Raw genomic sequence first — 114,088 nt, 5'->3', positions numbered from 1 at the left:
CCAGCCCGAAGCCGGCGATCTGCATCGCCCCGACGCTCGTGTTCATGGTGGACCTGCCCAGCACGTAGGCGTCGGTCGGCAGGATGTCGGTGAGCAGCGCCCACCGGGCCCCGCCCGTGATCGAGCCGACGTACGCGCCCGTGAAGATGATCGCGAACCGGGCCCACAGCGGCAGGCCGGGCACCGCCTGGAGTGCCGCTCCGGCGGCGACCAGCACGGCGGCGAAGGTCAGCGCCCGGCGGGGCGGCAGGCTGTCCGCGGCCGACAGCAACGTCAGGCTGCCGAGCACGCCGGCGAGCGGTGCGCCGAACATGCTCAGCGCGGTGAGCAGCGCCGAGCCGGTCGACGCGTAGGTCAGCGAGCCCAGCGCCAGCGCCGACGTCGTGTGCGCCGCGATTCCCGCGCAGTTCGCCAGGAACAGGTTGCGGAACTCCCGGACCGCGAACAGATCTGCGTACGTTCTCACGGGCACGAGCGTGTGGGGTGCCGGGTGGATCTCCTAGAGTTACGTCTGGAGGCGAAACATGGCCGTCTGGCAGGTGCCGTCGGATCTCCTCGCGCGCAGCCGTTTCACGGTCTCGCCGATGGTCGACACGGTCGCCGCGCTGCGCGCGCTGTACCACCCGCGTAACCCGTGGCAGCGGGCCTGGCGGGAGCCGCACGTCGCGGCGTTCCGACGGATGCTGGCCGGTCGGCCGGTGGTCCGGGCGCTGCTGCCCGCCTCGTTCCACCCCCGGTGGACGGCGGACTTCCTCACCGTCGCGCCCGCCTCGCCGGAACCGACGTTCGCGGCGGAGCTGGCGGCCGTCGGGCGGCTCTCCGACGAGCGGATCCGGGCCGACCTGCGCGTCACCCGCCCGGAGCCGCTCGCCGCCGAACTGCTGGCGGACGGCCTCGCCGGGCACGTGGTGGAACTCCTCGACTGGGTCTGGACGCACACCGTCGAGCCGGAGTGGCCGGAGCGGGAACGCCGGCTCCGGGCGGACATCGTGGCCCGCACCGCCGCGTTGAGCGCGGGCGGCTGGGCCGGGGTGTTCGCCGACCTCAACCGCAACATGCGCTGGCTGGGCGACGGCCGGCTCCAGGTCAACGAATACCCGGAGCCGCCGCAGTCGCTGGACGAGGCCGAGCAGTTGGTCTTCCTCCCGGCGCACTGCCGTCGCGGCTGGGTGGTCTGGGACAGGCCGACCCGGTTCGGGATGGTGTACCCGGTGCGCGGCATCCTGGTCGATCCCACCTCACCGGCACCCGACGGGCTCGCCCGGCTGATCGGCGCGAACCGGGCCCACATCCTGGCCAGGCTGGACACGCCGCTGAGCACCTCGCAACTCGTGGCGGTGACCGGGCTCTCCCTCGGGACGGTGAGCGACCACCTGCGGGTGCTGCTGGACGCGGGCGCCGTCGGCAAGCGGCGGTCCGGGCGCGAGGTGCTCTACTGGCGTACGCCGCTCGGCGTCGCGCTCACGACGTCCACGCGTTAGCCGGGGCCCCTTCCGCACACCTCAGCCGTCGCGCTTGGTCGTCCAGCGGAACGTGGTCAGGCAGAGCACCAGGCCGATCACGCACCACGCGACGAGGACCAGGGCGACCCGGTCCAGCTCGAACGAGCCGCCCGGCTCGCGGGCGCCGAAGCCGTCCGGCAGGAAGACCGAGCGCAGGCCCTGGCACATCCACTTCAGCGGGAAGAGCGCCGCCACCTGCTGCATCCAGGTCGGCAGCTCGGTGAAGACGAAGAACACCCCGGAGATGAACTGGAGCACCAGCGCGACCGGGGTGACCACCGCCGAGCCGCTGCGGGCGGTGCGGGCGAGCGACGAGATGGCGATGCCGCACAAGGTGCAGGCGGTGACGCCGAGCACCGACACCCAGCCGAAGGTCAGCCACTTCGCGGCGGTCCCGGGCAGCTCCAGGTCGAACAGCGCCACCGAGACCGCGAGCAGCAGCACGGTCTCGGCGATGCCGATCGCCACGACCATGATCACTTTGCCGGCGAACCAGACCCACTTCGGCATCGGCGTGCCCCGGTAGCGCTTGAGCACCCCCCGGTCCCGCTCGATCGGGATCCAGATGCCCAGGTTCTGGAAGCTCACCGTCATCAGGCCGGTGGCGATCATGCCGGTGATGAAGTACTGGGTGTAGCTGACCCCGGGGGCGATCTCGTCGTCGAAGATCGCCGCGAAGATCAGGATCATGATGACCGGGAAGCCCATCGTGAAGACGACGGACTCCCGGCTGCGCAGGAACTGGGTGATCTCCAGCCGGCTCTGCCGCAGGCTGAGGGCGACCGGACCGGGTCGCCGGGCCGGTGCCGTGGTGGCCGGCGCGGCCGGCTTCGTCGTGGTGGTCATCGGTGTCCGATCATGCGCAGGTAGATGTCCTCCAGGGTCGGCCGGGTCACCGTCAGGCCCGGGACCTCGCCGCCGAAGCGCGCCGCCAGCTCCGCCACCAGCGCCGTCGGCGTCGCGCTCTCCGCCGTCTCCCGCGCCCCCTCCGGCGTACGCCAGGAGACCGTCGCCAGGGCCTCGCGCCGGTTGCCGAGCTGGTCGGGCGTGGCCACCTCGATTACCCGGCCGCCCGCGATCACGCCGACCCGGTCGGCGAGGGACTCCGCCTCGTCGAGGTAGTGGGTGGTGAGCACGATGGTGGTGCCGGCGGCGGCCAGGTCGCGGATCAGCTCCCAGAACTCCCGGCGCGCCTCCGGGTCGAAGCCCGTGGTGGGCTCGTCCAGGAAGAGCAGCTCGGGGCGGCCCACGATGCCGAGCGCGACGTCGAGCCGGCGCTTCTGCCCACCGGAGAGGGTGTGCGTGCGCGCCTTCGCCTTGCCGGCCAGCCCCACCCGCTCGACGACCTTGTCGGGGTCGTCCGCGTCGGCGTAGAAGCCGGCGAAGTGGCGTACCACCTCGGCGACCGTCAGCTCGTCGAACTCGCCCGTGCCCTGGAGCACGATGCCCACCCGGGAGCGCCAGTCGGCGGCCGGACGGGCCGGGTCGCTGCCGAGGACGTCGACGTCGCCGGCGTCGCGCCGCCGGTAGCCCTCCAGGATCTCCACGGTGGTCGTCTTGCCGGCGCCGTTGGGGCCGAGGAGGGCGAAGACCTCGCCGCGGTGGACGTCGAGATCCACGCCCGCCACGGCGACGTTGTCCCCGTACGCCTTGCGTAGCCCCCGGACGGAGATCGCCAGCTCGTCATGCATGCGTCAAGTGTGCGACCTGGCCGCGGCGGCGGGCCGGCCGGGGTGTGGTGGTCGCGCCCATGTCGGGCGCTTCGCACCAGGGCGTCCGCTCCATGGAGCTGTGTGGTTTTCCACAGCTCTGGTGACTGAACGGTAACTTAGACTCCCGCCATGGACGAGAAGGCTCTCCCCGGCCGGCTGCCCGAGCGCGACCGCCCCTGGGTGATGCGCACCTACGCCGGGCACAGCTCGGCCGCGGCGACGAACGCGCTCTTCCGCCGCAACCTGGCGAAGGGGCAGACCGGGCTGTCGGTCGCCTTCGACCTGCCGACCCAGACCGGCTACGACCCCGACCACGAGCTCGCCGCCGGCGAGGTGGGCCGGGTGGGCGTCCCGGTGGCGCACCTCGGCGACATGCGGGCCCTCTTCGACGGCATCCCGCTGGCCGACATGAACACGTCCATGACCATCAACGCGCCGGCGATGTGGCTGCTCGCCCTCTACGGCACGGTCGGCGAGGAGCAGGGCGCGGAGCTGGCCCGCTGCGCCGGCACCACGCAGAACGACATCATCAAGGAGTACCTCTCCCGGGGCACCCACATCTTCCCGCCGGCCGCGTCGCTGCGGCTGACCGCCGACATCGTCGCGTACACGCTGCGCGAGATGCCGCGCTGGAACCCGGTGAACATCTGCTCGTACCACCTCCAGGAGGCCGGCGCGACGCCGGTGCAGGAGGTCGGCTTCGCGCTCTCCACCGCCGTCGCGGTGCTCGACGCGGTCCGTGACTCGGGGCAGGTGTCCGCCGAGCGGATGGGCGACGTCGTGCAGCGGATCTCCTTCTTCGTCAACGCCGGGGTGCGCTTCGTCGAGGAGATCGCCAAGATGCGGGCCTTCGGCGCGCTCTGGGACGAGATCACCCGCGAGCGCTACGGGGTGGAGAACCCGAAGCAGCGGCGGTTCCGCTACGGCGTGCAGGTCAACTCGCTGGGCCTGACCGAGGCGCAGCCGGAGAACAACATCCAGCGCATCGTGCTGGAGATGCTCGGCGTGACCCTCTCCCGGGACGCCCGCGCCCGCGCCGTGCAGCTGCCCGCCTGGAACGAGGCGCTCGGGCTGCCCCGGCCGTGGGACCAGCAGTGGTCGCTGCGCATGCAGCAGGTGCTCGCGTACGAGTCGGACCTGCTGGAGTACCCGGACCTGTTCGAGGGCTCGCACGTCATGACGGCGCTGGTCGAGGAGATCGTCACCGGGGCCCGGGTCGAGCTGGAGAAGGTGCTGGAGATGGGCGGCGTCGTCGCGGCCGTCGAGACCGGCTACCTCAAGAGCGCGCTGGTCGCCTCGCTGGCCGAGCGGCGCCGCCGGATGGAGTCCGGCGCCGACGTGGTGGTCGGCGTCAACCGGTTCACCGAGACCGAGCCGTCGCCGCTGACCGCCGCCGGCGCCGAGTCCGTCGTGCAGGTCGACCCGGCCGTCGAGGCGGCGGCCACTGAGGCCGTACGCCGGTGGCGGGCCGGGCGGGACGACGCGGCGGTCGACGCGGCGCTGGCCCGGCTGCGCGCGGACGCCGCGACCACGACGAACCTGATGCCGGCGACGCTGGAGTGCGTGCGGGCCGGGGCGACCACCGGCGAGTGGGCCGGCGCGCTGCGCCAGGTCTTCGGCGAGTACCGGGCGCCCACCGGTCTGACCGGCGCCGCCGGGGCCGGCGGGGACGCCACCCTGGCCGCCGTCCGGGCGCGCGTCACCGCCACCGCCCGCGAGCTGGGCAGCGGCCGGCTGCGGCTGCTCGTCGGCAAGCCCGGCCTCGACGGGCACTCCAACGGCGCGGAGCAGATCGCGGTACGCGCCCGCGACGCCGGCTTCGAGGTGGTCTACCAGGGCATCCGGCTGACCGCCGGGCAGATCGTCGCCGCCGCCGTCGAGGAGGACGTGGACCTGGTCGGCCTCTCGGTCCTCTCCGGCTCGCACCTGGCGGCGGTGCCGGCGGTGCTGGACGGCCTGCGCGCCGCCGGCCGGCCGGACCTGCCGGTGGTGGTCGGCGGGATCATCCCCGCCGGCGACGCGGAGCAGCTCCGCGCCGCCGGGGTGGCCCGGGTCTTCACGCCGAAGGACTTCGCCCTGACCGGGATCATCGACGACCTGGTCACCGTGGTCCGGGAGGCCAACGGCCTGCGCTGAGGGGAAGGCCCCCGGCGAGGACGCGCGTCGCCAGGGGCCTGTCCGTCGCGGCCCGACGCCGGTGCGCCCGTGCCCAGGTCAGCGGCTGACGTAGGTCATGCAGTCGGCCATGTCGTTGTCGGGACCGACCTTGATCGCCGGTGCGTGGCATTCCAGCTGCTCGTTGTGCTGGCAGTCCGCGCGCTGACAGGCGCCCACCTGCGCGGTCATGCCGCCGTCGACCCCGCCACGGACCGCCGGCATCTCGACGAAGGTGTGGCAGTGCGCGTGGTCCGGGCTGCCGATGGTGATGGCGAAGGCGTGGCAGTCGTTGGTGTGGTTGTACGAGCACGCCGCCACGACACATTCCTGGACGCGGGGCATCTCCACTGCTGCGGTCATGGTGACCTCCTATAGAGTCGTGCCCCGATTTTAGGCTTTTGTAAGTTTTGTTGAGCCTGGTTCAGCCCACTCCGAGCACCTCCGACAGCGGGGCCGGCTCGAGGCCGCGCTCGGCCAGCCCGGCCAGGATGTGCGGCAGTGCCTCGTCCGTCATCGGCGCGTTCGCCTCCGTCACGTGCAGGACGATCACCGATCCCGGACGCACCCCGTCCAGCGAGGCACGGACCACCGGCCGCCAGGACTTCGCGAACGGGTCGCCGCTGACCACGTCGCCGTCCACCACCGTCACCCCCAGCGGCGCCAGCGCGGCCAGCGCCTTCCTGTCGTGGCAGAGCCCGGGGAAGCGGAAGTACCGGGTCTGCCGCCCCCCGTACGCGGCCACCACGTCGAACGTACGGGCCACGTCGGCGGTCATCTCCCGCTCCGCGATGCGGGGCAGGCCGTAGCAGTCCGGGGTGAAGGCCAGGTGCCCGTACGTGTGGTTGGCCAGCTCGAAGCGCGGGTTCGCGGCGAGTCGGCGGGTCACGTCCGGGTACTGCTCCACCCACTTGCCGGTGAGGAAGAAGGTGGCCGGCACCCGCTCCCGTTCCAGCAGGTCGATGATCTTCAGGTTCGCGTACGACCGCACCGCGCCGCTGCGCAGCTGGTACCGCATCGCGTCCGTCATGTCGGCGTCGAAGGTGAGCGCCACCTTGTTCCCCGTACGCGGCCCGTGGTCGACGACGGGTGGTCTGGTCCCGACCGGGGTCGCGCCGGGGACCGTCGCCGCGGGCGTGGCCGGGGCCGTGGCCCCCGGGGCGGCCGGGGTCACCGTCACCGCGGGCGCGGCAGGGGCCGTGGCCTCCGGGGCGGCCGAGGCCCGAACCGTTGCCGCGATGCGGACGATGCCGGCGTCGGCCGGCGCGCGCAGCGGGCTTGGGAGGACGAGGAGGGCCGCGGCGGCGGCCACGGCGGTGACGGTCGCGACGAGCGGAACGCGGGGGATCTTCACGTGCACCGGGAGATGATGTCAGCGCCTGACATTTCCTGCGTGCCCGCTGTCGAGCTTGCTGCCTGAACCGGCTGCTTGCGCGAGCCGTGTCCGGTTGATTCTGTGAGGGGGCCGGTCGACGCGCACCGGATGGCCCGCCCAAGCCGGCCGCACAGAGGGCCGGTCGCCGCAACGGGAGCCCCACCTGCTTGCCGCCGTGAAGCAAGCATTGGTGATCAGGGCGCCATGGACCTTATCGGGCGGTTTTAACGTCCATGGCGTCCTGATCACCAGTGGGTGGAACGGTGTTCTTGGCTTGCCCGGGTGGCGAGGCGGGCAATTCGGGCGGGGTGTGGCGGTCGCCCCACCTTGTTGCCTGGCTGCACGGGTGTCCGGGCTTGTCACCAAGGTCCGGTCGGGGGGCCGCGTCGGGCATCACCCGACGCCCCCGTCCCGGATGCTTTGTCCGGTTTGAGGATGTGACCGGAGGCATTGTGGGGGCGGAATCGTGGCTGCGGCGGGGTCGTTACACCGTGCGTACGACCGAGCAAGGCCGCCGTCGCGCAGGCATCTGGCGGGACACGGCCGATCTGATCTTCCTCCGGTGAGTTGCCGGAGATCCCCTGGTTCCTGAGTTGAGCCGAGTTCGTGAGCGCCGGACGGTGCTTGCACCCGCGTGAGCCGATCCCCCTCGGTGCGGGTGCCGACCCCCGAATGGAGCGTGTCCGATGAACACGATCATGCGTAAGAGCGTTCTTGGTATCGCCGGCCTGGCGGTCGCCGGTGGTCTGGCTGCCGGTCCGCTGAACCACGCCAACTCCGGTGACGAGGTCGAGGCGGGCTCGCCGATCACGGCGGTTGCCGTGCAGGCTGACAAGCCGGACATGGGCAAGCTGGTGCCGCACGGCGTGCAGGGCGCCCAGTCGCACGTCGACCTGTCGGATGAGCAGGTGGCGAACGTGAAGGCGATCATCGCCGCGACGAAGAAGGCCGGCATGGACGAGCGCGCCGCCGTCGTGTCGATCGCGACCGCGTTGCAGGAGTCGAAGCTGGAGAACCTGGGCCACCTCGGTGACCGCAACGACCACGACTCGCAGGGCCTGTTCCAGCAGCGCCCGTCCTCGGGTTGGGGCACGGTCGAGCAGATCACCGACCCCGAGTACTCGACGACGGCGTTCCTGAAGGGCCTGAAGCAGGTCGACGGGTGGCAGGACATGCCGCTGACGAAGGCCGCGCAGACGGTGCAGGTGTCGGCGTACCCGGACCACTACGCCCAGTGGGAGCAGCAGGCCGCCGACCTGGTCGCCGAGCACTGGAACAGCTGACGACAGCAACTGAACGCCGCTCTGGCCGGCACCCCGAGGTGGGGTGCCGGCCAGACGCATGTCCGGGACCGGTCGGGGCGTACGACGATCAGACGCGGAAGCCGGCGGCCCGCGCCGCCTGACGCTCCCGGCGGCGGTCGGAGCGGCGGCGCACGAACCAGAAGACGAAGACGACCAGCCCGAGCAGGAACGCCAGCACCAGCACCGGCAGGATGATCGCCACCACCGACATGGCCACGCTGGTGGCGTCCTCGGCGGTGCTGGCAACGGGTGCGCCGACGCCGGCCGTGGTCGCGTTGATGACCGGTCGGGCGGCGGACTTCAACAGGTGTACGCCGAGGGCGATCACCACGCCGGTCACCACGGGGACCCACTGGCTGGACGAGAAGAAGGTGTCAGGGTCGCTGACCGTCACCGTCTCCGAGGACGAGCCCGCGCCGAACGCCAGGCCGCCGGCGGTCGGCCGGACCACGGTCTGCACGACGTCGTTGACGTGGTCGACCACCGGGACCTTGTCGGCGACGACCTCGACGACCAGGAGCACCGCCAGGATCGCGATCACCCAGCCGTTGCCCAACCACTGCCACCCGCCGGGCAGGTCGATCAGACTGGTGTAGCGGGCCAGGAGACCCATGGTGAGCAGGGGGATGTACGCGTTCAGCCCCGCCGAGGCGGCGAGACCGGTACCGGTGAGAACTTCGAGCACCGTCTCAGCATCGCACCGGCGCGCCAGTGCCGCTCGGTGGCGCGGGCCGGGGTCTCGGCTACCCTCGTCGGGTGCGGTTGGTCATTGCGAAGTGCTCGGTGGACTACGTCGGACGGCTCTCGGCCCACCTGCCGCCGGCCACCCGGTTGCTCATGGTGAAGGCGGACGGGTCGGTGTCGATCCATGCCGACGACCGGGCGTACAAGCCGTTGAACTGGATGAGCCCGCCCTGCCGGTTGGAGGAGGCCCCCGGCGTCTGGCGGGTCGTCAACAAGGCGGGGGAGGAGCTGCGGATCACCCTGGAGGAGATCTTCCAGGACACCTCGTACGAGCTGGGCGTCGATCCGGGCCTGCGCAAGGACGGTGTCGAGGCGCACCTCCAGGAGCTGCTGGCGGCCAACCCGGAGGCCCTCGGTGACGGGTTCACGCTGGTCCGCCGGGAGTACATGACGGCGATCGGCCCGGTCGACCTGCTCTGTCGGGACGCCAACCAGGGCGCCGTGGCCGTGGAGGTGAAGCGGCGCGGCGAGATCGACGGCGTGGAGCAGCTCACCCGGTACCTGGAGCTGATGAACCGTGACCCGCTGCTCGCGCCGGTCGCCGGGGTCTTCGCGGCGCAGGAGATCAAGCCGCAGGCCCGGGTGCTCGCCACGGACCGGGGCATCCGCTGCGTCGTCGTGAACTACGACAAGCTGCGCGGCATCGAGCGCGACGAGCTCACCCTGTTCTGACGGACCGCCCTCGCGGCATTGCGGCACCGGCCCGGCGTTTGCCGGGCCGCCCGTCCGGTGCTGCGGCGGATGCCGGAGGCGCCGGCCCGCGAACCGCCGTCCGGGCCGCCGGACGCCGGGCCCGCCGCAACGTCAACGGGGCGGCTCCGGCGGGCCGTCCGCGCGGACGGCGATCAGCGACTTGGGCAGGCCGGCCACCCGCTCGACGAGGATCCGCGAGTCGGGGAAGTAGTGCCGCATCTGCGAGCGGTCCAGCAGCTCCGTCCAGAGCACCTGGTGCAGGGCCGCCTCGTGGCTGCGGGTCGGCTTGTGCCCGAGCGGCCAGCGGCGGGCGAACGCGGTCCGCAGCCGCACGGGGAGGAACTGCATCCCCGGCGCGATCCAGTGCGGCTCGATGGGGAAGTAGCGGTAGGGCGTCTGCACCCAGTGCCGGTCGCCGAGGTTGCGCACGGCGTCGGCGAAGCGCAGTCGCCGCTCGTGCCCGCCGACGTGCTCCAGCACCGAGTTGGAGAAGACCAGGTCGTAGCGGCGCGCGGTGATCCGGGCCGGCAGGTCGCAGGCGTCGGCCCGGTCGACCTCCGCCCACTCCGGGACGTCCGTGGGCGGTCGCTCCAGGTTGACCACGTGTACGCGCGCCGGCCGCACGTCGGCCCGGGTCCAGGTGCCGAGCCGGCCACCCAGGTCGACGACGTGCATCTTCTCCAGGTCAGGGAACGTCCGGACCAGCCAGTCGGCGCGGCGACGCCGCTGCCGGGCACTCCACGACCGGTCACTGTCGACGAGGTGGAAGCGCAATCGATGGGGGCGCATTTAACGCAATGTACCGCTCCCACCACGTTGGACACATGTGAGGGTGTTCATGATCGGTTATCCGACAGTCACCTGCCGTACATGACCTTGATGGCCTTGACGAGCCGGGTGACGTCGGCCGGCGTCCGCTCGAAGGTCGTCGAGGGCAGCAGCGACCGGGCCCGCCGCCGGGTGATGGCCTTGGCGCGGCTGAACTCCCGCAGCCCGTCCTCGCCGTGGATGCGCCCGAAGCCGGAGTCGCCGACGCCGCCGAAGGGCAGGGTGGACATCCCGGCGAAGGTCAGCGCCGAGTTCACCGACGCCATGCCCGAGCGCAGCCGCCGGGCGATCGCCACCGCGTTTCGCCGGCCGAACACCGAACCCCCCAGGCCGTACGACAGGGCGTTGGCGCGGGCGACAGCCTCGTCGGCGTCGCGGACCCGGTTGATGGTCAGGGTCGGCCCGAACGTCTCCTCGCGTACGGCGGCGGAGTCCTCCGGGACGTCCACGAGCACGGTCGGCCGTACGTACGGCGGCTGCACCGCGTCCGCGCCGCCGAGCACGGCCCGGCCGCCCCGGGCCAGCGCGTCGTCGATGTGCCGGCGGATCACGTCGACCTGGCTCGGCATGGTGATCGGGCCGATGTCCGCGTCGTCCGGGCCGACGGTCAACCGGCCGGCCCGCTCGACGACCTTGCCGACGAAGGCGTCGAAGACCGGCTCGACCGCGTAGACCCGCTCGATGCCGATGCAGGTCTGGCCGGCGTTGGTCAGCGCGCCCCAGACGCACGCCTCGGCGGCGGCGTCCAGGTCGGCGTCCGCGTCGACGATCATCGCGTCCTTGCCGCCCGCCTCCAGCAGCACCGGCGTCAGCGACTCGGCGCAGCTCGCCATCACCTTCCGCGCGGTGGCCGACGAGCCGGTGAAGGCCACCTTGTCCACTCCGGAGCGGCAGAGCGCCGCCCCCACGTCGCCGAGCCCGTGCACCGCGGTGAACACCGGCTGCTCCGGTACCACCTCGGCGAACGTGTCGACCAGCCACTGGCCGACGACGGGGGTGTACTCGCTGGGCTTCAGCACCACCGCGTTCCCCGCCGCCAGCGCGTACGCGGCGGAGCCGATCGGGGTGAAGACGGGGTAGTTCCACGGGCCGATCACGCCGACGACGCCGTACGGCTGGTATTCGAGGTGGGCGGAGAACTCGGCCAGGACGAGCCGTGAGCGGACCCGGCGGGGGCCCAGCACGCGGCCGGCGTTGCGGGCCGCCCAGTCGACGTGCTCGACGGCGCTGACGAGTTCGACGACGGCGTCGGCGATCGGCTTGCCGCCCTCGACGTGCACCAGCTCGGCGATCTCCTCGATCCGCCGGGCGAGGAGCCTGCGCCAGCGCAGCAGCCGCTCCCTGCGCCCGTCGAAGCCGAGCCCGGACCACCACTCGCCGGCCGCTCGGGCCCGCTCGACGGCCCGCCCGACGTCCTCGGCGGTGGCGACCGGCAGGCGTCCGGCCTCCGCGCCGGTCGCCGGGCTCGTCGACACCAGCCGACCGTCCTCGATGACCGGGGTACCCGGGACACGCACAGCCGTCATGGCGGAAGTCTAGACCCGAAGATTACTCGCCGGTAGGGCCGCGACGGCCCGGTCCCGCCCGTCGGACCGGCCGCGGGACGGCGGAACGGGGTGGACGGCGGTCGGCCGGACTTGTGATGATTCTTCCGCCGGAGGGCGCCGAACCGCCGAACGCGAGGTGTCCGGCCGGGGACGCGGAGGTGACCATGCGGCGGTGGAGGCGACTACCGTGTGGTGGCAGGCTGACGCGCGGGGTGACCGTGCGGGGTGGAGGCTGACATTCCATGGAGGAACATCCGGAACTGAGACCGTTGTTGACGGTGGCCGGTGGGTCGATGCGGGGGCTGAGCGTCCGGGTGGGCCCTGAGCGGCAGGTCATCGGCCGGGGGTCGACCGCCGACATCGCGGTGCACGACGCCCACCTGAGCCGCCGGCACGCCGAGGTCTGGCTGACGGGCGAGGGGGCGGCCCTGGCGGATCTGGGTTCCACCAACGGCACCTGGCTCAACGACCGGCGGATCACCGGCGTGGAGCGGCTGGCCGACGGGGACGTGATCCGGCTCGGCCGCACCGAGCTGCGCGTCTTCGACCCGGGCGTGGCGCGGACCGACCCGGTGGGCTTCAGCTTCGGCGAGCCGCGCCGGGACCGCCGCCCGACCCTGCCGCTGCCGATCGCGGCGCAGGCCACACCGGCCGTCGACGCGGTGTCGCCGGTGGCGCTTCCGGCGGCGGTGTCCGCGCCGTCCTGACCGGCACCGACGGCCGATGCCGGCGTACACCTCCGGGCCGGGGAAGGTGGCGGGCCGGCCCATGGACGCGTCCGGCGCCCCCGTGGCAGCATCCGGCGGATGGAGACCGGACAGCGGCAGGTGTCGGCGAACGGGATCACCCAGGCGGTACGGGTGGCCGGGCCGCCGGACGGCGTTCCCGTACTGCTGATCCACGGCAACTGCTCGTCGGCGGCCTTCTGGGAGCCGCTCGTGCGGCGACTGCCGGCCACCCTCCGGGTGGTCGCGCCCGACCTGCGCGGCTACGGGCTGACCGACACCGTCCCGGTGGACGCGACCCGGGGCCTGAGCGACTTCGCCGACGACGTCGCCGCGCTGCTCGACGACCCGTCCCTCTTCGCCCCCGGCGCGCGGCCGGTGGTGGTCGGCCACTCCCTCGGCGGCGGGGTGGCGATGCGACTGCTCGTCGACCACCCCGACCGGGTGGGCGCGCTGCTGCTCGCCGCTCCGGTCTCGCCGTACGGCTACGGCGGCACCCGGGACCTGACGGGTACGCCGACCACCCCCGACTTCGCCGGCACCGGCGGCGGCACCGCCAACGGGGACTTCGTCAGGCGGCTGGCCGCCAGCGACCGGGGCGCGGACAGCCCGGCCAGCCCGCGCGCCGTGCTGCGGGCCACCTACGTGGCGGACCCGGCCTCGCTCGGCGACGACGAGGAGCTGCTGCTGGACAGCCTCCTCTCCACCGCGACCGGTGACGACAACTACCCCGGCACGGCGGTGGCCTCGGCGAACTGGCCCGGCACCGCACCGGGACGGCGCGGCGTACTCAACGCCCTCTCCCCGGCGCACTTCCGGATCGCCGACGAGCTGGTCGCCGTGGCCGGGAAGCCGCCGGTCACCTGGATCCACGGGGACGCCGACGTGATCGTCTCGGACACCGCGATGATGGACCTGGCCCACCTGGGCTCGCTGGGCGTGGTGCCCGGCTGGCCGGGGGAGGCGGCCTGCCCGGCGCAGCCGATGGTGGCGCAGACCCGGGCGGTGCTGGAGCGTTACGCGGCGGCCGGCGGGGCGTACCGCGAGGTGCTGCTGCCCGGCTGCGGGCACAGCCCGCACCTGGAGCGGCCGGCCGAGTTCGTCGCCGAGCTGCTGGGGCTGACCGACACGGTGGCCTGATCGGCGGGCGCGCCCGACCGGCGCGGCGAGCCGACCGACCGACCGACCGCGAGGCGACCCGCCTCGTCGAACGGCGCGCGCAGCCCCGCTGGGCTCGTGAAATTTCCCACGGCGCCTCGACAACGCAACGTCACGTGGCAGACTCGCGCGCATAACCTTAATGGTCGTTAACGCGGCCGTGCGGAGCATCGAGGAGGCTGGTCGTGGCGCGTGATTTCACCAGCGTGGGCGTTGTGGGTCTGGGCACCATGGGTGCCGGCATCGTCGAGGTGTTCGCGCGCAACGGGGTCGACGTCGTCGCGGTGGAGGTCTCCGAGGACGCGCTGGAACGCGGCCGGGCCATCCTCACCGGATCGACGGACCGGGCCGTGGCCAAGGGCAAGCTCGCCGAGGCCGACCGGGACGCGCTGCTGAGCCGCGTACGGTTCGCCGTCGGGCTGGACGCGCTGCACGCGGTGGACCTGGTCATCGAGGCGGTGCCCGAGCACCTGGACCTCAAGCAGCGGATCTTCGCCGAGCTGGACCGGGTCTGCAAGCCCGAGGCGATCCTGGCCACCAACACCTCGTCGCTGAGCGTCACCGAGATCTCCGTCGCCACCAGCCGTCCCAACCAGGTGATCGGCATCCACTTCTTCAACCCCGCCCCGGTGATGAAGCTGGTCGAGGTGGTCCGGACGGTGGTCACCTCCGCCGACGTGGTCGCCGACGTGGAGGCGCTCTGCAAGCGGCTCGGCAAGGTCGACGTCACCATCAGCGACCGGGCCGGCTTCATCGCCAACGCGCTGCTCTTCGGCTACCTCAACCACGCCGTCGGGATGTTCGAGGCGCACTACGCCACCCGCGAGGACATCGACGCGGCCATGAAGCTCGGCTGCGGCCTGCCCATGGGCCCGCTGGCGCTGATGGACCTGATCGGCCTGGACACCGCGTACGAGATCCTCGACACCATGTACCGGCGCGGCGGGCGGGACCGCCGGCACGCCCCGGTGCCGCTGATCAAGCAGATGGTCACCGCCGGGCTGCTCGGCCGCAAGTCCGGCCGGGGCTTCTACACCTACGAGCGGCCGGGCTCCCCGGTCGTCGTACCCGACGGGCAGACGCCGGTGGCGACGGAGGCCGCGCTCGGCGGCGCCGCCGCCATCGCGAAGGTCGGCGTCGTCGGGTCCGGGACGATGGCCACCGGCATCATCGAGGTCTTCGCGAAGGCCGGCTACGAGGTCGTCTCGGTGACCCGGGGCGCGGAGAAGTCCGCCAGGGTCTTCGAGGCGGTGAGGACCTCGCTCAACAAGGGCGTGGTGCGCGGCAAGCTCAGCGAGGCGGACCGGGACGCCGCGCTCGGCCGGATCAACTGGTCGGCCACCCTGGACCACCTCGCTGACGTCGACCTGGTCGTCGAGGCCGTGGTCGAGGAGCTGAGCGTCAAGAAGGCCCTCTTCGCCAGCCTCGACGAGATCTGCAAGCCGGGCGTCGTGCTCGCCACCACCACCTCCTCGCTGCCGGTGATCGACGTCGCGATGGCCACCCAGCGGCCCGCCGACGTGATCGGGCTGCACTTCTTCAACCCGGCGCCGCTCATGCCGCTGGTCGAGGTCGTGGAGACCATCCGCACCTCGACGGAGACCACCGCCACCACCCGCGCGGTCTGTGCCGCGCTGGGCAAGACGGGCGTGGTCTGCGGCGACCGGTCCGGCTTCATCGTCAACGCGCTGCTCTTCCCGTACCTCAACGACGCCGTGAAGATGCTGGAGGCGAGCTACTCCACCGCCGACGACATCGACCACGCCATGAAGCTGGGCTGCGGCTACCCGATGGGCCCGTTCGAGCTGCTCGACGTGGTCGGCCTGGACGTCTCGCTGGCCATCCAGCGGGAGCTCTACCTGGAGCTGCGCGAGCCGGGCTTCGCCCCCGCGCCGCTGCTGGAGCACCTCGTCACGGCCGGCTACCTGGGGCGCAAGAGCGGCCGCGGCTTCCGCGACCACACCCGTCGCTGAGCGGGTCAACACCGCCGGCCGGTGACGGCGTCTGGATGGTGTGACCTTCGAGGAGTACGTCGGCAGCCGAGGCCCCGCCCTGATGCGGCTGGCCCGGCTGCTGACGGGCGACGAGCACCGGGCCGAGGACCTCACCCAGGACGTCCTGACCCGCGCGTACGTGCACTGGCGGAGGATCGCCAGGGTGGACCGGCCGGACGTGTATGTGCGCCGGATGCTGGTCAACGCCAACAACTCCTGGTGGCGCCGGCGGACGAACCGGGAGCTGGCCACCGCCGACTTCGCGGAACGGCCCCAGCACGGCGACCTCGGCGGCGAGACGGCCGACCGGGACGCCATGTGGCGGCTCATCCTCGGGCTGCCGGACCGCCAGCGGGCGGTGCTCGTGCTGCGCTACTACGAGGACCTCGACGACGCGACCATCGCCCAGATCCTCGGCTGCTCGCCGGTCACCGTCCGCACCCATGCCATGCGGGCGCTCAACCACCTCCGGGAGCGCCACGGCGTCCCGGCGACGAATGGGAGCCGGCCGTGACCGACCTCGACGAACGGATCGTACGGACGCTGCGGGAACGCGCCGAGGGAACGGTCGACACCGACGGGCTCACCGCCCGTGCCGTCGCCGGGGGACGGGTCCGCCGCCGTCGCCGTCGGGTCGGCGCGGGCGCCGCGCTGGGCGTGGCGGCGGTGCTCGGGTTCACCGTCGCCACCGGCGCCGGCCTGCCGGAGCGGGTACGCCCGCCGGACGCCGCCGCGCCGCACGCCGCCACCGCCGCGCCGCCCCGGCTGGAGAACGTCCCCGGCGCGGCCGCCCGGCCCGACCTGGTCGGCACGGATCCGCAGGTACTGCATTTCGGGTTCGACCCGGCCCGCGCCCGCTACCGGGGCTGGCACGTCGGGTTCGGCGTGGAGAGCATCCGCGTCGAGGTCGACGGTGGTCGGCCGGTGAGCGTCGCGCTGGCCCGTTCCGCCGACGCGCTGTGGGAGTACGCGGTCGAAGGGCTGCCGCCGGGGGCCACCGGGATGACGGGCGGGGCGGCCTTCGACGGCACCGATCGCCCGCACCGGGAGGGCGGCCCCACGCCCACCTGGATCCGGCTCTGGCAACCGGCCCCCGGCCTGTACGCCCGGGCCGCCGTGACCGCCGTGACCGCCCAGGAGATCGAGGTGACGGTCGGCGCCCTCTGGTTGGGTGAGGCGCGCCGCTGCGTCGCGCCGGTGCGGCTCACCACGCTGCCCGCCGGCGCCCGGCTGGACCAGTGCACCGTCGATGCGGGGTCCTTCCCCGCCACGTTGCACATGTCGCTGGTGGTGAACGGGCCCGGGGAAGCGGAGACGCGTGTCGCGTTCGACTACGCGCGCTCGACGGCCACCGGCCGTACGGCGGGCAACCGGACGATCGGGGGCCGGGGCGCCTACCTCTACCCGCGGGGCGACCAGTTGGAGCTGCTCGGCATCCCGAAGGCCCACCTGATCGTCGATTTCAGCTGGTCGCACGGGGACTTCACCGAGGCGGACGCCGCCGTCCTGCTGGGCGGGGCGCAGGTGGCCGCCGATCCCGGTGACCCGGGGACCTGGGACTGACCAGCGGTGGGGCCGGCCCGCCCACCCCCGGGCCGGCCCCACCGCCGGCCCGTACGCTTGGCAAGCGTGAGCCCCCGTCGCAACCGACCCCGCCGCGATGACGCCGCGCACCTCGACTCCGACCGGGCCCGGCAGGGCGTCGCCTCGGTGCAGCAGTGGCGCGACGGCGACTGGCAGGTACGCGGGATCAGCGGCGGCGCCTCCACCAAGACGTACCGCTGTCCGGGCTGTGACCAGGAGATCCGGCCCGGGGTGGCGCACCTGGTGGCGTGGCCGGCGGACGGGCGGGGCGACCTGACCGACCGGCGGCACTGGCACAGCGGGTGCTGGCGCGCCCGCGACCGGCGTGGGCCGGTCGTCCAGCGCGGTCGCGGTGCTCCCCGCCACGGCTGAGCGATCTGGATCACGCTGTTTCCGCCCCGCCCGGCGGTTCCCGGCCGCACCGGCGAGACTGGTGGGGTGAGCACACCGATCCGCGCGTCCTCCATCCTGCCCGGGCACCGCGAGGACATCGAGCTGCACACCGCGGACGGTCTGCGGCTGGTCGGCGAGTTGGCCCGGCCGCTGGACCGTGCGCCGGTGGGCACCCTCGTCTGCCTGCACCCGCTGCCGACGCACGGCGGGATGATGGACAGCCACGTGTTCCGCAAGGCGGCGTGGCGGCTGCCGGCCCTGGCCGACCTGGCGGTGCTCCGCTTCAACACCCGGGGGACCACCAGCCTACGCGGCACCAGCGAGGGGGCCTTCGACAACGCGGTCGGCGAGCGCTTCGACGTCGCCGCCGCCATCGAGTACGCCGAGTTCGCCGAGCTGCCGAACGTCTGGCTGCTCGGCTGGTCGTTCGGCACCGACCTGACCCTCAAGTACGGCTGCGACCCAGCCGTCGTCGGGGCGATCCTGCTCTCCCCGCCGCTGCGCTTCTCCGCCCCGGCCGACCTGGAGCACTGGACGGAGTCCGGCAAGCCGCTGACCGCGCTGGTGCCCGAGTTCGACGACTACCTGCGCCCCGACGAGGCCCGGGAGCGCTTCGCGGCGGTGCCGCAGGCCGAGGTGGTCGGGGTGCCCGGGGCGAAGCACCTCTGGGTCGGCGACGCCGAGACGGTGCTGGACGAGGTGGTCCGCCGGGTCAACCCGGCCGCCGCCGTGCCGCTGCCGACCACCTGGGACGGCCCGATGGAGACCGGCGACGTCAGCGCGTACGCCGACCGCACGGTGGCCTCCTTCGCGGACCGCCCGGTGCCCGGCCCGCCCGCCGGCCAGGCCGGCTGACCCACCCCCCGGCCCCGCGCTCCCGTCACGAACGCGCGGTCGGCCCGGTCCAGCGTGGCCGCCCGGTCTACCCGTGGCGGACCGGTCCACCCGTGGCCGCCCGGGGCGGACTGGGCCGGGCGGGATCAGCGGGACTCCTGCCGGGGCAGGACCACCTCCCGCAGGATGAGCTGGAGCGCGGCCACCGCCGGGATCGCGATCAGCGCGCCCACCACGCCCAGCAGGGAAACCCCGAGCAGAGCGCCCACCAGGGCGGCTACCTCGTTGACCGACACCGACCGGCGCATGATCTTGGGATAGATCAGATAGTTCTCCACCTGCTGGTAGATCAGGAAGAACACCGCACAGGCGATGCCGACCGGCAGGTCCGTGGCGAAACCGACCAGGCTGACGATCACCGCGCCCAGGGTCGCGCCGATCTGCGGGATCAGGTCCGTCACCGCGACCACCACGGCCAGCGCGAACGGGTACGGCAGATCGACGATCAACGCGAAGACGAACGTGGACACCCCGGCCAGCACCGCGATGCTGAGCGCGCCCACCATGTACGCGCCGACCTTGGTCAGGATCTCGTCCCCGATCAGCCGCACCCGCTCCCGGCGCGAGCGGGGCACCAGCGAGTAGCCCAGGTCGCGGAGCCGGTCGAAGTAGGCCAGGAAGTAGATGGTCAACACCAGCACCGTCAGCCCCCGGAAGACCGTGCCGAAGAGCAGTTGGGCGCCGCCGAGCACCCCGCCCAGGGCCTGACCGACCGTGTCCGCGTTCGCCGCGCTCTGCACCCGCTCCATCAGGTCGTACCGCTCCACCAGGTCGTTGACCGTCTCGTTGCGGCGCAACGCCTCCAGGTAGCTCGGCAGCTGCTCGATGAACTGCCCGCTCTGCGTCACGATCGGCGGCACCAGGGCGAACAGGCCACCGCAGAGCAGCAGCACGACCGTCAGCGCGACCACCGCCACGGCGAGCCCGTGCGGCAGCCCCCAGGACCGCAACCGGACCACCGCGGGGTGCAGGCCGACGGCGAGGAAGAGCGCGATGACCACCAGGACCAGGATGCCGGCCGCGTTGCGCAGGCCCAGATAGAGGGCGTACGCGAGCAGCACCCCGGCCGCCCCGGTGAAGCCGACCAGGAAGCTGCTGCGCTTCAGCGGCCGCCCCGGCGTACCGAACCGGCTCGACCCGTTCCCCGCCGGCTCGCCGTCGTCCGTCGTACCCGTCGTGTCTGTCGTGCCCGTGGTGCCTGTCGTGCCCGTGGTGCCTGTCGTGCCTGTCGTGCTCGTGGTGCCTGTCGTGCCCGTGGTCCTGTCGGCGTGTTCGGACGCGGTGTCGTGCTCCGGCTTCCGGTTCCTGTCGCCCGGTGCCGGGGCGCGGCCGGGCTCCCGGTCGCCGCTCGACGCCATCGGTCCGTCGTCCGCCATCGGACCTCCCTGATCGATACCCGCGGGACGGCCCGACCACGGCTCACGTCGGCGGATCCCACCCGGGAGCGTACGCCGCAGGCCCGACCGTGCCACTCGATCCGACCGTGCGACCCGATCCGACCGTGCGACCCGATCCGACCGTGCGACCCGATCCGACCGTGCGACCCGATCCGACCGTGCGACCCGACCCGGCGGTGCGACCCGACCCGGCGGTGCGACCCGACCCGGCGGTGCGACCCGACCCGGCGGTGCGACCCGACCCGGCGGTGCCACCCGCCCGGGCGGTGCCACCCGATCGGCGGTGCGACCTGACCTGGCCGTGCCACCCGGACCAGCCAACGCCACCTCTCCGCGCACCCTCTGGGTGCGGGCAGGACCGAAGTCCTGAGATCTTGGTACGGCACGGCCCCTATAGGGGCCATGCCGTACCAAGATCTGCCGGACGGCCTCAGCTGTCGGACGGTGGAGCGGTCAGGGGTCAGTCCTTTTCGACGACGACCTTGCTCGGCTTGGCGCTGCGCTCGTCGGTGGTCGGCTTCGCCGGACGCTTGCCGTTCTCGCCGGTGCTGGTGATCTTCGTCGGGGTGGCGCCCCGGCCTCCCTCGCCGGGCACCGCCGCCACGGTCGGCTCCCCGTCCACGCCGGCGCTGGCCGTACCCCCGTCGACGGTGGTCACGGTGGCCTTGCCGCTGGCCGGCTGCCCGGCGTCGGCCGGCTCGATCCGGCCCTTCGCCGGCTGCCCGGCGTCCTCCGGCTCCACCTTGCCGGCGGCGGGCTTCCCGTCCGAGGACGGAGCCGCTGCGGGGCCCGTCGCCCCGTCCGCGACCGGGGCCTTGTTCGCGGAGCCCGCACCGGTCGGGGTCCTGCCCGCCGTGCCCGCTTCCATCGGGGCCGTGTCCGCTCCCGCCGCACCCGCCGTGGCCGCACCCGCGCCCGCCGGGGTCCTGTCCGCCTTGTCCGTGCCCGCGCCGATCGGGGCCGTGGCCGCGCTCGCCGCGGCCGGGGTCGCGCCCGCCGTGGTCTTGTCGGTCGGGGTCTTGTCCGTGTCGGGGCGGGGCCTGCCGCCGTTCGCCGCGGCCGGCTTGCCGTCCGCCACCACCGGGGCGGCGGCGCCGTCCGTTCCGCCCGGCCGGTCGGCCGCGCCGAGCCCACCCAACCGCAGCTCCGCCACCTGTCGCTGGAGCTCGTCGGACTCCTGCCGGGACTTCCAGGTCTCCTGCCGCAGGTCGGCCAGCTCCTGCTGGGCCTGGGCGATCTCCAGCATCACCTGGGCGAGCTGCTGCCGGCTGGCGGCGGCCTCCTGCTGCGTGGCGGCGAGGTGCTGCTGGGTGGTGGCGAGGTGCTGCTGCGTCGTGGCCGCGTACTCCTCGAACTGCCGCCGCGACGTCGCCACGTGCTCGTCGGCCTTGCGGCGCTTGTCGGCCGCCTCCGACTCGGCCCGGCCGAGCAGCGTCGCGGCCTCCTCCTCGGCCTGCCGGCGCATCGTCAGCGCGTCCTGCTCGGCGGCCTGGCGGATGGCAGCGGCACCCTGCTCGATCTCGTTCTTCCGGGCGGTGTACTCCGCCTCCAGCGTGGCCCGGCGCGACTCGAACCCGGACTCCAACTCGTCGTGCCGGCTCGTGTGCTGCTTCTCCAGCTCGGCGAGCCGGGTCTTGTACTGCTTCTCCAGCTCGTCGCGGCGCTTGGTGAACTCCTGCTCGGCCGCCGCGCGGCGCTGGGTCAGCTCGCGGTCCGCGGCCTCGCGCCGGCTGTTGACCTCCTGCTCGACCCCGGCCCGCCAGGCGCCCAGCTCCTGCTGCGTCTGGGCCCGGGCGTGCTGCACGTACGCCTCGGTCTCGGTGCGCATCCGCTGCACGTACGCCTCGGTCTCGGCGCGGTTGCGCTTGGCCGTCTCGGCCGCCTGGGTGGTGAGCCGCTCGGCCTCCTGGCGGGCCTTCTCGCGGGTGGCCCGGCCGGCGCTGGCGGCGTCGTCGATGATCTGCTTGGCGTCCCGCTGCGCCTTGGCGTGGGTGGCCCGGCCCGCCTCGGTGGCCTGGTCGACCAGGCGCTTGGACTCCTGCTGGGCCTTGGCGTGCACCTCCTTGGCGGCCTCCCGCAGCTGGGTGGCCTCCTGCTGCGCCTTGGCGTGCACCTCCTTGGCGGCCTCGCGCAGCTTGGTCGCCTCCTGCTGGGCCCGCTGGTGGATCTCCTTGGCCGCGTCCCGCAGCTGGGTGGCCTCCTGCTGGGCCTTCGCGAGCGCCTCCTGGGCGGCCTTGCGCAGCCGGGCGGCCTCGTCCTTGGCGGTCCGGACGGCGGCGTCCGCCTCGGCCTTGCGGGCCGCGGTGTGCCGCTCCTCCTCCGTCCGGCGGGCGGCCAGCGCGATCTCGAAATCCTTGAGGGCGGTGGCGGCCTGCTCGCGGGCCTCGTCGACGATGTGCTCCGCGGCGGCCCGGCGAGCCTCGATCTCCTCGTTGGCGGAGGCCAGGATCGCGTCGGCCTGCTCCTCGGCGATGGTGAGGATCTGCTCCACCCGCGGCCCCAGGTGCCGGTAGGAGACGTTCTCCAGCGCCCCGGACGACTTGCGCGCCTGGGCGAGGTCACGTTGGAGCACCTCGACCTGGCCGGCCAGCTTGTGGATCTGTGTGTAGGCCTGTTCCCGCTCGGCCGCCAGGGCCGCGATCTCGTGCTCCGCGCGAGCGACGTACCGGTCGACCTGTCGTTTCTCGTACCCCCGCAGAGCGGACTCGAAGCTGGGCTCCGTGGTCACATCCCCGCCGAGAGCGAACAGTTCCTCGCCGTGCGACATGCCCCCATCCTCACACGCCTCCAGTCCGGCTGGGGCGATACGGACGCCCCGGATAGGACCTACTTCACTGCCGACACGCCCGGGCAAATCGGTGGGCGGGAAAAAGCGTACGGCGCGGGGCGCACCGGTCACCCGGTGTCACCCCGCGCCGTGGAATCATGCCCCGGTCGGGTGGGTCGGTCGGGTCAGTTGGCGGTCTCCGCGGTCACCCGCTCGTCGGCGTTGTCGGCCTTCTTCGCCTCCGGCTTGGCCGGCGCGGCCGGCGGCGTGGCGGGCACGCCCGGCACGATGCCGGCGAGGCCGGAGAGCATCTGGCCGAGCTGCGAGGTGACGGCGTCCTTCTGCCGGGTCAGGTCCTCGACCTCGCGGCGGGCCGCCTGGGTGGTCAGCTCGGCCTCGGTGCGCGCCTCGGTGAGCAGGCGCGTCGACTCGGCCTTCGCCTCGGTGAGCGTCTTGTCGGCCAGCGCCTTGGCCTTGTCGACCGTCTCGTTGGCGGTGCGCTCCGACTCGACCCGGCGGGCCTCGGCGCGCTGCTCGATCTCCTTGGCCCGCTCCTGCGCGGCGTGGGCCCGCTGCTCGGCCTCGCTGACCAGCTTCTGGGTCTGGGCCACCTGCGCGGCGTGCCGCTCGGACTCCTCGCGCTCGGCCTTCTCCCGGCGCTCGGCCAGCTGGAGCTCCAGGGCCTGGAGGTCCTTGTCGCGCTTGTCGCGGGCGTCGGTGAGCAGCTTGGTCGCCTCGGCGCGCTTCTCCTCGGCCTCGCGGGCCGCCTTCGCCCGCTGCTGGGTGATCTCCCGCTCGGCGGTGGCCCGCAGGGTGGCGACCTCGCGCTCGACGGTGGACTTCAGCTCGGCGACCTCGTGGGCGGTGACCGTGCGCAGCTGCTTGGTCTCCCGGTCGGCGTCGGCGCGCAGCGTGTCGGCCTCGCGCCGGGCCTGGACGCGGACCTCGGCGGCCTCGCGCTCGGCGGCGGTGCGGACGCTGCCCGCCTCCCGCTCGGCGTTGGCCTTCATGGCCGCCGCCTCGGCGCGCGCCTTGTCGGTGATCTCGCGCGCCTCGAGGCGGGCGGCGGAGAGGATGCCCTCCGACTCGCGCTTGGCCTCGTTGCGGTGGTCGTTGGCCTGCTCCTCGGCCAGCCGCAGGATCTGCTCGACGCGGGTGCCGAGGCCGGAGAGGGTGGGCCGGCTGTTCTCCTCGAGCTGCTTGTTGGTCTCGGCGAGCTTCTGCTCCAGCGCGCTCATCCGCTGCTCGGCCTGGCGGAGCCGTCGCTGGGCGTCGTTCATCCGCTGCTCGGCCTCGGCGCGGGCCTGCTCGGACTGGGTCAGCGCGGCCGTCATCCGGCCGATGAAGTCATCGACCTGGTGGGTGTTGTAGCCGCGCAGGCCAACGGTGAAATCGGGCTGCGAGTTCGCGTTATCGAAGAACGCAAGAGGGGAGGACTGCTGGGGCATTGGGACATACTCGCAGACCCCCCAGGGTGCTTCGCAAGAGCGGTGCCGAGCTTTCGTGTCCTGTTTACATGGTCAACTGCGAGTCCGCCGAGGACCGGGCAGATCGCCGATCTTGGCAGGTCCCGGGCGGGTCGGACGGCACGGAGCGTGACAGGGGAGAGGGCACGGAGCGTGACATGGAAAAGGGCCGCGGGAGTACCCCGCGGCCCTTTGTCACGCCATCGTCGGCATCGCTCGAATGAGCGTCCGACACTCGGCGGAAAGGCAATCGCCGTTCACCGCAATGGTCGACGGCGCCCCGTCCCTCGGGTCAGTGGCCGCGGAACCGGTTGATCGCGTCCTCGTGCCGGGAGCGCAGCTCGCGGTCGCGTACGCCGAGCCCGTCCGTCGGGGCCAGGCAGCGTACGCCGACCTTGCCCTGGTGCGCGTTGCGGTGCACCTCGTACGCGGCCTGGCCGGTCTGCTCCAGCGCGTAGGTCCTCGACACGGTGGGGTGGACCTTGCCCAACGCCACCAGCCGGTTGGCCTCCCACGCCTCGCGGTAGTTGGCGAAGTGGCTGCCGATGATCCGCTTCAGGTGCATCCAGAGGTAGCGGTTGTCGTACTGGTGCAGGAAGCCGCTGGTGGAGGCGCAGGTGACGATGGTGCCGCCCTTCTTGGCCACGTAGACGCTGGCGCCGAAGGTCTCCCGGCCGGGGTGCTCGAAGACGATGTCCGGGTCCTCGCCGCCGGTCAGCTCGCGGATGCGCTCGCCGAAGCGGCGCCACTCGTCCTGGTCCTGGGTCTGCTCGTCCTTCCAGAAGCGGAAGCCCTCGGCGGTGCGGTCGATCACCAGCTCGGCGCCCATCTTCCGGCACAGCTCCGCCTTCTCCGGCGAGGAGACCACGCAGACCGGGATCGCGCCGCCGTTGAGCGCCATCTGGGTGGCGTAGCCGCCCAGGCCGCCGGAGGCGCCCCAGATCAGCACCACGTCGCCCTGCTTCATGTTCGCCCCGTGGTGCGACACCAGCTGCCGGTACGCCGTCGAGTTGACCAGCCCCGGGCTGGCCGCCTCCTCCCAGCTCAGGTGGCGCGGCTTGGGCATCAGCTGGTTGGCCTTGACCACGCACAGCTCGGCCAGGCCGCCGAAGTTGGTCTCGAAGCCCCAGATCCGCTGCTGCGGATCCAGCATGGTGTCGTCGTGCCCGGCCGCGTCCTCCAACTCCACGGAGAGGCAGTGCGCGACGACCTCGTCGCCGGCCTTCCACTTCGTCACCCCGGGCCCGGTGCGCAGCACCACGCCGGCGGCGTCGGAGCCCACCACGTGGTACGGCAGGTCGTGCCGGCGGGTCAGCTCGGAGAGCCGTCCGTAGCGCTCGAGGAACTTGAAGGTCGGCAGCGGCTCGAAGATGCTGGTCCAGACCGTGTTGTAGTTGATCGCGCTGGCCATCACCGCGACCAGCGCCTCGCCCGGCCCCAGCTCCGGCGTCGGCACCTCCTGCACGTGCAGCGCCTTGCGCGGGTCCTTGTCCCGGGTGGCCAGGCCGTCGAACATCCGGGTCTCGTCGGCGCGCACCACCACGCCGCGGTACGTCTCGGGTACCGGCAGGCCGGCGATCCCGGCGAGTTCCCGTTCCGGTTGGTCGGATCCCTCCGCCGCCATGATCGCTTCGAGGATGTCCTGCACGTCGACCTCCCGTTCGTCCGCACCCCGCCCACGCGGGCCTGGGTGCTGCCATCGTCGGCGTCGGTGCGGCCCACCGCCATGTCGGCATCCGACATATCCGGTACCGGCCGCGCTCCTGTGGGGCGGGACGTTACTGAACAGTAGGTAGGGCCGGAAGTCCCTTGTGAAAAACTGCATTGGCCGATGCGTGGAGCTGCCCGGGCAGCGGTGGAACCACGCACCGGCGCGCTCGCGGGGGCCTCCGGCCCCTTTCCCGCCAGCGGGGGAGTGGCCTCCGGCTCCCGCCCGGTCGGCGGGAGCCGGAGGTGGGGGATCAGTGCCCGGCGGCGGGCTCGACGAGTTCGACCAGCACCCCGCCGGCGTCCTTCGGGTGGACGAAGTTGACCCGCGAGTTGGCGGTGCCGCGCTTCGGGGTGTCGTAGAGCAGCTTCACGCCCCGCTCGCGCAGCTTCGCGCAGGCGGCGTCGATGTCCTCGACGGTGTACGCCACCTGCTGCACGCCCGGGCCCTTCTTGTCGAGGAACTTGGCGATGGTCGACTCCGGGGTCAGCGGGGCGAGCAACTGCACGCAGCCGCCCTCGGCGTCCGGGCCGACGGCCAGCATCGCCTCCCGTACGCCCTGCTCGGCGTTCACCTCGGTGTGCACGCAGCGCATCCCGAAGGTGCGCTGGTAGAAGTCGATCGCGGCGTCCAGGTCGGCGACGGCGACCCCGACGTGGTCGATGCGGCGCAGGCCGATGTCTGTGACATAGTCGGCAGCGGTCTCGACGGGGGAGTTCTCAGCCATGGCGCTAGTCTGACCGAACAATCGTTAAGGCGTACAGGTCGGCACCCCCTCGGAGGCAGGCATGGCTTCGGTGATCGTCAGCGGCGCGCGGACCCCGATGGGGCGCCTGCTGGGCAACCTCAAGGACCTCCCCGCGACCAGGCTCGGTGGCGTCGCGATCAAGGCGGCGCTCGAGCGGGCCGGCGTCGCCCCCGAGCAGGTCCAGTACGTGATCATGGGTCAGGTGCTCCAGGCCGGCGCCGGACAGATCCCGGCCCGCCAGGCGGCGGTCGAGGCCGGCATCCCGATGTCCGTACCGGCGCTGACCGTCAACAAGGTCTGCCTCTCCGGCCTGGACGCGATCGCCCTGGCCGACCAGCTGATCCGCGCCGGCGAGTTCGACATCGTCGTCGCCGGCGGCATGGAGTCCATGACCAACGCCCCGCACCTGCTGCTCGGCCAGCGCGGCGGCTACAAGTACGGCGACGTGGTGGTCAAGGACCACATGGCGCTCGACGGGCTCACCGACGCCTGGGACAGCTGCGCGATGGGTGAGTCCACCGAGCGGCACAACGGGCGGCACGGCATCACCCGCGAGGAGCAGGACGCGTTCGCCGCGGCCAGCCACCAGCGGGCCGCCGCCGCGCAGAAGAACGGCCACTTCGCCGACGAGATCGCCCCGGTGGTCATCCCGCAGCGCAAGGGCGACCCGCTGGTGATCAGCGAGGACGAGGGGATCCGCCCGGACACCACCGTCGAGTCGCTGGCGAAGCTGCGCCCGGCGTTCGCCAAGGATGGCACCATCACCGCCGGCAGCTCCTCGCCGATCTCCGACGGCGCCGCCGCGGTGGTCGTCATGAGCAAGGCCAAGGCCAAGGAGCTGGGGCTGACCTGGCTGGCCGAGATCGGCGCGCACGGCAACGTCGCCGGCCCGGACAACTCCCTGCACTCGCAGCCGTCCAACGCGATCCAGCACGCCCTCAAGAAGGGCGGGCTCGGCATCGAGGACCTGGACCTGATCGAGATCAACGAGGCGTTCGCCCAGGTGGGCATCCAGTCCACCCGTGACCTCGGGATCAGCCCGGACAAGGTCAACGTCAACGGCGGGGCGATCGCGCTGGGCCATCCGATCGGCATGTCCGGCGCCCGGCTGGTGCTCACCCTCGCGCTGGAGCTCAAGCGCCGGGGCGGCGGCACGGGCGCCGCGGCGCTCTGCGGCGGCGGCGGCCAGGGCGACGCTCTGATCATCCACGTCCCGGCCCCCGGCGAGAGCGGTCACTGACCGCCGGCCGGCCGATCCCGTAGAGGCAGCACAGTGAGCGAGATCGTCGACGGCGTCCCGGCGGCGGGCGCACCCCCGGTGCGCCGCAGCCGGGACGTGCCGATGTTGGTCGAGCGGGCCCGCGCGGGCGATCCGCGCGCGGTGGCCCGGCTGATCACCCTGGTCGAGTCGGGCGACGAGACGCTGCCGCGGATCGCGGCGGCCCTCGCGCCGTACGCCGGCCAGGCCCAGGTGGTCGGGCTGACCGGCTCACCGGGGGTGGGCAAGTCGACCACCACCAACGAGTTGGTCCGGGCGCTGCGCGCCCGCGGCCATCGGGTGGGCGTGCTGGCCATCGACCCGTCCAGCCCGTTCACGGGCGGGGCGATCCTCGGCGACCGGGTCCGGATGCAGGACCACGCCACCGACCCGGGCGTCTACATCCGGTCGATGTCGAGCCGGGGCCACCTGGGCGGGCTGTCCGCCGCCACGCCGCAGGCGGTGCGGGTGCTGGAGGGCGCCGGCTGCGACGTCGTGCTGGTGGAGACCGTGGGCGTCGGGCAGGCCGAGGTGGAGGTCGCCTCGCTGGCCGACACCACGCTGGTGCTGCTCGCCCCGGGCATGGGTGACGCGATCCAGGCGGTCAAGGCCGGCATCCTGGAGATCGCCGACGTCTTCGTGGTCAACAAGGCCGACCGGGACGGCGCCGACGCCACCTACCGCGACATCCAGGGCATGATCGCCCTGGGCGAGCGTGGCCCGGGCGACTGGCGGCCGCAGGTGGTGCGGGCGATCGCCTCGCGGGGCGAGGGGATCGACGACATCGCCGCCGCCATCGACAAGCACCGGGGCTGGCTGGTCGAGCACGGCGAGCTGCGCCGCCGCCAGGAGGCGCGGGCCGCCGCCGAGGTCGAGGCGATCGCGCTGGGCGTGCTCCGCGCCCGGATCGGTTCCCTGCGCGACGGTACGGAGCTGCCGGCGCTCGCCGCGAAGGTGGCCGAGGGCGCCCTCGACCCGTACGCGGCGGCCGACGAACTGCTCGCCCAACTCGGCTCCTGAGCCATCGATATTCGGGCCCGTCGCACATGCGCTGCGGCGGGCTCGCTCCGTTCGACCGGTAGAGTCCGTCCTCAGTTGAGGTGCGGAACATCCCGGGCGTCCGAACGCTCAATGGGCAGGAGGAGGGGCTTCAGATGAGTGCAGGTCTCGAGACTCGGCCGAAGGCGACGACGCTCGACCTGGAGGAATTGACCCAGCTTGCGTGGACTGGGCGAATCCGGATCCCGCACTTCCAGCGCCCCTTGCGGTGGCAACGAGTCGATGTCATGAGACTCTTCGAGAGCATCGTACTCGGTTATCCGGTCGGATCATTGTTGCTCTGGCGGCGTCCTGCGGAAGCTGAGACACTCCAGCTTGGAGCTCTGCGTATCTCCGCCCCAGAGACGAAAGACGCCCTGTGGGTCGTCGACGGGCAGCAGCGCATCATCAGCCTGGCTAATGCCCTGCATCCTGACGGAATGGAAGATCCCCGCTTCGCTCTTGCCTACGACCTACGTAGCGAACAATTCGTACCGCTGCCCCAGGTGGAAGAGCCTGCGGTGGTTCCGTTGCCGGTCCTATTCGACCTGACGCGGGTGCTTCGTTGGTTTACCAGCCATCCCGAGGTGGCCGACTTCGTTGATCGGGCGAACGAGGTGACCCGAACCCTGCGACAGTTCAAGATCCCAGCATATGAGGTAGTGCAGGACGATCCCCGAGTGCTGCAAGACATCTTCGACCGGATGAACAACTTCGGCAAGAGATTGAGTCGGGCGGAAATATTCGCCGGCCTGTTCCCAGGGGATGAGACGGCGAAGGATACGACGTCGACCTTGGACAGGATCGCCCAGAACATCGATGACGATCTGGGATTCGGACTAATTGACAATGATACGATCCTGCAGGCGGTACTGGCCCGCCGTGGCCCGGATGTAAAACGTGAGATCCGAAACGAATTTGGGGCAGAGGAAAAGGTGGGCCCCTCGCGCCGGGCTCATCATTCTGGCAGGGCCATCATCGAGTTCCCGAACGAGGATCGTGACACAGCTTACCGGCTAGGTGAGGAGGCCATGCGGCGGGCGGTGGGATTCCTGCAAAATGAAGCGGGGGTGCCGCATTTTAGTCTGCTGCCATACAGTTACTTGCTGGTCGTTCTGACTCGCTTTTTCGCTCACCACCCGGCTCCAGATCCGCGTAGCTCATTACTCTTGAAGAGGTGGTTCTGGCGGGCAGCTCTCGTTGGTCCGGGCGTTTTCCGTGGCAGTACGACCGGGGCCATCCGATTCTTGAACTATGCTGTCCAGCCGGGTGACCTGAGCGGGTCGATCGCGGAGCTTCACCGCTGGGTAGATCATCCGAACTCTCCGTTGCCGAACCTGCGGCGCTTCCGTAGCAACGAGGCTGCGACAAAAATCATTCTATGTTCGTGGTGGAGTTTGGCTCCGAGATCGTTGACCACCGGAGATTCCTTCACGCGTGAGGATCTTTCAATCGCACTTCAGGATAGGCCAACGGCGCTGGATGCAGTGCGCTACGTCATCTCGCGTTATGCGGTGCCCCAGCCGCTTCGACTGTGGGCGGCCGACCGCGTTCTCCTGCCAGCGATTGACGGTGAGGCTGGGACGGTGGATGCGCTGATCAGCCACCAATCAGTGAGGATGTCACGAGAGTTGTGGCAGCAGGTTCTAGCCTCCCATTGCCTGAACTTCGACATGGTCGACAAGATTAATGGCGGTGCCACTGTCGAGTTCCTCGAAGCGCGCCAAGGTCTGCTACATGCTCAGCTTTCCGAGTTTCTTGCGCGCAGTTGCGAATGGAGCTTCGAAAACACGCCGCCGTTGGCGGATCTAGTGGTCGAAGATGATGATTCGGCGGACGAGGAACGGTCGGATGTCCTCTTTTGATGCGTGGTTCGGTGTTTGGCTGGGGGAGCATAGGGTTGGTACCCTCAAACAGGTCGGTGATCGCACGTGGTTTAGTCTCGACCCGGACTACCGGGAGAATCCAGGCCGACCAGTCCTAGGGCTCATCTTTGAGGACCGACCGACGGCGGTTCATTCGGCGGCTGTTCGGCTCCCGCCCTGGTTTTCCAATCTTCTGCCGGAAGGCAGACTCCGCGCGTGGATTGCCGACGAACGAGGAGTGAACGAGAAGCGGGAGATGGAGATCTTGGCTCAGGTCGGCCACGATCTACCCGGGGCGGTCCGTGTTATTCCGGACGACGGCGATCCTGGTGATGCTGTCGCGCCCGCTGCGGAGGAGGTATACCCGTTAGACGACAGCGGGGCGACCTACGAGCCGGGCCTCAGATTCTCACTGGCCGGTGTGGCCATCAAGTTTTCCATGGTCAGGATTCAGGATAAGCTCACTCTCCCTGCGCATGGAATGGGTGGAGACTGGATCGTAAAGCTGCCGGATGCGCGTTTCCGGGACGTGCCACGCAATGAGTTTGCAATGATGTCCCTGGCGCGGGCGGTCGGTATAGAGGTTCCGGAGATCCTACTGGTGCCCAGGTCTCAGGTGGACGAGCGGCTATCGCCGTCCGTGTGGCCGGCGGGCGAGGATTACGCCTACGCCATTCGACGTTTTGATCGCGCAGGCGGCAGGAAACTGATTCACATCGAGGACGTGGCTCAGGTTCGGAATGTGTATCCTGATCAAAAATACTTGGGGAACTTCGAGACTGTCGCTAGTTTGATCTATCGACGCCGTGATGTTGGCTCGCTGCAGGAGTTCGTGCGCCGTCTTGCATTCTCAATTTTAATATCGAACGGAGACGCGCACCTCAAGAACTGGAGCCTGATATATCGAGACCCGAGGATCCCTGTTCTTGCTCCGGCGTACGACCTCGTCTCGACCGGCTCGTACGACCTGGCGGACCGACCCGAGGACCTTGGCCTCAAGTTCGGCGGCACCCGGGCCTTCCACCGCATCTCCCTCGGTACGTTCCAGCGGCTCGAGCAGCGGCTTGGTGTCGCGGGTGGGGCGCTCGCGGACTGTGTCGCTCTTGTTGTCGAGCGGACGCTGCGAGAGTGGCCCAGCCACGCGCACCTGCTGGAAGGGAACCAGGGGCTGCAGGATTTCATTGACAGAAGCATTAGGGCTCGCAGCAGGACGTTGCTGCGCGGGTCGAGTGGCTTGGGCGGTAGCCCTGTGGCGGAAGGAATAGGGGGAAATCATGGCTGACGAGGCGACGCAGGAGCTGTCGGTGACGCCGGACGCGGTGGCGGGCGGCACGACGCACGTCTCCGACGAGGTGGTGGAGAAGATCGCGGTGGCCGCCGCCCGGTCGGTGCTCGGGGTGGCCGAGCTCGGTGGCGACGTCGCCCGGTTCTTCAACGCGGTGCTCGACAAGGTCGGGCTCGACCAGGTCGGCGACGCCAGGCGGGGCTGCTCGGCGCACGTCACGAACGGCGCGGCGGTGGTCAACCTGGTGCTGGTGATCTCCGCCGGCCACCCGGTGCCGCAGGTGACCGAGGGGGTGCGGGCCGCGGTGACGGCGGCGGTCGAGGCGTACGGGCTGCGGGCCGACGAGATCAACATCCGGGTGGACGACGTGGCGATGGGCGGTCCCGCCGCGCCCGTCGGGTGAGGCGTCCGGCGGTCGAGGTTACCTGCCGGTAGGAACTTACTTAGCGATCGTTCAGGTCGGGGCTCTACACTCGCAGTGCAGTCGAGGACTCGAGGAGGAGCCCCGCCGATGAACGCCGACGAGATCGCCGCCGGACGGGCACGCTGGCAGGCCCGCTACGACGCCGCGCGCAAGCGGGACGCCGACTTCACCACGCTCTCCGGGATGCCCGTCGACCCGGTCTACGGGCCGCCGGAGGGCGTGCCCTACCCGGGCTTCGAGCGCATCGGCTGGCCGGGCGAGTACCCGTACACCCGGGGGCTCTACCCGACCGGCTACCGCGGGCGGACCTGGACGATCCGGCAGTTCGCCGGGTTCGGCAACGCCCAGCAGACCAACGAGCGCTACAAGATGATCCTGGGCGCCGGCGGCGGCGGTCTCTCCGTCGCCTTCGACATGCCCACGCTGATGGGCCGGGACTCCGACGACCCGCAGGCGCTCGGCGAGGTGGGCCACTGCGGCGTCGCCATCGACACCGCCGCCGACATGGAGGCCCTCTTCGACGGCATCGACCTGGCCGGGGTCACCACGTCGATGACCATCTCCGGGCCGGCGGTGCCGGTGTTCTGCATGTACCTGGTGGCCGCCGAGCGGCAGGGCGCCGACCTGTCCACGCTGGACGGCACGTTGCAGACGGACATCTTCAAGGAGTACATCGCGCAGAAGGAGTGGCTCTTCGACCCGGAGCCGCACCTGCGCCTGATCGGCGACCTGATGGAGTACTGCGCCCGGGAGATCCCGCGCTACAAGCCGCTCTCGGTCTCCGGCTACCACATCCGCGAGGCCGGCTCGACCGCCGCGCAGGAGCTGGCGTACACCCTCGCCGACGGCTTCGGCTACGTCGAGCTGGGGCTCTCCCGGGGGCTCGACGTCAACGTCTTCGCGCCCGGCCTGAGCTTCTTCTTCGACTCGCACGTCGACTTCTTCGAGGAGATCGCCAAGTTCCGGGCCGCCCGCCGCATCTGGGCCCGCTGGCTGCGCGACGTCTACGGCGCGACCAGTGAGAAGGCGCTCTGGCTGCGGTTCCACACGCAGACCGCCGGGGTGTCGCTGACCGCCCAGCAGCCGGTCAACAACGTGGTGCGTACCGCGGTGGAGGCACTCGCGGCGGTGCTCGGCGGCACCAACTCGCTGCACACCAACGCCCTGGACGAGACCCTGGCGCTGCCCACCGACGAGTCCGCCGAGATCGCCCTGCGTACCCAGCAGGTGCTGATGGAGGAGACCGGGGTGACCAACGTGGCGGACCCGCTGGGCGGGTCCTGGTACGTCGAGGCGCTCACCGACAAGATCGAGGCCGAGGCGGAGGAGATCTTCGCCCGGATCCGGCAGCTCGGCGGGGAGGGTCCGCACCAGATCGGCCCGATGACCTCCGGCATCCTGCGCGGCATCGAGGACGGCTGGTTCACCGGCCACATCGCCGAGTCCGCCTTCGTCTACCAGCAGGCGCTGGAGAAGGGCGACAAGCGGATCGTGGGGGTCAACTGCCACACCGGCACGGTCGCCAAGGACCTGGAGATCCTGCGCATCTCGCACGAGGTGGAGCTGGAGCAGCGCCGGGTGCTGGCGGAGCGGAAGGCCGCCCGCGACGAGGCCGCCGTCAAGGCCGCCATCGAGCGGATGGTCGCCATCGGCCGGACCGACGGCAACATGATCCCGGCCATGCTGGACGCCGTCCGCGCGGAGGCCACCCTCGGCGAGATCTGCGACGCCCTGCGCGCCGAGTGGGGCGTCTACCGCGAACCCGCCCGCTTCTGACCCCACCCCCCCTTCGACCCGCTCCACCGCGATCCCGCACCTCGTGTCCCGGCAGTCGCCGCGCAGGCCTCGTACCGAGGACCGGAGGTGCGGGATCGCGGGGTGTCGGGCGGGAGACCGGGCAGGGGCGTGGGGAAGGGCGGGAGCAGCCGTGACAGTCACAACTGTCGCCGTCGCGGTTGATCTGAGTTCCGTGGGTCGCGTGCGAGACTAGGTAACCATGAGCGACCCACGGATCACCTCGTCGATCTTCACCCGCGGCGCGGTCGACCTCAGCGCGCTGCGCACCCCCGCACCGGCCCCTGCCCGCCCCGCCACCCCGGCCCAGTCAGCCCCCTCCGCCGATTTCCCCGGCGCCGCCGGTGGCGGCGTCGCCGTCATCGACGTGAGCGAGGCGACATTCCAGTCCGAGGTTCTCGAGCGCTCGCTCACCACACCGGTGATCGTGGACTTCTGGGCAGAGTGGTGCGAGCCGTGCAAGCAGCTGAGCCCCGTGCTGGAGCGGCTGGCCGCCGAGGGCGGCGGCGCCTGGGTGCTCGCCAAGGTCGACGTGGACGCCAACCCCCGGATCGCCCAGATGTTCCGGGTGCAGGGCATCCCGATGGTCTACGCGGTGGTCGGCGGCCAGCCGATCGACGCCTTCTCCGGCGTGGTGCCCGAGGCGCAGCTGCGGCAGTGGATCCAGGCGGTGCTCAAGGCCGGTGGCGTGAGTGTCGCCGAGCCGGAGGACCCGCGCCTCGACGAGGCCGACGACGCCCTGATGAGCGGCGACCTCGACGCGGCCGAGCGGGCGTACCGCAAGATCCTCGCGGAGTCGCCCGCGGACGCCGCGGCGGAGGCGGGCCTCGCCCAGGTCGGGCTCGCCCGCCGGGTGGCCGGGGCCGACCCGGGCGCGGCGGTCGCCGCCGCCCAGGCGAACCCCGACGACGTCGAGGCCCAGCTCCTGGCCGCCGACATCGAGGTGCTCAGCGGGCAGGCCGAGGCGGCGTACGCCCGCCTGGTGGGCCTGGTCCGCCGCACCGCCGGTGAGGAGCGGGAGAAGGTACGCCAGCACCTGGTCAGCCTCTTCACGGTCGCCGGGCCGGAGGATCCCGCGGTCGCCTCGGCGCGCCGGGCCCTGGCCAGCGCCCTGTTCTGAGCACCACGCCCTGTTTCGTGAGCACGTAGCACGCCAGCGCGGGCCGGCGTTCCGGCCGGCCCGCCCGACACCTCGAGGACGGGAGCCCATGATGCGCCGGATCGCCGTCCTCGACGCGCCCAGCAACCTCGGCCTGCGCCCACCCACGTCCACCTCGGTCCCCGGCTGCGGCAAGGCCCCGGGCGCGCTGCGCGACCAGGGGCTGCTCGCCCGGCTGCGGGCCCGCGACGCGGGCTGCCTCACCGCGCCCCGCTACGACCCCGGCGACTGGCGACCGGGTGACGGGGTCTGCCACGCCCGCGAGATCGCCGACTACTCGGTGGCGCTCGCGGAGCGGATCGGCGCCATCATCGACCGCAGCGAGTTCCCGCTGGTGCTCGGCGGCGACTGCTCCATCCTGCTCGGTTCGGCACTGGCCATGCACCGGCTCGGCGAGGCGGTCGGCGGGCGCATCGGGCTGGTCTTCGTCGACGGCCACTCCGACTTCCGGCATCCCGGCAACGCCTCCTACGTGGGCGCGGCGGCCGGCGAGGACCTCGCGCTGGTCACCGGGCGGGGGCAGGCCGACCTGGCCGCCATCGAGGGGCGCCGGCCGTACTTCCGGGACATCGACGTGGTGGTGCTCGGCATCCGGGCGCAGGACGAGTACCGCCTGGACCTCCAGGCCGCCGGGATCACCACCCGGCCGGTGCCGGCGCTGCGCGCCGAGGGCGCCGCGCGTACGGCACAGTGGGCGCACGAGCAGCTCGCCGACTGCGCCGGCTACTGGGTGCACATCGACGTGGACGTGCTGGACCCGGCCGTGATGCCGGCGGTCGACGCCCCCGACCCGGGCGGGATCGCCTTCGCCGAGCTGGAGATCCTGCTCGCCGGCCTCGTCGACACCCCGCACTGCCTCGGCGTCGAGCTGACCGTCTTCGACCCCGACTACGACCTGGACGGCGCGTACGCGGCCGAGATCGTCAACACCGTGGTGGCCGGGCTGCGCCCGGTCTCGGCGCCGACGGCTTCGCCGCCCCGACTGCTGCCGGGCCCGTCGGCGTCCGTCCGCTCGGCCGGCCGAGCGTCTGCCGCCCCGACCCGCCGTTCGTCTGTTGGTCCGGCTGGCTCCGCGCCGGTCCCCTCGGCCGGGCCTTCCTCTCCCGCCCTCGCCGGCCCCGCGTCGGTCGCCTCAACTGGCCCCTTGTCTGCCGTCTCGGCGGGCTCCGCGTCGGTCCCCTCGGCGCGGCGAGGCAACGGTCGTCCAGAGGTCCCCATGCCCCCGTCCGTCACCGGCCCGTCTGTCACCGGCCCGTCTGTCACCAGCCCGTCTGTCGCTGGCGCGTCTGTCGGCAGGCCATCCGTCGCTGGCGCCTCTGCCGCGGGCCCGGTCGTCGTCTCCGGTCCGGAACGCAGCGGCGGCGGCGAGGAGGCGTTGCGGGATCGGCCCAGGGCGATCGGATCGCTCGGAGCGGTGGGGGCGTCCGGGCCGATCGGTGCGGTCGGGCCGGGCACTCCGGTGCCGGCGGCTGACGCTTCCGACGACCCGGCCGCGCCGGAACCCGTCGGCCCGCCCGCCTCCGCCGGCCCGGGCCTGCTGCGTCGGACGCCGCTCGCCGATCTCGACCCGGACGACCCGCTGCCCGCGCCCGAGGACGGCACCTCGCCGTCGGCCGCCGGCATCGCCTGACCGCCGGGCCTCCCTCCGGACCGGACCAGTCGGCCGCAGCCGTCCTCCGCCGTGGGCGCCGCTGGGGCCTGCCCGCGCCCCGTCGGGATGACGTCCGGCGTGTCGGGCCACGGGTGGAACCTCAGGGGTGTCAAAACCCGTGGGTGACACCCCTGAGGTTCCACCCGTGGCTGCCGGACGAGGGGCGGTTCGGCTCCGCCAGTGCGGTCTGCGCCAGCAGGCGCGTCACGACCGGGTCGGCGTGCGTGCCCCGTCCGTAGGGGCAACTCGACAGCGCCACGCGGGCGGGGCGGTCAGCGCGCACCCCTCGGCGGCGAGACCAACGAGGACGCGGCTCGACCACCGGTCAGGCAGACGCCGTCGAGGGGCGTCAGGCGGGCGCAGCGTCAGGCGGGCGCGGCGTACGGCGGGCGCAGCGTACGGCCAGGGCGCGGTGGGCTGTCAGCGGTCGAGGGCGCGGAGGAAGCGTTCGGCGGCCGGGACGGCGGTGGCGGTGCTGGCTCCGCCCTTCTCGACAAAGACCGCGAACGCGACGTCGCCCTGCCAGCCGACGAACCAGGCGTGCGTGTGCGCCGGGTTGTCGTCGTACTCGGCGGTGCCCGTCTTGCCGTGCACCGGCGCGCCCGGCACGTCCCGCAGCGCGCTGCCGGAGCCGGCCGTGACCACCTCCCGCATCATCGCCCGGACCCCCTCGACCGACTCCGGCTTGAGCTGCGGGCCGGGGGCGGCGGGCTGGGCCGGTACGGGGTCGAGGACCAGCTTCGGCTGCTCGAACCGACCTCGGGCGACCGCTGCGGTGGCCGACGCCATGGCCAGCGGGCTGACCAGCGTGGTGCCCTGGCCGATGGCGGCGGCGGCCTGCTCGGTCGCCCCGCCGTTCGCCGAGACCTTGCCGGTGAAGGCGTCGAGGCCGACGTCCCACTGCCCCTCCAGCCCGAGGGAGCGGCCGGTCAGGGCCAGTCCGTCGGGGCCGAGCTTCGGCGCCAGCGCGGCGAACGCGGTGTTGCAGGACTTGGCGAAGTCGGTGCGGAAGGGCACCGGCCCCAGCACGAAGTTGTCGGAGTTCTTGAACGGCCTGCCGTCGACGGTGAACGTCTTCGGGCAGTCCACCGTCGCGTCCGGCGTGACCGCGCCACGGTCGAGCAGGCCGAGCGCGCTGACCATCTTGAAGGTGGAGCCCGGCGGGACCTGGGCGGTGAAGGCCAGGTTCTCCCCGGCCGCGCCGGGGCCGTTGGCCGCGGCGAGCACCGCGCCGTCACTGATCCGCACCGCCACCAGCGCCGCCCGGCGCTTCTCGCCGCGCAGGGCGGTGTCGGCCGCGTTCTGGGTGGCCACGTCGAGCGTGGTCCTGACCGGCTGCCCCGGCTTCGGCTCGCTGCGGAACACCTCGGTGCCGGTGGGCGCCAGCGTGCCGTCCGGGCCGGGGCGCTCGGTGATCACGGTCAGCCCCGGCGCGCCGCGTAGCCGCTCGTCGTGGCGGCCCTGGAGGCCCCCGTGGCCGACCAGGTCGCCGGCCTCGTAGCGGTCGGGGTGCTGGGCGAGGTCGTCGGCCTGGGCCGGGTCGACGGAGCCGAGCACCGCCCGGGCGAACTCGCGGGTGGGAGCCAGGTCGAGCTTGTCGCTGCGGAACTTGGTGCCCGGCAGGTCGTAGATGCGTGATTTGACCTGCCGGTACGCCTCCTCGCGCAGGGTCACCACCTCGACGAACGCGCCCGGGTCCGCGTCGTCGAGTCGCTTGCGCAGCCCGGAGAGGTCCACCGGCGGGGTGATCGCCGGTCGGATCGCCCGGAAGGCCGCGTCCAGTCTCCGGGTCAGGCCAGGGAGGTCGGTGACCTCGCCCGGTTGGAGCCCGACCCGCACCACGGGCCGGGGTGCCACGATCGGCTGGCCGGCGGCGTCGAGCACCGCGGCCCGCGTGGCGGTGTCGCGGCGCAGCCCGAGCCGGTCGCCCCGGGTGAGCTGCTCCTGCACCACCTGCGGCTCCCAGATCACCCGCCACTCGTCGCCGCCGCGGGTGAGCCGCACCGGACGCTCGTACGCCCAACGGGTCCCGCCCGGGAGGGCCCAGTCGACCTTGACCACCGCGGTCGCGACGTCCTTGGTCACCTTCGCCTCGCCCCGGCGGGTCAGCGTCGGCGGCGTGGCCGCCAGTTCGCCGGAGAGCTCCTTGATCTCGCGGGCGACGTCGGCCGCCGGCACCTTGGCGCCGGTCGGGTCGACGAAGCCGACGGCCTGGAGGTCGCCCGAGCGCCAGCCGGCCAGGAACGCGTCGACGCTGCGCTCCGGTCCGTCACCGCCCGAGCACGCGGTGAGGGCGCCGGCTGCGAGCGCGGTCGCGGCGAGCAGCGCCAGCGGCGGGCGGAGCCGGTTGCGGCGGGGGCGGCGGGGGTACGACAGGCGCATGGAAGCGGATCTCCGATCTCGGAACTGCCCTGCACGCTAGTACGGCGGCGCCGTCCGCACCGTCCCCCCCGCACCGGGACGTGCGGAAAGAGGGGCCGCTGCCCGGGTGATGAACGACTGGTGGCGGGGTACTCCTGAACCGGCCAACCTCGTACCCGCAACGGGTGAAAGGACGAAGTCCGGAACCGGACGTCCGCACTGTGGTCCGCCGAGCAAGGGGCGGAACGGCAGGGCCTAGGCTGGGCGGCAGAGTGACCCACAATGCGGTGGGTCGAGGGGAGTGGCACCGATGGACCGGCGTCCGGCGATCAAACCGGGACCCGACCTCCGGCAGGATGACACCGGCCGGGACGACAGCTTCGATTCGGCGACCGACGGGGACGGCTTCGGCCGGCTCGACACAGGAGTGACCGGGATGACCGGTTCGAGTATCGACACCCTCTACGATCTGGGCCTGCCCGTCGACGCGCTGGCCGACGACGTGGAGGACAACGAGCTCGACGAGCCCGTTCCCAACGTGGAGCGCCTGGTCGCCCAGGCGGTCGCGCTCGCCGGCGACGACCACGACGCGGCGACCCTGGTCAGCCGCTTCTGGCGGTTCGCGCCGGACGAGGAGCTCATCGGCTTCACCGCCGAGGAGATGCTGGAGGCGGCCCGCGCGCACCGCGACCTCGCCCAGCAGCGCGTACCGGGCGAGTTGAAGCTGCGCATCCACGAGCCCGACGCCGAGCAGCACCACTCCGTCATCGAGATCGTCACCGACGACATGCCGTTCCTGGTCGACTCGGTGACCGCCCTGCTCAACTCGCACCACCTGGACGTGCACCTGCTGGTCCACCCGCTGGTGGTGGTCCGGCGCGAGCCGCTGGGCCAGCTGGTCGAGGTCTCCGCCGACGTCGAGCCCGACGACGCCATCGCTGGCGACCTGGTCGAGAGCTGGATGCACATCGAGATCGACCCGGTACGCGACGCCGCCGAGCGGGACAGGCTGCGCCGGGAGCTCCAGCGGGTCCTCACCGACGTGCGGGAGGCGGTGGAGGACTGGCCGAAGATGCGCCAGCGCGCCCTCGCCCTCGCCGACGAGCTGGCCGCCGCACGGACGTCGGACAACCGGCCGCCGGTGCCGGAGAAGGACATCACGGACTCGGTGGAGCTGCTCCGCTGGCTCGCCCACGACCACTTCACGTTCCTGGGCTACCGGGAGTACCGGCTGGTCGACACCGGCGAGTCGGGTGCCGGGGACGGGGAGCGGGGCAGCGGCCAGGCCCTGGAGGTGGTGCTCGGCACCGGGCTGGGCATCCTGCGCCAGGACTCCCCGGACGCCCGGCCGCTGTCGTCGATGACGCCCGAGGCGCACGACAAGGTCACCGAGAAGCGCCTGCTGATCATCACCAAGGCGAACTCGCGGGCCACCGTGCACCGCTCCGCCTACCTCGACTACATCGGCTTCAAGATCTTCAACGAGGCCGGCGAGGTGATCGGCGAGCGGCGTTTCCTGGGTCTGTTCTCCACGGCCGCGTACCGGACCAGCGTGCAGGAGCTGCCGGTGGTCCGCCGCAAGGTGGCCGAGGTGCTGGACCGCTCGGGCCTGAGCCAGCGCAGCCACTCCGGCAAGGACCTGCTCCAGATCCTGGAGACCTACCCGCGCGACGAGCTGTTCCAGATCAAGACCGAGGACCTCTACCACGCGGTCATCGGGGTGCTGCGGATGGCCGGCCGCCGGCAGCTGCGGGTGTTCCTGCGCCGGGACGCGTACGGGCGGTTCATCTCCTGCCTGATCTACCTGCCCCGGGACCGGTTCACCACCCAGAACCGCCTGCGGATGCAGGACATCCTGCTGCGCGAGCTGAACGGCGTCGGGGTCGACTACACGACGAGGGTCACCGAGTCGATGCTCGCCCGGGTGCACTTCATCGTCCGGACCGACCCGAGCAGGACTCCGGGCGACATCGACGCCGACCTGCTCGCGGAGGAACTGGCCGACGCGACCCGGCTCTGGGACGACGACTACCGGCTGGTGCTGGAGCGCAAGCTCGGCGACGAGCAGGCCAAGCACCTGTTCACCCGCTACGCCGACGCCTTCCCGGAGGGCTACAAGGACGGCCACACGCCGTACGAGGCCATGAAGGACCTGGCGAAGCTGGAGCTGCTGGAGGAGCCCGGCCAGCTGGAGATGCACCTGTTCCGCAAGCAGCTCGCGCCGCGGGCCGGCGGGCGGGGGCCGGACGTCGACGAGGCGATGGACGTCCGCTTCAAGGTCTACCGCTACGGCGAGCCGATGATGCTCTCCGCCGTGCTGCCGGTGCTGCACTCGCTCGGCGTCAAGGTGGTCGACGAGCACCCGCACGAGGTGGACCGGATCGACGGTCGGGTCTACCTCTACGACTTCGGGCTGCGGCTGCCGGAGGGCCACCAGGAGCTGTCCGAGGTGCGCCCGCACGTGGAGAACGCCTTCGCGGCGGCGTGGCGGGGCGAGGCCGAGGTGGACGGCTTCAACGAGCTGGTGCTGCGCGCCGGCCTCACCTGGCGGCAGGTCGTGGTGCTGCGCGCGTACGCGAAGTACCTGCGCCAGGCCGGCACGGTCTTCTCCCAGGAGTACATGGAGCAGACCTTCATCGCGTACCCGAGGATCGCCGCCCTGCTGGTGGAGTTGTTCGAGGTGCGGTTCGCGCCCGGCGAGGACGGCCACGAGCAGCGGCAGCAGCGCAGCGCCGAGCTGGTGGGCGACATCCGGGCCGCGCTGGACGACGTCGCCAGCCTCGACCAGGACCGGATCCTGCGCGCCTACCTGACGATGATCCAGGCCACCCTGCGCACCAGCTTCTACCAGAAGCGCACCGACGGGCGGCCGAAGTCGTACGTGGCGCTCAAGCTGGACCCGCAGGCGATCCCGGACCTGCCGGCGCCGCGGCCGAAGTTCGAGATCTTCGTTTACTCGCCGCGCTTCGAGGGCGTGCACCTGCGGTTCGGGCCGGTGGCCCGGGGCGGGCTGCGCTGGTCGGACCGCCGGGAGGACTTCCGCACCGAGGTGCTCGGCCTGGTCAAGGCGCAGATGGTGAAGAACGCCGTCATCGTGCCGGTGGGCGCCAAGGGCGGCTTCGTGCTCAAGCAGAAGCCGGGGGACCGGGACGAGGCGGTCACCTGCTACAAGGAGTTCATCTCGGCGCTGCTGGACGTCACGGACAACATCGTCAGCGGCGAGATCGTGCCGCCGGAGGACGTGGTCCGGCACGACGGCGACGACCCGTACATGGTGGTGGCGGCGGACAAGGGCACGGCGACGTTCTCCGACATCGCCAACGAGATCTCCACGGCGCACCAGTTCTGGCTCGGCGACGCGTTCGCCTCCGGCGGCTCGGCCGGGTACGACCACAAGAAGATGGGCATCACCGCCCGGGGCGCCTGGGAGTCGGTGAAGCGGCACTTCCGTGAGATGGGTCACGACACCCAGACCCAGGACTTCACCGTGGTCGGTGTCGGCGACATGTCCGGCGACGTGTTCGGCAACGGGATGCTGCTGTCGGAGCACATCCGGCTGGTGGCCGCGTTCGACCACCGGCACATCTTCCTCGACCCCGACCCGGACGCCGCCACCTCGTACGCCGAGCGGAAGCGGCTGTTCGACCTGCCCCGCTCGTCGTGGGAGGACTACGACCGGGGACTGATCTCGGCCGGCGGCGGGGTGCACCCGCGTACCGCCAAGTCGGTGCCGGTCTCCCCGCAGGTCCGCGCGGTGCTGGGCCTGGCCGACGACGTCACGCAGATGTCGCCGCAGGAGCTGATGAAGGCGATCCTGACGGCGCCGGTCGACCTGTTCTGGAACGGCGGCATCGGCACGTACGTGAAGGCCTCCAGCCAGACCAACGCGGAGGTGGGCGACAAGTCCAACGACGCGATCCGGGTGGACGGCAGGAACCTGCGGTGCCGGGTGGCCGGCGAGGGCGGCAACCTGGGCTGGACCCAGCTCGGCCGCATCGAGTACGCCCAGACCGGTGGGCGGATCTACACGGACTTCATCGACAACGCGGCCGGGGTGGACTGCTCCGACCACGAGGTGAACATCAAGATCCTGCTGAACACCGCGGTCGCCGACGGGGCGCTGACCGTGCCCGAGCGGGACGAGCTGCTCGCCGGAATGACCGACGAGGTCGCCGAGTTGGTGCTGCGGGACAACTACGACCAGGCCCGGGCGATCAACAACTCGCAGGCGCAGGCCGCCTCGCTGCTGCCGGTGCACCGGCGGATGATCACCGACCTGGAGCGGTCCGGGGCGCTGAACCGGTCCCTGGAGGCGCTGCCGCCGGACGACGAGCTGGCGGTGCGGACCGAGTCCGGGCTGACCGCGCCGGAGTTCGCGGTGCTGCTCGCGTACGTCAAGATCGTCCTTGAGACGGAGATCCTGGCGGAGGGGCTCGCGGACGAGGAGTGGACGACCGACGTCCTGGTCAACTACTTCCCGACGCCGATGCGCGAGCGGTTCGCCGACCGGATGGGCCAGCACCGGCTGCGCCGGGACATCGTGACGACGGTCCTGGTCAACGAGGCGATCAACCGGGGCGGCATCTCGTTCGTCTTCCGGGTGGTCGAGGAGACGGCCGCCTCGGCGGCGGACGTGATCCGGGCGTACGTGGTGGTCCGCGAGGTGTTCGGGCTGCGCGCGCTGTGGGACGCGGTGGAGGCGCTGGACAACAAGGTCGACCCGGAGTTGCAGACCAGCGTGTACCTGGACACCCGGCGGCTGGTCGACCGGGCGGTGCGGTGGTTGGTGACCAACCGCCGTTCGCCGATCGACGTGCCGGCGGAGATCGCCCGGCTGCGCGACGGGGTGGCCAGGCTCCTGCCCGACCTGGAGGAGCGCTTCCACGGCGGTGAGCGGGAGTCGCTCGCGGCGCACATCGACTCGCTCACCGAGCGGGGGCTGCCGCGCGACCTGGCCGAGCAGGCGACCCGGCTGATGTACAGCTTCGGCCTGCTCGACGTGGTGGAGACCGCGGCGAGCAGCGGGCGGGACGTCGGCGAGGTGGCCTCGGTCTACTTCGTGCTCTCCGACCGGTTCCGGGTCGACTCGCTGCTGTCGAAGATCTCCCTGCTGCCGCGGGAGGACCGCTGGCAGACGCTGGCCCGGATGGCGCTGCGCTACGACCTGTACGCCGCGCTGGCCGCGCTGACCGCGGAGGTTCTCGACTCCACCGCCGGCACCCTGTCGCCGCAGGAGCGGGTGCTCCAGTGGGAGCAGTCGAACGCCACGTCGATCCACCGCGCCGAGCGGGCGATGGGGGAGTTCGACGAGTCCCGGGCGGACCTCGCCGCCCTGTCGGTGCTGCTGCGCCAGATCCGCACCCTGGTGCGGACCTCCGCCGCCGCCTGACGCGTACGACACGCGGCCCGGCCGGTCGGTCTCCCGACCTGCCGGGCCGCGTCGTGTCCCCCGTGGAGGCTGCCGCGCGGTTGCCGGCTCACGCCGGCATGGAGGCGAAGACGACCACGTTGTCGGGGTAGCTGCCGGCGGCCTGGTCGAAGGTCCCGCCGCAGGTGACCACGCGCAGGCCGGGCCGGTCGCTGGGGCCGTAGACCTGCTCGGTCGGGAACTCCGTCTTCGGGTACGCCTTGACCGACTCGACGGTGAAGGTGGCCTGCTGCCCGTCCTCCCGGGTGACGGTGATGGTGTCGCCCGGTTGCAGGGCACCGAGGGAGAAGAAGACCGCCGGCCCGATCTCCGCGGAGTCGACGTGCCCGACGATGACCGCGTTGCCGATCTCACCCGGGCTCGGCCCCGGCTCGTACCAGCCGGCCAGCTGCGCCTGCTCCAGCGGGGGCACCTGGACGGTGCCGTCCGGGTTGGTGCCGAGCGACATGATCGAGGCGTCGACCCCGATCCGGGGGATGGCGATCGTGGTGGGGGCGGAGCGCGCCAGGCCCGTGCCGGCGACGTCCGGATCCGCGTCGCGGTTCGGCACGTCGGCGTCCGCCGTCCCGGTGCTGGCGGGTGCCGCCAGGGGCTGCGGGGGGCGGGGCGCGGGCGCGGTCTTGACCGAGGCGCCGATCAGACCGGCGCCGACCATGGCGACCACGACGACGACGGCCGCGCCGGCGGCGCGCCACGGTATCCCGTGACGGCCGCCGGCCGGTGTCGCCGTCATGTCAGACGAAGGACTCATCGGTCCGACGCTGGCGCATCAGCACGAGGCCGCCCAGGGCGGCCGCGCCGATCAGGCTCGCCCCACCGGCGGCCAGGCCCCGGTCGGTGCCGGCGCCGACGCCACCGTCACCACCGTCGACCCCACCGCGCGGGAGCACGACCAGTTCGCCCTCGCCGCAGGAGCCCTTGAGCTCGTAGCGGCCCGGCTCGGCGTCCTCGGAGACCTCGGCCTCGCCGTAGTAGATGAAGTCCCGCTTGTGCTCCCAGCGGTCCTCGTCCTTGCCGTTGCCCTCGGACTCCTCGTCCGACCAGCCGTTGTCGTGGCCCTTCCGGTCGTACTCGTCCGAGCCGTTGCTGTCCGAGCCGTACTTGTCCTCGCGGCCCTCGCGGTCGCTCTTGTCGTGGCCCTTGTCGTGGCCTTCGCGGTCGCTCTTGTCGTGGCCCTTCTCACGGCCTTCGCGGTCGCCCTCGGCGTCCTGGCCGTGCTCGTAGCCCTTCCAGTCGCGCTCGCCCTCGGCGCCGGCGTCGGCGGCGCCGCCACCCTGGCCGTTGGTCGGCGGCTTCGGCTCTCCGGTGGCGGTGGCGGTGGTCGACGGCTGCGGCTTGGGGGTCTCACCCTTGCCGTGGTCGCCCTTGCCGTTCTCGTCCTTGTCGTGGTCGCGGCCCTTGTCCTCGTGGTCCTTGCCCTTGTCGTGGTCGCCCTTGTCCTCGTGGTCCTTGCCCTTGTCGTGCTCGCGGGAGTCCTCCTCCCCGCCACGCCAGTCGTTGCGGCCCTCGGCCGGCTTGAGCTTCACCTTGCCGGTGACCTTCGACCACACGAACGCGTGCTCCTGCCGGTCCGGGCAGACCTCGAGCAGCTTGACCGTCTCGCCCGCCTTGACGACGTGCGGCTTGGCGTAGACCTTGCCCTCGTCGTCGTGGTGGCCGTCCGCGAACGCGATCCCCGGCGTGAACACGAGCAAGGAAGCGCCACCGAGGGCCGCGCCAGCAACGACCTTCCCGAGCATCTTGTTTGCCATGACCTGCGTCACTCCATCCCTGTTGTCCTGAGCCCGGCGACAACCGAGCTACGGACGACGTTAGACCGTTTCACGAGCTATGCAGGGAAAGATTCGTGTTCTGGTATTTGTGGAGGCTAAGCGCGGTAGGTGAGCTACGCCGCTTTGGTGACGTGCCTGACCAGCTCGGGTGGTTCTCGCCCTCCCGGCACCCGGAGGGCCGGTCGCGCGGCGCGTGCCCGCGCCGGTGGTCGCGTCCCGTCCCGTCCGCCCCGCCGGTGCCGGGCGTCCCCTCCGGCTGCCCCGTCCCATCGAGGCATTGCCATGGAAGCGCTCCCATGCAAGAATCGCTGCACGCGGTTCGGGGAGCCACACCGCGCAGGCAGGAGTCGAGGGCACCGGTTCGCCGGACGACCTCCCGCCTCCCGGCCGGCCCATCGTCGCCGGTCGGACCACCACCAAACGCCCGTCCGGGTACGGGCACCCCCCAAAGAACCCGTGGTGCCGGCGGACGTCCGCGCAGGACGCCCATCGGGCCGTATCGCCGGGCCGTTCGCGGATCCGGTCTCGCCCAAGGAGATCAGTGGCATGAATGTGTGGAGAAGGCTGTCCGGCCCCCGCCGGGCCCTCGCGCTCGGTGGCGCGGGCGCTCTGGTCGCGGGCGGACTGGTGACCCTGCCGGTCACCGTGGCGCACGCCGCCACCCAGTGCGACGTGTCGTACACGACCAGCGACTGGCGGGGCGGGTTCACCGCCTCCGTCAACATCAAGAACACCGGCGACGCCCTCAACGGCTGGACGCTGGGCTTCACCTTCCCCGACGGCAACCAGCGGGTGCAGCAGGGCTGGTCGGCCCGCTGGTCGCAGAGCGGCCGGAACGTCACCGCGCAGAACGAGTCCTACAACGGCGCGGTGGCCAGCGGCGCCACGGTGAGCCTCGGCTTCAACGGCGCGTGGAGCGGCAGCAACCCGAAGCCGACGTCGTTCACGCTCAACGGCGTGACCTGCAACGGCGGCACCAACCCCACCACCCCGCCGCCCAGCACCCCGCCGCCGTCGACGCCGCCGCCGACCACTCCGCCGCCCACCACGCCGCCGCCCACCACCCCGCCCCCCGGTCAGCGGGTGGACAACCCGTACCTCAACGCCAAGGGGTACGTGAACCCGGAGTGGAAGGCCAAGGCCGAGTCCGTGACCGGCGGCAGCCGGGTGTCGAACAACCCGACCGCCGTCTGGATCGACCGGATCGCCGCCATCAACGGCACCCCGGACAGCAGCTCCAACGGCGCGATGGGCGTCCGTGACCACCTGAACAAGGCGCTCGAGCAGGGGGCGAACTACATCCAGTTCGTCATCTACAACCTGCCCGGCCGCGACTGCTCGGCGCTGGCCTCGAACGGTGAGCTCCAGGCTCACGAGCTGCCCCGCTACAAGGCCGAGTACATCGACCCGATCGCCGCGATCCAGGCCGACCCGAAGTACGCCAGCCTGCGGATCGTCAACATCATCGAGATCGACTCGCTGCCGAACCTGGTGACCAACACCTCCGGCAACCCCGGCGGCACGGTCATGTGCGACACGGTGAAGGCCAACGGCGCCTACGTCAACGGCGTCGGCTACGCCCTGTCGAAGCTGGGTGCGATCGGCAACGTCTACAACTACATCGACGCCGCGCACCACGGCTGGATCGGCTGGGACAGCAACTTCAGCCCGACCGCGCAGATCCTGAAGGACGCCGCCGTCGCCTCCGGCAGCACGGTGAACAACGTGCACGGCTTCATCGTCAACACCGCCAACTACTCGGCGCTGCGTGAGCCGCACTTCAAGGTGACCGACAACGTCAACGGCACCACCGTGCGGCAGTCGAAGTGGGTCGACTGGAACTTCTACGTGGACGAGCTCTCGTTCGCCCAGGCGTTCCGCAACGAGCTCGTCGCCAAGGGCTTCGACTCGAACATCGGCATGCTGATCGACACATCCCGCAACGGCTGGGGCGGCACCGCCCGGCCCACCGGCCCGGGCGCGACGACCAACGTGGACACGTACGTCGACGGCGGCCGGGTGGACCGTCGGTTCCACACCGGCAACTGGTGCAACCAGGCCGGGGCCGGCCTGGGCGAGCGGCCGAAGGCCGCGCCGGAGCCGGGCATCGACGCCTACGTCTGGGTGAAGCCCCCGGGCGAGTCGGACGGCTCCAGCAAGGAGATCCCGAACAACGAGGGCAAGGGCTTCGACCGGATGTGCGACCCGACCTACACCGGCAACGCCCGCAACGGCAACAGCATGAGCGGCGCCCTGCCGGACGCCCCGATCTCGGGCGCCTGGTTCCCGGCGCAGTTCACGCAGCTCATGCAGAACGCGTACCCGGCGCTCTGAGACTGGAGCCCACCCGCCGCTGGCAGTAGGTGAGGCGCTCCAGCGGCAGGTTCCCCGGGCCCCCGGCCCGACCGTCCGACGGTCGGGCCGGGGGCCCCCTCGCGTACGCCGGTCAGGGCACCGTCTTCTCGATCGCCGCGCGGCCCAGCTCGGCCAGGTCCCGGCGGGCCCGTTCGACGTTCTCCGGCGTGATGTCCTGCCCCCGGGCCGCGACCAGGTCCTCCGGTTCCCAGGGCTGCTCCGCCCCGGTACGGATGTCGTCCGGGGCCGCGCCCGTGCCGGTGCCGGTCGCGCCGGTGCCGGCGGCGTACGGGTCGCCGATCAGCTCGTCGCCGCCTGACCGGTCCCCGGTGAACGACGGAGTGTCGCGGTCGGCGCCGCCGCCGGTCCTCAGCTGCGGGATGCCGGTGTCGTCCTCGACCGCCGCGGCCACCTCAGGGCTCTCCTCCAGCGGTCGGTCACGGTCACGATCCGTCATGTCGCTGCCCTCCTGCCGCCAGGTGGTCTCCTCATCCTGCTCGCGTACCCGGCGGGGCGGTGCCCATGCCGGGTGCCGGCGGGGCGGCTCAGCGCTCCTCGTCGGAGGTCTCCGGCGGTTCGACCGGATTGCGCCACTGCCAGATGATCGGCGTCCGCCGGGCGGCGCTCATGTTCTTGGCCGACAGCGCGCGCTGCACCTCGGCGAAGTTGGTCGTCCAGTAGCCGAAGGAGAGCACGAAGCCGAGCCCGAAGACGATGCCGATCCAGTGCGCGCCGAGCGGGTTGTCGGTGCCGCCGGTGTCCTGCCAGGTGTGCAGCCCCGCCTCGCCCAGCTTGGACTCGCGTACCGCGTCCATTAGGCCGGACACCCCGCCCACCTTGACCAGTCCCAGGATCGTGATCGGCAGCAGGCCCGCGATGATCACGAAGAACTGGAGCACCTCGTTGTAGATCGCCCCGGAGAGCCCGCCCACGGTGATGTACGCCAGCACGATCAGCGCGCCGATCACGATGGCGACCCAGAGCGGCCAGCCGAGCAGCGCCTGCATGATCAGTGCCAGGGCGTAGAGGTTCACGCCGGCGATGAGCACCTGGGCGACCGCGAAGCTGAGCGCGTTCAGCAGGTGGGTGGGGCGGTTGAAGCGCAGCCGCAGGTACTCGGGCACGCTGCGGACCTTGGAGCCGTAGTAGAACGGCATCATCACGATGCCGAGGAAGACCATCGCCGGCACGGCGCCGATCCAGTAGTAGTGCAACGTCATGGCGCCGTACTGGGCGCCGTTGGCGGCCATGCCGATGATCTCCAACGCCCCGAGGTTGGCCGAGACGAAGGCCAGGCCGGTCACCCAGGCGGGCAGCGAGCGGCCGGAGAGGAAGAAGTCGACGCTGGTCCGGATGGCCCGCCGGGCGGCGAAACCGACACCGAGCACCGTGACGAAGTAGAGCGCCAGGATGCCGTAGTCCAGGACGTTCATGTTCAGCCGCAGGCCATCGCCGTCCATCCCGGTAACCCTTCGTCGACCGTCCGTGCCCGATGAGTGTGCGCGCGGCCGATTACCCCGAACACGCAGTTTCACGCCTGCGACGGCCAAACCCGCCCGCACCCCGTGTCCCGACCCCGAAAGGCACGGACGGGACGGCCCTCACCGGACGGGTCGGGAGGGCGTCTTCCACGCCACCGCGAGCGGAGTCCGCACGCGGAGGCGCCCCCGGCCGGTCGGCCGGGGGCGCCTGTGGGGAACCGGGTCAGCGCCCGAGCACCCGGTCCAGGAAGTCGCGGTAGTGGCGGACGGCCATCCGGAGCTGTTCGGTGTCGGCGGAGCCGGCGTCCTGCCAGCCGCCCAGCTTGTTCTTCTGCGCGGACAGCGCCGAGGAGAGCGCCTGGATGGCCTCGTCGACCAGCGACTGGGCCTCACCGGCCGCCGCGCGGGGATCGTCCACGAAGCGCAGCTGGACGTTGCGCCAGCGGTCCCGGAAGCCCTGCGCCGTCGCCGGGTCGAAGAGGCTGGCCGGTTCGGCGGCCACGGTCGAGCCCGCCGGCCGGTCGGTGCCGGCGGCCCCCAGTTCCCCGGTGGCCGCGCGCCCGGCCGGCGCGTGCTCGGCGTCCGGGTCGACCATCGCGGGCGTGGCGCTGCCGTACCCGGCCGCCCCGGCCGCGCCGCCCTCGGGGTCGCCGGCCCACCCCGTGACGTCGGCCCGGCGCTCGGGACGGCCGTCGGCGGCGTCCGGCGGCAGCACCTCGGCGCCGTCCGGGCGGGCCTGCCGGTCGTCGGAACGGTCGTCGCCGAGCCCGACGGAACGGTGGAACTCGGCGGTCGGGTCCGCCCGGCGGCCCTCCCGGGGGCCGCCCACGGCACCGTCGCCCGGCCGCGCGGTCGACTCCGTACGCGGGTCGGGCTCGTCCTCCGGCAGGGGGCTGGCCAGGGCGGACGCGGCGACCGCGCCGCCGACGCTGGTGGCCCCGAATGCGGTCGGCACCGGCCCCGGCTCGTGGAACCCGCCCCGGTCGCGGTCGGCGTCCCGGTCGTCCGGCCGGGCCCGGCCGGCGTCCCGGCCGCGCGACGGCTCGTCGTCGCGGTCGTCGCGGTCGTCGCGGTCGGCCCGGTCGGCCCGGTCGCGGTCGGCGACCGCCGGATCGTCGAAGGTGCCCCGGTCGTCGAGGACGTCCTCGGGTACGTCGGCCCGGCCGGCCCGGTCGCCCGGAGGCGGCACCGGCACCGGCTCGGAGCGGACGGCCTCGGGGTGCTCGTTGCCCACCCGCTGCTCTTCCTGGCGCATGGTCATCCTCCTAGCGGCTCGTGACGTCGTGCTGGCTGTCCGGGTCGTGCTGGCTGTCCGGGTCGTGCTGCTCGGACGGTCGGGCTCCGACCGGCTCCTCGCCGAGCAGGTCTGCGAAGAGGGCGCGGTAGTGGACGACGGCCTGGCGGAGTTCCTCGGTGCTCGCCTCGCCCCGGGAGTTGCGCAGGTGGATGTCGTGGGCGTCGCGGTAGTGGCCCAGCGTGCGGGCGTGCTCGACGGAGAGGTGGGCGATCTGGTCGGAGAACTCGCCGGTGGGGTAGCCGCGTTCCGCGATGAGCCGGGTGACCAGTTCGTCCGCCTCGCCCACGGTCTCGGCGGGGGAGTCGACGAAGCGGACCTGGAGCTCCTCCCACGCGGCGGAGTACCGGGCCTGGGACTCGGGGGCGAGGGGGGTCAGCGTGAGCTCCGCGTGGCGGCGCTCCCGCTCCCGCAGTTCCCGCTCGGCGGCGGTCCGGCTGTCCTGCTCGGCAACGGCACGGTCGTACTCGGGACCGAACCGCGACCGCAGCGCGCGGCGGCGGGCGTACGACCGGGCGGCCACGGCTACGGCCGCGATCACCAGCACGACGAGAACGATGACGACTATCTGCGTGGGCGACATGGCTCCTCCTTCGTCAGGTGGTATTCCCTCCGCTCACTGCCCGCCAATCCCGTTCCGGGGCACTTTCCTGACGAACCCGACCCGGCTCCCGACGGATCCGACCCCCGCTGATTCCCCGCCACGGCATGACGAGTCACACAGCGTGATCGGCTGCCAAAACTTGACTCGTTCCAGAAAACGCGCTTGGGTGGGGTGATGCGCTCACTCGCGCGGGCCTGCTGCGCCGGTTCGCCCCGGCCCGACGTGGCCGGGCCCCCGGGCCCTGCCTCGACCCCGGGGCCGCCGCCTTCGCGGTGGAGTCCACCGAGGTCACCTACTGGGGCCGGTGCCCCGGATGCCGTACCCAGCACGACCGACGCCAGCCGCCACACCGATCAGGAGGAGAGCCATGAGCGACCCGCAGGCCAGCAGGCCGATCCTCACCACCCGTCAGGGTCACCCCGTGCACAACAACCAGCAGCAGCGGACGGTCGGTTCGCGCGGCCCGGCGACGCTGGAGAACTACCACTTCCTGGAGAAGATCAGCCACTTCGACCGGGAGCGCATCCCGGAGCGGGTGGTGCACGCCCGCGGCTTCGTCGCGCACGGCGAGTTCGAGGCGTACGGGACGATCGGCGACCAGCCGGCGTCGACGTACACCCGGGCCAAGCTGTTCCAGACCAGGGGCAGGAAGACCCCGGTCACCATCCGCTTCTCCACCGTCATCGGCGGCCGGGACTCCTCCGAGGCGGCGCGCGACCCGCGCGGCTTCGCCGTGAAGTTCCGCACCGAGGACGGCAACTGGGACATGGTGGGCAACAACCTCCAGGTCTTCTTCATCCGGGACGCGATCAAGTTCCCGGACGTGATCCACGCGCTGAAGCCGGACCCGGTCACCTTCCGTCAGGAGCCGAACCGGATCTTCGACTTCATGTCGAACACGCCCGAGTCGATGCACATGCTGACGTGGCTCTTCTCCCCGTACGGCATCCCGAAGAACTACCGGACGATGCGCGGCTCCGGGGTGAACACCTACCGCCTCGTCAACGCCGAGGGCGAGGGCGTGCTGGTCAAGTTCCACTGGATGTCCCAGCAGGGTGAGCACAACCTCACCCAGGCCGAGGCGGACGCCATCCAGGCCACCGAGCTGGGCCACGCCTCGAAGGACCTCTACGAGGCGATCGAGCGCGGCGACCACCCGAAGTGGGAGCTCAACGTCCAGGTGATGAGCGACGACGAGCACCCGGAGCTGGACTTCGACCCGCTCGACGACACCAAGATCTGGCCGGAGGAGGACTTCCCCTACCTGCCGGTCGGCATGATGACGCTCAACCGCAACATCACCGACCACCACAACGAGAACGAGCAGATCGCCTTCGGCACCGGCGTACTGGTCGACGGCATCGACTTCTCCGACGACAAGATGCTGATCGGCCGGACGTTCTCCTACTCGGACACCCAGCGTTACCGGGTGGGCCCGAACTACCTCCAGCTGCCGGTCAACCGGCCGCGCGAGGACGTGCGGGTCGGCACCAACCAGACCGGCGGCCAGATGTCGTACGGGGTGGACGACCGCGGTGCGAACCCGCACATCAACTTCGAGCCGTCCTCGGTCGCCGGTCTCCGGGAGGCCGACGAGTCCTACCGGGAGTACCGTCCGTTCGTCTCGGGCCAGGTCATGAAGGCCCCGATCGAGCGGCAGAACAACTACGCCCAGGCGGGCCGGCGCTACCGCGAGATGGCCGACTGGGAGCGGGACGACCTGATCCTCAACCTCACCACCCTGCTGGCCCAGTGCGACAAGCACATCCAGGAGGAGATGGTCTGGCACTTCAGCCAGTGCGACGCCGACTACGGCCGCCGGGTCGCCGAGGGCCTCGGCATCTCCGTCGACGCCTGATCCGTACCGCCCACGAACGCCCCGCCGGCCCCCGGCGGGGCGTTCGTCGATCATGGACGTTCGTCCGGTAGGCCCGGCGCGACGGACGGTAGTGCATCGGGCGAGGATTACGTATCCTGCCCAAGGCGTCAGCCGGACCTGCCCGGCACCGCGGGCCGGAACAGTCCGACCGCGACGCTGCCCGGCCGGCGCCGGCGCCCCCGCAGCCACACTTCCGGGCGAGGTCTGATTGAACACCCGCGACTGGCCGATCCGCTCGAAGCTGACCGCATTGGTCGTCGTGCCGGTGACCGCGTTGCTGGCACTGTGGATCTTCGCGACCACGCTCACCTTCGGGCCCGCCCTCGATCTCCTCGCCGCCCGGACGCTCCTCTACGACCTCGGCCGTCCCGGCGAGACGGTGGTGGCCGAGCTGCAACGGGAACGCCGGCTCTCGGTGGTGCAGTTGGCGGGCGACAGCGACGCGCCGGGGCTCGCCGAGCAGCGGCAGCGGACCGACCGGGCGATCGCGGAGCTGCGCCGGCGGGTCGGCGGGGAGGAGCTGCGCGACGCCGCCGACGACATCCTCGACGCCCGGCTCGACCAGCTGGTCACCGCGCTGGACGCGCTGCCCGCCGGGCGGGGGTTCATCGACCGGCGGGCGGTGGACCGGGCCGGCGCGGTCGGGCTCTACAGCGGAATGATCAATTCGGCCTTCCAGGCGTTCTCCGCGATGGCCAACCTGCCCGACCGGGACCTCAACCGGCAGGCCCTGGCCGTCACCGGGCTCGGCCGGTCCCGGGAGCTGCTCGGGCAGACCGACGCCCTGCTCGCCGGGGCGTTCACCGCCGGCCGGTTCGCCGACGGCGAGCACCTCCAGCTGGTGCAGACCGTCAGCAACCAGCGGTTCCTCGCCGAGACGGCGGTCGCCGACCTGCCGGACGCCGAGCGCGCCGCGTTCCAGCGGCTGACCGAGGGGCCGGCCTTCGGCCGGTTGCGGACCATGCAGGACGAGCTGGTGGGCGCGGGCTCCGCCACCCGGCCGACCGTGGACCCGGGGGCCTGGCAGGAGAACTACCAGGCGGTGCAGCAGGCGCTGCGGGAGTTCGAGCTGGCGCAGGCCGACGGGCTCGCCGACCGGTCGGTGCCGTCGGCCGTGCGCATCCTGGTCCGCCTCGGCGCCGCCGGGCTGCTGGGCCTGGCCGCCGTCGTGGTCTCGGTCCTCGTGTCGCTGCGGGTCGGCCGCCACCTCGCGGACCGGCTCTCCGGCGTACGCACGGCCGCGCTGGAGACGGCCGAGCGCCGGCTGCCCGAGGTGGTGGCCCGGCTGCGCCGGGGCGAGCAGGTCGACGTCGCCCGGGAGGCGCCCCCGCTGGAGTACGGCGGCGACGAGATCGGCCAGGTGGCGCGGGCGTTCACCGCGGTGCAGCGCACCGCCGTGCAGTCGGCCGTCGACGAGGTGACCCTGCGCCGGGGGCTCAACGAGGTGTTCCTCAACATCGCCCGGCGCAGCCAGGGGCTGGTGCACCGGCAGCTCGCGCTGCTCGACCGGATGGAGCGGCACACCGAGGACCCGGACGAGCTGGCGGAGCTGTTCCGCGTCGACCACCTCGCCACCCGGCTGCGGCGGCACGCCGAGGACCTGGTCATCCTGGCCGGCGCGGCCCCCGGGCGGGGCTGGCGCAACCCGGTCGCGACGGTCGACCTGGTCCGGGGCGCGATCTCCGAGGTCGAGTCGTACGACCGGGTCGACATCACCACCGTGGCACCCGCCGGCGTGCTGGGCCGGGCCGTCGGCGACGTGATCCACCTGCTCGCCGAGCTGATCGAGAACGCCACCGCGTTCTCGCCGCCGAAGACCCGGGTGGAGGTCTCCGGGCAGCACGTGGCGAACGGCTACGCGGTGGAGGTCACCGACAAGGGCCTGGGCATGTCCGCCGCCGCGCTGGAGGACACGAACCGGCGGCTGGCCCGCTCGCCCGACTTCGAGCCGTCCGAGACCGCCCGCCTCGGACACTTCGTGGTGGCCCGCCTGGCCGCCCGGCACGGGGTCCGGGTGCGGCTGCGCCCGTCCGACGGCGGTGGGCTGACCGCCGTGGTGCTCATCCCCGCCGACCTGGTCACCGACGAGCCCTCCCTGCCCCCGACCGGCGGTCCGCCGGTGGCGCCCCGACCCGCCTCGACGTCGGAGGAGCGGCGGCTCGCCCGGGCGAGCCGGCTGGGCACGCTGCCCCGCCGGGCCCGTTCCACCGGGCCCGCCACGGCACGCTCCACCGGGGCTCCGGCCTCCTCCCGCGCCGCGCACGCCGGCACGGGCCCCGCGCGGCCGGCCCCGGCCGGCGTACCGTCCGCGGGCCTGCGGGACGGCGCGGCCCCCGCTGGTCCGGCCCCGGACGGGGCGACCTTCGGTGGTCCGGCCCCGGACGGCGCGGTCTCCGGTGGTCCGGCCCCGGACGGCGCGGCCCCCGGTTCGGCCCCGGGTGGGGCGGCTGCCGGCGGCCCCGCCCCGGTCGAGGCCGTCGGGGAGGTCGACGGGCTGCCCCGTCGGGTACGCCGGCGGCCTCCGGCGGTCCGGCCCCGGCACCCGGGCCCGGACACGACCGGGGAGCACTCGTCCGGTGGGGACGCCTCGGGGCGGCGGTCCGCGCTGGACGGTCCGACGCTGCGGCAACCGATGATCGCCGCCCCCGCCCCGCGCAGCCCGGAGGAGGCGCGGCGGATCATGTCCGCCCTGCAGGCCGGCACCGCCCGTGGCCGCTCGGCGGCCACCGGGGCGACTCCGCGACAGGCCGCGCCCGCCGCCGACCAGCCGGGCCCGCCGCGTGCAGACCCGAGCCCGACGCCGGCCGAGCAGCCGGTGGACACCGAACCCAGGACCGCGACTGAGAGGGACGCCTGATGCATCCGACAAGGCAGAGCGCCGATCTCGACTGGTTGCTCGACGAGCTGGTGGAACGGGTGCCGCCCGCCCGACAGGCGGTGGTGCTCTCGGCGGACGGGCTGCTGATCGGCTCCTCCGCCGGGATGGACCGTGCCGACGCCGAGCACCTGTCCGCGCTGGCGTCCGGCTTCTCCAGCCTGGCCCGGGGCGCGAGCCGGCAGGTGGCCGGCGGGGCGGTCCGGCAGACGGTGGTGGAGATGGAGTCCGCGTACCTCTTCGTCACCGCGGCCGGGCAGGGCGCCTGCCTGGCCGTGGTCGCCGACGCGGACGCGGACATCGGCCTCGTGGCGTACGAGATGGCGATGCTCGTCACCCGGGTCGGCGAGTATCTCAGCGCCCCCGCCCGGACGACGGCGGGGACCGCCGATGCGGGCTGATTCGCCCGGGCCGCAGCACGAGTGGCTGGACGACGACGCCGGCCCCGTCGTGCGGCCCTACACCCTCACCGGCGGCCGGGTCCGCTCGGGCGCGGTCGGCTTCGACCTGGTCGCGTACGTGCTGGCCGAGGCGGCCGCCGACCCGACCGTCCACCCGGAGCTGCACCCCGAGCACCGGCGCCTGGTGGAGCTGGCCGCCCGACCGGTCCCCGTCGCGGAGCTCGCGGTCGACCTCGACCTCGCGGTGGGCGTGGTCCGCGTGCTCCTCGGCGACCTGCTGTCGCGCGGGCTGGTCGCGGTGCACCAGCCGACGGCCGCCGCATACCTGCCCGACGACGACATCCTCAAGGCGGTGGTCAGTGGACTCCGTGCGCTATGACCGGACCGGATCCGACTCCCGGATCCCGCTCGCGTTGAAGATCCTGATCGCCGGGGGGTTCGGCGCCGGCAAGACGACGCTGGTGAGCGCGCTCAGCGAGGTCCGGCCGTTGCAGACCGAGGAGGTGCTGACCGGTGCTGGCATCGGCACCGACGACCTCTCCGGCGTCGAGGCGAAGTCGACCACCACGGTGGCGATGGACTTCGGCCGGATCACGATCAACGACGACCTCCAGGTCTATCTCTTCGGCACCCCCGGCCAGGACCGGTTCTGGTTCCTCTGGGACGAGCTGGCGTTCGGCGCGCTCGGGGCCGTGGTGCTCGCCGACACCCGCCGGCTGGCCGACTGCTTCCCGTCGATCGACTACTTCGAGCAGCGGGGCGTCCCGTTCGTGGTGGGGGTGAACTGCTTCGACGACGCCCGCCGGTTCAGCCTGGAGTCCGTACGCCAGGCGCTGGACCTCGACCCCGACGTGCCGCTGGTGCTCTGCGACGCGCGGGACCGGCAGTCCGGCAAGGAGGTGCTGATCGCGCTGGTCGAGCACGTGGCCCGGCAGCGCGGCGAGCCCGTGCCGGCGGCCTGAGCCGGCGGCCCGGCGGGCGTCTGCCGGCGGGCCGCCACGATTCGGCGGGGGTTTCGGGGCTAAGCGGGCGGCCCAGTGGGAACGCTGGTGGGATCGACGGAGGAATTCGGCGGAAGGCGGACGCGGTGACAGGTCAGGGCGAGATCGTCCACATCGGCGGCTACACGGCGCACAGCGGGGGCCGGGCCGCGGGCATCGTCGCGGCGCGGCGGGACCCCGGCTCCGGTGAGCTGACCCCGCTCGGCACCGTCGCGGTCACCCCCTCGCCCTCCTTCCTGGCTCGGCACCCGCGGCTGCCCGTGCTGTACGCGGTGAACGAGCTGCCCGACGGTCAGGTCAGCGCCTTCCGCGTCGGCGCCGGCGGCGAGCTGACCCCGCTCGGCACCCGACCCACCGGGGGCGCGGAGCCCTGCCACCTGGCGGTCGTCCCGGACGGCGGCCACCTCGTGGTGGCCAACTACGGCGGCGGCAGCGTGACCGTGTTCCCGCTCGACCCCGACGGGGTGCCCGGCGAGCGCAGCGACCTGGTGCAGCACGAGGGGCACGGGCCGGACCGGGAGCGCCAGGAACGCGCGCACGCCCACATGGTGAACCCCGACCCGGGCCGGGGCCCGCTGCTCGCGGTCGACCTGGGCACCGACTCGATCTACCGCTACGACCTGGACGCGGCCTCCGGCCGGCTGGTACCCCGGGCACCCCGGGTGCGCACGGCCGCCGGCGTCGGTCCCCGGCACCTGGCCCGGCATCCGGACGGGCGGCGCTGCTGGGTGGCGGGGGAGCTGGACGGTTCGGTCACCGCCTACGAGCTGACCGGCGACGGCGCGCTGCACCAGCGGGGCCGCGTCGAGGCCAGCGACCGCACCGGGCCCGTCCAGCCGTCGGAGATCGCGGTCGGCCCGGACGGACGCTTCCTCTACGTCGCCAACCGGGGAGTGGGCACCGTCGCGGTCTTCGCCGTCGCCGGCGAGCTGCCGGAGCTGGTCGCCGAGGTGGACACGGGCGGGGAGTGGCCGCGGCACTTCGCCCTGGCCGGGGAGCACCTCTACGTCGCCGACGAGCGGGCCGACATGATCCGGGTCTTCCGGGTGGACGCGGGCACCGGCGTCCCGGCTCCGGTCGGGGAGCCGGTGGCTGTGACGTCCCCCACCTGCGTGCTGCCCTGACCAGCCAACATCTCCGCGACATCGACACGACGGGGCGACGTCGTCACCCACCGTGACAATTTGGTGATCAACTATTTCTCCTGCGTAACTTTCGTCCGAACGGCCCGTGGCAGTCGTCCCGACAGGTCCGCAAGATGGTCACCGTGTCAGCAGGCCGCCATCGCATGCGTACGAATCTCCACGCAGCCACCGCCGCCGCTGCCGTGGGCGTCCTCGCCGTCACGGCCGGCGGCTGGTTCGGCTACCAGCAGCTGGCGCAACCGAACTGCTCCGGCCGGACCGAGCTGTCCGTCGCCGTCGCGGCCGAGCTCGCCCCCGCGGTCGACGCCGCCGCCGCGCGGTGGGTGAGGGACGGTGCCGCGGTGGGCGGCACCTGTATCGCGGTGAACGTCACGGCGGCCGATCCGGTCGACGTGGCCGCGACGGTCGCCGCCAAGCACGGCGTCACCCTGGCCGGCGTGGGGCAGGCCAGCGGCACCTCGGTCAGCCCGGACGTCTGGGTGCCCGACTCCTCCACGTGGCTGCTGCGGCTCAAGACCGGTGGCGCCACCGCCTTCGAGCCGGGCAACGGGGCGTCCATCGCCCGCAGCCCGGTGGTCGTGGCGATGCCGGTGCCGATCGCCACGCGGCTCGGCTGGCCGCAGAAGAAGTTCAGCTGGACCCAGCTCCTGCAACAGGTGCAGAGCGACAAGCCGTTGCGCACCGGGATCGTCGAGCCGACCCGCGACGCCGCCGGCCTGTCCGGCCTGCTCTCGCTGACGGCCGCCGCCAGCGCCTCCGGCGGCCCCGACGCGGAGAAGGAGAAGGTGGCCGCGCTGCGGGCGCTCGCCACCGACCGCTCGGCGCTGCGGCCGGACCTGCTCGCCCGCTTCCCCACCGCCTCGGATCCCACGACGATCGCGAGCAGCCTGGGTGCGGCGGCGCTCTCGGAAGAGGACGTGATCCAGTACAACAGCAAGAAGCCGCCGGTGCCGCTGGCCGCGCTCTACCTGGAGCCGGCGCCCGCGCCGCTGGACTACCCGTACGCGGTGCTGCCCGGCATCGAGCCGGCCAAGGCGGCGGCGGCGAGGGTGCTCTACGAGGTGCTCGTCACCGACGACTTCCGTGACCAGTTGGCGAGCCGGTCGCTGCGCGCGCCGGACGGCAACTGGGGCGCGGGCTTCGACGCGCCGCAGGGCGCGCCCAGCCCGGCCGGCGGCGCACCCGCCCCGCCGGCCAACGGCGGCGGATCGGCTCCGGGCGGGCTCGACCCGCAGGCCATGGAGCGCGCCGTCTCCAGCTGGTCGATCGCCACCCAGTCCGGCCGGATGCTCGCCGTCATCGACGTCTCCGGGTCGATGAAGGAGAAGGTGGCCAACGCCGGCAACGCGACCCGGCAGCAGGTCACCGTCGAGGCGGCCCGGCGCGGGCTGAACCTCTTCGACGACTCCTGGTCGATCGGTCTCTGGACGTTCTCCACGCAGCTGGTGGGCGCCCGCGACCATCGGGAGCTGCTCACCATCGGGCCGCTGTCCCGTCAGCGCGGCAAGCTGGAGCAGTCCCTGGGCTCGATCCGCTCGTCGGACGGCGACACCGGCCTCTACGACACCGTGCTGGCGGCGTACCAAGAGGTGCAGGACAACTGGGAGCCCGGCCGGGTCAACTCGATCGTGCTGTTCACCGACGGCAAGAACGAGGACTCCGACGGCATCACGCAGCAGAAGCTGCTGGCCGAGCTGAACAAGCTCAAGGACCCGGAGCGGCCGGTGCAGGTCGTGATCATCGGTATCGGCAGCGACGTGAGCAAGGCCGAGCTGAAGTCGATCACCGACGTCACCGGCGGAGGCGCCTTCGTCACCGAGGACCCGACCAAGATCGGCGACATCTTCCTCAAGGCGATCGCGCTGCGCAAGGCTCCGGCCTGAGCCGCAACGCAGCGCGGGGCGGACCCGCCGCACGGGATCCGGTGCCGTGGGCCCTTTCCCCGCAAGGGGTTGCTCGGGGAAAGTAGTGACGGTTATGCGTCCGAAGCAATCGGCGAGCGGGGTTGTCGGGGCACGATGTCCTGGTGCCCCTACGGCCGGCCCGCGAACCGGGCCCGGCGTACGGGCCGTCGGCGACCGAAGTGGGGAGGGCCGGTGACCTCAGCGACGCTGTTGACCCCCGCCAGCACGTCGTCGAGATCGGACGAACCACGGCCAGGGCCGGCCCGCACCCGCGAGCGTGCCTACGTCCGCTCCCTGGTGGTGCTGGACACCACCGTCCTGACCATCGCCGTGCTCGTCGGGTACGTCGCCCGGTTCGGCGACGACGCCCCCGGCGGATCGAAGATCCCGTACGTCCTGGTCGCCCCCGGGCTGGTCCTCGCCTGGCTGGTCTCGCTGCGGGTGCTGCGCTGCTACGACGACCGCGTCCTCGGCTACGGCGCCGACGAGTACCGGCGGGTCGGCACCGCCAGCCTGCGCCTCGCCGGCGGCATCGCGATCGCCGGCTACATCGCCGACGTGGGCGTCTCCCGGGGCTTCCTCGGCATCTCGTTCGCCGTCGGCATGCTCGGCCTGGAAGTGGCCCGGTTCGCCGCCCGCAAGCGGCTGCACCGGGCGCGCTCCGAGGGCGCCGGCTGGTCGCGCAAGGTGCTGGTGGTCGGCGACACCGCGCACGTGCTGGAGCTGGTGCACACCCTGCGGCGCGAGCCGTACGCGGGCTACCAGGTGGTCGGGGCCTGCATCCCGGACGCCCTGCTCGCCCCGGTCGCGCAGCGGCTGGGCGACGTGCCGGTGGTCGGCTCGTTCCGGGGCATCCCCGAGGCGGCCACCGCCATCGGCGCGGACACCGTCGCGGTGACCGCCTCCGGCGAGCTGACCGCCACCCGCCTGCGCCGGCTGGGCTGGCAGCTGGAGGGCACCGGCATCGACCTGGTGGTGGCCCCGGCGCTGACCGACGTCGCCGGCCCGCGCATCCACACCCGGCCGGTCGCCGGCCTGCCGCTGATCCACGTCGAGGCGCCCGAGTTCCGCGGGGCCCGCAAGCTGGTCAAGGGCTTCGTCGACCGGGCCGTCTCGTCGGTCGCGCTGACGCTGCTGCTGCCGCTGCTGGCCGTCGTCGCGCTGGCGATCAAGGTCGACAGCCGGGGGCCGGTGCTGTTCCGGCAGACCCGGGTCGGGCAGGGCGGGCGGGAGTTCGGCGTCTACAAGTTCCGCACCATGGTGGTCAACGCCGACGCCCTGCTGGCCGCGCTGGCCGCCCGCAACGAGACCGACGGCCTGATGTTCAAGATGCGCGACGATCCTCGGGTGACCCGCGTCGGGCGGCTGCTGCGCAAGTGGTCGCTGGACGAGCTGCCGCAGCTGGTCAACGTCCTGCTCGGGCACATGAGCCTGGTCGGTCCCCGCCCGCCGCTGCCCTCGGAGGTGGCCCGCTACGACGGCGACGTGGCCCGCCGGCTGCTGGTCAAGCCGGGCATGACCGGGCTCTGGCAGGTGAGCGGCCGCTCCGACCTGAGCTGGGAGGACGGCATTCGGCTCGACCTCTACTACGTGGAGAACTGGTCCCTCGCGGCCGATCTGACGATCCTCTGGAAGACCTTCGGCGCGGTGGTCAACAGCCGCGGGGCGTACTGAGCGGCCCGGACGCTCAGTCCTGCGGGCCCGTCCAGTCCAGGCACACCACCACCGCGTCGTCGGTCAGGTCGCTGGCGACGAACGCGCGCAGGTCGCCGATCAGCGAGCGGACGGCGTCCAGCGGCTCCATCGGTCCGGTCCGGCGCAGGAACCGGTCGAGCGCGGTCTCGCCGTACCGGACGTCCTGCCCGGTGGCCTCGATGACGCCGTCGCTGACCACGAAGAGCCGATCGTCGCGGCACAGCTCGAAGTGCTGCTCCCGGTAGTCGGTGGCCTCGAACATGCCGAGCGGGAACTGCGCTTCCAGCGGCAGCTCCCGGACCTGCCCGTCGCGCAGCAGCACGAGGCGGGGCGACCCGGCGTCGACCACGGTGAGGTGCCCCGAGCGCAGGTCCAGCTCCATCAGCAGCACCGCGAGGTGCTGGTCCCCCCGGTGCAGGTCGTAGACCGCCTGGTCGGCGAGGGCCGCCTGGTCGGCGAGGGTGAGCCCGGACCGGCGGGCGTTGCGTAGCGCGTGGGTGGTGAGCGAGGTGAGCATGGCGGCGGCCACCCCCTCACCGGTGCCGTTGATGGTCGCCAACCAGACCCGGCTGCCGTCGTCGGACCAGTCGAAGCTGTCGCCGCGCACCGCGTACGCCGGTTCCAGCTGCCCGGCGAGGCTGAACGACGGGCGGGTCCGGCTGCGGCCGGGAAGCAGCTCCCACTGCATCTCGGCGGCGAGGGTGAGCCGCCTGCTACGCCGCGCGGTCTGGTACACGTCCGTGCCGTCGGTGACCGCGGCGATCTCGTGGGCGAGCGCGGTGGCGATCTCCGTCAACTCGTCGAGGGCGGCCGGCCGGGCCGGCGAGGGGGTCACCACCAGCACGCCGCGGCGTTCCCCGCGCATGGACACCGGGAGGTATCCGGTGCCGTCGGCGACGATCGGGGTCTGGTGGTCGAAGCAGCGCCAGGCGGGATGCCCCGGCGCGGTGACGGGCTCGTCCCCGACGAGCGGCAGCAGCGCCGCGAGCCGGTAGTCGACCTGGAGCAGTTCCACGCGGGCGATCCCGTAGTCCGCGGCCACGACGTCGGCGATCCGGTCCAGCAGCAGGTCGGCGGGCGCCTCGTTGAGGGCGCGCCGTGCCCGGTTGACCGGTTCGCTCATCATCGCTCCTTCGTCACGGGCCCAGGCTTGGGGATTCGGAGTAGTCTCGGCCCCACCATGGCGGAACTGCACGGTCCCTCCGGACCCGAGACGAGTATGGCGGTCGAGCTCGACGCGGTGGCCGATGCCCTGCTGACGGTCTGGGAGGCCGCGCGGGAGCGGACGACCAGCCGGGTCTCCGGCGCGCAGTTGCGCGCGATCATGCTGGTCGAGCAGCACGAGGGGATCAACCTCCGCCGCCTGGCCACCGGGCTCGACATGCTGCTCTCCTCCGCCAGCCGGCTCTGCGACCGCCTGGTCGCGGCGGGCATGCTGGAACGGGAGCCCGGCCGGTTCGACCGGCGGGAGATCTCGCTGCACCTCACCCCGGAGTCCCGCCGGCTCCTCGCCGAGCTGCGGGACGACCGGCGCCAGCAGCTCGCGGCGATCCTCGCCGACATGACCGCCGAGGGGCGGCAGGCCCTGCTGCGGGGCATGCGGGAGTTCGACGAGGCGGCGCGGCACCGGAACGCCTCCGTGCAGTCCGTCGAGGCGGCCGGCCCCTGGCCGGCGGTGCCGCGGGAGCGCCCGGTCGGCCTACCGGCACAGGAACGGCCGGGGAACGGGCCGCGGGTGGCCAGGACGGCCTGATCCGGCCGGAGTGGGCACGGGTTCCCGGGTCGACGGGGTCCGCCGAAGGATCGGGCGCGGCCGGCGGGCGTCCCGGCCGCGACGGTTCGGCCGGTCAGGGCGCTGCCGCCGCGACGGCCAGCATCGCGATGTCGTCCTGGCTCTGCCCGTCGAGCCACTCGTCGACGGCATCGAGGAGCCGGTCGACCAGCGCGGCCGGGGCCAGCCCGGCGGCCGAGGCCAGCGCCGCGCGCAGCCGTTCCTCGCCGAACATCTCCTGGCCGCCGGGGCCGCCGCGCGCCTCCACGACCCCGTCGGTGTACGCGAGCAGCAGCTCGCCGGGGCCGAGGCACAGCTCTGCCTCGGCGAACCGGGCGGCGGCCAGCGCACCCACCGGCATCCCGCCGACCGCGATCGGGGCGACCCCACCGTCGGCCCGGACCAGCAGCGGGGACGGGTGGCCGCCGCCGGCGATCCGGACGGTGCACCCGCCGCCGGGCGCGGCGTGCAGGGTGCCGAGCAGCAGGGTGGTGAACTGGCTGCGGCGGGCCGCGTCCGGGGAGTCGAAGAGCGCCTGGTTGAGCAGCCGCATCAACTCCAGCGGCCGTTGCTCGACCAGGCGCAGGGTCCGCAGGGACTGGCGGACCCGGCCGGTGAGGACGGCCGCGCCGACGCCCTTGCCGGCCACGTCCCCGAGGGCGAAGATCGCGCCGCGGGGGATGGGGAAGACGTCGTAGAAGTCGCCGCCGATGCGCAGCCGGTCCCCGGCCGCCCGGTACCCGCCGGCGAGGGTGGCGCCCGGCACGGCCGGCAGGTCGGGCGGGAGCAGGCTGTTCTGCAACACCCGGGCCAGGTGGACCTGTTCGCCGTAGAGTTCGGCGGCGCCGAGGGCCGCGCCCGCGCGGGCGGCGAACTCCCGGGCCAGCTCGATGTCACGCCGGGCGAAGCCGGCCCGCCCGACGCGACGGACCAGCACCAGGGCGCCGGTGGTGCGTCCGGCGCCCCGCATGGGGCTGACCAGCACGGTGCCGGGCCGGCCGAAGTCGGGCGGAAGCACGGTGGACAGGCCGGCCGTCTCCCCGTCCGGCCACGGGGCCGGGCCGGCCGCGTGCCCGGCCAGCGCCTCGGCCAGGCCGGGCAGGGAGCCGGTCAGCGACCAGGTCGCCAGCCCGGTCGCCGGGGCGGGCTCGACCCCGTCGTACCGGATCCAGTGCGGCTGGCCCTCCGCGGGCGAGGGCGGCAGGTGCACCACCATGGCCAGGTCGGCCAGGTAGGGGACGGGCAGGGTCGTGGCGGTCCGCAGCGTCTGCTCGCGCTGGAGGGACAGCCCGAGGCGGCTGCCGGCCTGGGCGAGGAACGTCGTCCGGGACCGCTCGACGCTCAGCGCCTCGGTGCGCGCGTGTTCCTCGGTGACGTCCCGCACGTACCAGGCGTGCCGCCCGTCGGCCAGGTCGCGTCGTACGCCCCGCAGCCGGCGACCGCCGTGTTCGGCGTCGAAGCTGTCCGCCCCCGCCGCCGCCGACCGGGCCATGGCCGGTATCGGACAGGTGCGCAGGTCCATGCCGGGCACGACCTCGGGGAGGAGGGCGGTCGCCATCGCGTTGACCAGGGTCACCAGCCCCGCCCGGTCGGTCGTCACGACCGCCTCGGTGAGCCCGTCGAGCACCTCCCGGGTCAGCCGGGAGTCGACCGGGCGCGCGGGGCCGGGGGAGAGGCCGGAGCGGATGCGGGCGGGCTCCCCGCCGTCGGCCGGGCGCGTGCCACCGCCCCCGGGAACGGTGGTCACCGCCGCTCGCCGGGCGCCCCGGTCAGTCGACCTGTGCGCATGCTGGTCGTGCTCTCCTCGGATGGGGGTGGTTGCCTCGGGACAAGCGTACCGAGGCGTGGCGACGCCACCTCGGGGGAATCCGGCTCAGGTCGCCCGGGCCAGCCAGCCCGCCGGGCGCGCCAGGATCCGGCGTACCACCGAACCGGCCCCGCCGACGGCCGCGGCGGCGGCGCCGAGGGACGCCGGGCGGACGGTGACCGGCGACCAGGCCGCGGTGAGCACCCGCCGGGAGATCTCGGTGAGCACCGGCGGGCGCAGCCACGGCGCCAGCGGGGCGTACCCGCCGCCGAGCACCACGGTGTCCAGGTCCAGCAGGTTCACCACGCCGGCGACGGCGACCCCCAGGGCGGTGCCGGCCTCGGCCAGGGCCCGCAGCGCGCCCGGGTCGCCGGCCCCGGCCAGCTCGGCCAGCCGGGTGGTCGCGGTGTCCGCCGGCAGGTCCGCGCCGGCGAGGCCGGCCGCGGCGAGGATCGCCTCCTGACCGGTGTACGTCTCCAGGCAGCCCCGCCCGCCGCACCGGCAGGGCGGGCCGTCGGGCCGGATCGGGAGGTGGCCGATCTCCCCGCTCCAGCCGCGCGAGCCCCGGAACAGGGCTCCGTCGAGCACGATCCCGGCGCCGATGCCGACCTCGCCGGAGATGTGCAGGAAGCTGGCCCGGCCCGCCGGCCCGGCGTGCAGCTCGCCCAGCGCGGCGAGGTTGGCCTCGTTGTCGACCACCAGCGGCGGTACGCCGTCGACGTGTGCGGTCAGCGGCGGCCCCTCGGCGAGCAGCGCGGGGACGGGCACGTCGCGCCAGCCGAGGTTCGGGGCGAGGCGGACCTGGCCGGCGTCGTCGACCAGGCCGGGCACCGCGAGGGCCGCGCCGGCCAGGGTGAGCCCCTCGCGGGCGGCGTCGGCACGGGCGCGGGCGGCCAGGTCGGCCAGCCGGGCGAGCGCCTCGGCGGGGGAGACGGGCCGCAGGTCGGCGCGGTGCACGGTGTGGTGGCGGACCCGGCCGGCGAGGTCGACCACGCAGGCGGCCAGGTAGTCGACGTTGACCTCCAGGCCGAGCCCGGCCGGACCGTCCGTGGCGAGCACCAGGCCCCGCGAGGGCCGTCCCGCGCCGGTCCGGGGCGTCGGCTCCGACTCGGCGACCAAGCGGCCGGCGAGCAGGTCCTCCACCACGGCCGAGACGGTGGCCCGGGTGAGGCCGGTGCCGGCGGCCAGCTCGGCCCGGGAGGGCGGGCGGTCGGCGGCGGCGATCCGGCCGAGCACCACGGCGAGGTTCCACTCGCGCAGGCTGCCCTGGCGTACGGGCCCGGGCGGGGCGTCGGGTCGGGTCACCCCTTGACACTGCCACAGGCCCGCCAAATAATTCAACCACTGAACAAATAGCGGACGACACCACCGGAGGTCTGCCATGGCACCCCGTCCCACTCCCGCCGACAAGTTCTCCTTCGGCCTCTGGACGGTGGGCTGGCAGGCCCGCGACCCGTTCGGCGACGCCACCCGCCCCGAGCTGGACCCGGTCGAGGCGGTGCACCGGCTCGCCGAGCTGGGGGCGTACGGGATCACGTTCCACGACGACGACCTGGTGCCCTTCGGCGCCGACGCCGCCGCCCGCGACCAGCACGTGGCCCGCTTCCGCAAGGCGCTCGACGAGACCGGCCTGGTGGTCCCGATGGTGACCACCAACCTCTTCACCCACCCCGTCTTCAAGGACGGCGGCTTCACCAGCAACGACCGCGACGTCCGGCGCTACGCCCTGCGCAAGGTGCTGCGCAACGTGGACCTCGCCGCGGAGCTGGGCGCCCGCACCTTCGTGATGTGGGGCGGCCGGGAGGGCGCCGAGTACGACCTCGCCAAGGACGTCCGGGCCGCGCTGGACCGCTACCGGGAGGCCGTCGACCTGCTCTGCCAGTACGTCGTCGACTCCGGCTACGACCTGCGCTTCGCCATCGAGCCCAAGCCGAACGAGCCGCGCGGCGACATCCTGCTGCCCACCGTCGGGCACGCCCTGGCCTTCATCTCCACCCTGGCCCGCCCCGAGCTGGTCGGGCTCAACCCGGAGGTGGGGCACGAGCAGATGGCCGGCCTGAACTTCGCCCACGGCATCGCCCAGGCGCTCTGGCAGGGCAAGCTGTTCCACATCGACCTCAACGGCCAGCGCGGCGTCAAGTACGACCAGGACCTCGTCTTCGGCCACGGCGACCTGCTGAACGCGTTCGCCCTGGTCGACCTCCTGGAGCACGGTGGCCCCGGCGGCGGGCCCGCCTACGACGGCCCCCGGCACTTCGACTACAAGCCCTCGCGCACCGAGGACATGACCGGCGTCTGGGCGTCGGCGGAGGCGAACATGCGCACGTACCTGCTGCTCAAGGAGCGGGCGGCGGCGTTCCGGGCGGACCCGGAGGTCGCCGAGGCGCTGGCCGCGAGCCGGGTCGCCGACCTGGGTACGCCGACGCTGGCGCCGGGCGAGGGCTACGCCGACCTGATCGCCGACCGGTCCGCGTTCGAGGAGTTCGACGTCGACACCGCCGCGGCGAAGGGCTTCGGCTTCGTCCGGCTCAACCAGCTCGCCGTCGAGCACCTGCTCGGCGCCCGCTGAGGCCGGCGATGGCGATCGTCGCGGGGGTCGACTCCTCGACCCAGTCCTGCAAGGTCGTCGTCCGGGACGCGGAGACCGGCGCCCTGCTCCGGCAGGGCCGGGCGCCGCACCCGGACGGCACCGAGGTCGACCCGGCGGCGTGGTGGTCCGCGCTGGGCGCGGCGGTCGACGCCGCCGGCGGGCTGGCCGACGTGGCGGCGGTCTCCGTCGCCGGCCAGCAGCACGGCATGGTGTGCCTCGACGAGGCGGGTGACGTGGTCCGGCCGGCGCTGCTGTGGAACGACACCCGTTCCGCCGGGGCCGCCGCCGAACTGGTCGAGGAGGCCGGCGGCGGGGAGGACGGCCGCCGCTTCTGGGCGGAGGCGGTGGGCAGCGTGCCGGTCGCCAGCTTCACCGTCACCAAGCTGCGCTGGCTGGCCCGGCACGAGCCGGAGCGCGCGGCCCGGGTGGCGGCGGTCTGCCTGCCGCACGACTGGCTGACCTGGCGGCTGGCGGGCGCGCCGGGCCTGCCGGCGCTGCGCACCGACCGGGGCGACGCCAGCGGCACCGGCTACTGGTCCCCGGCCACCGGCGACTACCGCCTCGACCTGCTGGAGCGGGCGTTCGGCCGGCGGCCGCACGTGCCGACCGTGCTCGGCCCGGCGGAGCCGGCCGGCGCCGTACGCCCCGACGCCTTCCGGGTCGGCCCGGGGCTGCCCCACGGCGACCCCCTGGCCAACGGCGACCGGTTGCACGACGGGGCGGTGCTCGGCCCGGGCACCGGGGACAACGCCGCCGCCGCGCTCGGCGTCGGCGCTGGCCCGGGCGACGTGGTCGTCTCGATCGGCACCTCCGGCACCGTGTTCAGCGTCGCCGACGCCCCGGCCGCCGACCCGGGCGGCGCGGTCGCCGGCTTCGCCGACGCCACCGGCCGCTTCCTGCCCCTGGTCTGCACGCTCAACGCCGCGCGGGTGCTCGACGCCGCGGCGGCGATGCTCCGGGTCGACCTGGACGAGCTGGCCCGGCTGGCGCTCACCGCCCCCGCTGGCGCGGACGGGCTGGTCATGGTGCCCTACCTGGAGGGCGAGCGGACGCCCGACCGGCCGCTGGCGTCCGGGGCCGTGCACGGGCTGACCCTGCGCACCTCGACGGCCGCCCACCTGGCACGCGCCGCCGTCGAGGGACTGCTCTGTGCCCTCGCCGACGGGCTCGACGCGCTCACCGCCCAGGGCGCCGCCGTGCGCCGGGTGATCCTGGTCGGCGGGGGCGCCCGCTCGGCGGCGGTGCGCCGCATCGCGCCGCAGGTGCTCGGGGTGCCGGTGGTCGTCCCGCCGCCCGGCGAGTACGTCGCCGACGGCGCCGCCCGCCAGGCCGCCTGGGTCGCCCTGGGCGGCGCGGCGCCCCCCACGTGGTCCGTCCAGGGCACCGAGGAGTACGCCGCCGCCCCCGTCCCCGCCATCCGGCAGCGGTACGCCGCCGCCCGCGAGCACTTCCTCGATCGGGTCGACGCCGTGGCGGGCTAAAGGACTGTACGGGCGCGCCCCGGCTCGCGATCATCGACGGATGCGAACCACCCCCGAAGCGGACGAGGCACCTGGCATCGGCATTCCCTCGATGCTCCAGTACGACGACGCGGACACCCCCTGCGACGTCATCGACGCGCTGGTCCTGGCGGACTTCGTCACCGGCCGCCACCCGTGGTCGCACACCGTCCGGCTCTCCCGGGTGCGCCCCGACGCGCCGCTGACCGCCCCGGACGGGCGACTGCTCCGCACGTCGGTGGAGAACCGCCAGCTGTCCCGCCTGCTGGCCGGCGACGGCTGGACGGCCAGGGTGGTCACCTGGAAGGGGCGCGGCGCGGAGGTGACGGTCACGGCGGTCTCGGAGGAGGTGGGCCGGCAGGCCCTGGACCGGATCGTCGACGGCGCCGTCGAACCGGAGGATCCGGGCGCCGGCCGGATCGGCTTCTGGCACCAGAACCCGCGCCGGGGCAGCCAGCGCGACGTACGCTCCATCGCCGCGCCGGAGTGGGCGGCGATCCGGCCGAACTACGCCGCTGCGGCACGTGACGCGCTCGACGAGCTGATGGCGACCACCCCGGAGCGCCTCTCCGGCCGGCTGGTGCTGCTGCACGGGGCGCCCGGGACGGGAAAGACCACCGCGCTGCGCGCCCTCGCCCGCCAGTGGCGCGACTGGTGCCAGGTCGACGCCGTGCTCGACCCGGACGTGCTCTTCGCGGACACGGCGTACCTGTCCGAGGTGGCGGTCGGGGACGAGGACGGTGAGCCGGGGACGGGCCGCCGGTGGCGGCTGCTCATCCTGGAGGACTGCGACGAGCTGATCCGGGGCGAGGCGAAGCAGGCCGCCGGGCAGGCCCTGTCCCGGCTGCTCAACCTCACCGACGGGCTGCTCGGGCAGGGGCGCGACGTGCTCGTCGCGATCACCACGAACGAGGACCTGTCCCGGCTGCACCCGGCGGTGGTCCGCCCGGGTCGCTGCCTGGCCCGGATCGAGGTGGGCCCGCTGTCGTACGAGGAGGCGACCGGGTGGCTGGGCACGGCGGCGGGGGTGCCGCCCCAGGGCGCGACCCTCGCCGAGCTGTACGCGCTGCGGGCAGGCACGCCGGCCGCGTCCGCCGCCCCGCCCGCGATCGGCGGCTATCTCTGAGCGCCCGGCGCGCCCGCGCGTCGTCACCCGCTCGTGACCTGATCCTGGTTGGCTGCCGCACATGACCTTGACCAGGGGCGGGCCGGCGCGGGCCCGGGGCGGGACGCCCACGCACCGGTTCTACAGCGTCGTGGTCTTCGTGCTGCTCGCCTCGCTGGACAACGTGGCGATCGGTCTGGTGCCCCCGCTGTACGGGCCCATCTCCGCCGCCTTCGACGTGCCGCAGCGGCTGCTCGGCCTGGTCACCGCCGCGAGCTTCCTGGCCAGCGCGGTGGCCGCGGTGGGCTGGGCGTACGTGGGCGACCGCGCGAACCGCAAGCCGCTGCTGATGGTCGGCACCCTCATCTGGGCGCTGGGCACGGGCGGCAGCGCGGTCGCGGCGAACTATCCCGCCTTCCTGGCGGCGCAGATCCTGGCGGCGGTCGGGCTGGGCGCGGTCGGGTCGGTCGGCTTCTCGGTCGTCACCGACCTGATCTCGCCCCGCCGTCGGGGGCTGGTGATGAGCTTCTGGGGGCTGTCCCAGGGCGTCGGCACGCTCGCCGGCACGCTGGTCGGCGGGCTGCTGGGGGCCGCCGACTGGCGACGCCCGTTCCTGCTGCTGACCGTGGTCGGCGTCGCGGCGACCGTCGCCTACCTGTTCACCTACGACATCCGGCGCGGGCAGAGCGAGCCGGAGTTGGCCGACGCGCTCGCCACCGGCGCCGAGTACGACTACCGGATCAGCCGGGCGGACCTGCCGAGGATCCTGGGCCGGCGGACGAACCGCTGGCTGATCCTCCAGGGCCTCACCGCCCAGGCGGCCTTCGGGTCGCTGGTCTGGCTGCCGGTGCTCTTCGCCCAGCGGGCCGAGGACCAGGGCTACACCGCCGCCACCGCCGTGGTCGTGGGCAGCGTCTTCGCCACCCTGTTCCAGCTCGGCGGGGTGCTCTCCATCGTGGGCGGGCTGGTCGGCGACGCGCTGCAACGGCGTACGCCCCGGGGCCGGGCCCTGGTCGCGGCGGTCGGCATCCTCGCGGCGCTGCCGTTCTACCTGGTGCTCTTCTTCGTGCCGGTACGCATCGACGTGCCGGACGGCGCCGGCGCCGGCGCTGTGGTGCGGGCGGTGCTGACCAGCGTGTTCACCGAGCCGACGGTCGGGCTGAGCCTGCTCACCGCCGTCGTGGCGCTGGCGCTCACCTCGGCGAACTCGCCGAACTGGTTCGCCCTGATCGCCGACGTCAACCCGCCCGAGCACCGGGGCACCGTCTACAGCCTCGGCAACCTCGTCAACGGCGTCGGCCGGGCGGCCGGAAACGGGCTGGTGGGGGTGGCCTTCCACGGCCTGCGGGCGGCCTTCCCGCCGCCGCTGAACTTCGCCGTCGGGCTGGCGGTCTTCCAGCTCTTCTTCATCCCGACGGGCGTCATGTACTGGCTGGCCTCGCGGACCTCGCCGGGCGACATCGACGACGTCCGGGACCTGCTGCACGACCGCGCCGAACGGCTGTGAGCAGGGGCACCTTCCTGACGCACTGCGTGGGGAAGGTGCCCCAAACTCACCCGTCAGGCCGGGCGGACCCAGACCGTCACGTCGGTGGGCACGGCACCGTCGGCGTCCAGCGGGGCGCTGGCGTGCACCAGCTCGGACCCGGTGGGCAGCGGCACGGCGGCGTCGCCGAAGTTGGTCAGCACGGTCAGCCCCCCGTTGCGGAACGAGAGCACCTCGTCGCCGGAGGCGAGCCACTCCAGTGGGCCCTCGCCGAGCCGGTGCTCGCGGCGCAGCCGCAGCGCCGTCCGGTACAGCTCGTACGTCGAGCCGGGCGTGTCCCGCTGCCGGTCCAGGGCGTACTCCGCCCAGAGCGACGGCTGCGGCAGCCAGCTCGCGTCGGTCGGCCCGAAGCCGTACGAGGGGGCGTCAGCCTCCCACGGGATCGGCACCCGGCAGCCGTCCCGACCCCGCTCGGTGTGTCCGCTGCGCGCCCAGGTCGGGTCCTGCCGGGCCTCGTCGGGCATCGTGGTGTGCTCCGGCAGGCCCAGTTCCTCGCCCTGGTAGAGGTAGGCCGAGCCGGGCAGGGCGAGCATCAGCAGGGTGGCCGCCCGGGCCCGGCGCAGGCCGAGCGCGGCGTCCGGCTGCGGGTCGCCGATGCCGATGCCGTTGGGCCGTTTGCCGCCGATCGGCAGCCCCAGCCGGGAGGCGTGCCGGACCACGTCGTGGTTGGACAGCACCCAGGTGGTCGGGGCGCCGACGACGTCGGTGGCCTCCAGCGAGCGGGTGATCACCGCGTACTGGGCCGGCGCGGTCCACGCGGCCAGCAGGTACTCGAAGTTGAACGCCTGGTGCATCTCGTCCGGGCGGACGTAGCGGGCCAGTCGCTCGGCCGGCTCGACCCACGCCTCGGCGACCAGGATCCGCTCGTCCGGGTAGCCGTCCAGCACGCGCCGCCAGTCCCGGTAGATCTCGTGCACGCCCTCCTGGTCCCACATCGGCGGGCGCGGCTTGTCGATCTCCTGACCGGAGAGGATCTCCTGCGGCTCCTGCCAGTCGGCCAGGTCGGCCTGCTTGATCAGGCCGTGCGCCACGTCGACGCGGAAGCCGTCGACGCCGCGGTCCAGCCAGAACCGGAGCACCTCCAGGAACTCCTCCCGGACCTCCGGGTTGTCCCAGTTGAGGTCGGGCTGGCCCGAGTCGAACAGGTGCAGGTACCACTGGTCGGGGCGGCCGTCGGCCCCGGTGACGCGGGTCCAGGCCGGTCCGCCGAAGACGCTCTGCCAGTCGTTCGGGGGCTGCGCGCCGTCCGGCCCCCGACCGTCGCGGAAGACGTAGCGCTCGCGCTCCGGGCTGCCGGGGGCGGCGGCGAGCGCCGCGGCGAACCACTGGTGCGCCGACGACGTGTGGTTGGGCACCAGGTCGACGATGACCCGCAGCCCGCGCGAGTGCGCCCCGGCGATCAGCCGGTCGGCGTCGGCGAGGGTGCCGAAGAGCGGGTCCACGTCCCGGTAGTCGGCCACGTCGTACCCGGCGTCGGCCTGCGGCGACGGGTAGAACGGCGACAGCCAGAGCGCGTCCACGCCCAGTTCCACGAGGTGGTCCAGGCGGGCGGTGATGCCGGGCAGGTCACCGATCCCGTCGCCGTCGGAGTCGGCGAAGGAGCGCGGGTAGACCTGGTAGATGGTGGCCCTGGTCCACCAACCGGTGGCCGGGCCGGCGGGCGTGTCCTGGTGCGTCGGGTTGCTGTTCAGGGCCTTCTCCCGTGTGTCGAGCCGGTCGGTCGGATGCTGCCGGGCGTCGCCGGTTCCCGTTAGTGTGCCCGGGGTGGTGCGGTCGATTCACGCACGATCAGCCGAGTGGGCAGGATCACCGGCGATCCCGGCGTGTCGAGATAGGGGGTGCTCCCCGGCGGCAGGGCCCGACCGTGCAGCGGGTCGAGCAGGATCCGCGTGGCGAGTCGGCCCTGCTCCGCCGCCGGCTGCGCGATCGTGCTCAGCCCGAGGACGCTGGCCAGGTCGTGGTCGTCGACGCCGATCACGCTGACGTCCTGCGGCACCCGCAGGCCGGCGTCGCGCAGCGCGGTCATCGCCCCCATCGCCATCTCGTCGCAGGCCGCGAAGATGGCCGTCGGCGGGTCGCCGCGCCGGAGCAGCTCCTCGGTGGCCCGCGTACCGCCGCTGATCGTGAACTGCGACTCGACGTCCAGGCTGGGGTCCGGCTCGATCCCGGCCTCGCACAGCGCCTCCCGGTAGCCGCGCCGCCGGTCGAGGTGGGTGGTGTAGGCCAGTTCGTCGTCCGGGTCGCCGGTGATGTGGGCGATCCGGCGGTGACCCAGGTCGAGCAGGTGCCGGGTGGCGGTCCGCGCGACACCCACGTCGTCGATGCGTACGCAGGGCCAGCCGGGCACCACCGTGCCGGAGCTGAGGGTCACCCCGGGAAGCTTCAGCCTGCCCAGGGCGGTCAGGTCGGTGGGCCGCAACGGCGTGGCGACCAGCATGATCGCGTCCACGCGCTTGTGCAGGTCGGCGGTGCGCAGCACCCGGGCACGCACCTGCTCGCGCCCGCCGAGGTTGTAGAGCAGCAGGTCGTAGCCCGCCCGCTGGAGGATGTCCTCGACCGCCTCGACCACGGTGCCGAAGAACCACCGGGTGATGCGGGGGACGACGACGGCGACTGTGCCGGTGCGCCCGCCGGCCAGCCGCGAGGCGCTCGGCGAGACGGCGTACTGCAACTGCTCGGCCGCCGCGAGCACCCGGCGCCGGGTCGCGGCCGAGACCGTCGGCAGCCCTCGCAGCGCCCGGGACACGGTGGCGGTGGATACCCCGGCCAGGCGTGCGACATCATCGATCCTCGTCACGCTACCCCCCGCTCCGCGCAGCTCCGCCGCCGCCGGTGAACCGGCGGCGGCGGAGACGCCTCAGCCCTTGACGCTGCCGGCGAGCAGGCCGCGCACGAAGAAGCGCTGGAGGGACAGGAAGACGATCAGCGGTACGACGATCGAGATGAACGCACCGGCGGTGAGCCGCTGCCACTCGTTGCCCCGGGTGCCGGCCATCTCGGCCAGCCGGACGGTGAGCGGGGCGGTCTCGTCGCTGCCACCCGCGAAGATCAGCGCGACCAGCAGGTCGTTCCAGACCCAGAGGAACTGGAAGATGCCGAACGCGGCCAGCGCCGGGGTGATCAGCGGGAGCACGATGCTGCGGAAGATCTTCGGGTGGGTGGCCCCGTCGACGCGGGCCGACTCCATCAATTCTCCGGGCAGCTGCGAGATGAAGTTGTGCAGCAGGAAGACGGCGAACGGCAGCGCGAAGCAGGTGTGCGCGAACCACACCTGCGCGAACTTCTGTTCGTCGACCAAATCCCAGGCCGGCATGACGGTGACCCCGGCGACGGTGACGCCGGTGGAGAAGAACTTCAGCAGCGGCACCAGGGCCATCTGCAGCGGCACGATCTGCAACGCGAAGATCGCGATGTACATCCAGTCCCGGCCGCGGAAATTGATCCAGGCCAGCGCGTACGCGGCCAGGGCCGCGAAGGCGAGCGGGAAGAGCACCGACGGGATGGTGATCGCCAGCGAGTTGATGAAGTAGCTGGCGAGTTGCCCGGACGACGAGGAGCGCCCGAACAGCACCTCCTGGTAGTTCTCCAGGGTGAACGACGGGTTGGTGAAGAAGGTCCACCACCCCGTGCTCTTGATCTCGCCCTCCGGCCGGAACGAGGAGATGAACAGGCCGAAGGTGGGGATGGTCCAGAGCACCGCGATGGCGATCGAGACGAGGGTCGCGGTACGGCTGTTCAGCCGCTTGCGAACCCGTCCGGCGGTGCTGGTGCCGTGGCCGGCGGTCTTCTGGGTGCCGGCGGCGACGGTGGGCGTTGCGGTGGTCATCTCAGCCCTCCCGCTGCTGACGGAGGTTGCGGATCTGGTAGATCACGATCGGGATCACCAGGATGAACAGGAAGACCGCCAGCGCCGAGCCCTGCCCGTTCTCGCCGTACCGGAACGCCTGGTTGTACATCTCGTTGGCGATGACGCTGGTCTCGTAGTTGCCGTTCGTGGACGTCCGGACGATGTCGAAGACCTTGAGGGTGGCGATCGACAGCGTCACCACGACCACGATCAGCGCCGGGCGGATGCTGGGCATGGTGATCTGCCAGAACATCTGCCACGGGGTGACCCCGTCGAGGCGGGCCGCCTCCACGATGTCGGCGGGGATCGCCTTGATCGCGGCCGAGAGCACCACCATGGCGAAGCCGGCCTGGATCCAGACCATGATCACGATCAGCAGCAGCGTGTTCAGCGGTGAGTCCAGCAGCCACTGCTTCGGCTCGCCGCCGAGGCTGACCACGATCTGGTTGAGCAGGCCGATCTGGTCCTGCCCGTCACCCCGGTACGCGTAGACGAACTTCCAGATGATGCTCGCGCCGACGAAGGAGATCGCCATCGGCAGGAAGATCAGCGACTTGGCCACGGCCTCGAACCGGGCCTTGTCCACCATCACGGCGTAGAGCAGCCCGAACGAGGTGGCGACCAGCGGGACGAGGAGCACCCACACCAGGGTGTTGATCAACACCCGGACGATCGAGTCCTCGGAGAACATCCAGCCGTAGTTGCGCAGCCCGACCCACTCGTTGCTGTTGCCGTCCATGAACGACAGCATCGTGGTGCGGATGGCCGGAACCACCAGCCCGACGGTGAGCAGCAGCAGCGTCGGCAGCAGGAAGAAGAGCGCGAACGTGCCCTCCCGCGGCTTGCGCCGACGGGGGAGCGGGGCGCCGCTCGCTGCGGCGGCGATGATCTGCTCCTCCCTGCGCCGGGCGAACCAGGACGGCACCACGTCGAGGAGCAGGAGCAGGCCACCCACGACCAGGACGAAGGCGAACAGCCCCCACCCCAGCATGATGAACTTGTCCTTCTCCTCGATGAAGTCGAACTCCATCGACCCTCCTTCAAGGGTTCGGTGACGAACCGGGGGGACCGGCCCGCGCCAGCGGACCGGTCCCCCCGGTCAGATCACTTCCAGCTGCTCTCGATGCCCTGGAGCACGGTGGCGGTGTCCTTGCCGTTGATCCACTGGACCATGCCCTTCCAGAACGTCCCGGAGCCGACGGCCGCCGGCATCAGGTCCGAGCCGTCGAAGCGGAAGACGGTGGACTTGTCCTGGAGGATCTGGACGGAGAGCTTGTCGATGGGGTTGGCGACGTTGGCCAGGTCGAGCTTGTTGTTCGCCGACACCCAGTCGCCGATCTTGGCGCGGCTGTTGGTGTACTCGCCCGACGCGAGGTAGGTCTGCACGGCCTGGACCTCGGGACGGTCGGCGAAGGCCGCGACGAACTCGCCGCCACCCAGCACCGGCTTGCCCTTGCTGGCGTCGATCGCCGGGAAGTAGAACGCGAAGACGTCGCCGTCCTCGGCCACCTTGGTGCCCTTCGGCCACTGGTTGGCGTAGAAGGACGCCTGACGGTGCAGCGCGCACTTGCCGGTGGTGATCGGCACGCCGGCCTCCTGGAAGGAGGTGGTGGCGATGCTCTTCACGCCGCCGAAGCCGCCGTTGACGTACTTCTCGTTCTTGAGGATGGTGCCGGCCTTGTCGAGGGCCTCGGCGACCTTCGGGTCGTTGAACGGGATGCCGTGGGTGGTCCACTGGTCGTAGACCTCGGGGGTCTGCGTCCGCAGCATCAGGTCTTCGATCCAGTCCGTGGCCGGCCAGCCGGTGGCCTCACCGGACTCGATGCCGGCGCACCACGGCTTGGTGCCGGCGGCCGCGATCTGGTCGCTGAGCTTGATCAGCTCGTCCCAGCTGGTCGGGACCGTCCAGCCCTTCTCCTTGAAGGTCTTCGGCGAGTACCAGACGAAGGACTTCACGTTGGAGCCGAGCGGGGCGCCGTAGAACTGGCCGTTGACGGTGCTGTACTTCAGCCAGTCGGCCGGGTAGTTCTCCTCGGCCATCTTCTTGGTGTCAGCGCCGACGGGCTTGAGCTTGCCCGAGTCGACGAAGCGCTTGAGCAGACCCGGCTGCGGGATGAACGCGAGGTCGGGGGCGTTGCCACCGTCGACCCGGACGTTGAGCTGGGCCTCGAACTCGCCGCTGCCCTCGTGGTCGATCTTGATGCCGGTGCAGTCCTCGAACTGCTTCCAGGACTCCGCGAGGCGGTCGGCCTCGATGTCCCGGATCGACGAGTAGATCGTGACCTTCTTGCCGTCGTTGTCGCCGTACTTCTCGTATGCGGCACACTCCGCGGAGCCCGCGGTCTCACTCTTCTTGTCGCTGCCGGTGCCGCAGGCGGTGGCGCTCAGCGCCAGCCCCAGCGCGCCGGCGATCGCGAGAGCCTGGCGTGATCTGGCAAACGCCATGCTGTTCTCCTTCCTTGCCGGCGCGTCAGGGATCGAACCCGCGCCGGTCCGATGGGCGTCACCACATGTAAGCGCTTGCATCTGGGCTGGTCCACCCCTATCCGGACACGAGCGAGTAACAATCCGGAAACCCGTAAACCCCCTGCTGGGCGCGCTCCCACACGGGAATTCGACCCCTTTCCATTGATGTCATTTTCTGTCACTCTGGAGGCCGGCAATCGAAGGATTTCGACATAGGAGGTATTGGATGGGCAAGCGGTGGTTGGGCCTGCTGGCGGCCGGTCTGCTGGCTGTGGGGGCGCTGGTCGTCCCGGCGGCCCCGGCGATGGCCGCCCCCACGTTCAAGGTCCCGTTCCCGTGCGGGCAGTCCTGGTCCGGTCAGACCCGGACCAACCACAGCCCGGCGTACTCGGTGGACTTCAACCGCACTGACGACCTGGGCGACCCGGTGGTGGCGAGCGCGCCGGGCACCGTCGACCGGGTCACGGATCTCGGCGGCACCAGTTACGGAAAGTACGTGCGGATCAGCCACGCGGGCGGCTACCACACCTACTACGCCCACCTCAACGGCTTCAACGTCTCCGTGGGCCAGAGCGTCGGCTACGGCAAGGTGATCGGCTGGGTCGGCAGCACCGGCGGCTCGACCGGCCCGCACCTGCACTACGAGCAGCGGCTCAACGGCGCCGACATCCAGGTGCGGTTCAACGGCGCGCTCGCCCTCTACTGGGGCACCAAGAACTACTCCAGTGACAACGGCTGCGGCGGCAGCTCCGGTTCCGGCACGGTCAACACCACCAGCGGGATCGCGCTGACCGTGCGGTCCGGCCCCGGCACCGGCTACGCCGCCGTCGGCACGGTCGCCGATGGCGCCCAGGTGACCATCCAGTGCCAGACCAGCGGCACCAGCGTCACCGGCACCTACGGCACCAGCACGATCTGGGACCGGATCGGCTCCGGCCGCTTCATCTCCGACGCGTACGTCTACACCGGCTCCGACGGCTACATCCCCGGCGTACCGCGCTGCTGAACGGGTGACGGGGCCCCGGCTGCACGCCGGGGCCCCGTTCCGTCGTCGTGCCCTCCGTCGCCCGGCTCAGCCGGTTCAGCCGCCAGATGGCGCTCAGCCGTTCAGGCGCCAGATGGCGCTCAGCCGTTCAGGCGCCAGATGGCGAAGTTGAGGGCGGCCGCGAAGGTGACCCACGCCCAGTAGGGCAGCATCAGCAGGGTCGCCGGGCGGGACACCTTGCGGAAGAGCGCGACCGTCACGCCGATCGCCACCCACATCAGCAGGATCTCGGCGAACGCCAGCCCGTAGCGGCCGGCGCCGAAGAAGAGCGGCGTCCAGACGGCGTTGAGCACCAGCTGGGCGATCCACGCCCAGAGGGCCGGGCCGAAGCCGACCCGCCGCCAGACCAGCCAGCCGGCCACCGCGATCATCGCGTAGAGAAGGCTCCAGACCGGTCCGAAGAGCCAGGACGGGGGAGCCCAGGCGGGCTGTTCGAGGCTCGCGTACTCGGCCGAGGTGCCCTGCACACCGAGCCCGCCGATCGCCGCGGCGACGAACACCGCCGCCCCGAAGCCGAGCAGTGCCCACCACTGCCGGGCGCCGCCGGTCCGTTCAGCGCTCCTGGACATCTCCATGGTGGGGATATGTCCGCTGAAGGTGGACGGTAAACCCGCGGTCACCCTCCGGCCGGCACGACACCGGGGTCGTCATGCCCGGATGCTCCTGTCGGGAGGACGGAGTTCCGGTCACGACGACCCCGGTGGGTCCTGAGCGGCGGCCTGTAGCCGCCTCGTCAATTGAAGATGCTCACACCACCCGGCCCGACGAGCAGGCCGACCACGATGAGGACGACGCCCCACAGGATCTGCCGCCGGAACAGCGCGAGGATGCCGGCGACCACGAGTACGACTGCGAGAATCCAGAGAATCAGCTCCATGTTTGCTGAATACCCGACCCGCCGACGCCGGAAACCTGTGCGTGATCGAGGTGGTCGCCCAGGTGGAAGACGCTGTACGCCTGCTTGATCACGGGGTGGGCGACGTTGCGGACGCGTACCCCGCCGGGCGTGGTGCCCCGCTCGGAGCCGGCGTGCGCGTGCCCGTGCAGGGCCAGCGCGGTCGGCGCCGAGTCGATCGCCTGCCCGAGCTGGTACGAGCCCAGGAACGGGTAGATCTCCAGCGGCTCACCGGCGAGCGTGTCGGGCACCGGCGCGTAGTGGGTCAGCGCCACCAGCACGTCGCACTCCAGTCCCCGCAGGGCGGCGGACAGGGCGTCCGCGCTCTGGGTGGTGGTCCGGACGAACGCCTTCATCTCCGGCTCGCCGAAGTCGCTGGCGCAGCGGCCGGCGAACCCCCCGCCGAACCCCTTCACCCCGGCCACACCCAGCCGGCCACCGGCGCAGTCCAACACGACGCCGTCGCCCTCCAGCACGGTGATCCCGGCGTCCTCGAGCACCTTGACCACCTGCGGCACCTGGTCGCACTGGTGGTCGTGATTGCCCAGCACGGTCACCACCGGCACGCCCAACCCGCCGAACTCGGTGGCCACGCACCGGGCCTCCGACTCCGTCCCGTGCCGGGTCAGGTCGCCGGCGAGCAACAGCACGTCGGCGTGCTCGGGCAGCTCGTCCAGTGCCGGCCGGAACCGGCCGACCACGTCCTCGTCCAGATGCACGTCGCCCACGGCGGCGATCCGGATCACCATGGAACCTCCTCAGGGCAGTTGCTCGATCTCCGTGGGCGCCTGCGCGCGGATCACCCCGATGTCGCTGGTGACCGGCACGTCGGGGAAGCGCTCGGCCACCCGGCGCAGGATCTCCTCCCGCCGGTGCGGGCTCTCGACCTCGCCGTAGAGCACGAGGCCGCGCTCCCGGCGGACCACGGTGATCCCCTGCTCGGCCACGTCCGGGTCCTCGGCGAGCAGCCGGTGGATCTCCGCCTCGACGTACTCGTCGGGCGGTCCGGTGGCGACGTCGCGGTGCTCGGTCACGGTGTCCCCTCTCCCTCGCCGGTGCCGGAGTGCGGCACCACTTCCAGCCGGTCCAGCAGCACCAGGAACGCCTCCGCGTACGGGGAGTGCTGCGTCTCCTTGCGTACCCGTTCCCAGTCGATCTGCTCCCGCAGGGAACGGGCCAGCGGCAGGCCCCGGGCGAAGTCGCAGTAGTGCTGCGAGAAGCTCAGCAGCTTGTGCACCATGAGTTGGCTGGCCGAGAGCACGGGCATGTGGATCGCGTCGACCGGCCGCACGACCGTGTCGGCGAACGTCTCCTCCGTCACCGGCGTCTCGATCGGCCGGTGGATCAGGTCCACCATGCGACCGTCGTCGAACACCTTGACCAGCCAGTCCTCGGGCGGTCGCTCGGCGGTGAAGCCCGCCGCGACCAGCGCCTCGAGGGACCGTTCCACGTCGACCTCCCGGATCAGGAAGTCGACGTCGTGGTCGCTGGAGTGACCGCCGTGGGCGTACACCGCGAAGCTGCCCCCGAGCGCGAAGGGAATCTCTTCCTGCTTGAGCACGGCGGCGACCTTCTTCAACGTGTGCACCAGGCTCTCGTCCCCGCGCTCTGCCATTGGCGTCTCCCGTCGATGGTGGTGGGCGGCTGATCCAACTCCGGTACCCGGCATCCCGGCGGGCCACACCTGGCAGGTGGCACGGTCGGGGTCAACCGGGAGGACACGGCACAAATCTCCGGGTACGCGAGCGTGGGTCGGATAGCCTGTGCAGAGTGTCCAGATCACCGGGGGCGCGGCGCGGCAGGGCCCGATTGCGCGCCGTCGCCCTGATCGGCATCGACGGCTCGGGCAAGACCACCCAGGCGCACCGGCTCGCCGACGCGCTCACCGCGGCGGGCCGCCCCGCCACCTACCACCGCAACGCCGGCGGGCGGCGCTGGCTGGGCCGCCTCGCGCACCGCCTCGGCCGCCCGGACGCACAGCGGCTCGTCGGGCGCAGCGGCATGCTGGCGGTGGAGTCCGTGCTCCGCTGGCTGGCGATCGCCCTCGCCCTGCTCAGCTGCCTGGCCACCGGCCGGGTCGCGGTGATGGACCGCTACTCCGCCTGCCAGTACGCGAGCATCCGGGCGCACGGGGGCCAGCGCTGGGAGCGGCTGGCCCGCGCCGGCTACCGGATGTTCCCGCGACCGCAGCTGACCTTCCTGCTGACCGTCGATCCCGCTGAGGCGTACCGGCGGATCGAGCAGCGCGGCACCGACCACGAGAGCATGCGCTACCTGACCGCCGCCGACACCGCGTACCGGACCCTGCCGGAGTTTCCGACCTTCGTCGTGGTGGACGCCGGGCGCCCGCCGGAGGAGGTCTCCCGGCAGATCCAGGCCCACCTGGCGGGCTGGCTGGCGTCGTCCGCCGACGGTCGCGACGGCCGGTCGCCCGACGGTCGGGACGGGCGATCCGCCGTCGTGCCCGGGCCGTCGGGCGCGGAGCCGGTCGCGATCGGCCGGCTGAGCGCCTGAGCCGACGGCCCGGGCCGGCTGCCCGGGGTCCGGCCGGGTGACGGGGCGCCGCGGGAAGCGGCGGGATGGCATCGTCTGTACGGGGCCGAGTGCGGGCCGACGGCGCCGTATGGCCTCTCCACGCAGGTCCGGCGGGGGAGGCGACGTCCTCCGTGGAATGGCACGCTGGGCGGTACGGATGGCACGCTGGGCGAAGCGGCATGTCCGGGCGGGCGGTACTTTCCTCAATACGCGCAGTCATGGTTGACGCTCACGCCTCGTGAAAGTAAGTTTCATCCGTGGCGAAGAGTCCGAAGATTTCTGCGAGTCACGAGCCGGGTGGGCTTATCGTCCACATCAGCGGCCTGCTCCCGTCGTTGTCGCCGGCCGAGCAGCGGGTCGCCCGGCTGGTGGTCGCCGACCCGGCCGCCGCCTCGCGTCGGACCATCACCGACCTCGCCACCGTCGCCGAGACATCCGAGGCGACCGTCATCCGCTTCTGCCGATCGGTCGGCATGGACGGCTACCCGCAGCTGCGGATCCGGCTCGCCGCCGAGGCCGCCCGCCGGATCGAGCCGCCCGACGCGCGGGTCGTCGGCGGCGACATCCCGCCCGGGGCCGACCTCGCCCAGATCATCGCGACCATCGCCTTCAACGACGCGCGGGCCGTCGAGGAGACGGCCGAGCAGCTCGACCCGGCGATCTGCGAGCAGGTCGTCGACGCCATCGCGGGCGCCGGAAGGATCGACGTCTACGGGGCGGGCGCCAGCGGCTTCGTCGCCTCGGACTTCCAGCAGAAGCTGCACCGCATCGGCCGCACCGCCTTCTACTTCCCGGACGTGCACACGGCGCTGACGTCGGCTGCGCTGCTCGGGCGGGGCGACGTCGCGGTCGGCATCTCGCACACCGGCACCACCTCCGACGTGATCGAGGTGCTGGAACAGGCGCGGGCCCGGGGGGCGGCCACGGTGGCCCTCACCAACTTCCCCCGGTCGCCGATCACCGAGGTGGCCGACTTCGTGCTCACCACGGCCGCCCGCGAGACCACCTACCGCTCGGGCGCGATGGCGAGCCGGCTGGCCCAGCTCACCGTCGTCGACTGCCTCTTCGTCGGGGTGGCCGCGCGCAACCGGTCCCGGGCCAGGAAGGCCCTCGAAGCGACAGCCGAGGCGGTCCGGTCGCACCGGGTCGGCCCGGGACGGAGGCGGGCATGACGGCGGGCGCGGTGGAACCCCACGAGGTGACGGCCCCGGTGACGGCCCGGCCGGTGATCCGGGTCGGCGCGCCGACGGAGCGGCGCAACCCGCTCAGCGCGGACCTCGACCTCATGTCGACCCGGGACGTGCTCACGGTCATCAACGAGGCGGACCGGCGGGTGCCCGGCGCCGTCGCGGCCGTCCTCGACGAGATCGCCGCGACGGTGGACCTAGCGGTGACCGCCCTGCGCGGCGGGCACCGGGTGCACTACTTCGGCGCCGGCACCTCCGGCCGGCTCGGCGTGCTCGACGCCGCCGAGCTGGCGCCCACCTTCAACTCGCCCCGGCATTGGTTCTGCGCCCACATCGCGGGCGGGCCGGAGGCCATGTGGCGGGCGGTCGAGGACGCCGAGGACGACGACCGGGGCGGCGCGGCGGAGGCCGCCGACTGCGTACGGGCCGGGGACCTGGTGGTCGGACTCGCCGCCAGCGGACGCACACCGTACGTCCTGGGGGCGCTCGCCGCGTCGAGTGCCAAGGGGGCCTCGACCGTGCTGCTCTGTGCCAACCCGGAGGCGCAGGCCGCCCGGTCGGTGGACGTCTTCATCGGGGTGGACACCGGACCGGAGGTCGTCACCGGGTCGACCCGGATGAAGGCGGGCACCGCGCAGAAGCTGGTGCTGAACACGTTCTCCACGGCCGTGATGGTCCGGCTGGGCCGGGTCTACTCGAATCTCATGATCGACATGGTCGCCACCAACGCCAAGCTCCGGGGCCGGATGATCTCGATCCTGATCGAGGCGACCGGCTGCTCGGAGGAGATCTGCCGGCGGGCGCTCAACGAGGCCGACGGCGACATGAAGGTGGCGCTGGTCTCGCTCGTCTCCGGGGTGGAGGTGTCCGCCGCGCGGGCCGCCCTGGCCCGCTCCGCCGACCAGGTCCGCGGCGCCCTGGCCCTGCTCGTCTCCTGAGCCGACCCCACCCCCGCCCCCGCCCTGCGATCCCCGTCACGTACGGGCACGGGTCCGCGGTGCGGATTGTTCACCGGGGGGTGGGGTATTACCACGGGCGTGGATGAACCGACCGGTCCACCAGTGCGTGACTTCGCAGTGACGAGGATCGCAGCCCGACGGTGACCCGGGTCGCTGCGTCTGCGGGCGGGGCGGTGCTGCCATGGACCGGGACACGGCGACACGTCGATCCGTCGCCCCTGGCGTGGTGCCCATCGGAGAGCCGCCACCCGGGTGTTGACAGCAAACATGGACCGCGCTCTCAGCGGATTATCAGGCATTCGTGACACTTTCGACTCACGACATGGAATCCCCGGCGCGTCTCAACTGTTGTGTAGGTGTCAGCACCGGTGGGCACAGCGGAAGTTACGGGGGAGGGCTGATGGACGTGGGGATGGCAAGGAACCGGGCAACCGGCGCGAGCGAGGGGACCGTGGGCAACGTGGACAAGAACATCGGCATGCGAACCGACGAGGTTGCCGAGGAGCGCGACCTGGTCGGCGTCTACCTTCACGAGATCTCCCGGACGCCACTGCTGGACGCCGCCAAGGAAGTCGACCTCTCCAAGGCCATCGAGGCCGGCCTCTACGCCGAGCACCTGCTCGGCGCGGACCGCGTCCCCGCCGGTGCCGACCGGGACGACCTGGAGCGGCTGGTCGCCGAGGGCGAGCGGGCCAAGGACCTGTTCATCCGGGCCAACCTGCGACTGGTCGTGTCGATCGCCCGCCGCTACGTGCGTTCGGGCATGCCCATGCTGGATCTGATCCAGGAGGGCAACACCGGCCTGGTGCGGGCGGTCGAGAAGTTCGACTACGTACGCGGCTACAAGTTCTCCACCTACGCGACCTGGTGGATCCGCCAGGCGATCAGCCGGGCGATCGCCCAGCAGGAGCGCACCGTGCGGCTGCCGGTGCACCTGGTCGAGGACGTCAACCGGATGCGCAACGTGGCCCGGCAGCTCACCCGTGAGCTGGGCAGCGACCCGGAGCCGGAGCAGATCGCGGCGTCCCTCGGGGTCACCGTCGAGCGGGTCAACGAGCTGGTCCGCTGGTCGCAGGACACCGTCTCGCTGGACACCCCGGTGGGCGACGACGGCGACACCAACCTCGGTGACCTGGTCGCCGACAGCGACGCGCCGTCGCCGGAGGAGATCGTCCTGACGGGGCTGGAGCGGCAGCGGATCGAGGGTCTGCTCAACCACCTCGACGACCGTTCGGCCGGCATCATGCGGGCCCGCTACGGGCTCGAGGACGGCCGGGAGCACTCCCTCACCGAGGTGGCCTCGCGGTTCTCGCTCTCCCGGGAGCGGATCCGGCAGCTGGAGATCCAGGCGCTCGGTCGGCTCCGCGAGCTGGCCCGGGCCGAGGGCCTACAGGCGGCCTGAGCAGGGTAGGAACAACGCGAACGGCCGGCGTCCGATAGGGGGACGCCGGCCGTTCGCGTTGCCGGTGGGTCAGCGGACCCGACCGTAGCCCTGGATGGGCATCAGGTTCATGCCCCGTTTGAGCACGTTGCGCCCGGCGCTCGGCGCGTCGATCACCTGTCCGCCGCCGACGTAGAGGCCCACGTGCCCGAGCCCGCTGTAGAAGACGAGGTCGCCGGGGCGCAGCTCGCTGCGGCTGATGTGGGCCACCGCGCCCCACTGCATCCGGGTGTTGTGCGGCAGTGACTTGCCGGCGGCCCGCCAGGCCGCCGAGGTCAGGCCCGAGCAGTCGTACCCGTTCGGCCCGTCGGCGCCCCAGACGTACGGCTTGCCGAGCGCGCCGTACGCGTACCGCACCGCGACGCCGGCCTTGCCGGAGACCGTCGGCGCCTCCTTCGCGCTGTCGGACCGGGCGGCCGGCTTCTCGGTGGCCCGGCCGTACGCCTGCCGGCGCAGCTCGTAGAGCTCGGCGAGGTCGCCCTCGATCCGCTTCTTCGTGGCGGTCATCTCGCGGGCCTGCGCCGCCTGCCGGCCCAGCGTGACCTCCAGCCGGGTCTTCTCGTCGAGCAGCCGGCGCTGGTTGCCCGTGAAGTTCGAGATCTTCGCCTGCCGCTGCCGCGTGAGCTGGTCGAGCATGCTCAGCCGGTCGAGCAGGGTGTCGGCGCCGTCGGGACGCAGCAGCGCCTCCGCGGTGCTCAGGTTGTTGCCGGTCTTGTACGCGGTCACCGCCATCTCGCCGACGTCCGCCCGGCTCCGTTCGGTCTCCTGCTCCAGCGGACCGATGCGGCTCTGCACCCGCGCCACGGCGGCCTGGTTGGTCTTGATCTCCTCCCGGAGCTTGTTGTACGCCTCGACGACGTGTTCCAGCTGGGAGGAGGAATTCTCGATCCGCCGGGTCAGCTCGGCGGGGGACGGTTCGGCCCGGGCGGGTATGGCCGGGGCGAGCAGCGTGGCCGACACCACGGCGACCGCCAGGGCGCGCAGCGTGTTCCTGAGGGACGACAAGAGCGGAAGGCTCCTCTCCCATCGGCCGCCGCGGGCTGCTGACGCCCTCGGCGGCACCGGGCCGGTGCCGTCCGGGTGGACGGCGATCGACCGGGCCGACCGGGACAACCTATCCCGGGGCAGGAGTGATGCGCAGTTGAAGCAGGGTCGAATGTTGGCCGAGTGACGGAAATTGTCGATCACGACGGGTGCGGTGCGTGATCAGCTCCTCCGACTCGCTGCGACGGGCGGCGGCTATTGTCGGCGATCGGGCGATCCGTGCCGTTCGTCGTTGTCGGCGTATGCCGTCGGAGCGTGAGCCGTTATGACCGACAAGACCGACACGGCGGTCGGAACCGGCGGGCCAGGTGACCGCGGCCCTCGGACGCGAGCCGAAATCGCCGTCCGGGCTGGCACGTGCGTCACACAATGAAGCGCGCAGCCGGGAATCCCGCCGACCGGCAATGCGAGACCGTCGACGGGAGCCGACCCGGCACCAGCCGCGGGAGGTAGAACCGTGAACCCTCAAGGCGCCACCCGACAGACGCGGTCATCGCGGACGACCGCGCAGAAGAACACCCTCCTCTACGCCCGACCCGGGATCATCGTGACGGTCGACCGCTTCACCGTCGGCCGCAACAGCTGGCCGGTCACCGAGCTGACCCACCTCCAGACCGGCCGCGGCCCGCACGACCGCGTCGCCGTACGGGCCGTCCTGGTCACCGGCGCCATGATCGGCGGCGTCGGCCTGCTGCTCGGCTTCACCGGCGGGCTGCAACGGCTCACCGCGGGGGCGTACCTCGTCCTGGGCCTGGTGTTCCTGCTGCCGGTGCTGGTCGCGCTGGTGGGGGACCGGTGGCGGCCGCCCGCGTACGAGCTGTGGGGCCGGCGCCGGGGCGAACGGGTGCTGCTGTTCAGCAGCGACGACGAGCGGCAGTTCGGCCAGGTCACCCGGGCCCTGCGCCGGGCCCGGGAGATGAACCGGTACGGCGGCTGGGAGGACCCGCTCGCCTCGGCCGACCCGTGGCGGCCCACCCGGTGACCGGCGTCAGCCGGCGACCGGCTCCGGGGTGCGCTCGGACTTCTCCGCCGTCACCCAGGAGCTGACCCGGCGCTCCGCGTAGAAGGAGACGAACGGCACCGTGCCGGCCAACATCACCAGGACCATCCGCTTCAGCGGCCAGCCGGCCCGGCGGGACAGGTCGAACGCGGCCACCAGGTAGAGCATGTAGAGGAAGCCGTGCGCCTGGCCCACGGTCTCCACCAGGATCGGGTCGTCGAAGCCGTACTTCATCGGCATGCCGATCACGACCAGCAGGATCAGCGCCACGCCGACGATCCAGGCGATGACTCGGTACCGGGTCAGGGCTGCGCCCACCGTCGTCCGTCCTTTCGCGTCCGGCCTCAGCCGGGGTAGTCACCGGGCTTGGCGCCCGGGTTGTCGTTCAGCCATTGCAGGTAGTGGTTGTAGGCGACGAGGTCGCCGTCCTCGCCGCCGCCGGCAGCCGCGGACACGCGGGCGACCCGCACGGGTCGGCGTACGACCGGGCGCGTCGCGGCGGCCTGCGGGGCGTCGGCCGGTCGCGTCCCGGCGGCGGTCGACGCTTCCCCCTGCGTGTCGGCCGGCGCCGCCGGCCCGCGCAGGGCGTGCCGGACCTCACGCCACCAGACGAAGACCACGAAGCCCGCGAAGATCGGCCACTCGACCGCGTAGCCCCAGCTGATCGCGTTGCCGGCGGCGGCCCGGCTGACCTGCCACCAGCCCAGCGCCAGGAAACCGGTGACGAGTACGACCATGGCCACGTGGCGCGCGATCCACGCCGGGGTCCAGAGCCGTTTCATGGCATCGAGAGTACCGGGGGCCGCCGGGGTCTCCGACGCGGCGTCGTAGGTGCGGGGATGGTTTGGTGCCTTCCGGTGTGGGCATCCGTCTAGACGCGAGCCCAAACCAGAGCAGGGGGTCGATCATGACGGGATCGGTACGGCAGGACGACTTCGGCAGCCCGGAGCAGCGGATGCCCGAGTGGGACGGCGACCATGTCCACGACAGGGCCTCCGGCGAGGCGGATCCGCCCGACGGCGAGCTGCTCGGCGTCGACCCCGCCGAGCTGGCCGACGAGGACCTGATCCGGGAGATGCACAGCCTGCACCGGACCCGCCTCGACACCCTGCGCCACGCGGCGGACTCCGCGCTCGCCAACCACCTGCGGCGCACCGCCGAGCTGGAGACCGAGTACCTCGCCCGGCACCCCGGCCGCGAGGTCGACCCGAACCGGCTGCGGGACGCCTGATGGCGTCCGCCGAGCGCGGGATGTCCGCGCCGCCGGAGGTCGTGTTCAACACCGCCACCGACCCCGCCCGGGCGTCGGCGTGGCTGCCCGAGCCGCTGCGGGCCGACGGCAGCCCGGCGGACGAGGTCAGCGCCGAGGAACTGCGGGCCCGGTGGAGCGCCGCCGGGGACTGGTCGGCGGAGATCCGGGTGGAGCCCGCCCAGGCCGGTGGCGCCCGGATGCGGCTCGACCTGACCGGCGGGCCGGATGACGAGCGGCTGGCCGACGAGGCGCTGGACAGCCTCGCCCGCGAGGTGGCCGACAACCTGCAAGCCGGCTGAGCCGGACCGCACCCGAGAGGATCGAGGAGACCGGGTGACCGCCCTGAAGGAGAAGGTGGCGCGGCTGCGCCAGGCGTACGCGCCGCACGAACACCGGCCGCTGGGCGGGTACCTGGCGGCGATGGGAACCTACGCCGGGGTGACCGCCGGCATCGCCGGTCTGGTCAGGGCGACCGGCCGCCCGGTGCCCGAGCGTCCCGCCCCGGCCGACGTGGTGCTGCTGAGCATCGCCACCCACAAGCTCAGCCGGCTGCTGACGAAGGACGCGGTGACGAGCCCCCTGCGGGCGCCGTTCACCCGGTACGACAAGCCGATCGGCAGCGGCGAGGTGATGGAGCAGGTCCGTGACCAGGGCAGCTCCACCCGGCACGCGATCGGGGAGCTGCTGAGCTGCCCGTTCTGCCTCGCCGTCTGGGTCGCCACCGGGTTCACCGGCGGCCTGGTGCTCGCCCCCCGGCTCACCCGCCTGGTGGCGACCGCGCTGACCGCCGTGGCCGCCTCGGACTTCCTCCAGATGGCGTACGCGGTGGCCCAGCAGGCCGCCGAGGGCGGCGACCACGACGAGGACTGACGACGTACGACGGAGGGGGCCGGCGCTTGAGCCGGCCCCCTTCGTCGTGGCTGTCCTCAGGTCGGGGTGGTGCCGTGGTCCTGGCCGGCCCAGCCGCGGGAGGCCTCCGGCTCGCGCTCGTCGGCGTCCGCCCCGGTGATGACGTCCCGGTCGACCGCGGTGCGGTCGTGCTCGTTGGCGAAGTCGGGCTCCGGCAGGGTGTCCCGGCCCTCCGGGGGCTGACCGAGCGCCGGCAGCTTCTCGTGCTCTTCCTCGTGGTGGGACATCTCGCTCTCCTCACTGCTCGTCGGCCTCCGGTGCGGAAGGCCGTCCGCCCCCGGGGGACGGGTGGGCGGCGGTCTCGCCCCACGACGGGTCGTCACGGCCCGCTGGGGCCGTGCCGGTCCCGGCCGCCGGGCGTCAGGTGACCGAACCGCCGAGCAGGTCGGCCACCTCGTCCACGGCGTACTCGCCCTCGGGCAGGGCGGCCATGCGGGTGAGGAGCTGCGCGGGAAGCTCGGCGGCGACGGCCCGACGGTAGATGTCCGCCTGACTGATCCGCTCCTGGCCGTGGTAGAGATCCTCGAGGAGGTCGTCGAGGCGCCGGATGTCCGGCTCCTCGATCACGGGCGCGTCCGTCACGGGTGCGTCGTCGGTCACGACGGTCAGCTACCCGCGTCCGAACCGGTGAAACGTCGCCGGGCCGTGCGCGGAGTGGTCGCCGGGGCTGTGACGGCGGTCATGGCGCGGGTCGGAACACCGGTGGCGGGTCCCTGGTTGAATGAGGTGTCGGTGTGTCCAGTGTCCCCGGGCCTCACCTAATTGCCTTCGCGGAATACCGTTCGGCTGGAGCCGCGTCGTGCCACTCGCCGAGAGGCGACCTGCACACCGACACCGGTGCCGCCCCCGAGCCCTCCTGGGCCCGGGGGCGGCACTGTCCGTCTCCACCACCCCCGTGGCGGGCCGGCCGGAGTGGGGATCAGGCGGGGGTGGGGGCCGGGGTGCGGCGGCGGGTGCGGACGGCGGCGGCCAGGTGGCTGAGGACCTCCTCGGTGGTGTCCCAGCCGATGCAGGCGTCGGTGACCGACTGGCCGTACGTCAGCTCGCGGGTCGGGTCGAGGTCCTGGCGGCCGGCGAGCAGGAAGCTCTCCAGCATGATCCCGACGATGCCGCGCTGGCCGGCGTCGAGCTGGGCCGCCACGTCGGCGGCCACCCTCGGCTGGTTGCGGTGGTCCTTACCGCTGTTGGCGTGGCTCGCGTCGATCACCACGCGCTCGGGCAGGCCCGCCGCCCGCAGCAGCGCCAGGGCGCCGGCCACCGACTCCGCGTCGTAGTTCGGCCGGCCGCTGCCGCCGCGCAGCACCAGGTGCCCGTCCGCGTTGCCCCGGGTGTGCAGGATCGCCGGCGTGCCGGAGACGTCGATGCCGGGGAAGACGTGCGGTACGCCGGCGGCCCGGATGGCGTCCACGGCGGTGCCGATGCTGCCGTCCGGGCGGTTCTTCATGCCGATCGGCATCGACAGGCCGGAGGCGAGCTGCCGATGCACCTGGCTCTCCACCGTCCGCGCGCCGATCGCGCCCCACGCCACCGTGTCGGCGATGTACTGCGGGGTGATCGGGTCGAGGAACTCGCAGCCGACGGGGAGCCCCAGGCGCAGCACGTCGAGCAGGAGCGCCCGGGCGGTACGCAGGCCGGCGTTGACGTCGCCGGAGCCGTCCAGCCCGGGGTCGTTGATCAGGCCCTTCCAGCCCACCGTCGAGCGCGGCTTCTCGAAGTAGACCCGCATCACCACCAGCAGGTCGTCGGCCACCCGGGCGGCGGCGTCGCGGAGCAGGTGGGCGTACTCCAGGGCGGCGGCCGGGTCGTGCACCGAGCACGGGCCCACCACCACCAGCAGGCGGTCGTCGGCGCCGTCCAGCACCCGGCCGACCGCGCGTCGCCCGGCCAGCACGGCCGAGGCGAGCGTGTCGTCGAGGGGCAGGTCGTGGTGCAGCAGGGCCGGGGTGGTCAACGGCACGACGCGGTCGATCCGCTGATCGCTGACCCGAACGGTCTCCGGGGTGGTCACGGTGGGAATCCTTCCGCCGACCGTGCCCCGGGGCCGGTGCCCAGGTCGAGCCGGCTGCTCGTACGCAAAAGGGCAGGAACGAGAGCTCCTGCCCGGCCGGCTCGAATGTGGTGACGTCAGATCATGGTGAAGTCACCGGCGTGCGAGCCGGCTGCCTAAACCATCGATACGAACGCGTCACGCGGCCCAGCGTACCCGGTTGCGCGGGAAGGTCCACCCGGTCGTCGGGAAAGACTCGCTTCGTGTTTACCTTCATCGATGCGTGCGACGGTAGTTCCATCGACACCGATAGCTGCCCCTCCGGAGGTTCCCGATGGACCGTCGTACCGTCCTGCGTGCCACCGTCGTCGGCGGCGCCGCCGCCTTCTCCGGCAGTCTCTGGGCCGGCGCCGCCCATGCCGCCCCTGCTCAGCCGGGTGCCAGTCCCTACGGGCCGCTCGGCGCGGCCGACGCCAACGGCATCCAACTGCCCGCCGGCTTCACCAGCCGGGTCGTCGCCCGCTCCCGCCAGGCGGTGCCCGGCACGTCGTACACCTGGCACGACGCGCCCGACGGTGGCGCCTGCTTCGTCGCCGGCACCGGCTGGATCTACGTCTCGAACTCCGAGATCCTGAGCACCGGTGGGGCGTCCGCGGTGCGCTTCGCCGCCGACGGCAGCGTCGTCTCGGCGTACCGCATCCTGTCGAACACCAACCGCAACTGCGCGGGCGGCGCGACGCCGTGGGGGGACCTGGCTCTCCGGCGAGGAGGTCAACCGCGGGTACGTCTACGAGACGTACCCACAGGGCGGCCGGGCCGGGGCCCGGCGGGCCGCGATGGGCCGGTTCAACCACGAGGCCGCCGCCTGCGACCCGGACCGCCGGGTCGTCTACCTCACGGAGGACGAGACCAGCGGCTGCTTCTACCGGTTCCGGCCGACCACCTGGGGCGACCTCTCCGCCGGCACCCTGGAGGTGCTGGTCGCCGGCACGGGCACCAGCGGCCCGGTGAGCTGGGCGCGGGTGCCCGACCCGGACGGCTCGCCCACGCTCACCCGCGACCAGGTCGCCGGGGCGAAGCGGTTCAACGGCGGCGAGGGCTGCTGGTACGCGGACGGCACCTGCTGGTTCACCACCAAGGGCGACAACCGGGTCTGGGCCTACGACGCGGTCGACCAGAGCATCGACCTGGCGTACGACGACTCGCTGGTCTCCGGGACGGCGCCGCTGACCGGGGTGGACAACATCACCGGGCCCGCTCGGGCGACCTCTACGTCGCCGAGGACGGCGGCAACATGGAGATCAACGTGATCACCCCGGCGGGGGTGGTCGCCCCGTTCCTGCGGATCACCGGCCAGTCCTCGTCGGAGATCTGCGGGCCGGCGTTCTCGCCCGACGGCAGCCGGTTCTACTTCTCGTCGCAGCGCGGCACGTCCGGCTCCTCCTCCGGTGGCGTCACCTACGAGGTGCGCGGACCGTTCCGCTCCTGAGCGGCCCGTCGCCGCCGGTGCCGGTCGCGATCATCCGGGCGCGATCATGCGGCGTGCCGGAGTCGGCGGCGGGGTATGTGGGCGGTCATGAGTCACGAGCAGAGCGACCAGGAACGAGTGGAGTCCCGCGCACACCTGCTGCCGGAGGAGGCGGCGGCCGGCAGCGACGACCCCCACGCGCAGGCGGAGGCCATCCTCGCCGAGTCCGACCTCCGGGAGGAGGACCGCAACGCCGCCCCCGACACCGTGCTGGAGCGGCGCACCTCCGATCAGACGGTGACCCCCATCGAGCCCCCCGACTGAGCCACGGCCCCCCGGGCCCGTCGCGAGCCCCGGTAGGTGTGCTCCCGCAGCCAGGCGATCGGGCCGACCGCCCGCAGCCCCGGCGGCAGGTTGCCGATCGGGTCGAAGGCCAGCGCCGCGTCCTCCCGGGCGCTGAGCTGGGCACCGAGGCTGACCTGCCCGAACGGACGCCACGGCCCGACGGCGGACGCGACCGCGAGCACCAGGCGCGGCGCGTCCGCCCGGGCCGCGGCGGCCACCTCGGGCAGGCTGCGGCCCAGGTCGGGCGACTCCGGGTCGGCCAGCGCGGCCAGGAAGAGCCGCCGCCGGCCCGCGCGAAACGGCATGATCGTGCTGTACGTCCCCGCGAAGCGCCGCCGGGGCAGCGGCAGGTTCCGCAGCAGCGGCGCGGCCCCGCTGGAGCTGACCAGCAGGTCGAACGGCCGGTCACCGTCGCGGTGCAGCCGCACGGCCAGCCCCAGCACGTCCGGCCAGGCGCCCGGCGTGGGCACGCCCTTGGAGAGCCGGACGGTCGCCCGGAAGCGGCCCGGGCCGTCCAGCAGCGGTACCCCGGTCGGCGGTCCCGACGTACCCCAGACGACGACCTCGCCCGCGAACGAGCGGCCCGCGGGATGCAGCAGGCGGGCCCGGCGCAGCCGGGTCAGGGCGGCGGTCGCGCGGTCGACCGCGACGGCGGCCCGGGCGGTCACGGTGGCGGCAGGCGGCATGCCTCCCCGGTACCCGGCGGCCGGCGGTCGATGCCTCGCCGCGTGCGGCGCGTCCCCTTCCCGCGGACCTGATCGGATAGCGTCGTGCCATGCCCGACAGCGGTTACCCCTGGCCCATCGAGACCACCCGCCTGGACAACGGCCTGCGCGTGGTGGTGAGTGAGGACCGCACCGCCCCGGCGGTCGCGGTGAACCTCTGGTACGACGTCGGTTCCCGCCACGAGCCCGAGGGGCAGACCGGCTTCGCGCACCTCTTCGAGCACCTGATGTTCGAGGGCTCGGTCAACGTGGCGAAGACCGAGCACATGAAGCTGGTGCAGGGCGCGGGCGGCTCGCTCAACGCCACCACCAACCCGGACCGCACCAACTACTTCGAGACCGTCCCCGCCGAGCACCTGGAACTGGCGCTGTGGCTCGAGGCGGACCGGATGGGCGGCCTGGTCCCCGCCCTGACCCAGGAGACGCTGGACAACCAGCGGGACGTGGTCAAGAACGAGCGGCGCCAGCGCTACGACAACGTGCCCTACGGCGACGCCTGGCTGCGGCTGCTGCCGCTGCTCTATCCGCCCGGGCACCCCTACCACCACGCCACGATCGGGTCGATGGCCGACCTGAACGCCGCCGACCTGGCCACCTTCCAGGCGTTCCACCGGACGTACTACGCGCCGAACAACGCCGTACTCACCGTCGTGGGCGACGCCTCGGCCGCCGAGGTGTTCGCGCTGGCCGACAAGTACTTCGGCGCCATCGCGCCGCGCGCGGAGATCCCGCCCGCCCCGGACGGCCGGACCGTCCCGGCCACCGGCCGACCCGCCGTGGAGACGGTCACCGCCGAGGTGCCGGCGCCGCGCGTCTACGTCGCGCACCGCACCCACCCCTTCGGCAGCCCCGGCTACGACGTGCTGACGGTGCTCGCCACCGTGCTGGGCAGCGGCCGGGGCAGCCGCCTCTACCAGCGCCTCGCCGACGGCGAGCGGATCGCCCAGCCCGACATGGTCGGGGCGTACGGGGTGGACCTGGCGCACGCCCCCGCGCCGCTGATCGCCACCGCCACGGCCCGCCCCGGGGTGAGCGCCGAACGGCTGGGCGCCGGGCTGGCCGAGGTGGTCGACGAACTGGCCACCGTCCCGGTCACCACCACCGAACTCGACCGGGCCAAGTCCCTGCTGAGCACCTCGTGGTGGCGGCAGATGTCCACGGTGGACGGCCGGGCGGACACGCTCGGGCGCTACGCCACCCAGTTCGGCGACCCGGCGAAGGCCGCGGAGCGGCTGCCGGCCTGGCTCGCGGTGACCGCCGAGCAGATCGCCGAGGCCGCCGCCGAGGTGCTCGCCGCCGACGACCGGGTCACCCTGACCTACCTGCCCGAGGAGAAGCCCTGATGACGCTGATCGCCGACCGTCCCGGGCCCGGCGCCGCCCGCCCGTACCGGTTCCCGCAGGTGGTCCGCCGCACGGTGGCGGGTGGTCAGGTGGTCGCCGCGCACCTGCCCGGGCAGAACCTGGCCGTGGCACTGCTGCTGCTCGACGCGGGCGCCGTCCGCGAGCCCACCGGCAAGGAAGGGCTCGGCGCTGTGCTCGCCAAGGCCCTGGAGGAGGGGACCGCGCAGCGCGACGCGACGGCGTACGCGCTGGCGATCGAAGGGCTCGGCACCGAGCTGGTGATCGGGCTGGACTGGGACTCCTTCCAGGTCAGCGTGCAGGTGCCGGTGGAGCGGCTGAACGCCGCCGTGGAGCTGCTCGCCGAGGCGGTGCGCACCCCGAAGCTGGACCCGGACGACGTCCGGCGGGTCCGCGACGACGAGGCGACCGCGCTGCGGATGGACTGGGCCAACCCCGGCCCGCGGGCCGACGCGGCGCTGCGCGCGGACCTGTTCGGCGCCGGCAACCGCTGGGGCCGTCCCCTGTACGGCGACCCGGAGTCGGTGGCGGCGCTGGACGTCGAGGACGTCACGGTCTTCCACTCCGAGTGGTTCATCCGCCCCGGCACGCTGGTCGTCGCCGGGGACCTGGACCGGCTGGACCTGGACGCGCTCGGCTCGGCGGCCTTCGCGGGCACCGGCGGCGGGCCGGTCGACCGGGGCGGCCCGATCGAGGTGCCGGCCCGCCCCGGCCGGCGGATCATCCTGGTGGACCGGCCCGGCTCGGTGCAGTCCACGCTGCGGATGGGCCACCCGTCGCCGCACCGCTCCCACCCCGACCACGTGCCGATGACGCTCGCCGGCACGGTGCTCGGCGGGGCGTTCACCTCCCGGCTCAACCACCTGATCCGCGAGGTGCGCGGCTACACGTACGGCATCCGGGGCGACTTCGCCTCGTCCCGCCGGTTCGGCCGGTTCGGGGTCAGCTCCGGGGTGCAGACGGCGGTCACCGCGCCGGCCGTCGTCGAGTCGATCGGCGAGATCACCCGTACCCGGGAGACCGGGGTGACCGAGGAGGAGCTGGCGGTCGCGCGCTCCTGGCGGGCCGGGCAGCTCTCGGTCGAGTTGCAGAGCCCCCGGTCGATCGCCTCCGCGCTGACCACCCTGGTCGTGCACGACCTGCCCGACGACTACCACGCCCGGTTGCGTGAGTCGCTGCTCGCCGCCGACGTGGCGGGGGTCTCCGCGGCGGCCGCCACGCACCTGCGCCCGGCGGACCTCACCATCGTGGTGGAGGGCGACGCCGCTGTGATCCGCGACGAACTCGTCGCCACCGGCCTCGGCGAGCTGGTCGAGCACTCCTCCTGACCGGCCCGGGGCGGTGTGACATGGATCGCGCCGCCCCCGGCCGGCGCGGGTGGCCCGGCCGGGGCGGCCGGCGTGGATGCTCCGGCGGGCCGCCCCGCCCGCTGACGATCCTCCCGTCGCACCGGCCCTTCCGGCGACGTCGTTGCGTCCCGGCGCGGCCCGGGGTGACCACGGCCACCGCCGGGCGGGAGCGCCGCCGGCCCCGGTGGGTGGGAAAGCGTTCCCGGTCGGGTCGCCGGGCTGGGTAGCCTCGCGGGCATGAGGATCGGCATTGTGGGGGCCACCGGCCAGGTCGGTGGCGTGATGCGGCAGGTGCTGGCGGAGCGGGAGTTCCCGGCGGAGCAGGTGCGGTTGTTCGCCTCGGCGCGGTCGGCCGGGCGCACCCTGCCCTGGCGGGACGGCGAGGTGACCGTGGAGGACGCGGCCACCGCCGACTACTCCGGGCTCGACATCGTGCTCTTCTCCGCCGGCAAGGGCAGCGCGAAGGAACTCGCGCCCCGGGTCGCCGCTGCCGGCGCCGTCGTCATCGACAACTCCTCGGCGTTCCGCATGGACCCCGAGGTGCCGCTGGTCGTCGCCGAGGTCAACCCGCACGCCGCCGCCGTACGCCCCAAGGGGATCATCGCCAACCCGAACTGCACGACGATGGCCGCGATGCCCGTGCTGCGCCCGCTGCACGCCGAGGCCGAACTGGTCAGCCTGGTCGTCTCGACGTACCAGGCGGTCTCCGGCGCCGGCCTGGCCGGCGTCGCCGAACTCGACGAGCAGGTCCGCAAGGTCGCCGAGCACGCCGCCGGCCTCGCCTTCGACGGCGCGGCCGTGGAGTTCCCGGCCCCCCGTTCGTTCGCCCGGCCGATCGCGTTCAACGTGCTCCCGCTCGCCGGCTCGATCGTCGACGACGGCAGCTTCGAGACCGACGAGGAGCAGAAGCTGCGCAACGAGAGCCGCCGCATCCTGGAGATCCCCGGGCTGCGCGTCTCCGGCACCTGCGTCCGGGTGCCCGTGTTCACCGGCCACTCGCTCCAGATCAACGCCCGGTTCGCCCGCCCGATCAGCCCGCAGCGGGCCCGCGAGCTGCTCGACGGCGCCCCCGGCGTGGCGCTCGCCGACGTGCCGACCCCGTTGCAGGCCGCCGGCCAGGACCCGACCTACGTCGGGCGGATCCGCGCCGACGAGACCGTCGAGCACGGCCTCGCCCTGTTCTGCTCCAACGACAACCTGCGCAAGGGCGCCGCGCTCAACGCGGTGCAGCTCGCCGAACTGGTCGCCGCCGAGCTCCGCTGACCGCCGCGCCTTCCGGGCCCCGCCGACTTCGGCGGGGCCCGTCGTGGCCATCGGCGCGTTCGGCGTACGGCAGTCACGCGGGCGCGGGCGGGGCGTCCGGCGTGGTTCGATGGGTACGCCGTGACCGGTCGAGCGGGAGGTTGCCGTGGCGGACGACGAGACCCAGCGGGCGTTGACGGAGCTGATCGCCGGCCACCGGCTGGGGGTGCTGGCCACGCTCAAGCGGGACGGGCGCCCACAGCTCTCCACCGTGATCTACGCCTTCGACAGCACGGCGGCCCTGATCCGCGTCTCGGTGACCGACGGCCGGGCCAAGACCGCCAACCTGCGCCGGGACCCGCGCGCCTCCTTCCACGTCGGCAGCGATGACGGCTGGGCGTACGCGGTCGCGGAGGGGCGCGCCGAGCTGACGCCGGTGGCCGCCGACCCGCAGGACGCGACCGTGACGGAGCTGGTCGACCTCTACCGGGCGATCCAGGGCGAGCATCCGGACTGGGCCGACTACCGGCAGGCGATGGTCGCCGAGGGGCGCCTCGTGCTCCGGCTGCACGTCGAGCGCCTCTACGGCCTCCCGCCGCGGGCCTGACCCGGGCCGGGGTCGCGCGCGTTACCCCGTGCGGTCGGCGGGTAGACGGCGGTGCCGACACCGAGAGGGGAGCACCATGACAACGGTCGGAGAGTTCATGACGACCCGGTTGGTGACGATGGACGGCAACGACACGCTGACCGCCGCGGCGCAGGAGATGCGCGACAGCGCCATCGGCGACGTGGTGGTGACCGACGGCGACGACGTCATCGGCATCGTGACGGACCGGGACATCACGGTCCGGGGCGTGGCCGAGAACATGGACCCGAACTCGACCCCGCTGAACCGGATCACGAGCAAGGACGTGATCACGGTCAGCCAGTACGACGACGCGGTGGCCGCCGCAGACCTGATGCGGACCTACGCCGTACGCCGGTTGCCGGTCATCGACGACGGACGCCTGGTCGGTCTGGTATCGATGGGTGACCTCGCCGTGGAGCGGGAGCCGCAGTCGGTGCTCGCCGACATCAGCGCCGACGAACCGAATAACTGACGATCCGCCGTGGCGCGCCGGCCTCCCGTGCGGGGAGGCCGGCGTTCGCACTTGCGCCCATGCGGGAGGCAGCAACACATGCGCGGGCCACGCCGTCGCCGGTCTCACCCGGTCCGGGCGAGGTTGGCCCGGCACCGGACGGGGACCCCCTCACAGGACATTGACCGATGGGGGAGGAGAAGGCCCGATGGTGGACGCGACGACGAGGTTTCTTGAGGACCTCGACCGGCGGGAGTACGAACCCCTGCTGGCGAAGTCCTGCGGAACCCTGCGCCTGGACCTGCACGAGGGCGCCCAGACGACACACTGGCTGATGCGCATCGACCGGGGCAAAGTGTGGGTGAGCCGGGACGACCGGGAGGCCGACACGGTGATCGGCACAAGCCCCGCACTCTTCGAGAACATCGCGGCTGGCCGCGAGGACGGGGTGGCGGCGCTGTTGCGCGGAGACATAACGGTGACGGGGGACCTCCGGTTGGTGCTGCAGTTGGAGCGGCTCTTCCCCAGCCATCCGGATGCCTGCGGCCCGCGCGGCCCATACCGACGTGTCCAGGCAGAGCGGGAGGTGCACTGATGGCGGCGCAGCACACGATCCGCATCCTGGACGGCAGCACCTTCGTGGTGTCGGAGGACACCGGTGACATCGAGGCGACGCCGAGCGAGCCGACCGGGTTCTTCTCGCTCGACACCCGGTTCCTGTCCACCTGGGTGCTGACGGTCAACGGGGACCGGCTCACCCTCCTGTCGTACGACGACCTCCAGTACTACGAGGCCAGGTTCTTCCTCGTGCCGGGGATGGCGACGCACTACGTCGACGCCAAGTTGTCGATCATCCGGGAGCGGGCGGTGGGGGGCAGCTTCCGCGAGACGCTCACCATCCTGAACCACGACGAGAAGGCGGTCGACCTGGAGATCAGGATGGAGGCGGCATCCGACTTCGCCGACCTGTTCCAGATCAAGGACGAGATCCTCAACAAGAAGGGTGAGATCTACACGGAGGTCGAGTCCGACCGGCTGCGGCTGGGCTACCGGCGGGGCAACTACACCCGGGAGACGCTCATCTCCTCATCCCTGCCGCCGCGCTACGACCGCAAGGGCTTGGCCTACTCGATCCACCTGGAACCCAACGAACAGTGGGAGACCGAGATCAAGGTCGAGACCCTGGCGCTCGGCGCGGGTGGCCGGGACCTGCGGATGGGCGTGGGGGCGCGCGTCACGGAGGGGCTGGACCTCCAGCACGACCTGGAGGAGTGGATCGACAGGGCCCCCAAGGTCAACAGCCAGCACGATCGCGTGGCCTCCACGTACCGGCGCAGCCTGGTCGACCTGGCGGCGCTGCGCTTCTCGCCGCTCTCCCTCGGCGGGGCGTCGCTGCCGGCCGCCGGCCTGCCCTGGTTCATGACCATGTTCGGCCGGGACAGCATCCTGACCTGCCTGCAGACGCTGCCGTTCACACCGGAGCTGTCGAAGACCACGCTGCGGATCCTGGCATCCCTCCAGGGCACCCGGTTCGACGACTTCCGGGACGAGGACCCGGGCCGGATCCTGCACGAGATGCGTTACGGCGAGACTGCCGCCTTCGAGGAACAGCCGCACTCGCCGTACTACGGGTCGGTGGACGCGACACCGCTGTTCCTGGTCCTGCTCGACGAGTACGAGAGGTGGAGCGGGGACACCGAGCTGGTCATGGAGCTGGAGCGGGAGTGCCGGGCCGCGCTCAGGTGGATCGACAACTACGCCGACCTGGTCGGCAGCGGCTACATCTGGTACGAGCGGCGCAACACCGACACCGGCCTGGAGAACCAGTGCTGGAAGGACTCCTGGGACTCCATCTCCTACCGCGACGGCACGCTGCCGCCTTTTCCCCGGGCCACCTGCGAGGTGCAGGGGTACGCGTACGACGCGAAGTTGCGGGCCGCCCGGCTGGCCCGCGAGTTCTGGTGCGACCCGGGGTTCGCCGACCGGTTGGAGCGGGAGGCGGCAGCGCTGAAGGACCGGTTCAACCGCGACTTCTGGGTGTCCGACGGCGAGTACTACGCCCTCGCCCTGGACCCGGACGGCCGCCAGTGCGACGTGCTGAGCTCCAACATCGGCCACCTGCTCTGGAGCGGCATCGTCGACCACGACCGGGCCGAGAAGATCGCCGAGCACCTGGTCGGGCCCCGGCTCTTCACCGGCTGGGGGGTGCGGACGCTGGCCGAGGGCGAGGTGCGCTACAACCCGATCGGTTACCACAACGGCACGATCTGGCCGTTCGACAACTCGTTCATCGCCTGGGGCCTGCGCCGGTACGGCTTCGCCGAGGAGGCGGCGGTCATCGCCAGCGGCATCCTCGACGCGGCCACCTACTTCCAGGGCCGGCTGCCCGAGGCGTTCGGGGGCTACCCCCGCGAACTGACCAAGTTCCCGGTGGAGTATCCGACGGCGTGCAGCCCGCAGGCATGGTCGACCGGCACACCGCTGCTGCTGCTGCGGACGATGCTCGGCCTGGAGCCGCACGAGGGGCACCTCGCGGTGGAGCCCCGGCTGCCGATCGGGATGGGCCGGATCGAGGTGCTGGACATCCCGGGCCGGTGGGGCCGCGTCGACGCGTTCGCCCGGGGCCGCCTCGACATGCACCGGCTGACCGACTAGCGCGGCGCCCCGCAGGAGGCCGGCACGCCGTCCGGGACCGTGGCCAGGCTGGCTCGGGCGGTGGGGCCGGCTTGGCCACGGTGGGCGGCGGGTCGGCATGACGCTCAGCCGGGCAGGGTAAGTTCGCGCCATGCCGGAACTCGTGTACCCGCCCGTGATCGCCGCCGCCAAGACGATGTTCCGGGTCCTCGACCTGAAGATCACGATCGAGGGCGCCCACCACGTGCCGCGTACGGGCGGGGCGGTGCTGGCCAGCAACCACGTCAGCTACCTCGACTTCATCTTCTGCGGGCTGGGCGCGCAGGAGTCGAAGCGGCTGGTGCGGTTCATGGCCAAGAAGTCCGTCTTCACGCACAAGGTCTCCGGCCCGCTGATGCGCGGCATGCGGCACATCCCGGTGGACCGGCGGGCGGGCGCGGGGTCGTACGCGACGGCGGTCAGCGCCCTCAGGCGCGGCGAGGTGATCGGCGTCTTCCCCGAGGCCACGATCAGCCGGTCGTTCACGGTGAAGGAACTCAAGAGCGGCACCACCCGGATGGCGTCCGAGGCCGGCGTGCCGGTGCTGCCGGTGGCGGTCTGGGGCACCCAGCGGCTCTGGACCAAGGGCCGGCCGCGCACCCTCAACCGCCGGCACATCCCGATCACCATCCTCATCGACGAGCCGATGGACCCGGCGGCCTACCCGGACGCCAACGCGATGACCGTCGACCTGAAGGAGCGGCTGACGGCGCTGGTGGACCGGGCCCAGCGGGACTACCCCGACGCGCCCTCCGGTCCCGACGACACCTGGTGGCTCCCCGCGCACCTCGGCGGCACCGCGCCGAGCCTGGAGAAGGCCGCCGAGCTGGAGGTCCGCCGCCGGGCCGCCGCGGTCGACCCCGACGCCTGAGCCGACGGTCGCCGGATCGGTGGACGCGGTCGGGCCCAGAATGGCCGGATCGTTCCGCAGCGGGGCGGGATGGTGCCTGCCGCGCCGGCGCGTCCCCGGCGAGGATTCAACCCATGAGCAGAGCAGCACTCGTCGTCATCGACGTGCAGGAGTCCTTCCGCCGCCGCCCCAGCTGGGCGTACGCCTCCAACCCCGACATCGTCGGCCGGGTCGACCGGCTCGTCGCCGCCGCCCGGGGACGCGGTGACCTGGTCGTCTGGGTCCTGCACGCCGAGCCGGGCACCGGCGGGGTCTTCGACCCGGCCAACGGGCACGTCCGCCTGATGGAGGGGCTCTCGCCCGCCCCGGGGGAACCCACGCTGGTGAAGACGTCGCACAACGCCTTCACCACCACCAACCTCCAGCAGGTGCTGACGACCGCGGGCGTCCGCGAGATCACCGTCTGCGGCATCCGTACGGAGCAGTGCGTCGAGACCACCGCCCGGGTCGGCTGCGACCTCGGCTACGAGGTGACCTTCGTGACGGACGCGACGGTCACCTTCCCGACCCCGCACCGGGACCTGCCGGCCACGGCCACGCCGGAGGAGATCCTCGCCGACCCGCGCACCCTGTCGAGCGAGGAGATGACCGCCCGCACCGAGTACGCCCTCGCCGGCCGCTTCGCCACCATCCGCAGCGTGGCGGAACTGACCGGCGCGGCCTCGGCCGGCGCGCGGGCCTGAGCCGATGGCCCGGGTCGTCTTCCTGCTCGTCCCGCAGCTGCACCTGCTGGACCTCGCCGGCCCGGCCCAGGTCTTCTCCACCGCCGCCGACCTCGGGTACGACTACCGGCTGCACTACGTCGCCGACCGGGAAATCGTGCCGACCGTGCAGGGCGTACCGCTGGTGGCCGGGCTCCGGTGGCCCGAGCTGACCCGGGACGACCTGGTGGTCGTACCCGGATGGCGGCTGCACGCGCACGGACCGCAGGGGCCGGTCGGGCCGGACGACCTGCGGCGGCTGGCCGACCACCACGCCGCCGGCGGCACCGTCGCCAGCGTCTGCGCCGGCGCGTACGCCCTCGGCCGGGCCGGCCTGCTCGACGGACGCCGCTGCACCACCCACCACGACGTGCAGGACGAGCTGGCCCGCCGGTTCCCGTCGGCGCGGGTGGTCCGCGACGTGCTCTACGTGGTCGACGAGCGGGTGGTGACCTCCGCCGGCATCGCCAGCGGCATCGACGTGGCGCTGCACCTGGTGGCCACCCGGCACGGGCCGGCGGTGGCGGCCCGGATCGCCCGCTCCCTGGTCCTGCACTCCCGGCGCAACGGTCACGAGCCGCAGGCCGGCGCCCTGTTGCGGCACCGGTCCCACCTCTCCGACGCCGTGCACCGGGTGCAGGACCTGATCGACCGCCGGTTCGCCGAGCCGCTGCCGCTGGCCGACCTCGCCGCCGTCGGCGGGGTGGCCGAGCGGACGCTGACCCGACTGTTCCGGCGCGCCACCGGGCTGACCCCGCTCGGCTACCAGCAGCTGCTGCGGGTGGAACGCGCCGAGCACCTCATCGGGCACGGCGCCACCGTGGAGGGGGCCGCCCGTACGGTCGGCTTCACCGATGCCCGGATGCTGCGCCGGCTGCGGGCCCGTGCCACCCGCGATCGAAGCGCCCCGGCCGGTAGTAGTCGTCCCGGGACTGGAACTCGACCGGCAGCGACCCGGGCAGGGTGATCCGGGTCTCGCCGGCGCCCGGCCCGCCCCCGGCCCGCACCGCCAGCACGTCCCGCTCGGGCGGCGACAGGTCCACCAGTTCGGGGTGGGCCAGCCGGAACCCGGCCACCGCCCGGCGCACCTGGCGGGTCAGCCCGGTGATCTCCCCGGCGGGGCCGGTGAGGCCGAGGGCCGGCTGCTGGATGGTGCGCAGCGCGTCGCAGACCACCAGCAGGCGGGCGTGCTCACCGGGCCCCGCCGCCAGCAGCTCCAGCCGGGACGGCCACTGCCAGCGGATCTGACCACTGATCAGACCCGGCAGCCGGACGCCCCGGCGGTGCCGCGCGCCGTCACCGACGCCGTCGACCAGGGCGAGCTGTGGCCCGCCGCCGGCGTACGCGATCCGCCGGTCGGTGACGGTGACCGCCACCGGCTCGGACAGCGTCCACCGCCGCCGTGCCTCCGTCGGGCCGAGCAGATGACCCGACGCGTGCAGCCGGTGCCGGGCGAGCACCCGCTCACCGGCCTCGACGACCAGCTCGTACCGCCGGTCCAGCGCCGGGGCCAGGTCGTCGTCCGCGTCGAAGCGGTGCGGTGCGATGAAGAAAGGGGACGCGTCATCGTGCATCGTCATGACCTCCGGTGCCGACGGCATCTCACCACGAGCGTCGCCGACCCCAGGCCGGCTGTCATGACGCCCGTTAGGGGGTCGGCCGGTCGTAGGAAGCCTGTGACCGATAGATGCCGATCTCCTCCGGCCGGACTAGGCCGTCCTCGATCGCCCGGGCGAGCAGCGCCGCCTTGGTGGCGGCCGGCCGCCCCGCTCGGGTGTACTTGATCCGCGCCCGGTCGACGTACTGCTTCACGGTGTGCTCGCTGATCCGCATCCGACGCGCCACCGACGCCTTCGACATCGACTGGAACCACAGCAGCAGCGCCTCGCGTTCCTTGTCGGACAGGGCGGGCCGGTCCGGGCGGGGGTCACCCACGATCGCCCCGGCGAGCGCCGGCGGCACGTACGGGCGGTCGCTGGCGGCGGCCAGCACGGTGGCCACGCAGTGTTCCCGCCCCTCGTGCTTGGCCAGGAACGCGACCGCCCCGGCGTCCAGGGCGGCGAGGATCGTCTGCGGGTCGGTGTGCTCCGAGTAGACCACCACCCGCCGGCCGGCCGCGCTCAGCTCGGCGAGCTTGTCCAGGGCCATCCGCCCGTGCAGCCGCAGGTCGAGCAGGACCACGTCGGCGTCGGGGGCGGCCCGCAGCACCGCGTCCGGGTCGTCGCCGGTCGCCAGGACCCGCAGCCGGGGCTCGGCGGCCAGCCAGACGCGGACCCCCTCGATGACGACCGGGTGATCGTCGACGATCGCCACGCCGACCGGCCGACCGGCGGTCACCCCCGCCACCGCGTCTGCGCCCATCTGATCTCCCCGTCCCGCTCGTAGAGGTACTCCACCCGCCCGTCGTCGCCCGGCGGTCCGGCGGTGTCGGGACCGGCCCGGTCGGGCGTGACCAGGCTGACCACGACCTCGTCGGGCCCGGCGACCACGGTCAGCCGGGCCCAGCCCCGGGCGTCGGCCAGGAGCGCGGTGAGCGGGTCGGCCAGCCGGCGGCGCACCTGCACCGGCAGGGGCGGCGGGTCGCCGATCGTCACCAGGTCGATCGGCAGCCCGTTGCGGTCCGCCAGGTCGGCGGCGGCCCGCAGCTCGTGCAGCAGCGGGTCGGGCACGTCGTCGGACTCGGCGATGAGCCGGCGCAGCCGGGCGGCGGCCAGCACCGCCCGCCGCTGCACATCCGGGTCGGCCGGGTCCGCCCGACCGTCGGCCAGCTCCGCGAGCACCTCCTCGGCGGCGCCGCTGACCAGCGTCAGGCGGGCGCGCCGCTCCTGCCGGGCCCGTTCGGCGGCGTCCCGCTCGGCCGCCGCCGCGTGGGCGTCCGCCGCCGCGCCGGCCCGCTGCCGGGCCAGCCTCGCGATCGCCGTGCCGCCCACGAAGACCCCCACCTGGAGCGTCGAGGTGGCGTAGACGGACATCGCGTACCGGGCCAGGTCGGCGGGGGCGGTCGCGCCATGACCGAGCACCCCGGCCAGCGCGATCAGCGAGTGCGCGCCCAGCACGGCGAGCAGCCCGGACGCCCGCCGCCCCCAGAGCACCACCACGAAGAACCAGCCGAGGGTGCCCCACACCCAGTTCGCGGCCGTGAAGAGCTCCCGTTCGCCGGCCGCGGCGAAGACCACCCCGTCGACCACCAGCAGCAGCGCCGCCAGCGGCCGGGCCGGCAGGGGATCACCGCGCAGCAGCCGGCGGCCGGCCAGCACCCCGACCGCCGCCACGAGCAGCCACCCGGCGAGGACCACCGCCGGCGCGTCGAGTTCCGACCGCGCGCCCAGCGTCGCGGGCAGCGCGATCACCGCGTGCCAGGCCAGCGCGATGACCACCGCCACGACCCGGCCGCCGCGGTCGGAGGCGGCGGCCACGGCCGCCACCGGGTCCACCGTGGGCCGGCCACCGTCGGGCGTACGCGCTGCCGGCACCGCCAACGCCGGGACGGTCGTCGTCTCAGTCGACATCGGACCACTCCAGCCGGATCCGGGTGCCGGCGCCGGGGCGGGAGTCGATCCCGGCGTGCCCGCCGACCGAGGACATCCGGCCGCGTACCGACTCGCGCAGCCCGTACCGGTGCGCCGGGACGCCGGACGGGTCGAAGCCGGGGCCGTCGTCGGCGACCTCCACCACGACGGTGCCGCCGGCCCGGGCCAGCCGCAGCGCGGCGGTCGCGCCGGGCGCGTGCCGGGCCACGTTGGACAGCGCGGCGTACGCGCTCTCGGCGAGCGCCTCCGCCACTGGCGCCGGCACCGCGCAGGGGACCAGTTCGGTGGTGACCGGCAGCTCCGGCAGCCGGGCGCGCACCGCCCGCAGCCGCTCGTCCAGCGGCACCCGACCCGCGGCGGGAGTCGACCGCGCGTCGGCCAGCGCGGTGAGGGTACGGAGGTCGGCGGCGCACCGCTCGCGCAGCGCGGCGGACGGACCGGTGACCGCGCCCAGCCCGACCATGGTCAGCGTGGCCAGCACCGTGTCGTGCAGGTCCCGGTTCTGCCGCCGCTCCGCCTCCCGGGCGGTCCGGGCGACCAGCGCCTCCCGGGTGAGCCGTTGGTGCGCGACGAAGGCCTCGTCGGCCCGGCCGATCCGCCGCCGCATGATGACGGTCATCAGCGTGGCGCACGCCGTCTGCACCAGCAGCGTCGCCGCGTGCGCGGCGGCCTCGTCGGGCTGGCCTGCGGCGTACGCGCCAGTCGCGTAGGCGGCGGTCACCAGCAGCCCCGCCGGGACCGACCAACGGGCCGCGCCGGTCAACTGTGCGTTGATCACCGTCGTGCTGGCCAGCACCGCGATCCAGCTCACCTCGCCGGGGAGCACCTCCGGGGCCACCAGCACCGGCATCGCCAGGCAGGCGGCGGTGGTCAGGGCCACGTCGCCCACCGTCAGCCGGCCGCCGATGCCGTGCCGCAGCGCGCGGAACGCGTACCAGACCGACCAGGCGGTCAGCGCCGCGACGGCCGGAAACAGCAGCGCCGGCTCGACGGGCGGGGTGCGCACCGACAGGGCGACCACCGCGCCGACCAGGCCGCAGGCCAGCCGCAGCAACGCCGGCATCCGGGTGAAGATGAGGGCGAACGCGCCGCCGGCCGGGTTGTCCAGCGCGGTCGGCGACGTGGTCGGGGCGGCAACGGCCGGCATCGGGAAAGAGGGTCCTTCTGCGACAACGACCCGATCCGGGCCAAAACGGGGGATCGACGCCGGAGAATAGCACGAGCAGCCGCCCGCGATCACCCTCGGTGCGCGCCGTGTCGCCGTCCGGTCAGCTCTTCCCGGACCCTCGACAGGACGCTGACCTGCCCGCCTGCCCCTGCGGGCGGCCGGTCAGTTGATCGGGAGGACCTTCGTTCCGCCACCGGCGATCGACCGGGTCAGCTTCTTCCCGCTGGACCAGTACCAGCAGCGCACCCCCCGGTCGCCGCGCGCCCACGCCTCCTCGGACGGGAACCGGTACGTGCTGCCCGTGCGGTAACGGAGCATCCCGTCGACCGGCACCTTCGCGTAGCGGGCGATGACCGGCCGGCACTTCGCGTGCACGGCGTCCTCGTCCTTCGTCGCGTCCTCGTACGACACGTCGGGTGCGGTCCAGACGCCCACGTACTCGAAGCGGTGGACCTTCGTGCACGACACCGCCAGCAGGTGCGACCACTCGTCCTCCTCGGCGCAGCCGTGCCGCAGCGGGGTGGCCGCCTTCAGCACGCCACGGAGGCTGCCCGTCCGGTTGACCGCCCGGTCGTTGTCGCCGTTGGCGCCGCTCACCGCGTCGAGCTCGAACAGGTCGCACCGGTACCACCGGCTGCCGCCCGTCCAGCCGGCCGGCGACGTGGGCGCCACCTGCACCGACAGCCGGGCGTCGCGCCACTCACCGCCGACGAACTCCCCGGCCTTGGCGTCGCACTCGGCGAACGCGGACCGCATCGCCGCCGACCCGACGCGGGGCGGGATCGGGCGGGCCGCCAGGTCGCCGGTGAACGTGCCGATGTGGAAGGTCTCGACCAGGTGCGCCTTCGCGCAGTCGACCGGCTGGTGGCTGGTCAGGTAGGCGGTCGGCTCGGCGACGACGTGGCACTCGTCGGCCTGCGGCGCGAACTGGCGGGCCTCGGCCACGGGCCGCCAGTCGTCGGTCAGGTCCCCGTCCGTGCCGGCCGGCGTGCCGCACCCGCTCACCGCCGCCGCGACCAGCGCGGCCGAAGCCGTGACGCCCAGCCAGCGTCGCATGTGGTCCTCCCCGCGCCCCGTGACAACCGGCGCAGCATATGGCACCCGGCGCGGAGCCGGGTGCCCGAGCCGCCAGGCGATCGTGGTGACGGGCGCGGGCTCGGGCTGCGGCATCGCGTACTCGATCAGGTGGTCGCCCTGCCCGACCGCCATCGGGGCGGTGCTGCGCCCGCGCGGCCGGACGCCACTGACGAGCCGCCGACCTTGGACGGTGGTGCTACCTTCGCGCCGTCGCCGTTCTCACCGCCGTCGGGAGCCCACCGTGACGAAAAGGTACGCCGGTCTGCTCGCCCTCGTCGCCGTGACGGCGTGCCTCGCCGTGGTCGGCACCCTCGGCGGCTGGTTCCTGGCCGGCCGAGACGACTCCGGGCGGGCCGATCCGACGCCATCCGCGCGGGACGCGGCCACGACCGGCGCCGTCGGCGGCCCGTCGACGGGCTCCCCGGCTGCCGGCGCGTCGCCGGGCTCCCCGGGTGCCGGTGCGTCGCCGACGAAGGAGCAGCCCGCGGGCCGGACGTACCAGCTCGACCGGTCGGTCTACCGCCAGTCGGGCCTGACGGTCACGCTGGTCAGCGCGGCGACCACCGGCGGCAAACTGCGGCTGAACCTGGCGTACCGCAACGGCTCACCGGTGCCGTGGCCGGTGAGCTGCCCGACCGCCGAGGTCGACCGGACCTCCTCCGAGATCGTCCTGTCGGACGGCCGGACGGTGCGTCCCGAGTCCACCTGGTGCACCACCACGCGGCCCGGCGAGTCCTTCAGCATCGCGCCGGGGGAGCGGGTGGAGAGCTGGGCCGTGTTCCCGGTGGTGCCGGAGAGCGGTTCTTCCTTCGAGCTGACCTGGTACGACTTCCCGACCCTCGACGTCCGGCTCCGCTGACCGTCCCGCGGTGCGCCCGTGGCCACGGGGCTGCGGCGCATGATCGACGGCCCGGGGTGCGGGACGGCAGCCGGGCACCCGGCAGGCCCCAAGAACCGGGCACGGCCGGCACGGGCACTGTGAGTTCAGTGTCCGTGCCGGCCGGCAGGTGACGCATCCGGTCACCCTGTCCGCCGACGGTGGCTCACCAGGCCGAACGCGCTGCCTGGAGTGCCGCCGTACGGGTCAGGCCTGAGTCTCCCTGCGGCGCAGCCGGCTGGCGCCGACCATGAGAGCGCCCGCGGCCAGCAGGCCGCCGCCCAGCGAGAGGGCCTGGGTGGAGCTGACGCCGGTGACCGGCAGGTGGGGCTTGCCGTCCTTGCCCTTGTCCCAGCCGTCCTTGTCCTTGTCGTGCTTGCGGGGGTCGTACTTGCCGTGCCGAATGCAGACGGTGACGGTGGCCGGGTCGGAGGTCACGGTCTGGCTGCCGAACTTGCCGGTCGCCCGGGCGGTGTTGACCACCTTGCCCTTCTTGACGTCAGCCGCGGTCACCACGTGCGGGTTGACGGCGTGGCAGTCGGTGCTCGTACCCGGTGCCAGGGTGGTGTTGTTGCAGACCACCGGTCCGGCGGTCGGGTCGTTGACCGCGACGTTGGTGATGGTGACGGTGCCGGTGTTGGCCACCCGGTAGGTGTAGAAGATCTTGTCGCCCTTGGCCGCGAAGCCGTCCTTCTCGCACTTGTCGTGGCACTTCGACTCGACCCGGGCCTTCTTGTCGATCGACAGGCTGGCCTGCGCCTCCTGGGTGGTGACGGTGAAGGTGGCCTCGTTGGACGTCACCGTCCGCTCGCTGAACGAGCCGGTCGCCTGGGCGATGTTGACGATCTTGCCGTTGGCCACGTCGGCCTTGGTGACGGTGTACGTGCCGGTGCAGGTGGTGCTTGCGCCCGGCGCGAGCGAGGTGGCCTGGCAGGTGATGCCGGTGACCGTGTTGTCGTTGACGGTGATGCCGGTGATCGGGTTGGCCGTGCCGGTGCTCTGGTTCGTCACCGTGTACGTGTAGGTGACCTTGTCACCGGCCTGGAGACCGCTGGTCGGTGTGCCGGCCTTGGTCAGCCCCAGCTTCACGTTCACGGTCGTGACGGTGAACGAGGCGTTGTTGGACGGCACCTGCTGCTGCCCGAAGGATCCGATCGCCTGGGCGGTGTTCACGACCTTGCCGTTGGTTACGTCGGTCGCCGTGACGGTGTACGTGCCGGTGCAGGTGGTGCTGGCCCCCGGCGCGAGCGAGGTGGCCAGGCAGGTGATGCCGGTGACCGTGTTGTCGTTGACGGTGATGCCGGTGATCGGGTTGGCCGTGCCGGTGCTCTGGTTC

General features: G+C 72.9%; 99 protein-coding genes and 3 pseudogenes (1 of these 102 cut by a window edge). 56 read left to right on the top strand and 46 right to left on the bottom strand.

Annotated elements, in window-relative coordinates; genetic code table 11:
- A protein-coding gene (locus ACPXCB_RS04625; RefSeq protein WP_425872495.1) for an MFS transporter crosses the window boundary here: on the bottom strand, positions 1–466 show its start. 719 nt of this gene lie to the left of the window's left edge; 466 of the gene's 1,185 nt are visible here — the first part of the coding sequence; the start codon lies at positions 464–466; its stop codon lies off the left edge, out of view.
- Positions 467–524: 58 nt separating this feature from the next.
- Here ACPXCB_RS04625 and ACPXCB_RS04620 point away from each other — a divergent pair, with 58 nt between their 5' ends.
- A complete protein-coding gene (locus ACPXCB_RS04620) occupies positions 525–1,481 on the top strand; it encodes a helix-turn-helix domain-containing protein (protein WP_425872493.1) in 957 nt (318 codons plus the stop codon).
- A 21-nt stretch (positions 1,482–1,502) separates the two neighbouring features.
- On the opposite strand, the gene ACPXCB_RS04615 is transcribed toward ACPXCB_RS04620, so the two are convergent.
- Positions 1,503–2,348 carry an ABC transporter permease gene (locus ACPXCB_RS04615; RefSeq protein WP_327029434.1) on the bottom strand — a complete coding sequence of 282 codons (846 nt, stop codon included), beginning with the start codon at positions 2,346–2,348 and terminating at the stop codon, positions 1,503–1,505.
- A complete protein-coding gene (locus ACPXCB_RS04610; protein ID WP_425872486.1) occupies positions 2,345–3,193 on the bottom strand; it encodes an ABC transporter ATP-binding protein in 849 nt (282 codons plus the stop codon). The genes ACPXCB_RS04615 and ACPXCB_RS04610 overlap by 4 nt, the downstream gene beginning before the upstream one ends.
- A 150-nt stretch (positions 3,194–3,343) precedes the next feature.
- On the opposite strand from ACPXCB_RS04610, the gene ACPXCB_RS04605 reads away from it, so the two are divergent.
- Positions 3,344–5,350, top strand: a complete 2,007-nt coding sequence (locus ACPXCB_RS04605) for a protein meaA (protein WP_425872484.1) — start codon at positions 3,344–3,346, stop codon at positions 5,348–5,350.
- A gap of 78 nt (positions 5,351–5,428) precedes the next feature.
- On the opposite strand, the gene ACPXCB_RS04600 is transcribed toward ACPXCB_RS04605, so the two are convergent.
- The gene (locus ACPXCB_RS04600) at positions 5,429–5,731 is read right to left on the bottom strand and encodes a DUF1540 domain-containing protein (protein WP_132231228.1); all 303 of its coding nucleotides are present in this window, start codon (positions 5,729–5,731) and stop codon (positions 5,429–5,431) included.
- A 61-nt stretch (positions 5,732–5,792) separates the two neighbouring features.
- Complete coding sequence (locus tag ACPXCB_RS04595) at positions 5,793–6,728, bottom strand: polysaccharide deacetylase family protein (protein ID WP_425872482.1); 936 nt, start codon at positions 6,726–6,728, stop codon at positions 5,793–5,795.
- Positions 6,729–7,429: 701 nt separating this feature from the next.
- On the opposite strand from ACPXCB_RS04595, the gene ACPXCB_RS04590 reads away from it, so the two are divergent.
- Positions 7,430–8,026, top strand: a complete 597-nt coding sequence (locus tag ACPXCB_RS04590; RefSeq protein WP_425872480.1) for a hypothetical protein — start codon at positions 7,430–7,432, stop codon at positions 8,024–8,026.
- 88 nt (positions 8,027–8,114) lie between these two features.
- Here ACPXCB_RS04590 and ACPXCB_RS04585 read toward each other — a convergent pair whose 3' ends face one another.
- Positions 8,115–8,732, bottom strand: a complete 618-nt coding sequence (locus ACPXCB_RS04585) for a DUF4126 domain-containing protein (protein WP_425872478.1) — start codon at positions 8,730–8,732, stop codon at positions 8,115–8,117.
- Positions 8,733–8,803: 71 nt separating this feature from the next.
- Here ACPXCB_RS04585 and nucS point away from each other — a divergent pair, with 71 nt between their 5' ends.
- Positions 8,804–9,463, top strand: a complete 660-nt coding sequence (gene nucS, locus ACPXCB_RS04580) for an endonuclease NucS (RefSeq protein ID WP_425872477.1) — start codon at positions 8,804–8,806, stop codon at positions 9,461–9,463.
- Positions 9,464–9,595: 132 nt separating this feature from the next.
- Here nucS and ACPXCB_RS04575 read toward each other — a convergent pair whose 3' ends face one another.
- Positions 9,596–10,273 carry a methyltransferase domain-containing protein gene (locus ACPXCB_RS04575; RefSeq protein WP_425872475.1) on the bottom strand — a complete coding sequence of 226 codons (678 nt, stop codon included), beginning with the start codon at positions 10,271–10,273 and terminating at the stop codon, positions 9,596–9,598.
- Between the two features lie 68 nt (positions 10,274–10,341).
- Positions 10,342–11,838: an aldehyde dehydrogenase family protein gene (locus tag ACPXCB_RS04570; protein ID WP_425872473.1), complete on the bottom strand. Its 1,497-nt coding sequence runs from the start codon at positions 11,836–11,838 to the stop codon at positions 10,342–10,344.
- A 263-nt stretch (positions 11,839–12,101) separates the two neighbouring features.
- On the opposite strand from ACPXCB_RS04570, the gene ACPXCB_RS04565 reads away from it, so the two are divergent.
- The 7 genes from ACPXCB_RS04565 (at position 12,102) to ACPXCB_RS04535 (ending at position 18,568) form a co-directional block, all read left to right on the top strand.
- Complete coding sequence (locus tag ACPXCB_RS04565) at positions 12,102–12,566, top strand: FHA domain-containing protein (protein ID WP_425872471.1); 465 nt, start codon at positions 12,102–12,104, stop codon at positions 12,564–12,566.
- Between the two features lie 99 nt (positions 12,567–12,665).
- Positions 12,666–13,724, top strand: a complete 1,059-nt coding sequence (locus ACPXCB_RS04560) for an alpha/beta fold hydrolase (RefSeq protein WP_425872469.1) — start codon at positions 12,666–12,668, stop codon at positions 13,722–13,724.
- Between the two features lie 203 nt (positions 13,725–13,927).
- Positions 13,928–15,715, top strand: a complete 1,788-nt coding sequence (locus ACPXCB_RS04555; RefSeq protein ID WP_425872467.1) for a 3-hydroxyacyl-CoA dehydrogenase family protein — start codon at positions 13,928–13,930, stop codon at positions 15,713–15,715.
- Between the two features lie 40 nt (positions 15,716–15,755).
- Entirely contained in the window at positions 15,756–16,250 is a 495-nt protein-coding gene (locus ACPXCB_RS04550) for a SigE family RNA polymerase sigma factor (protein ID WP_425872465.1), read from the top strand.
- Entirely contained in the window at positions 16,247–17,299 is a 1,053-nt protein-coding gene (locus tag ACPXCB_RS04545) for a hypothetical protein (protein ID WP_425872464.1), read from the top strand. Before ACPXCB_RS04550 ends, ACPXCB_RS04545 begins: the two co-directional genes overlap by 4 nt.
- A 66-nt stretch (positions 17,300–17,365) precedes the next feature.
- Positions 17,366–17,692: a hypothetical protein gene (locus ACPXCB_RS04540; protein ID WP_425872462.1), complete on the top strand. Its 327-nt coding sequence runs from the start codon at positions 17,366–17,368 to the stop codon at positions 17,690–17,692.
- A gap of 66 nt (positions 17,693–17,758) precedes the next feature.
- On the top strand, positions 17,759–18,568 hold the full coding sequence (locus ACPXCB_RS04535) for an alpha/beta hydrolase (RefSeq protein ID WP_425872460.1): 810 nt from the start codon (positions 17,759–17,761) through the stop codon (positions 18,566–18,568).
- Between the two features lie 125 nt (positions 18,569–18,693).
- Here the strand turns inward: ACPXCB_RS04535 and ACPXCB_RS04530 are convergent, their stop codons facing one another.
- From ACPXCB_RS04530 to mce, 5 genes are all read right to left on the bottom strand, one after another.
- Positions 18,694–19,983, bottom strand: coding sequence for an AI-2E family transporter (locus ACPXCB_RS04530; RefSeq protein ID WP_425872458.1), 1,290 nt, complete (start codon positions 19,981–19,983; stop codon positions 18,694–18,696).
- A gap of 481 nt (positions 19,984–20,464) precedes the next feature.
- Positions 20,465–22,771, bottom strand: coding sequence for a hypothetical protein (locus tag ACPXCB_RS04525; RefSeq protein ID WP_425872456.1), 2,307 nt, complete (start codon positions 22,769–22,771; stop codon positions 20,465–20,467).
- A gap of 185 nt (positions 22,772–22,956) precedes the next feature.
- Positions 22,957–24,219, bottom strand: a complete 1,263-nt coding sequence (locus ACPXCB_RS04520) for a cell division protein DivIVA (RefSeq protein WP_425872454.1) — start codon at positions 24,217–24,219, stop codon at positions 22,957–22,959.
- 310 nt (positions 24,220–24,529) lie between these two features.
- Positions 24,530–25,885 (bottom strand): crotonyl-CoA carboxylase/reductase, encoded by a 1,356-nt coding sequence (ccrA, locus tag ACPXCB_RS04515; protein WP_425872453.1) that lies wholly within the window; start codon positions 25,883–25,885, stop codon positions 24,530–24,532.
- 313 nt (positions 25,886–26,198) lie between these two features.
- Positions 26,199–26,672, bottom strand: coding sequence for a methylmalonyl-CoA epimerase (gene mce / locus ACPXCB_RS04510; protein WP_121399562.1), 474 nt, complete (start codon positions 26,670–26,672; stop codon positions 26,199–26,201).
- Positions 26,673–26,733: 61 nt separating this feature from the next.
- Here mce and ACPXCB_RS04505 point away from each other — a divergent pair, with 61 nt between their 5' ends.
- The 8 genes and pseudogenes from ACPXCB_RS04505 to ACPXCB_RS04470 form a co-directional block, all read left to right on the top strand.
- On the top strand, positions 26,734–27,933 hold the full coding sequence (locus ACPXCB_RS04505) for an acetyl-CoA C-acetyltransferase (RefSeq protein ID WP_425872452.1): 1,200 nt from the start codon (positions 26,734–26,736) through the stop codon (positions 27,931–27,933).
- A 102-nt stretch (positions 27,934–28,035) separates the two neighbouring features.
- Positions 28,036–28,971: a methylmalonyl Co-A mutase-associated GTPase MeaB gene (gene meaB, locus ACPXCB_RS04500; protein ID WP_425872882.1), complete on the top strand. Its 936-nt coding sequence runs from the start codon at positions 28,036–28,038 to the stop codon at positions 28,969–28,971.
- A 134-nt stretch (positions 28,972–29,105) separates the two neighbouring features.
- Positions 29,106–30,854: a DUF262 domain-containing protein gene (locus tag ACPXCB_RS04495; RefSeq protein WP_425872450.1), complete on the top strand. Its 1,749-nt coding sequence runs from the start codon at positions 29,106–29,108 to the stop codon at positions 30,852–30,854.
- Complete coding sequence (locus tag ACPXCB_RS04490; protein ID WP_425872448.1) at positions 30,841–32,136, top strand: type II toxin-antitoxin system HipA family toxin; 1,296 nt, start codon at positions 30,841–30,843, stop codon at positions 32,134–32,136. Before ACPXCB_RS04495 ends, ACPXCB_RS04490 begins: the two co-directional genes overlap by 14 nt.
- A complete protein-coding gene (locus ACPXCB_RS04485; protein WP_425872446.1) occupies positions 32,129–32,542 on the top strand; it encodes an Asp23/Gls24 family envelope stress response protein in 414 nt (137 codons plus the stop codon). The genes ACPXCB_RS04490 and ACPXCB_RS04485 overlap by 8 nt, the downstream gene beginning before the upstream one ends.
- 108 nt (positions 32,543–32,650) lie before the next feature.
- Positions 32,651–34,339, top strand: coding sequence for an acyl-CoA mutase large subunit family protein (locus ACPXCB_RS04480; RefSeq protein WP_425872444.1), 1,689 nt, complete (start codon positions 32,651–32,653; stop codon positions 34,337–34,339).
- A 220-nt stretch (positions 34,340–34,559) separates the two neighbouring features.
- Entirely contained in the window at positions 34,560–35,477 is a 918-nt protein-coding gene (locus ACPXCB_RS04475) for a tetratricopeptide repeat protein (RefSeq protein WP_425872442.1), read from the top strand.
- Between the two features lie 88 nt (positions 35,478–35,565).
- Positions 35,566–36,508, top strand: a pseudogene (locus tag ACPXCB_RS04470) (arginase family protein); the annotation flags it as partial.
- 1,079 nt (positions 36,509–37,587) lie between these two features.
- Here ACPXCB_RS04470 and ACPXCB_RS04465 read toward each other — a convergent pair.
- Positions 37,588–39,549: a penicillin-binding transpeptidase domain-containing protein gene (locus ACPXCB_RS04465; RefSeq protein WP_425872440.1), complete on the bottom strand. Its 1,962-nt coding sequence runs from the start codon at positions 39,547–39,549 to the stop codon at positions 37,588–37,590.
- 289 nt (positions 39,550–39,838) lie between these two features.
- On the opposite strand from ACPXCB_RS04465, the gene ACPXCB_RS04460 reads away from it, so the two are divergent.
- Positions 39,839–44,917, top strand: coding sequence for an NAD-glutamate dehydrogenase (locus tag ACPXCB_RS04460; RefSeq protein ID WP_425872438.1), 5,079 nt, complete (start codon positions 39,839–39,841; stop codon positions 44,915–44,917).
- An 88-nt stretch (positions 44,918–45,005) separates the two neighbouring features.
- Here the strand turns inward: ACPXCB_RS04460 and ACPXCB_RS04455 are convergent, their stop codons facing one another.
- Both ACPXCB_RS04455 and ACPXCB_RS04450 read right to left on the bottom strand, forming a co-directional pair.
- A complete protein-coding gene (locus ACPXCB_RS04455) occupies positions 45,006–45,689 on the bottom strand; it encodes a class F sortase (RefSeq protein WP_425872880.1) in 684 nt (227 codons plus the stop codon).
- A 1-nt stretch (position 45,690) separates the two neighbouring features.
- Positions 45,691–46,707, bottom strand: a complete 1,017-nt coding sequence (locus tag ACPXCB_RS04450; protein WP_425872436.1) for a hypothetical protein — start codon at positions 46,705–46,707, stop codon at positions 45,691–45,693.
- A 567-nt stretch (positions 46,708–47,274) separates the two neighbouring features.
- On the opposite strand from ACPXCB_RS04450, the gene ACPXCB_RS04445 reads away from it, so the two are divergent.
- A complete protein-coding gene (locus ACPXCB_RS04445) occupies positions 47,275–49,062 on the top strand; it encodes a glycoside hydrolase family 6 protein (RefSeq protein WP_425872434.1) in 1,788 nt (595 codons plus the stop codon).
- Between the two features lie 112 nt (positions 49,063–49,174).
- Here ACPXCB_RS04445 and ACPXCB_RS04440 read toward each other — a convergent pair whose 3' ends face one another.
- From ACPXCB_RS04440 to ACPXCB_RS04425, 4 genes and pseudogenes are all read right to left on the bottom strand, one after another.
- The gene (locus tag ACPXCB_RS04440) at positions 49,175–49,540 is read right to left on the bottom strand and encodes a hypothetical protein (RefSeq protein WP_327029414.1); all 366 of its coding nucleotides are present in this window, start codon (positions 49,538–49,540) and stop codon (positions 49,175–49,177) included.
- A 142-nt stretch (positions 49,541–49,682) separates the two neighbouring features.
- Positions 49,683–50,543, bottom strand: a pseudogene (locus ACPXCB_RS04435) (sodium:solute symporter family transporter); the annotation flags it as partial.
- 244 nt (positions 50,544–50,787) lie between these two features.
- Entirely contained in the window at positions 50,788–51,819 is a 1,032-nt protein-coding gene (locus ACPXCB_RS04430; protein ID WP_425872432.1) for a hypothetical protein, read from the bottom strand.
- A gap of 10 nt (positions 51,820–51,829) precedes the next feature.
- The gene (locus tag ACPXCB_RS04425) at positions 51,830–52,441 is read right to left on the bottom strand and encodes a hypothetical protein (protein ID WP_425872431.1); all 612 of its coding nucleotides are present in this window, start codon (positions 52,439–52,441) and stop codon (positions 51,830–51,832) included.
- A gap of 388 nt (positions 52,442–52,829) precedes the next feature.
- Here ACPXCB_RS04425 and ACPXCB_RS04420 point away from each other — a divergent pair, with 388 nt between their 5' ends.
- The 8 genes from ACPXCB_RS04420 to ACPXCB_RS04385 all read left to right on the top strand — a co-directional run bounded on the left by ACPXCB_RS04420 (position 52,830) and on the right by ACPXCB_RS04385 (position 63,341).
- Positions 52,830–54,320: a catalase gene (locus tag ACPXCB_RS04420; protein ID WP_425872429.1), complete on the top strand. Its 1,491-nt coding sequence runs from the start codon at positions 52,830–52,832 to the stop codon at positions 54,318–54,320.
- 229 nt (positions 54,321–54,549) lie between these two features.
- Entirely contained in the window at positions 54,550–57,198 is a 2,649-nt protein-coding gene (locus ACPXCB_RS04415) for a nitrate- and nitrite sensing domain-containing protein (protein WP_425872427.1), read from the top strand.
- On the top strand, positions 57,198–57,617 hold the full coding sequence (locus ACPXCB_RS04410) for a roadblock/LC7 domain-containing protein (protein WP_425872425.1): 420 nt from the start codon (positions 57,198–57,200) through the stop codon (positions 57,615–57,617). Before ACPXCB_RS04415 ends, ACPXCB_RS04410 begins: the two co-directional genes overlap by 1 nt.
- Positions 57,607–57,996 carry a DUF742 domain-containing protein gene (locus ACPXCB_RS04405; RefSeq protein WP_151453306.1) on the top strand — a complete coding sequence of 130 codons (390 nt, stop codon included), beginning with the start codon at positions 57,607–57,609 and terminating at the stop codon, positions 57,994–57,996. The genes ACPXCB_RS04410 and ACPXCB_RS04405 overlap by 11 nt, the downstream gene beginning before the upstream one ends.
- A complete protein-coding gene (locus ACPXCB_RS04400) occupies positions 57,977–58,579 on the top strand; it encodes a GTP-binding protein (protein ID WP_425872423.1) in 603 nt (200 codons plus the stop codon). The genes ACPXCB_RS04405 and ACPXCB_RS04400 overlap by 20 nt, the downstream gene beginning before the upstream one ends.
- A gap of 125 nt (positions 58,580–58,704) precedes the next feature.
- Complete coding sequence (locus ACPXCB_RS04395; RefSeq protein ID WP_425872421.1) at positions 58,705–59,742, top strand: lactonase family protein; 1,038 nt, start codon at positions 58,705–58,707, stop codon at positions 59,740–59,742.
- A 143-nt stretch (positions 59,743–59,885) separates the two neighbouring features.
- The gene (locus ACPXCB_RS04390) at positions 59,886–61,646 is read left to right on the top strand and encodes a VWA domain-containing protein (RefSeq protein ID WP_425872419.1); all 1,761 of its coding nucleotides are present in this window, start codon (positions 59,886–59,888) and stop codon (positions 61,644–61,646) included.
- 213 nt (positions 61,647–61,859) lie between these two features.
- The gene (locus ACPXCB_RS04385; protein WP_425872417.1) at positions 61,860–63,341 is read left to right on the top strand and encodes a sugar transferase; all 1,482 of its coding nucleotides are present in this window, start codon (positions 61,860–61,862) and stop codon (positions 63,339–63,341) included.
- Between the two features lie 13 nt (positions 63,342–63,354).
- Here the strand turns inward: ACPXCB_RS04385 and ACPXCB_RS04380 are convergent, their stop codons facing one another.
- Entirely contained in the window at positions 63,355–64,485 is a 1,131-nt protein-coding gene (locus ACPXCB_RS04380; protein ID WP_425872415.1) for a PP2C family protein-serine/threonine phosphatase, read from the bottom strand.
- Between the two features lie 96 nt (positions 64,486–64,581).
- Between ACPXCB_RS04380 and ACPXCB_RS04375 the strand changes: the two genes are divergently transcribed.
- Complete coding sequence (locus ACPXCB_RS04375) at positions 64,582–65,115, top strand: MarR family winged helix-turn-helix transcriptional regulator (RefSeq protein WP_425872413.1); 534 nt, start codon at positions 64,582–64,584, stop codon at positions 65,113–65,115.
- A gap of 94 nt (positions 65,116–65,209) precedes the next feature.
- Here the strand turns inward: ACPXCB_RS04375 and ACPXCB_RS04370 are convergent, their stop codons facing one another.
- On the bottom strand, positions 65,210–66,880 hold the full coding sequence (locus ACPXCB_RS04370) for a PP2C family protein-serine/threonine phosphatase (protein ID WP_425872411.1): 1,671 nt from the start codon (positions 66,878–66,880) through the stop codon (positions 65,210–65,212).
- Positions 66,881–67,006: 126 nt separating this feature from the next.
- Positions 67,007–68,272: an ROK family protein gene (locus ACPXCB_RS04365; protein WP_425872878.1), complete on the bottom strand. Its 1,266-nt coding sequence runs from the start codon at positions 68,270–68,272 to the stop codon at positions 67,007–67,009.
- Between the two features lie 49 nt (positions 68,273–68,321).
- Here ACPXCB_RS04365 and xylA point away from each other — a divergent pair, with 49 nt between their 5' ends.
- The 4 genes from xylA to ACPXCB_RS04345 all read left to right on the top strand — a co-directional run bounded on the left by xylA (position 68,322) and on the right by ACPXCB_RS04345 (position 73,641).
- Positions 68,322–69,509 (top strand): xylose isomerase, encoded by a 1,188-nt coding sequence (gene xylA / locus ACPXCB_RS04360; RefSeq protein ID WP_425872409.1) that lies wholly within the window; start codon positions 68,322–68,324, stop codon positions 69,507–69,509.
- Between the two features lie 8 nt (positions 69,510–69,517).
- Entirely contained in the window at positions 69,518–71,011 is a 1,494-nt protein-coding gene (gene xylB, locus ACPXCB_RS04355; RefSeq protein ID WP_425872407.1) for a xylulokinase, read from the top strand.
- Positions 71,012–71,051: 40 nt separating this feature from the next.
- On the top strand, positions 71,052–72,155 hold the full coding sequence (locus ACPXCB_RS04350) for a DUF5925 domain-containing protein (RefSeq protein WP_425872405.1): 1,104 nt from the start codon (positions 71,052–71,054) through the stop codon (positions 72,153–72,155).
- A 61-nt stretch (positions 72,156–72,216) separates the two neighbouring features.
- Entirely contained in the window at positions 72,217–73,641 is a 1,425-nt protein-coding gene (locus ACPXCB_RS04345; protein WP_425872403.1) for an MFS transporter, read from the top strand.
- Between the two features lie 53 nt (positions 73,642–73,694).
- Here ACPXCB_RS04345 and ACPXCB_RS04340 read toward each other — a convergent pair whose 3' ends face one another.
- The 5 genes from ACPXCB_RS04340 to ACPXCB_RS04320 all read right to left on the bottom strand — a co-directional run bounded on the left by ACPXCB_RS04340 (position 73,695) and on the right by ACPXCB_RS04320 (position 79,972).
- Entirely contained in the window at positions 73,695–75,371 is a 1,677-nt protein-coding gene (locus ACPXCB_RS04340; RefSeq protein ID WP_425872876.1) for an alpha-amylase family glycosyl hydrolase, read from the bottom strand.
- A gap of 59 nt (positions 75,372–75,430) precedes the next feature.
- On the bottom strand, positions 75,431–76,477 hold the full coding sequence (locus tag ACPXCB_RS04335; protein WP_425872401.1) for a LacI family DNA-binding transcriptional regulator: 1,047 nt from the start codon (positions 76,475–76,477) through the stop codon (positions 75,431–75,433).
- Between the two features lie 60 nt (positions 76,478–76,537).
- Positions 76,538–77,506 (bottom strand): carbohydrate ABC transporter permease, encoded by a 969-nt coding sequence (locus ACPXCB_RS04330; RefSeq protein ID WP_425872399.1) that lies wholly within the window; start codon positions 77,504–77,506, stop codon positions 76,538–76,540.
- 1 nt (position 77,507) lies between these two features.
- Positions 77,508–78,557 (bottom strand): carbohydrate ABC transporter permease, encoded by a 1,050-nt coding sequence (locus tag ACPXCB_RS04325; protein WP_425872397.1) that lies wholly within the window; start codon positions 78,555–78,557, stop codon positions 77,508–77,510.
- Between the two features lie 74 nt (positions 78,558–78,631).
- Positions 78,632–79,972: an ABC transporter substrate-binding protein gene (locus ACPXCB_RS04320; RefSeq protein ID WP_425872395.1), complete on the bottom strand. Its 1,341-nt coding sequence runs from the start codon at positions 79,970–79,972 to the stop codon at positions 78,632–78,634.
- A gap of 247 nt (positions 79,973–80,219) precedes the next feature.
- Here ACPXCB_RS04320 and ACPXCB_RS04315 point away from each other — a divergent pair, with 247 nt between their 5' ends.
- The gene (locus ACPXCB_RS04315) at positions 80,220–80,999 is read left to right on the top strand and encodes a peptidoglycan DD-metalloendopeptidase family protein (protein WP_425872393.1); all 780 of its coding nucleotides are present in this window, start codon (positions 80,220–80,222) and stop codon (positions 80,997–80,999) included.
- 119 nt (positions 81,000–81,118) lie between these two features.
- Here the strand turns inward: ACPXCB_RS04315 and ACPXCB_RS04310 are convergent, their stop codons facing one another.
- From ACPXCB_RS04310 to ACPXCB_RS04290, 5 genes are all read right to left on the bottom strand, one after another.
- Complete coding sequence (locus tag ACPXCB_RS04310) at positions 81,119–81,613, bottom strand: TspO/MBR family protein (protein ID WP_425872391.1); 495 nt, start codon at positions 81,611–81,613, stop codon at positions 81,119–81,121.
- 158 nt (positions 81,614–81,771) lie between these two features.
- Positions 81,772–81,915: a GPGG-motif small membrane protein gene (locus ACPXCB_RS04305; RefSeq protein ID WP_165947907.1), complete on the bottom strand. Its 144-nt coding sequence runs from the start codon at positions 81,913–81,915 to the stop codon at positions 81,772–81,774.
- Entirely contained in the window at positions 81,906–82,682 is a 777-nt protein-coding gene (locus tag ACPXCB_RS04300; RefSeq protein ID WP_151453289.1) for a metallophosphoesterase family protein, read from the bottom strand. The genes ACPXCB_RS04305 and ACPXCB_RS04300 overlap by 10 nt, the downstream gene beginning before the upstream one ends.
- A 9-nt stretch (positions 82,683–82,691) precedes the next feature.
- On the bottom strand, positions 82,692–82,967 hold the full coding sequence (locus ACPXCB_RS04295) for a hypothetical protein (RefSeq protein WP_132239421.1): 276 nt from the start codon (positions 82,965–82,967) through the stop codon (positions 82,692–82,694).
- Positions 82,964–83,602, bottom strand: coding sequence for a nucleotidyltransferase family protein (locus tag ACPXCB_RS04290; protein WP_132239419.1), 639 nt, complete (start codon positions 83,600–83,602; stop codon positions 82,964–82,966). Before ACPXCB_RS04290 ends, ACPXCB_RS04295 begins: the two co-directional genes overlap by 4 nt.
- A gap of 101 nt (positions 83,603–83,703) precedes the next feature.
- Between ACPXCB_RS04290 and ACPXCB_RS04285 the strand changes: the two genes are divergently transcribed.
- The 4 genes from ACPXCB_RS04285 to ACPXCB_RS04270 all read left to right on the top strand — a co-directional run bounded on the left by ACPXCB_RS04285 (position 83,704) and on the right by ACPXCB_RS04270 (position 88,016).
- Positions 83,704–84,447, top strand: a complete 744-nt coding sequence (locus ACPXCB_RS04285) for a dTMP kinase (RefSeq protein WP_425872389.1) — start codon at positions 83,704–83,706, stop codon at positions 84,445–84,447.
- Positions 84,448–84,725: 278 nt separating this feature from the next.
- Positions 84,726–85,640, top strand: a complete 915-nt coding sequence (locus ACPXCB_RS04280) for a MurR/RpiR family transcriptional regulator (protein WP_425872387.1) — start codon at positions 84,726–84,728, stop codon at positions 85,638–85,640.
- Complete coding sequence (locus ACPXCB_RS04275; protein ID WP_425872385.1) at positions 85,637–86,593, top strand: N-acetylmuramic acid 6-phosphate etherase; 957 nt, start codon at positions 85,637–85,639, stop codon at positions 86,591–86,593. Before ACPXCB_RS04280 ends, ACPXCB_RS04275 begins: the two co-directional genes overlap by 4 nt.
- Positions 86,594–87,026: 433 nt before the next feature.
- Positions 87,027–88,016 carry a sigma-70 family RNA polymerase sigma factor gene (locus tag ACPXCB_RS04270; protein ID WP_192581293.1) on the top strand — a complete coding sequence of 330 codons (990 nt, stop codon included), beginning with the start codon at positions 87,027–87,029 and terminating at the stop codon, positions 88,014–88,016.
- Positions 88,017–88,085: 69 nt separating this feature from the next.
- Here the strand turns inward: ACPXCB_RS04270 and ACPXCB_RS04265 are convergent, their stop codons facing one another.
- Positions 88,086–89,060 (bottom strand): NlpC/P60 family protein, encoded by a 975-nt coding sequence (locus ACPXCB_RS04265; protein ID WP_425872383.1) that lies wholly within the window; start codon positions 89,058–89,060, stop codon positions 88,086–88,088.
- Positions 89,061–89,556: 496 nt separating this feature from the next.
- Between ACPXCB_RS04265 and ACPXCB_RS04260 the strand changes: the two genes are divergently transcribed.
- On the top strand, positions 89,557–90,081 hold the full coding sequence (locus ACPXCB_RS04260) for a DUF6232 family protein (protein ID WP_425872381.1): 525 nt from the start codon (positions 89,557–89,559) through the stop codon (positions 90,079–90,081).
- 6 nt (positions 90,082–90,087) lie between these two features.
- Here ACPXCB_RS04260 and ACPXCB_RS04255 read toward each other — a convergent pair whose 3' ends face one another.
- Together ACPXCB_RS04255 and ACPXCB_RS04250 are read right to left on the bottom strand one after the other, a co-directional pair.
- On the bottom strand, positions 90,088–90,417 hold the full coding sequence (locus tag ACPXCB_RS04255) for a DUF3817 domain-containing protein (protein WP_425872380.1): 330 nt from the start codon (positions 90,415–90,417) through the stop codon (positions 90,088–90,090).
- A gap of 26 nt (positions 90,418–90,443) precedes the next feature.
- Positions 90,444–90,881 carry a hypothetical protein gene (locus tag ACPXCB_RS04250; RefSeq protein ID WP_425872378.1) on the bottom strand — a complete coding sequence of 146 codons (438 nt, stop codon included), beginning with the start codon at positions 90,879–90,881 and terminating at the stop codon, positions 90,444–90,446.
- Positions 90,882–91,003: 122 nt separating this feature from the next.
- Here ACPXCB_RS04250 and ACPXCB_RS04245 point away from each other — a divergent pair, with 122 nt between their 5' ends.
- The 3 genes from ACPXCB_RS04245 to ACPXCB_RS04235 are packed head-to-tail and all read left to right on the top strand — an operon-like array spanning position 91,004 to position 92,221.
- The gene (locus tag ACPXCB_RS04245) at positions 91,004–91,330 is read left to right on the top strand and encodes a DUF6158 family protein (protein ID WP_121400100.1); all 327 of its coding nucleotides are present in this window, start codon (positions 91,004–91,006) and stop codon (positions 91,328–91,330) included.
- On the top strand, positions 91,330–91,650 hold the full coding sequence (locus tag ACPXCB_RS04240) for a hypothetical protein (RefSeq protein WP_425872376.1): 321 nt from the start codon (positions 91,330–91,332) through the stop codon (positions 91,648–91,650). Before ACPXCB_RS04245 ends, ACPXCB_RS04240 begins: the two co-directional genes overlap by 1 nt.
- 34 nt (positions 91,651–91,684) lie before the next feature.
- Positions 91,685–92,221: a DUF1360 domain-containing protein gene (locus tag ACPXCB_RS04235; RefSeq protein WP_132239401.1), complete on the top strand. Its 537-nt coding sequence runs from the start codon at positions 91,685–91,687 to the stop codon at positions 92,219–92,221.
- A gap of 56 nt (positions 92,222–92,277) precedes the next feature.
- Here ACPXCB_RS04235 and ACPXCB_RS04230 read toward each other — a convergent pair whose 3' ends face one another.
- The 3 genes from ACPXCB_RS04230 to ACPXCB_RS04220 all read right to left on the bottom strand — a co-directional run bounded on the left by ACPXCB_RS04230 (position 92,278) and on the right by ACPXCB_RS04220 (position 94,277).
- A complete protein-coding gene (locus ACPXCB_RS04230) occupies positions 92,278–92,487 on the bottom strand; it encodes a hypothetical protein (RefSeq protein WP_132239399.1) in 210 nt (69 codons plus the stop codon).
- A gap of 133 nt (positions 92,488–92,620) precedes the next feature.
- Complete coding sequence (locus tag ACPXCB_RS04225) at positions 92,621–92,869, bottom strand: hypothetical protein (protein WP_207914538.1); 249 nt, start codon at positions 92,867–92,869, stop codon at positions 92,621–92,623.
- 310 nt (positions 92,870–93,179) lie between these two features.
- On the bottom strand, positions 93,180–94,277 hold the full coding sequence (locus ACPXCB_RS04220; RefSeq protein WP_425872874.1) for a 3-deoxy-7-phosphoheptulonate synthase: 1,098 nt from the start codon (positions 94,275–94,277) through the stop codon (positions 93,180–93,182).
- 304 nt (positions 94,278–94,581) lie between these two features.
- On the opposite strand from ACPXCB_RS04220, the pseudogene ACPXCB_RS04215 reads away from it, so the two are divergent.
- Positions 94,582–95,736: pseudogene (locus ACPXCB_RS04215) on the top strand (alkaline phosphatase PhoX).
- Positions 95,737–95,823: 87 nt separating this feature from the next.
- On the top strand, positions 95,824–96,039 hold the full coding sequence (locus tag ACPXCB_RS04210) for a hypothetical protein (RefSeq protein ID WP_101415193.1): 216 nt from the start codon (positions 95,824–95,826) through the stop codon (positions 96,037–96,039).
- Here the strand turns inward: ACPXCB_RS04210 and ACPXCB_RS04205 are convergent.
- Positions 96,006–96,746 (bottom strand): phosphodiesterase, encoded by a 741-nt coding sequence (locus ACPXCB_RS04205; RefSeq protein ID WP_425872374.1) that lies wholly within the window; start codon positions 96,744–96,746, stop codon positions 96,006–96,008. The genes ACPXCB_RS04210 and ACPXCB_RS04205 overlap by 34 nt on opposite strands.
- Before the next feature lie 89 nt (positions 96,747–96,835).
- On the opposite strand from ACPXCB_RS04205, the gene ACPXCB_RS04200 reads away from it, so the two are divergent.
- The 10 genes from ACPXCB_RS04200 (at position 96,836) to ACPXCB_RS04155 (ending at position 107,067) form a co-directional block, all read left to right on the top strand.
- Positions 96,836–98,128, top strand: a complete 1,293-nt coding sequence (locus ACPXCB_RS04200; protein ID WP_425872373.1) for a M16 family metallopeptidase — start codon at positions 96,836–96,838, stop codon at positions 98,126–98,128.
- Positions 98,128–99,474 (top strand): M16 family metallopeptidase, encoded by a 1,347-nt coding sequence (locus ACPXCB_RS04195; RefSeq protein ID WP_425872372.1) that lies wholly within the window; start codon positions 98,128–98,130, stop codon positions 99,472–99,474. Before ACPXCB_RS04200 ends, ACPXCB_RS04195 begins: the two co-directional genes overlap by 1 nt.
- A 258-nt stretch (positions 99,475–99,732) precedes the next feature.
- On the top strand, positions 99,733–100,758 hold the full coding sequence (locus ACPXCB_RS04190; protein WP_425872370.1) for an aspartate-semialdehyde dehydrogenase: 1,026 nt from the start codon (positions 99,733–99,735) through the stop codon (positions 100,756–100,758).
- A 145-nt stretch (positions 100,759–100,903) separates the two neighbouring features.
- A complete protein-coding gene (locus tag ACPXCB_RS04185; protein ID WP_425872368.1) occupies positions 100,904–101,344 on the top strand; it encodes a PPOX class F420-dependent oxidoreductase in 441 nt (146 codons plus the stop codon).
- A gap of 76 nt (positions 101,345–101,420) precedes the next feature.
- Positions 101,421–101,837, top strand: a complete 417-nt coding sequence (locus ACPXCB_RS04180; protein ID WP_088998745.1) for a CBS domain-containing protein — start codon at positions 101,421–101,423, stop codon at positions 101,835–101,837.
- A gap of 187 nt (positions 101,838–102,024) precedes the next feature.
- A complete protein-coding gene (locus ACPXCB_RS04175; RefSeq protein ID WP_425872365.1) occupies positions 102,025–102,411 on the top strand; it encodes an SCP2 sterol-binding domain-containing protein in 387 nt (128 codons plus the stop codon).
- On the top strand, positions 102,411–104,471 hold the full coding sequence (locus tag ACPXCB_RS04170) for a glycogen debranching N-terminal domain-containing protein (protein ID WP_425872364.1): 2,061 nt from the start codon (positions 102,411–102,413) through the stop codon (positions 104,469–104,471). Before ACPXCB_RS04175 ends, ACPXCB_RS04170 begins: the two co-directional genes overlap by 1 nt.
- A 130-nt stretch (positions 104,472–104,601) precedes the next feature.
- Positions 104,602–105,360 carry a lysophospholipid acyltransferase family protein gene (locus ACPXCB_RS04165; RefSeq protein WP_425872362.1) on the top strand — a complete coding sequence of 253 codons (759 nt, stop codon included), beginning with the start codon at positions 104,602–104,604 and terminating at the stop codon, positions 105,358–105,360.
- A gap of 113 nt (positions 105,361–105,473) precedes the next feature.
- Positions 105,474–106,082, top strand: coding sequence for an isochorismatase family protein (locus ACPXCB_RS04160; protein ID WP_425872360.1), 609 nt, complete (start codon positions 105,474–105,476; stop codon positions 106,080–106,082).
- A gap of 4 nt (positions 106,083–106,086) precedes the next feature.
- The gene (locus ACPXCB_RS04155) at positions 106,087–107,067 is read left to right on the top strand and encodes a GlxA family transcriptional regulator (protein WP_425872359.1); all 981 of its coding nucleotides are present in this window, start codon (positions 106,087–106,089) and stop codon (positions 107,065–107,067) included.
- Here the strand turns inward: ACPXCB_RS04155 and ACPXCB_RS04150 are convergent.
- The 5 genes from ACPXCB_RS04150 to ACPXCB_RS04130 all read right to left on the bottom strand — a co-directional run bounded on the left by ACPXCB_RS04150 (position 106,949) and on the right by ACPXCB_RS04130 (position 112,007).
- Complete coding sequence (locus ACPXCB_RS04150) at positions 106,949–107,674, bottom strand: hypothetical protein (protein WP_425872357.1); 726 nt, start codon at positions 107,672–107,674, stop codon at positions 106,949–106,951. The genes ACPXCB_RS04155 and ACPXCB_RS04150 overlap by 119 nt on opposite strands.
- Before the next feature lie 73 nt (positions 107,675–107,747).
- On the bottom strand, positions 107,748–108,461 hold the full coding sequence (locus tag ACPXCB_RS04145) for a response regulator transcription factor (protein WP_151455997.1): 714 nt from the start codon (positions 108,459–108,461) through the stop codon (positions 107,748–107,750).
- Complete coding sequence (locus ACPXCB_RS04140) at positions 108,434–109,609, bottom strand: hypothetical protein (RefSeq protein ID WP_425872355.1); 1,176 nt, start codon at positions 109,607–109,609, stop codon at positions 108,434–108,436. The genes ACPXCB_RS04145 and ACPXCB_RS04140 overlap by 28 nt, the downstream gene beginning before the upstream one ends.
- Positions 109,599–110,777, bottom strand: coding sequence for a sensor histidine kinase (locus tag ACPXCB_RS04135; protein ID WP_425872353.1), 1,179 nt, complete (start codon positions 110,775–110,777; stop codon positions 109,599–109,601). Before ACPXCB_RS04135 ends, ACPXCB_RS04140 begins: the two co-directional genes overlap by 11 nt.
- A gap of 183 nt (positions 110,778–110,960) precedes the next feature.
- Complete coding sequence (locus ACPXCB_RS04130) at positions 110,961–112,007, bottom strand: septum formation family protein (protein ID WP_425872351.1); 1,047 nt, start codon at positions 112,005–112,007, stop codon at positions 110,961–110,963.
- Between the two features lie 109 nt (positions 112,008–112,116).
- On the opposite strand from ACPXCB_RS04130, the gene ACPXCB_RS04125 reads away from it, so the two are divergent.
- Positions 112,117–112,734: a hypothetical protein gene (locus ACPXCB_RS04125; RefSeq protein WP_425872349.1), complete on the top strand. Its 618-nt coding sequence runs from the start codon at positions 112,117–112,119 to the stop codon at positions 112,732–112,734.
- 225 nt (positions 112,735–112,959) lie between these two features.
- Here the strand turns inward: ACPXCB_RS04125 and ACPXCB_RS04120 are convergent.
- Positions 112,960–114,088 (bottom strand): DUF7507 domain-containing protein (locus ACPXCB_RS04120; protein WP_425872347.1); only part of this gene is annotated, 1,129 nt, incomplete at its 5' end.

The sequence above is a fragment of the Micromonospora sp. DT62 genome, from assembly GCF_049847285.1.
GTDB classification, from domain to species: Bacteria; Actinomycetota; Actinomycetes; order Mycobacteriales; family Micromonosporaceae; genus Micromonospora; species Micromonospora reichwaldensis.
The sequence above is the reverse complement of the archived record's forward strand: the minus strand, read 5'-3'. Positions and strand labels throughout refer to the sequence as shown.

Coding starts and splice junctions, on each gene's coding strand:
- ACPXCB_RS04620 (WP_425872493.1), top strand. CDS start 525: ATGGCCGTCTGGCAGGTGCCGTCGGATCTCCTCGCGCGCAGCCGTTTC.
- ACPXCB_RS04615 (WP_327029434.1), bottom strand. CDS start 2,348: ATGACCACCACGACGAAGCCGGCCGCGCCGGCCACCACGGCACCGGCC.
- ACPXCB_RS04610 (WP_425872486.1), bottom strand. CDS start 3,193: ATGCATGACGAGCTGGCGATCTCCGTCCGGGGGCTACGCAAGGCGTAC.
- ACPXCB_RS04605 (WP_425872484.1), top strand. CDS start 3,344: ATGGACGAGAAGGCTCTCCCCGGCCGGCTGCCCGAGCGCGACCGCCCC.
- ACPXCB_RS04600 (WP_132231228.1), bottom strand. CDS start 5,731: ATGACCGCAGCAGTGGAGATGCCCCGCGTCCAGGAATGTGTCGTGGCG.
- ACPXCB_RS04590 (WP_425872480.1), top strand. CDS start 7,430: ATGAACACGATCATGCGTAAGAGCGTTCTTGGTATCGCCGGCCTGGCG.
- ACPXCB_RS04575 (WP_425872475.1), bottom strand. CDS start 10,273: ATGCGCCCCCATCGATTGCGCTTCCACCTCGTCGACAGTGACCGGTCG.
- ACPXCB_RS04570 (WP_425872473.1), bottom strand. CDS start 11,838: ATGACGGCTGTGCGTGTCCCGGGTACCCCGGTCATCGAGGACGGTCGG.
- ACPXCB_RS04565 (WP_425872471.1), top strand. CDS start 12,102: ATGGAGGAACATCCGGAACTGAGACCGTTGTTGACGGTGGCCGGTGGG.
- ACPXCB_RS04560 (WP_425872469.1), top strand. CDS start 12,666: ATGGAGACCGGACAGCGGCAGGTGTCGGCGAACGGGATCACCCAGGCG.
- ACPXCB_RS04530 (WP_425872458.1), bottom strand. CDS start 19,983: ATGGCGGACGACGGACCGATGGCGTCGAGCGGCGACCGGGAGCCCGGC.
- ACPXCB_RS04525 (WP_425872456.1), bottom strand. CDS start 22,771: ATGTCGCACGGCGAGGAACTGTTCGCTCTCGGCGGGGATGTGACCACG.
- ACPXCB_RS04520 (WP_425872454.1), bottom strand. CDS start 24,219: ATGCCCCAGCAGTCCTCCCCTCTTGCGTTCTTCGATAACGCGAACTCG.
- mce (WP_121399562.1), bottom strand. CDS start 26,672: ATGGCTGAGAACTCCCCCGTCGAGACCGCTGCCGACTATGTCACAGAC.
- ACPXCB_RS04505 (WP_425872452.1), top strand. CDS start 26,734: ATGGCTTCGGTGATCGTCAGCGGCGCGCGGACCCCGATGGGGCGCCTG.
- meaB (WP_425872882.1), top strand. CDS start 28,036: ATGTTGGTCGAGCGGGCCCGCGCGGGCGATCCGCGCGCGGTGGCCCGG.
- ACPXCB_RS04495 (WP_425872450.1), top strand. CDS start 29,106: ATGAGTGCAGGTCTCGAGACTCGGCCGAAGGCGACGACGCTCGACCTG.
- ACPXCB_RS04490 (WP_425872448.1), top strand. CDS start 30,841: ATGTCCTCTTTTGATGCGTGGTTCGGTGTTTGGCTGGGGGAGCATAGG.
- ACPXCB_RS04485 (WP_425872446.1), top strand. CDS start 32,129: ATGGCTGACGAGGCGACGCAGGAGCTGTCGGTGACGCCGGACGCGGTG.
- ACPXCB_RS04480 (WP_425872444.1), top strand. CDS start 32,651: ATGAACGCCGACGAGATCGCCGCCGGACGGGCACGCTGGCAGGCCCGC.
- ACPXCB_RS04475 (WP_425872442.1), top strand. CDS start 34,560: ATGAGCGACCCACGGATCACCTCGTCGATCTTCACCCGCGGCGCGGTC.
- ACPXCB_RS04465 (WP_425872440.1), bottom strand. CDS start 39,549: ATGCGCCTGTCGTACCCCCGCCGCCCCCGCCGCAACCGGCTCCGCCCG.
- ACPXCB_RS04460 (WP_425872438.1), top strand. CDS start 39,839: ATGGACCGGCGTCCGGCGATCAAACCGGGACCCGACCTCCGGCAGGAT.
- ACPXCB_RS04455 (WP_425872880.1), bottom strand. CDS start 45,689: ATGACGGCGACACCGGCCGGCGGCCGTCACGGGATACCGTGGCGCGCC.
- ACPXCB_RS04450 (WP_425872436.1), bottom strand. CDS start 46,707: ATGGCAAACAAGATGCTCGGGAAGGTCGTTGCTGGCGCGGCCCTCGGT.
- ACPXCB_RS04445 (WP_425872434.1), top strand. CDS start 47,275: ATGAATGTGTGGAGAAGGCTGTCCGGCCCCCGCCGGGCCCTCGCGCTC.
- ACPXCB_RS04440 (WP_327029414.1), bottom strand. CDS start 49,540: ATGACGGATCGTGACCGTGACCGACCGCTGGAGGAGAGCCCTGAGGTG.
- ACPXCB_RS04430 (WP_425872432.1), bottom strand. CDS start 51,819: ATGCGCCAGGAAGAGCAGCGGGTGGGCAACGAGCACCCCGAGGCCGTC.
- ACPXCB_RS04425 (WP_425872431.1), bottom strand. CDS start 52,441: ATGTCGCCCACGCAGATAGTCGTCATCGTTCTCGTCGTGCTGGTGATC.
- ACPXCB_RS04420 (WP_425872429.1), top strand. CDS start 52,830: ATGAGCGACCCGCAGGCCAGCAGGCCGATCCTCACCACCCGTCAGGGT.
- ACPXCB_RS04410 (WP_425872425.1), top strand. CDS start 57,198: ATGCATCCGACAAGGCAGAGCGCCGATCTCGACTGGTTGCTCGACGAG.
- ACPXCB_RS04405 (WP_151453306.1), top strand. CDS start 57,607: ATGCGGGCTGATTCGCCCGGGCCGCAGCACGAGTGGCTGGACGACGAC.
- ACPXCB_RS04380 (WP_425872415.1), bottom strand. CDS start 64,485: ATGAGCGAACCGGTCAACCGGGCACGGCGCGCCCTCAACGAGGCGCCC.
- ACPXCB_RS04375 (WP_425872413.1), top strand. CDS start 64,582: ATGGCGGTCGAGCTCGACGCGGTGGCCGATGCCCTGCTGACGGTCTGG.
- xylA (WP_425872409.1), top strand. CDS start 68,322: ATGGCACCCCGTCCCACTCCCGCCGACAAGTTCTCCTTCGGCCTCTGG.
- xylB (WP_425872407.1), top strand. CDS start 69,518: ATGGCGATCGTCGCGGGGGTCGACTCCTCGACCCAGTCCTGCAAGGTC.
- ACPXCB_RS04350 (WP_425872405.1), top strand. CDS start 71,052: ATGCGAACCACCCCCGAAGCGGACGAGGCACCTGGCATCGGCATTCCC.
- ACPXCB_RS04345 (WP_425872403.1), top strand. CDS start 72,217: ATGACCTTGACCAGGGGCGGGCCGGCGCGGGCCCGGGGCGGGACGCCC.
- ACPXCB_RS04330 (WP_425872399.1), bottom strand. CDS start 77,506: ATGACCACCGCAACGCCCACCGTCGCCGCCGGCACCCAGAAGACCGCC.
- ACPXCB_RS04325 (WP_425872397.1), bottom strand. CDS start 78,557: ATGGAGTTCGACTTCATCGAGGAGAAGGACAAGTTCATCATGCTGGGG.
- ACPXCB_RS04320 (WP_425872395.1), bottom strand. CDS start 79,972: ATGGCGTTTGCCAGATCACGCCAGGCTCTCGCGATCGCCGGCGCGCTG.
- ACPXCB_RS04315 (WP_425872393.1), top strand. CDS start 80,220: ATGGGCAAGCGGTGGTTGGGCCTGCTGGCGGCCGGTCTGCTGGCTGTG.
- ACPXCB_RS04310 (WP_425872391.1), bottom strand. CDS start 81,613: ATGGAGATGTCCAGGAGCGCTGAACGGACCGGCGGCGCCCGGCAGTGG.
- ACPXCB_RS04305 (WP_165947907.1), bottom strand. CDS start 81,915: ATGGAGCTGATTCTCTGGATTCTCGCAGTCGTACTCGTGGTCGCCGGC.
- ACPXCB_RS04300 (WP_151453289.1), bottom strand. CDS start 82,682: ATGGTGATCCGGATCGCCGCCGTGGGCGACGTGCATCTGGACGAGGAC.
- ACPXCB_RS04290 (WP_132239419.1), bottom strand. CDS start 83,602: ATGCCGGGTACCGGAGTTGGATCAGCCGCCCACCACCATCGACGGGAG.
- ACPXCB_RS04275 (WP_425872385.1), top strand. CDS start 85,637: ATGACGGCGGGCGCGGTGGAACCCCACGAGGTGACGGCCCCGGTGACG.
- ACPXCB_RS04270 (WP_192581293.1), top strand. CDS start 87,027: ATGGCAAGGAACCGGGCAACCGGCGCGAGCGAGGGGACCGTGGGCAAC.
- ACPXCB_RS04250 (WP_425872378.1), bottom strand. CDS start 90,881: ATGAAACGGCTCTGGACCCCGGCGTGGATCGCGCGCCACGTGGCCATG.
- ACPXCB_RS04240 (WP_425872376.1), top strand. CDS start 91,330: ATGGCGTCCGCCGAGCGCGGGATGTCCGCGCCGCCGGAGGTCGTGTTC.
- ACPXCB_RS04230 (WP_132239399.1), bottom strand. CDS start 92,487: ATGTCCCACCACGAGGAAGAGCACGAGAAGCTGCCGGCGCTCGGTCAG.
- ACPXCB_RS04210 (WP_101415193.1), top strand. CDS start 95,824: ATGAGTCACGAGCAGAGCGACCAGGAACGAGTGGAGTCCCGCGCACAC.
- ACPXCB_RS04205 (WP_425872374.1), bottom strand. CDS start 96,746: ATGCCGCCTGCCGCCACCGTGACCGCCCGGGCCGCCGTCGCGGTCGAC.
- ACPXCB_RS04200 (WP_425872373.1), top strand. CDS start 96,836: ATGCCCGACAGCGGTTACCCCTGGCCCATCGAGACCACCCGCCTGGAC.
- ACPXCB_RS04195 (WP_425872372.1), top strand. CDS start 98,128: ATGACGCTGATCGCCGACCGTCCCGGGCCCGGCGCCGCCCGCCCGTAC.
- ACPXCB_RS04190 (WP_425872370.1), top strand. CDS start 99,733: ATGAGGATCGGCATTGTGGGGGCCACCGGCCAGGTCGGTGGCGTGATG.
- ACPXCB_RS04180 (WP_088998745.1), top strand. CDS start 101,421: ATGACAACGGTCGGAGAGTTCATGACGACCCGGTTGGTGACGATGGAC.
- ACPXCB_RS04175 (WP_425872365.1), top strand. CDS start 102,025: ATGGTGGACGCGACGACGAGGTTTCTTGAGGACCTCGACCGGCGGGAG.
- ACPXCB_RS04170 (WP_425872364.1), top strand. CDS start 102,411: ATGGCGGCGCAGCACACGATCCGCATCCTGGACGGCAGCACCTTCGTG.
- ACPXCB_RS04165 (WP_425872362.1), top strand. CDS start 104,602: ATGCCGGAACTCGTGTACCCGCCCGTGATCGCCGCCGCCAAGACGATG.
- ACPXCB_RS04160 (WP_425872360.1), top strand. CDS start 105,474: ATGAGCAGAGCAGCACTCGTCGTCATCGACGTGCAGGAGTCCTTCCGC.
- ACPXCB_RS04155 (WP_425872359.1), top strand. CDS start 106,087: ATGGCCCGGGTCGTCTTCCTGCTCGTCCCGCAGCTGCACCTGCTGGAC.
- ACPXCB_RS04150 (WP_425872357.1), bottom strand. CDS start 107,674: ATGCACGATGACGCGTCCCCTTTCTTCATCGCACCGCACCGCTTCGAC.
- ACPXCB_RS04145 (WP_151455997.1), bottom strand. CDS start 108,461: ATGGGCGCAGACGCGGTGGCGGGGGTGACCGCCGGTCGGCCGGTCGGC.
- ACPXCB_RS04140 (WP_425872355.1), bottom strand. CDS start 109,609: ATGTCGACTGAGACGACGACCGTCCCGGCGTTGGCGGTGCCGGCAGCG.
- ACPXCB_RS04135 (WP_425872353.1), bottom strand. CDS start 110,777: ATGCCGGCCGTTGCCGCCCCGACCACGTCGCCGACCGCGCTGGACAAC.
- ACPXCB_RS04130 (WP_425872351.1), bottom strand. CDS start 112,007: ATGGCGGTCGGGCAGGGCGACCACCTGATCGAGTACGCGATGCCGCAG.